The sequence below is a fragment of the Streptomyces sp. NPDC004629 genome, assembly GCF_042873595.1.
Lineage (GTDB): Bacteria > Actinomycetota > Actinomycetes > Streptomycetales > Streptomycetaceae > Streptomyces.
This window is the reverse complement of record NZ_JBIALO010000013.1, coordinates 114,411-229,753: the sequence shown is the minus strand read 5'-3', so window position 1 is coordinate 229,753 and position 115,343 is coordinate 114,411. Positions and strand designations below refer to the sequence as shown.

Sequence of the window (115,343 nt, the reverse complement as noted above, 5' to 3'; positions counted from 1 at the left end):
GGTCACCACCGTCGTACGGCCGGTGCGCGCGGCCCGCAGCCGGCGGGCCACCGTGGCCTCCGTGTGCGCGTCCAGCGCCGACGTCGGCTCGACCGCGAGCAGCACCTCCGGGTCCGCCAGCAACGCCCGGACCAGCCGCACCCGTTGCCGCTGGCCGCCCGACAGGCTACGGCCCTGCGCCGACACGGCCGAGTCGAGCCCGTCCGGCAGTCCCTGCACGATGTCGTCGGCGGCGGCCGCGTGCACCGCCCGCCCCAGCGCGGTGTCGTCGCACTCCCGGCGCCCGGCCACCACCTCCCGCAGCGTCCCCGCGAACAGGTCGGCCTCGTTGTCGCAGACCAGGATCCGGGACCGCACCTCGGCCAGCGGGATCGCGTCGAGCCGCACCCCGCCCCAGGTGGCGGCGGACGGCACGAAGTGGCCGAGGCGGTCGACCACGGCCGCGGCGTCCGCTGGCCGGGCGGCGACCAGCGCGGTCAGCCGCCCCGGCGGCACCCGCACCCCCGACTCGGGATCGACCAGCGCGGCCGGCTCCGCCGGGGCGGGCCGGGTCCCCTCGTCCGGCTCCGGTTCGAGCCGCAGCAGCGCCACCACCCGGCGCGCGGCCACCACGCCCCGGCTGAGCTGGTAGCCCATCTCCAGGAAGAAGGCCACCGGCCCCACCAGCACCGCGACATAGCCGTACACCGCCACCAACTCGCCGATGGTCAGCTCGCCCGCCGCGGCCATCCGGGCCGCGAGCCAGGTCACCACCGCCAGGAACAGGGTCGGCAGGCCCACCCCGAGCGCCTGCACCCAACTGGCCACCGCGCCCACCCGGTAGCCCTGCGCCCGCAGCCGCCCCGAGTCACCCCGGAACGCGTCCGCGAACAGACCCTTGCCGCCGAGTCCGTTGAGGACCCGCAGCCCGCCCGCCAGATCGCCGATGCGCGCGGTCAGCACGCCCTGCCGCTCCCGGTACTCGGTCTCCGCCGCCTGCAACCGCACCGTCAGCGGACCCGCGACCAGCGCGATCACCGGCATCCCGAGCAGCACCACCGCGGCCGGCAGCGGTGAGATCGACAGCAGCACCCCGGCCACCACCACATAGACCACCACCGAACCGACCCCGGGTCCGACGACGGTCAGTGACTGCGCGATCGTCTGCACGTCGCCGACGCCGACCGTGACGATCTCCCCGGCCCCGGCCCGCCGCGGCAGCGCGGCCCCCAGCCGCACCGCGTGCCCGACGACCACCTTGACCGTGCGGAAGTTGGCGTCCATCCGCACCCGCGTCATCGTCCGGTGGCGCATGATGCTCAGCCACGAGTTGACCGCCCCGACCAGGAACAGCACCACGGTCCACGCGGCCAGCGCGCCCATATCACCCGCCACCAGGCCGTCGTCGACCGCGCGGGCCATCAGATACGGGGCCGCCGCCATCAGCACCAGCCAGACGCTGCCCAGCAGCGCCCCGGCCAGCGACCGGCCCGGCTGGCACCGCACCAGCCACCACAGGAACCGCCAGCCGCCGCGCGTGTCGGGTGTCCCGGGATCCTCGTACGCGTCGATCATCCATCTCCCCGTCCCGTTCCGGTGTGCCGAGTGCTCCGCTGGTTGTGCCGCTCTGTGCCGTCAGTTGTCTGCGGCGACGTCGTGGCTTGGCGCGCCGTTCCCCGCGCCCCTTTGGGGCGGTGTCCAACCGGCGGTCGCTGTCAGGCCAGGCTGTCCCGCCAGGCCCGGTGCAGGTCCGCGAACCGGCCCGTCCCGGCGATCAGCTCGGCGGGTTCGCCGTCCTCGACGATCCGGCCGTGCTCCATGACCAGCACCCGGTCGGCGATCTCCACGGTCGACAGCCGGTGCGCGATCACCACGGCCGTACGGCCCCGCAGCACCGTCGACATGGCCCGCTGCACCGCCCGCTCCCCGGGTACGTCCAGCGAACTGGTCGCCTCGTCGAGGATCAGCACCGCCGGATCGGCGAGCAACGCCCGTGCGAAGCCGACCAGTTGACGCTGGCCGGCCGAGATGCGGCCGCCCCGCTTGCGCACGTCCGTGTCATAACCGTCCGGCAGTCCGTCGATGAACTCGTGCGCCCCGATCGCCTTCGCCGCCCGCTCGATGTCCTCGCGGGTGGCGTCCGGGCGGCCGATGGCGATGTTCTCGGCCACCGTGCCCGAGAACAGGAACGACTCCTGCGTCACCATCACCACGCCGCGGCGCAGTTCGGGCGAGGACAGCTCCCGCAGGTCCACCCCGTCGAGCAGGACCCGGCCGTCGGAGGGGTCGTAGAACCGGGCGAGCAGCTTGGCCAGCGTCGACTTGCCCGCGCCCGTCGAACCGACCACGGCGACCGTCTGACCGGCCGGGATCGTGAGGTCGAAGCGGGGCAGCACCTCCCCGCCGGTGCGGTAGGCGAACCGGACGCCGGCGAAGACGACCTCACGCCCTGGGCGGCCCTTCCTCGCCTGCGTCGGCAGCCCTCGGGGCGCGGTCGGCTCCGGCACCGACGGGGTCTGCGCCAGCAGGCCCGCGATCTTCTCCAGCGAGGCGGCGGCCGACTGGTAGGAGTTGAGGAACATGCCCAGCCGGTCGATGGGGTCGTACAGGCGGCGCAGATACAGCACCGCCGCCGCGAGCACGCCCAGCGCCAGCGAGCCGGACGCCACCCGGGAGGCGCCCCACAGCACGATCACCGCGACCGCCGTGTTGGCGACGAGGCGGGAACCCACGACATAACGGGCCATCTCCAGCAGGGCGTCGCCGTTCGTCCGTTCGTGGCGCCGGTTGAGGACGTCGAACTCGGCGTCGTTCGCGGTCTCCCGGCGGAAGGCGCGCACCGGCCGGATGCCGTTCATCGTCTCGACGAACTTCACGATGACCGCCGCGATGGCCGTGGAACGGAGCCGGAACACCTGTCCCGCGCGCCGCTGGTAGAGCCGTACCAGCAGATACAGGGGCACGAAGGACGCCACCGCGACCGCGCCCAGGCCCAGGTCGAGCCAGAGCAGCATCGCGGAGATGTACACGAAGGACAGGATCACCGTGACGAGTTCCTGAAGCCCCTCGCTGAGCAGTTCGCGCAGCGACTCCACGTCCGCGGTGGAGCGCGAGATGAGCCGGCCCGAGGTGTACCGCTCGTGGAAGTCGACGCTCAGCGCCTGCGCGTGCCGGAAGATACGGCCGCGCAGGTCGAGCAGCACGTCCTGGTTGACGCGCGCGGACGCCTCGATGAACGCGAACTGGAGGCCCCCGGAGAGCAGCGCGCACAGCAGATAGCCGACGGCGACCGCGATCAGCGGGCCGTGCTCGCCCCGCCCGAGGGCCGGTACGGCGCTGTCGATGGCGTAGGCCACCAGCAGCGGACCGGCCTGCACGGCGGCCTGCTGGAACAGCAGCAGCAGCGTGGTGACGGCGACGCGGGCCTTCATCGGGGCGAGCAGCGAGCGCAGCAGGGCGGCCGTGGCACCCGGCGGCGTGGGCAGCACGTCCCGGTCGAAGGGGTCCTGGGAGTCCTGCGGCCGGGCCGGAGCGTCCTCCGGGTCCGGCGGGGACAGGGACCCGGAGGCGGCGGGCGGCGGAGCCGAGGAGGCGGGAGCGGTCATCGAGCGTCCTCCACTTCTGCGCCCGGCACACCGGCGTCCCACAACGCACCACCGCGCCCGTCCCCGCCCCGTCCGCCACCCACGCCGGCTCCGGGTTGTTCGCCGGACATCAGGTGCGCGTACTCCGGGTGGGTGCGGAGCAGTTCGTGGTGGGTGCCGACCGCGGCGATACGGCCCTGGGAGAGCAGGGCGACGCGGTCGGCGAGCAGCACCGTCGAGGGGCGGTGGGCGACGATCAGCGCGGTGGTGTCCGTGAGGACCCGGCGCAGCGCGGCCTCCACGGCGGCCTCGGTGTGCACGTCGAGCGCGGACAGCGGGTCGTCCAGCACGAGGAAGCGCGGGCGGCCCACCACCGCACGGGCGAGCGCGAGCCGCTGCCGCTGCCCGCCGGACAGACTCAGCCCCTGCTCGCCCACCTGGGTGTCCGTGCCCTGCGGCAGCGCGTGCGCGAACTCGGCCTGCGCGACGGACAGCGCCCGCTCCAGGTCCGCCCGGCCTGCGCTCCCGTCGCCGCCCATGAGCACGTTCTGCCCGACGGACGCGGAGAACAGCGTCGGTTCCTCGAACGCGACGGCCACCTTCGCGCGTAGCTCCTCGCGGGACATGGCGGTGATGTCCCACCCGTCCAGCGTGATCCGCCCGGAGGTGACCTCGTGCAGCCGGGGGATGAGCGCCGTCAGGGTGGTCTTCCCGCTGCCGGTCGCCCCGACCAGGGCCATGGATTCGCCGGGGCGGATGTGCAGGTCGATGCCGTCGAGGGTGGGTGGGGAGCCGGGCGGGGCGTCGGGATAGCGGAACCGGACGCCGTGGAACCGGAGTCCGCCGTCCGCCGGCCCCGGCTTCCGGTCCGGGCCGCCGGTTCCCCCCGGCTCCTCCACCCGGGCGTCCCGCGCCTCGAAGTACCGTTCCGTCGCCGTCGCCGCCTCCTGTGTCATCGCCAGCAGGAACCCGATCGAGTCCACCGGCCAGCGCAGCGCGAGCGCCGTGCTCAAGAAGGCGACCAGTGTCCCCGCGGACAGCTGCCCGTCCGCCACCCGCACGGTTCCCAGCACCAGCGCCGCGCCGATCGCGACCTCCGGCAGCGTCACGATGACGGCCCAGATCGCCGCCAGCAGCCGCGCCTTGCGCAGCTCCGTGCCGCGCAGCGTCCCCGACAGCTCGCTGAACGCCCGTGCCTGGCTGCGGTGCCGGCCGAACCCCTTGATGATGCGGATGCCGAGCACGCTCTCCTCGACGACCGTCGTCAGGTCGCCGACCTGGTCCTGGGCGAGCCGTGCCACAAGGGCGTACCGCCGCTCGAAGATCACACAGGTCCACATCAGGGGCACCGCGGGCCCGAGGACGACCAGCCCCAGCAGCCAGTCCTGGGACATCATGATCGCCACGCCGACCAAGATGGTCACGCCGTTGACCAGCAGGAACGTCAACGGGAAGGCGAGGAACATACGCAGCAGCATCAGATCGGTGGTGCCCCGGGAGAGCAACTGGCCCGACGCCCAGCGGTCGTGGAAGGCCACCGGCAGCCGTTGCAGATGCCCGTACAGCTCGGCCCGCATCTCCGCCTCGACGTGCGACAGCGGCCGGGCCACCAGCCACCGCCGCAGCCCGAACAGCACCGCCTCCGCGATCCCGAGCAGCAGCAGGTACAGCGCGCCCAGCCACACGCCCGCCGGATCCCGGTCGGCGACCGGCCCGTCCACCATCCACTTCAGGACCAGCGGGATCACCAGCCCCACACAGGAGGCGACCACCGCGACGAACGCGGCGGTGCACAGCCGTGCCCGCACCGGGCGAACATAGGGCCACAGCCGCAGCAGGGTGCGTACGGTGGAACGGTCAGGACGGTCCTTGGTGGTTGCACGTGTGGAGGGCATCACACGGAGCCTACGGACCGGCACCGACAACGCCCACCGAGTTTCAGCCGGGCACCCGGTCGCACAGATGCGCGCACGGGTCGCACGGCCGCGCCCCATAGGGGCGCGGGGAACTGCGCGACAAGCCACGACGGCGCGGCAGCCAAAGAACCACGCAGCCGAACCACGGCGCAGCAGGAACCACGGCGCAGCCGAACCACGGCGCAGCCGAAGCGCGCGACGCCACCCCACGGCCCATCCAGCCGATGTCACAGAACCCGCAGCAGCAGCACCGCCCGCTCCGGCACAATGATCGCCGCACCGGCCCCGTGCACCACGCCCGGTGCCGTCGCCTGGTCCTCCCGGGACGTGTCGACGACGACCTCGTAGCGGTCCGCCCACGGCGGGCCCGGCAGGACGAAGGGCGCCGGGCGGTCCCCCGCGTGCAGTACGGCGAGGAAGCTGTCGTCGAGGATCGGCGCGCCCTGCTCGTCGCGGCCCGGTATGTCCCGCCCCGAGAGGTACATGCCGAGCGAGGCGGCGGGGGCGTACCAGTCGTCCTCCGTCATCTCCTCGCCCCGCGCGGTGAACCAGGCCAGATCACGCAGGCCGTCCGCCGAGTGGGCGCGCCCGGAGAAGAACGCGCGCCGGCGCAGCACCGGGTGCCGGTGGCGCAGGGCGATGAGACGGCACGTCAGGTCGAACAGCGCCCGCCAGCCGGGCTCCGCCGGCAGCGACCAGTCCAGCCAGCTGATGGCGTTGTCCTGGCAGTAGGCGTTGTTGTTGCCGTGCTGGGTGCGGCCCAGTTCGTCGCCGGCCACCAGCATCGGTACGCCCGTGGACAGCAGCAGCGTGCTGATCAGGTTGCGCATCTGCCGGCGCCGCAGCGCCCGGATCTGCTCCTCGTCCGTCTCGCCCTCGGCCCCGCAGTTCCACGAGCGGTTGTCGGCGGAGCCGTCCCGGTTGTCCTCGACGTTCGCCTCGTTGTGCTTGCGTTCGTAGGACACCAGGTCACGGAGGGTGAAACCGTCGTGCGCGGTGACGAAGTTGACCGAGGCGTAGGGGCGGCGGCCGCCCCAGGCGTACAGGTCGCTGGAGCCGGACAGGCGATAGCCGAGGTCGCGCACGTCCGGCAGCGCGCCGCGCCAGAAGTCGCGGACGGCGCCACGGAAGCGGTCGTTCCACTCGGTCCACAGCGGCGGGAAGGCACCGACCTGGTAGCCGCCCGAACCGATGTCCCAGGGCTCGGCGATGAGCTTGACCCGGCGCAGCACCGGGTCCTGGGCGATCACCGCGAGGAACGGGGAGAGCATGTCGACGTCGTGCATCGAACGGGCCAGCGCCGCCGCCAGGTCGAACCGGAAGCCGTCCACGCCCATCTCCGTCACCCAGTAGCGCAGCGAGTCGGTGATCAGGCGCAGCACCTGCGGCCGCACGACGTGCAGGGTGTTGCCGCAGCCGGTGTAGTCGGCGTACCGGCGGGCGTCGTCCTGGAGGCGGTAGTAGCCGCGGTTGTCGATGCCCTTGAGGGAGAGCGTCGGGCCCAGCTCGCCCGCCTCCGCGGTGTGGTTGTAGACCACGTCGAGGATGACCTCGATGCCGGCCGCGTGCAGGGCGCGGACCATGCGTTTGAACTCGCCGACCTGCTCGCCGGTCGTCCCGGAGGCGGCGTAGGCCGCGTGCGGGGCGAAGTAGCCGATCGAGTTGTAGCCCCAGTAGTTCCGCAGGCCGCGGCGCAGCAGGTGGTCCTCGTGCGCGAACTGGTGCACGGGCAGCAGTTCCACGGCGGTCACGCCCAGCGTCACCAGGTGCTCGATCGCCGCCGGATGGGCCAGCCCGGCGTAGGTGCCGCGCAGTTCCTCGGGGACGCCCGGGTGCAGTCGGGTGAATCCCCGTACGTGCAGCTCGTAGATGACCGAGTCCGCCCACGGCGTCTTGGGCCGGCGGTCGTCGGCCCAGTCGTCGTCATCGTGGACGACGACGCCCTTGGGGACGAACGGCGCCGAGTCCCGCTCGTCGCGCACGGTGTCGGCGACGTGCTGCTCCGGCCAGTCCCGCACATGCCCGTACAGCTCCGGTGCCAGCCCGAAGGAGGCGTACTCGCCGTCCACCGCGCGCGCGTACGGGTCGAGCAGCAGCTTGGCCGGGTTCCACCGGGCGCCGGTCCACGGGTCCCAGCGGCCGTGCACCCGGTAGCCGTAGCGCTGGCCGGGCCGCACGCCCGGCAGGAAGCCGTGCCATATCTCGTGCGTCAGCTCGGTCAGCGGCACCCGTGTCTCCCGGCCGGTGTCGTCGAAAAGACACAGCTGGACCGCCTCCGCCCCGCCCGCCCAGAGCGCGAAGTTGGTGCCGGCGCTCCCCTCGGGGCCGGGCCGGAAGCGGGCCCCGAGGGGCGTGGGGGCGCCCGGCCGGACGGCCGGTGCGGGCGGCGTCGGACGCCGGGTGGCGCTCGTCGCGGCGGCCCGGCGGCCGTCCTGCCCGGCCCGCTCCTGAGCCGTTGCCCGCTGCTCGGCTGCGCTCGTCACCCTGTCGGCCCTTCTGCGTCGGCTCGTCCGCCCACGGGGCGCAGCCGGCCCGTGCCATGCGGCCGGGCGCGCCGGACCCCTCGGTCCACGGCGCGCCCGGCCGCATGACATGGCGCGCCCGCAGCGGCTCGCGCGGGCGCGGCGGCTCCCCATCTCGTCGTCCTCCCCCTGTTCTGCCCACAGCGTGCGTCGCACTCACGTTTCCCCAGGGCCGGGCCGTCGTTGAGTCACGCGTGAGGCATGTACAAGGGCGCGCACGGCGCGCGACGGCCGCACTGGCCGCGGTGTTGACATGGGCAGGGCTGCTGGCGGGCGCCGCCGGCTGTTCTTCGGGCGGCGCGGACGACTTCGGCATCGGCCGGTTGTTCGGCAAGCCGCCCACCCCCAAGGAAGCCATCAGCGTCTCCCCGGACGACGGCGGCAAGAACGTGCGCCCCGGCGAACGGCTACGGGTACGGGTGGCGAGCGGACGCCTGGAGTCGGTGCGGGTGGTCAAGCACCAGGACGCCCAGGAGACCCGGATCGCCGGGCACATCACCGGCGACGGCATGCTCTGGGAGCCCGACGAACGGGCGCTGGCGCTCGCCGCCAAGTACACGGTGGACGTGGTGGCCCTGGACGGGCACGGGCGCCGCTCGGCCCGGCACACCGAGTTCACCACTCAGGTGCCGGCGGAGCGTTTCATCGCGTACATCACCCCGGAGAACCGCTCCACCGTGGGCACCGGGATGATCGTCTCGCTGAGTTTCAACCGGGACATCGCCGACCGTGCCGCCGTCGAACGCGCCGTCCGCGTCACGGCGCGGCCCGCCGTCGAGATCCGCCCGCACTGGTTCGGCAAGAACCGTCTCGACTTCCGTCCCGAGCGGTACTGGAAGCCCGGCACCAAGGTCACCGTCGATGTGGCGCTGCGCGACGTCGAGGGAGCCCGCGGCGTGTACGGACTCCAGCACAAGACGGTCGAGTTCACCGTCGGCCGTAGCCAGGTCTCGCTGGTCGACGCGGCGGAGCACACCATGGAGGTGCGGCGCGACGGTCAGTTGCTGTCCACCGTGCCGATCACCGCCGGGGCCCCGGAGACCACCACGTACAACGGGAAGATGGTGGTCATGGAGATGTACGAGGTCACCCGGATGAACGGCCAGACGGTCGGCTTCGGCGGCGAGTACGACATCCCCGACGTCCCGCACGCCATGAAGCTCACCGACACCGGCACCTATCTGCACGGCAACTACTGGGCTCAGGACGCCCCCGGGGTGGCCAACGTCAGCCACGGCTGCGTGGGCCTCAGGGATATCCAGGGCGGCAGTTCGAGCACGCCCGCGGGCTGGTTCTTCGACCGCAGCCTCATCGGTGACGTCGTCGAGGTCGTCAACAGCGATGACGAGACCGTCGATCCCGGCAACGGCCTGAGCGGCTGGAACATGGGCTGGAAGGAGTGGAAGGCGGGCGGCGCGGTCAAATAACCGAAGGGGGAGAGCGGTTGGGCCGGCCGGCGGGCGGGCCGCGACCGGCGGAAGTTGCGACGGAACGGTGACCATTGCCTGACCCGAAGCTCAAAACCCTGCGGTTAATATGCGCCAGAGTGCGCACGGGACGCACCGGGGCGGGGGCCTGACCGGGCCCGTCGGAGGGGAGAAGAGTTGAACGTGCGGCCGATATCGGGGGCGTCGGTTGACGCGCGGCGGCGGACGGGCAAGGGGGGTGGCGGGCGGACGCGGAAGGGACTGCCGGTGCTCATAGCCGGCGTCCTGCTCATGGCCGTCACCGCGTGCGGCGGTTCGGGGTCGGACTCCGGGTCCGGCTCCCAGGACGGCAAGGGCAAGGACGCCTCGACGCAGCAGAGCACGCAGTCGCAGGCCGTCGTCACCATCGCCCCCGGGGACGGCGCCCGGTCGGTCGGCACCAGCGGGGCCCTGAAGGTCTCCGCGGCCAAGGGCAAGCTGACCGAGGTCGTCGTCAAGGACGCCAAGGGCAGGACGGTCGACGGCACGATCACCGGCGGGGGCTCCCGTTGGACGCCCTCCCGCCATCTGGCCGCCGCCACCGCGTACACGGTGCACGCGGTCGCCGAGGACTCCGCGGGCCGCGAGGCCGCCGAGGACTCCAGGTTCACCACACTGACGCCGCAGCACACCTTCACCGGCAACTTCACCCCCGAGGACGGGTCCACGGTCGGCGTCGGAATGCCGTTCTCGCTGCGCTTCACCCGGGGCATCACGCATCCCGAGGACATCGAGAAGGCCATCAGGATCACCACCGAGCCGGCCGTCGACGTCGAGGGCCACTGGTTCGGCAACGACCGCCTGGACTTCCGCCCCGAGAAGTACTGGAAGGCGGGCACGAAGGTCACCGTCCGGCTCGACCTGGACGGGGTCGAGGGCCGGCCGGGCGTCTACGGCGAGCAGGCCAAGACCGTGAAGTTCACCATCGGCCGCAACCAGGTCTCCGTCGTGGACGCCGAGAAGCACACGATGAAGGTCACCCAGGACGGCAAGGTCATCAAGACCATCCCGGTCACCACCGGCAAGCCCGGCTACGACACCTGGAACGGCCAGATGGTCATGAGCGAGAAGCTCACGGTGACCCGGATGAACGGCGAGACCGTCGGCTACGGCGGCGAGTACGACATCAAGGACGTGCCGCACGCCATCCGCCTGACCACCTCGGGCACCTTCATCCACGGCAACTACTGGGGCGGCGGCGCCTTCGGCAACTACAACGCCAGCCACGGCTGTGTGGGGCTGCGCGATGTGCGCGGCGGCTGGGACAAGGGCGTACCGGCGGCCTGGTTCTTCAACCACTCGATGATCGGCGACGTGGTGGTCGTCAAGAACTCCGACGACCGCACCGTGGCCCCGGACAACGGCCTCAACGGCTGGAACATGCCGTGGAAGGAGTGGACGGCGTAACGGAAGGCGCGGCGCCGCGTCCCGCGTCGATGCCCGCCTGCGCCACGGGCCCACCACCCCCGACACCAGCCGCCTCACGGCGGCGGACCGGGTGGCCCTGGTGGAGGAGGGTCGGCTCACCGAACTGGGCACGCAGGACGAACTGGTGAAGGCCGGCGGCGCGTACGCGGCCCTGTGGCGAACCTGGCACACGGACGGCACACCATGACCGCCGTCCCGGCTGGTGATCGTGGGGCCGGGCACGCCCTTGGTACGGCGGGCTTACGCGGGCCCGAGCGGGCCGAGGCGGGAAGAAGGTCGCGGGTCGGGAAAACGCCGCAGGTCAGAGGCGGCGCCTCCACTGGGCCACGTCCGGTTCCGGGCACATCCCGCACGACCCTGTCCGACCAGGCGAACACCTGTCAGGTCAGGGTGGCCGGCGATGCCGTGCCGCCGCCACGGCTTGCGTACCGCGAGTTCGATGACGGCGATCGTGCGTCGGCCGTCCTCGCGCGTGAAGTCGTCCGGGAGGGCCACGTCCTGGAGGTTCTTCCACCAGCGGGTGTCCGGGGCGAGGTGGTAGCCGTAGGTGAAGCCGACGACGTCCGTGCCGTCACGGGCCAAGATCAGACGCATGCCGGGGCGCCGGGTGTCTACCTGGTAGTGCTCGATGAACTCGGCGATGTCGCTGGGGCCCTCACAGTACGGCGGTTCCGCGTACACCTCTTCGTACGCGGGGAGGAACGCGTCCAGTTGTCGGGCGGCGGCGTCCGCCTCGTGGCATTGGTAGGTCACCGTGCTCATCAGGCGGCACCAGGTCGGCGTATTCGGCCAGGCGGTCAGCGGCGTCCCGGGCGCCGACGGCGTCGATCAGGGCGTTTGCGTGCGGGTGACCCACTCGTCCGCGAGCATGGCGTGTACGACGGAGTCGCGCCACTGTCCTGCTTTGAGGATGTGACCGCGGATGGTGCCCTCCTCGACCATGCCCGCGGCCGCCATCGTCTTCGCTGAGGCTTCGTTGAGCGGGGAACGGGCGCCCCAGATGCGGTGCAGTTCGAGTGTTTCGAACCCGAGACCGAGGAGGAGGCGAACGGTTTCGAGACCGTGGCCGACGCCCCAGGCGTCGGGGCGCAGCGCGAAGCCGAAGGTGGCTGCGCGCTGCTGGTGGGGGTCCATGGCGATCCGGCCGAACCCGATCACGTCGTCTGTGTCCCGCTTGACGACGGCGAGCGCGTACTCGCTGCGCGGGTCCGCCGTCGCGGCGGCGATGGACCGGGTCACGATCTGGGCGACCTGGTCGCGGGTGCGCGGCTCGAACGACAGGTGCTCCGTTGCCTCAGGGCTGCCGTAGACGGCGAGCACCATGTCCACGTCCTCGATGGTGAGTTCGCGGAGGGCGAGGCGAGTGCTGGAACGAGCGACCGGGTGCATGGCGCGGACTCTACCGCCGGGGCAGCGCGGGCCGGCTCGCCGGGAAGGACTCGATCTCCGCGCGGAGATCTCGGGCGACGACCGCCGTCCGCGCGGGACCGGCCATCAGCGCCCGCCGGACCCGCAACGCGGAGACGACGATCCCGTTGTTGCGGTGCGAGGGCGGCAGGTTCAGCACCGGACGGATCGCGTCCGCGGTCCCCTCGATGTCGCCGCTGAAGAGACGGATCAGGGCGAGGTCGCACTGTGAGCCCGCGAGGTCGCCGAAGGCCCAGTTAGGGGAGTTGGGGTCGCTGAAGCCCAGTACGGCCTGTTCCGCCTGCGCCGCGAGCTGCGCGTCACCGTGGCCAAGGAGCGCTTCCGACTCGACCGCGTAGTAGAGCTGCTTCTCAGGCGCGTACGTGAACAGTCCGCCGAGCTGGTCGAGATCGTCGTGGACGACACCCTCGCGCCGATCCGCGGCGGCCTGATTCACGGTGCGCACGGTCTCTTCGTCGCCGAGGACCGCGGCGGCGCGGGCCTGAAGGCCGAGCAGCCACAGGCCGACGGTGCCGCGGAGGTTCGCCGCGGTCTCGGCTCCCTGGCTCGCGTAGTGGAATGCGTCCTCGGGTTTGTCCGCCCAGTACGCGATCAGCGACTTGAGTCCGTCGGTGAGGGCGACGAGCCCGGCGTGTTCCGCGTCCCTGGCACACGAGGCGGCGACCCGCGCCATGGTCATGGCTTGATGCGGCACCTCCATGTCGTTGAAGCCCTTGGCGACGAGGAACGACAGCACGGCGCCCTTGACATACAGGTCGCGCAGTTGGGAGGGGCGCACCCGGCCTCCTTCGAGGAGGCGGAACACCTGCTCCTGGGTCTCAAGAAGGTCGGGCCAGATCATTGACAGGGGTTCGCGGGGGTACGCGGTGACCAAGCGCGTCAGTTCGTCATCGAGCAGGCCGAGCGTGTCTTCGCCCACCGTCTCGCGGTCTTTCCCAAGGAGGAAATCCTTCGCGCGCTGCACAGCCATCGCGCCCGTCCTTTTCATCTCGGTCAGGTCCACGCCAGCCTCGGCATGGTGTGGTGTCGGTGACGCGCCGATGAGCGGAACGAAGTTCGGGGTGCTTCCCTCGGCCACCTCGGTCCACAGGTCGTCGATGCTGTACCCCAGCATTTCGATGATGACCGGGCGGAAAGCCCGCTGTGGCTTCCTGCCTTCGTAGAACCATCCCTCCACCGTCTTGGACGCCGGGTCAGCGTTCTCCAGGCCGAGCCTTGCGGCGGCTTGTCTGTAGAGCGGAAGGACGTCCTCGGGCGTTCGTATGCCGCGCGCCTCAAGGATGTGCCGGAAGAACAACAAGGCCCCTGCCTCCCATCCCATTTCGCCTAGCACGTCACTGCCACGACGGTAGAACGCTGTCCCCCTCAAGCTGCCCCATGGAGACGGCACTTACTGATTCCGAGGGAGGTCCGGGGAAGTTTCGAGGAACGCGGTCAACTTCGTGCCAGAGCCCGGGGGCGGTCTGGGGGTAGAGCCGTCTGCGCGAGATTGCAACGCTCGTAGCAGCCCTCGCTGAGAGTGCATGACCGAGCACAATCGTGGACCAGGGAGCCCCCCATGCCCCCCAGAGTTGCCGGATCAATCAGTCTGCTAGAGGCAAGCCCACCCGAAAAGGCGGTAGGCGTTGTTCTGCCGGCCTTCGGCATAGCAATCCGCTCCGAGCCATCGAGTGTGCAAGCCGTCCGGCGCGTGACGCGGGCATGGGTCCGCTCCCAGTGCCAGGTGCCCGACGACGACGTCGATGCCGTCCTGATGGTGGTCTCAGAGCTGTGTGCCAACGCGGTACAGCACGGACGATGCCCGTCGATCGACGTGCTGGGCTGGATGTCGGCCCCGGACGAGGTCCGCTTCGAGGTGTACGACTGGTCGCCCGCCCCCGTCCCTCAGCCGCACCATGTCGACCACGAGGCGGAAAGCGGTCGCGGCTTGCTCCTCGTGGACCTGCTGATCACGGAGCTTGGAGGTTCATGGGGTTTCAGCGACGACGGCACCTGTGCCTGGTGTCACCTCAGCCTTCTCAGGGAGGGCAGGTGACCGCCTCGGTCCGGCGCTGGACTCGCTCTGTGACGCCATGGACCTCGCCGCTGGACAGCGCAACCCTCACGAGGGTGCTGGACCGGTTCCGTACGTGGCAGACGTACGGCGGCGGCAGCGTCTGCGTGCTCGTCTGATGCGCATGCAGCCGGACAGTCCGTGGGGTCAGTTCTTCTACGCCCTGGTTCTGGCCGTTCTCATGGGCGCGCTCGTGGCCGGTGTTGGCCGCTGACCCGATGACCGGCTCCGGTCGCTCGCGCCCCAGGGGGCGACCGGAGCCCCCAGGCGCCCGCCGGCTTCCCGTACCCGACACTCCCCCGCGGGGGCCGACGGCCCCGGTCCGGCACACCCGACCCCGTGATGCCCTGCGGGGTGCCGGGCCGTCACTCTCGTTTCGACATAGGAAGGTTTCTGGATCGTGTTGCCTCCGGCACCGCCAGGTGTTGTCCCCTACATCGCCGGATGGAGCGAGGAACGGCTCCTGAAGTGTCCGATCACCCGCCGCCGCGTGGCCCCGGGGATCGGGTACGTGGATGAGACGCCGTACGACCGCGACAGCTTTGGCGTGCTCTGGGCCCGCTACGCCCTGCGGCCGAAGCAGCGCCGGGGCAGCCCGCAACTGCGCAACGTCCACCCCTACCGGCAGCGCCGCGCGATGCTGAACATGATGTGCCAGGTCTGCTCCCGCACGCCGCCGGATCCGCACGACCCGCACCTGTTTCTCCTGCGGGACTCCTGCGGTGCGGTCCGGGAAGGGGAGCGGACGACAAGTCCGCCGGTGTGCGTACCGTGCGCAGGGATCTCCATCCAGCTCTGCCATGCCCTGCGCGGTGGGCGGTTCGTGGCGGCGTGGGCGAGACACGTACCCGCGTGGGGAGTCGTCGGTCCCCTCCATCACCCCGTGACACTTCAGCCCATCCCGGGGGGTCACATGGAGCAGGTGAAGTACGGCTCGCAGTGGGCACCGTGGGTCCGGGCCGCCCGCACCATGGTGGAACTCCGCGGAGTGACACCGGCGGACCTCGACCGCGAGTTCGCAGCCCTCGGCCGCGACCGCCTGGAGGAGGAGTTCGCCCGGGTTGCGGAGCTGACGGCGGTCACCTGCACCTGAGGCACCCGCCTCGGGCCGGTCGCGGCGCCGTGACCGACTCCCTGTGCTGCAAGGACCCGCACCCCTCCCGCGTGGTCCCCGGCCCGAGGTGTGGGCCCGTCAGTTGGCGCTTGGTGGTGTATCGGCGGCCCGTCGGGTGTGAACGGCCGCTAACCTGCGGAGCATGACCGTACATCTCGAAGTCGCCGAAGGCGTCGGCACGCTGCGGCTCGACCGCCCGCCGATGAACGCGCTGAACGTCGCCGTACAGGACCGGATCAGGGAGCTTGCCGAGGAGGTCACGCGCCGCGACGACGTGCGCGCCGTGGTGCTCTACGGCGGCGAGAAGGTGTTCGCGGCGGGCGCGGACATCAAGGAGATGCGCGCCATGGACCACGCCGCGATGGTCCTGCGCGCCCGTGGCCTGCAGGACTCCTTCACCGCCGTGGCCCGCATCCCCAAACCGGTGGTCGCCGCAGTCACCGGCTACGCGCTCGGTGGCGGCTGCGAACTCGCGCTGTGCGCGGACTACCGCATCGCCGCCGACAACGCCAGGTTGGGCCAGCCGGAGATCCTGCTCGGCCTGATCCCGGGCGCCGGCGGCACCCAGCGGCTGCCGCGGCTGATCGGCCCCGCCAAGGCCAAGGACCTCATCTTCACGGGCCGCCAGGTCAAGGCGGACGAGGCGCTGGCCATCGGCCTGGTGGACCGAGTGGTTCCGGCCGCCGACGTGTACACCGAGGCGCACGCCTGGGCCGCGAAGCTGGCGCAGGGGCCGGCGATCGCGCTGCGCGCGGCGAAGGAGTCGATCGACACCGGCCTTGAGGCGGACCTCGACACCGGGCTCGCCGTCGAACGGACCTGGTTCGCGGGGCTGTTCGCGACCGAGGACCGCGAGCGGGGCATGCGCAGCTTCGTGGAGGAGGGCCCGGGCAAGGCCGAGTTCATCTGAAGAACTCCCGCGAAAACGCTTGCAATTGACGCGATGTCTCACCCGGGGTCCCTCGACGGGGCGGACTGTGACAGCCTTGGGGCAGTCTTGAGCCTGCCTTGTCGAGGAGGCCCGTCCTTTGCCGGGGAATGAACCGTCTGTGCAGGTCAACCGGGCTGCCATCAGCTCTGAAATGTCCTGGGCATATGCCGAACGGATGTCGCATACGGGAAGCTCGTCAGAGGCGTATTCCTCCGGAACGGCCACGGACGGCGCCCGGGGCGGCCATGATGGGGGCATGGCGGGGCTGGAGGGCATCGAACAGCCGCGGGGACGCGCCCGTGCGACCACGGCGCGCTGGTCGCCTGCGGTCGAGGACGAGCAGGCGCTCAAGGTACTCGACCTGTTCGGCAACCCCGCCGAGGCCGAGGTCCCGCTGCCGTCCCGCCCCGAGTCCGCGGCCACCGCGCGCCGACTGGCCCAGGTCGTGGTCCTGCGTCAGTGGGGGCTCACCCCGAAGCTGACCGAGGACGCCGTCCTGCTCGTCTCCGAACTCGTCGGCAACGCCGTGCGCCACACCGGCGCCCGTGTCTTCGGGCTGCGGATGCGTCGTCGTCGTGGCTGGATGCGGGTGGAGATTCGTGACCCCTCGCGTGGGCTGCCGTGTCTGATGCCGGTCCAGGAACTGGACATCAGCGGCCGGGGGCTGTTCCTCGTGGACAGGCTGTCCGACCGGTGGGGTGTGGACCTGCTGCCGCGGGGCAAGACGACGTGGTTCGAGATGAGAGTGACCGAGCGCTGACATCGCGCGGAGCGCCGCGTGACGCGACCCGGGAACTGTCCCTCGATGGGCGCAATCAGCGTTTTTTCGTATCTCATGCCTTTTAAATGGTGTGCGTGACCACGACCGACCGCCGCGGGGCGCTGCGCGCGGGCGCCGGGCTCGTCACCGGTGGCGTCCTCGCCGCCGGGTGCGGGTCCGCAGCGGGCTCCGGGCAGCCCGCCCCCACGCGGCCCACCGCCACCCTTTCGCCCGCCCCCGCGAAGGCCACGCCCCGCGCCGCCCCCGCACCCCGGGCCTTCCCCGGGCAGCCCGCCCAGATCAGCCACGGCCCGCGCGACCGGCCCCGGGTCGCCCTCACCTTCCACGGCCAGGGCGACCCCGCCCTCGCCCGCGCCCTGCTCACCGAGGCCGAACGGCGCGGCGCCCGCGTCACCGTGCTCGCCGTCGGCAGCTGGCTGGACGAGCATCCGCAGCTGGCCCGCCGCATCCTCGACGGCGGCCACGACCTCGGCAACCACACCCAGCGGCACCTCTCGGTCAACACCCTGTCCGAGGCCGACGCCCGCGCCGAGATCACCGGCTGCGCGGACCGGCTGAAACGGCTCACCGGCTCGATCGGCAGCTGGTTCCGCCCGTCCCGGGCCGTGACCGCCTCTCCGCTGGTCGAGCGGCTGGCCCGCGCCGCGGGTTACCCGCATGTGCTGTCGTACGACATCGACTCGCTCGACCACACCCGGCCGGGCGCAGCCGCCGTCACCCGTACGGTCCTCACCGAGGTCACCGCCGGATCGGTGGTCAGCCTGCACCTCGGCTACCCGGACACGGTGGCCGCCCTCCCCGACGTACTGCAAGAACTCGACCGCCGCCAACTGCACGCGGTCACCACCACGGAGCTGCTGAGCTGATGCGACCCACCCTCGCCGCCCGCGTCCTGGCCGCCGGTGCCGCCCTGTCCGCCCTGACCCTGCTGTCCGCCTGCGGCGGCGACACCGGGCACCGCTCGGACACGGCGATCGCCAGCAGGGCGCCCGTCCCGGGCCGGTCGATGCAGCACCAGGGCGGCGGACTGCCCGGCATGCCGCCCGTGCTCGACCCGAAGGACGTCTACGCCGCCGACCGCCCCGGCCTGCTCTCCCCGGTGGTCGACGACTTCCCGTCGCGGGTCTACGTCCCCAACACCAACTCCAACACCGTCAGCGTCATCGACCCGACGACGTACAAGGTCATCGGGACGATCCCGGTCGGCGTCCAGCCCCAGCACGTCGTACCCTCCTGGGACTTGAAGACGCTGTGGGTCAACAACGACCGGGGCAACTCCCTCACGCCCATCGACCCGAGGACCGGGACGGCGGGCAAGCCGGTCCCCGTGCACGACCCGTACAACCTCTACTTCACGCCCGACGGCAAGTACGCCATCGTCATGGCCTCCCTCGACCGCCGGCTGGTCTTCCGCGACCCGCACACCATGAAGACCGCCAAGACCGTCCCGGTCAGCTGCTACGGCGTCAACCACGCCGACTTCTCCCTGGACGGCCGCTACTTCATCGTCTCCTGCGAGTTCAGCGGCGAACTGCTGAAGGTCGACACGGCGCGGATGGAGGTCGTCGCGCAGCAGCGGCTGCCGCTCCAGGGCGCGATGCCCCAGGACGTCAAGATGTCGCCCGACGGCAAGCTGTTCTACATCGCCGACATGAAGGCCAACGGGCTGTGGATCCTGAACGGCGACACCTTCGGCAAGCCGCGGTTCCTGGCCACCGGCAAGGGCGCCCACGGCCTCTACGTCAGCCGCGACTCCCGCGTGATGTACGTCTCCAACCGGGGCGAGGGCACCATCTCCCTGTTCGACTTCGGCCGGAACAAGCTCACCGGGAAATGGCGCCTGCCCGGCGGCGCCAGCCCCGACATGGGCGGTGTCTCCGCGGACGGCAAGGTGCTGTGGCTGTCCGGCCGCTACCACTCCGAGGTGTACGCGATCGACACCCGCACCGGTGCCCAGCTGGCCCGCATCAAGGTCGGCAGCGGCCCGCACGGACTCGCCGTCTATCCGCAGCCGGGCCGCTACTCGCTCGGGCACACCGGCATCTTCCGCTGAGACACGGCCAGTTGGACACGCCCCCGATGGGGTGACGGTCCCGCCTCCACGACCCGGGAACCGGGATCGTCACCCCCATGACCAGTACTCGCCCGCGGCGCCGCGCCGCTGCCGCCGCCCTCTGTCTCGCGGCCGTCCTCGCCACGACGGCCGCGGCCCCGGCCGCCTCGGCCCCCGTGCGGGCACCCGCCGAGGCCGCCCCGGTCTGCCCCCGGTTCGAGGACCGGATCGAGGCGGCAGCCGACCGCCGCGTCGACGTCGGCCGGATCACCCCGACGCCGGCGTGGCGCACCACGTGCGGCACCCTGTACCGCAGCGACAGCCGCGCCCCGTCCGTCGTCTTCGAGGAGGGCTTTCGGCCCAAGGACGTGGTGAACGGGCAGTACGACATCGAGAAGTACGTCCTCGTCAACCAGCCCTCACCGTACGTCTCCACCACCTACGACCACGACCTGTACAAGACCTGGTACAAGTCCGGCTACAACTACTACGTCGACGCCCCCGGCGGCATCGACGTCAACAAGACCATCGGCGACACCCACCGCTGGGCCGACCAGGTGGAGGTCGCCTTCCCCGGCGGCATCCAGCGGAAGTACGTCATCGGCGTCTGCCCGGTCGACAAGACCACCAAGACCGAGATCATGAGCGAGTGCCGGAGCAACCCGCACTACAAGCCGTGGCACTGAGCAGCGCCTCCGCCGCCACCGGGCGGTAGCCGGCCGCCAGGAACGCCCGCAGACTACGGGCGTTCCCCGGCGACACCTGTGCCCACACCGGCTCGTCGGCGAGCCGCAGCGCCGCCGCCACGAGGTCCCGTCCCAGCCCGCGGTGGCGCGCCCCCTCGTCCACCTCCACCGACACCTCCAGCCGCCCGGCCACCCCGCGGCCCAGCGCCACCACCCCGCCGTCCGCCGCCCAGGCCCGTACCCCGTCGCGGCGCGCGCGTGCATAGCCGACCCGGGGATGACCCACGTCCGTGACCTCCCGGAGCGCGAGCGGCGGCCCGCCCGGCAGCGGAGTGCCGACCAGCAGCGCGTCGACCGTGTCGTGGGCGCTGCCCGTGCGCGCCATGAAGTCCGCCAGGAAGCGCGGATGCACGGCGGCGGCCAGCGGATCGCAGTCGACCGCGTCGAGCGCCCCGCGTACCCACCCCTCGTCCTCGTCCGTGAACACCACCGTGCGCGCGGTGAAGGCGATCACACCCGCGTGGTGGTGCGCGTGCTGCGGCACCACGGTCGTGCCGCCGTCGTCCGGCGGGAACACTCCCCGGGCCGCCGCGTCGAGAATGTCCCGCAGGGTCTGCGTCACGCCCGCACTCCCGGTTCTCCTTGAGTCTCCACCCACTGGAAGGCCCAGACTCGCAGACATGCAGCACCCTCCGCGGGGCCACCCCCCAGACCCTCCGTACGACGGCAGCGGCCTGTTCACCATCGGCGAGCTGGCCAGGGCCACCGGACTGACCGTGCGCACCATCCGCTACTGGTCCGACGAGGGCGTCCTCGACCCGGTGGCCCGCTCGGCCGGCGGCTACCGGCTCTACGACGCCGCGTCCGCGGCCCGCCTGGAGCTGATCCGCACCCTGCGCGAACTGGGCCTCGGCCTGGCGCAGGTGCGGGACGTGCTCTCCGGCGAGCGGACGGTGGCGGAGGTCGCCGCCGCGCATGTGGCGGCCCTCGACGCCCAGATCCGGTCGCTGAAGGCGACCCGCGCGGTGCTGTCGACCGTGGCCCGACGCGGCTCGACCGCAGAGGAGATGACACTCATGAACAAGCTGGCGCGGCTGTCGGCCGCCGAACGGCAGCGGATCGTGGACGAGTTCGTGGAAGAGACCTTCCGCGGGCTCGACACCGCCGACCCCGCGATCCGGGAGCGGATGCGGCACACCGGGGTGAACCTGCCCGACGACCCGACCCCGGCCCAGGTCGACGCCTGGGTGGAGCTGGCCGAACTGCTCCAGGACCCCGGCTTCCGGGCCGCGATGCGCCGGAACATCGAGATCAACGCGGCCGACCGCGGCCCGGACACCCCGGCCGGCGCGTCCCTGTGGTTCTTCCGGCGACTGGTCGACCTGGTCGGCGCCGCCCGGGCGCGCGGCGTTGCGCCCGAGGGCCCGGCGGCCGACGCCGTACTGACCGAACTGCTCGGCGAGGGCGCCGACCACGCGGCGGTGCTGCGCCGCATCGACCTCGGCGCCCAGGTCGCCCGCTACCGCGAACTGGCCGCCGCCGTCGCCGGACACCAGGAGCCCCCGCGACACCAGGAGGAGTTCGCCTGGGTGGTCACCGCGCTACGGGCGCGGGCGGGCGGTTAATCTGACCCGCGGCACTACGCCGACACGGCACGAGAAACACGAACAAAAAGGGGCGGATCGGTGGCGGACATCGACGAGGCACGCAAGCACTTCGAGCGGATCGACGCGGACGGCGACGGGTTCATCACCGCCGCCGAGTTCAAGACCGCCCTGGCCCAGGGGGGCGACTGGAACGTCACCGAGGCGGTGGCCGAGGCCGTCATCAAGACCCGCGACCTCAACGGCGACAAGGTGCTGTCGTTCGACGAGTTCTGGGCCTACCTGGGCAAGTGACATGAACGGAGCGGGGGGCGCCCGGCCGGGCGCCCCCCGCTGTCATGCCGGGCGCTCGACGCGCACGTTCCAGCGGCCGCCGTGGCGTTCCAGGACCAGCGGCAGGTCGAAGCACTTGCCGAGCCGGTCGCCGGTGAGCACGTCCTCGGCCGGGCCCTGGGCCAGACTGCGCCCGTCGCGCAGCAGCAGGGCGTGCGTGGTCCCGGCCGGCAGCTCCTCCAGATGGTGGGTGACCAGCACCGTCGCCAGCCGCGGATGCTCCCGGCGCAGCGCGTCCAGCGCGCCGAGCAGCTGTTCCCGGCCCGGCAGGTCGAGGCCGGTGGCCGGCTCGTCCAGGAGCAGCAGCCGCGGCTCGGGCATCAGCGCCCGCGCGATCAGGGTCCGGCCGCGCTGCCCCTGGGAGAGCGTGGGCCAGCGGGCCTCGCGGCGCTCGGCCAGCCCCAGCGTCTCGATGAGCCGGTCCGCCCTCGCCTCCTGCTGCGGCGTCGGCCGCCACCGGGGCAGCGGGGCGACCGAGTTGGTGAGCCCGGTCAGCACCACACCGCGCACGGTCAGCGGCTCGGTGAGCGGATGGCGGGGATCGACGTGTCCCACGTACGACCGCAGCTCCCGCACGTCGACCCGGCCGAGGCGCCGGCCGAGCACCTCCACCGTGCCGCGCGTCGGGTGGGTGAGGGCGCCGAGCAGGCCGAGCAGGGTGGACTTGCCGGCACCGTTGGCGCCGAGCAGCGCCCAGTGCTCGCCCGCCCGCACGGTCAGCGAGACCTCCTGGAGGATCGGCCGGCCGTCGCGCACGACCTGCACGTCCTCCGCACGCAGGACGATCACCGGCACACCGCCCGGTTCACCGCGGACAGCACCGCGAGCACGGCGGCGGCCGGCGCCGAGTCGGCCTGTCCCGCGCCCCATACCGTCCGGCCGGCCACCCGGCACTCCGCGAAGGCGAACGGCCCGCTCGCGGTGGTCTCCAGGATCTCGACGGGGTATCCGGCGCCCGCCAGCGCGTCGGCGAACGCGGCCAGCGGGCCGGCGCCGGTGCCGGTGTGCTCGGCGGTGCCGTCCTCGCCGGTGCGCAGGGCGCAGACGAACCGGTCGCTGCCCGGCGCCTCCTGGTGGCTCGACCAGGAGTCCAGCCGCAGCGGGCCGTCGTCCAGGTAGGCGGTGCGGAAGAGGTCGTACAACTCCTTCGGTGTGACCTCCCGCCCGTCGGCGTCCGCCACCTCCTGGACGAGGCCCGCGAACTCGGGCCGCATCCGCTCCGGCAGGTCGACGCCGTGCTGCGTGCGCAACAGGTAGGCCGAACCGCCCTTCCCGGACTGCGAGTTGACGCGGATCACCGCCTCGTAGGAGCGGCCCAGGTCGGCCGGGTCCACCGGCAGATACGGCACCGACCAGGGCGCCTGCCGCTCCGGTACCCCCGACTCGGCCGCCCGGCGGGCGTGCCGGGCCAGGCCCTTGCTGATCGCGTCCTGATGGGTGCCGGAGAAGGCGGTGTGCACCAGCTCGCCCGCGTACGGGTGGCGGGGGTGCACGGGCAGCCGGTTGCAGTGCTCGACCGTCTCCCGTACCGCGTCGATGTCGCCGAAGTCGACCATCGGGTCGACGCCTTGGGCGTAGAGGTTCAGCGCGAGGGTCACCAGGTCGACGTTACCGGTGCGTTCGCCGTTGCCGAACAGACAGCCCTCCACGCGCTGGGCGCCCGCCAGCATGGCCAGTTCGGCGCAGGCGACACCGGTGCCGCGGTCGTTGTGCGGGTGCACGGAGAGGATCACCGAGTCCCGGCGGGACAACTGGCGGTGGACGTACTCGATCTGGTCGGCGTAGACGTTCGGGGTGGCGATCTCCACCGTGGCGGGCAGGTTGTGGGTGACCGGGCGGTCGGGGCTCGCGTCCCACAACTCGGTCAGTGCGTCGCACAGTTCGAGGACGAAGTCGGGCTCGGTGAGGTTGAAGGTCTCCGGGGAGAACTGGAAGCGGACGCCGGCCCTGTCCGCGGCCCGGCGCGCCATGTGCCCGGCCGCCTCCCGCACGGTCCGCCGCACCCCGGCCCGGTCCCGGCGCAGCACCACCTCGCGCCACACCGGCGACGTCGCGATGTACAGGTGGACCACGGCCCTCGGCATCCCCTCGATCGCCTCGAAGGTGCGGTCGATCAGGTCCGCTCTGGCCGGGGTGAAGACGACCGGGGTGACGTCGTCGGGGACCGCCCCGGAGGTCACCAGGTGCCGTACGAAGTCGAAGTCGGTGCGGCTCGCCGACGGGTAGCCGACCTCGATCTCCTTGAAGCCGAGCCGGACCAGCAGGTCGAAGAAGCGGCGCTTGCGGGGCGTGTCCATCGGCTCGGCCAGCGCCTGATTGCCGTCGCGCAGGTCGACGGGAACCCACAGCGGCGCCTCGGTCAGGCGCGCGGAGGGCCAGGACCGGTCGCCGGCCGGGACGTGCACGCGCCGGTCGTAGGGCCGATAGCGGTGGTACGGCATGGGGCTGGGGCGCTGGGGATTCCAGCCGGGAGTCAGGACGGTGGTCATCGTCGGGTGGTGCCCTTCGGCTCGGTCGCACGGTGACCGGCGGCACGGCGGCCCCGCGGCGGGGTGCCGGTCGCGTCAGGCCCCGCCGCGGCAGCCGAGGAGAAGCAGACCGCGAAGCGTCATGCGGGATACGCTAGCCACTCCTCAGGTCCTCAGACAAGTGAGAATCTTCAGTGCGCCCCGACGCCCCACGGCTGCGGGCTCCCTGCCCCCGACGAGTTGGTGACACTCCATGGCCCTAGGTCCCGTCCGCCCGAGCCCGCTGGTCGAACAGGCCGCCGCCCGCCTGCGTGAGCAGATCGCCGCCGGTCACTGGCCCGTCGGCACCCGGCTGCCCGGTGAGACCACCCTCGCCAGGGAACTCGGCGTGGGCCGCTCCACCGTCCGTGAGGCGCTGCGCGCGCTCACCGGGGCCGGGCTGGTGCGGCCCCGGCAGGGCGCGGGCGTGTTCGTCGTCGCGACGCGGCCCGTCGAGGACTGGCCGACGCGGCTGCGCCGGGCCGCGGTGACCGACGTCTACGAGGTCCGGATGGCCGTCGAGGTGCACGCGGCCCGGCTGGCCGCCACCCGGCGCACCCCCGAGGACGTCGCGGCGATCGGGGCCGCGCTCGACGGCCGCCGGGCCGCCGCCACGGCGGACGACCGGGCGTTCGTCGACGCCGACATCGCCTTCCACACGGCCGTGGTCGACGCCGCGCACAACCCCGTGCTCGCCGATCTGTTCGCCGAGTTCACCCCCGTGCTGCGGGAGGGCCTGGTCGACCTGCTGGCGCTGACCGGTCAGCGCATGCAGGACCCGAACACCGCCGACGACGCCCACGCGGCCCTGGCCCGCGCGATCGCCGACGGGGATGCCGAGACCGCGGCGAACGTCCTGCGAGCGGACCTGGAGGACCCGTTCGGCGGGCCCTGAGCGCATCGATCACGAGCACTGCCGACCGGGTTCGTCCGGTTGCCGCGCGGTCCGGAATAGTCCGCGGAGCACCCGGGTTGATGCACGACAACGCATGCGCATGCATCGATCCTGGAGGGTCTGTCATGAAGATCGGCATCATCGGCGCGGGCAACATCGGCGGCAACCTCACCCGACGGCTCACCGCCCTCGGCCACGACGTGTCCGTCGCCAACTCCCGCGGCCCGCACACCCTCACCGAGCTGGCCCGGGAGACGGGCGCGACGCCCGTCGCGGCCGCGGAGGCGGCCCGCGGTGCGCAGGTCGTCGTGGTCACCGTCCCGGTGCGGGCGGTCCCGGACCTGCCGTCCGGACTGCTCGACGGGGCGGCCGAGGGCGTCGCCGTGATCGACACGGGCAACTACTATCCGCAGCGGGACGGCCGGATCGCGGGCATCGAGGACGACGGGATCACCGAGAGCCGCTGGACCGAGCGGCAGATCGGCCACCCGGTGATCAAGGCATTCAACGGCACCTACGCCCAGGACATCCTGGACCGCCACCACCCGGCCGGCGACCCCGGCCGCATGGCGCTCCCGGTGGCCGGCGACGACGAGGCCGCCAAGCGGGCCGTGCGCGACCTGATCGACGAACTCGGCTTCGACACGGTGGACGCGGGCGGCATCGACGAGTCCTGGCGGCAGCAGCCGGGCACCCCGGTGTTCGGGCTGCGGGCGGGCGCCGAGGCGGTACGCAAGGCCCTCGCCGAGGCGTCACCGCAGCGGCCCTCGGACTTCCGCGCCTAGGCGCACCGAGCACGAGCGCTTCCCGACGTGGCGGACCTTCGCCGGTCAGCCGTTCCCGGCCCAGGCCCGCAGGGCGGCCTTGTCCGCGAAGTCCGCCACGTTCTTGTCGAGCGGTTCGCTGGTGTACTGGTGGAAGCGCCACTTCGCCTTGATGCGGGGCTCACCCGCGCTCACATAGTCGGCGATCCACAGACCGTCGCCCGCGTACGAGGTGGTGTCGATGTTCAGCCAGAAGTGACGGTTGGCGTACAGCACGACCTGGTGGCTCGGCCGCAGGTCCTTCACCTTCCGGATGAACAGGTCCTTCTCGGCGTTGCTCGCGTGCGTCCCCTCGCTCGTCGACTCCCAGTCGACGGCGAGGATGTCGCCCGCCATCTCCGGGGCGTGCCGGACGAAGTACTCGGCCTGGGCGCCGATGTTGCCGGGCCACAGGAAGTGATAGAAGCCGACGACGAGCCCCGCGTCACGGGCCCGCCCGGTCTGGGCACTGAGTTTCGGGTTGACGTACGAACGCCCCTCCGTCGCCTTGATGAAGACGAAGGAGACGCCGTCCGTGTCATAGGACGAGGACTGATACGCACTCACATCGATGCCGTGCAGCATGCGGGGACTCCCTCAGACGTCAGTGGGGTGACAGGAGTTGACTCCTGTATGCCCCCTGCCTGACCTCGCCACCCCCGCGCACAAAGGACTGATGACGCAGCACCCCGCAACGCCCGTCCCCGAAACCGCCGGTGGTACAACGAACCGACACCCCGGTGTGTCCGGCGGGCGCACGGCCTCAGGATCGGGCTGACCGGAAGTCTCTGCCGGTCAGCCCGGGGCGGTCAGCGTCCTGTTGTCACGCGGAACGTACTGAGCACTGCCTTATGGTCGGTCGGCCAGGTCCAGGTCGGCTTCCAGAACCGGTCGTTGCCTGACTCTTCGACCCGCTCGTTGCGCACGATCGTGGTCGACGGGCCGACGATCACGCTGTCGAGAAGCCTGAGGCGCTGGTCGGGGTGGTAGAAGACAAAGTCGATGCGGTCGCGTTCATCCGCCTTCGGGGCCCAGGTCAGCGACTCCGTCTTGGCCCCGGGGTTGTCGCTGGGCCAGGTGAAGCCGGGGGTGCGGACCGGGTCGGGGTGGGCGACGCGGTAGCTGTCGCGGAACCCGGCGTCCTCGATCGCCTTGGTGGTCGACCACTCGACCACGGTGCCGTTGTGGTCGAACAGGTTCCGTGTCCGACGGGTCCAGTCGCGGTGCGAGGGTTCGTTGAGGTCGCCGGCCACGAAGACGAGCCGGCCCTTGGCGCGCTCCCGCGCCGCATCCGCGAGCATGGTCCTGGTCACCTGCGTACGGCCGGACGCCTCGTTGAGTCGCATGATCAGGTCGACGTCGGTGATCGGCCCGCCGGGGATCTCGCCCCAGCCGTACTCAGAGGTCTCCAGCGGCGCCGGGGTGCCGCCGCCGTACCCGCGCGGCAGGTAGTTGACGTAGTAGCGGTACTCCAAGTGCCCGGAGTACGCTGCCACTTCGGTCCCGTCGACCGAGATGACCGCCTTGGACCAGTAGGGGAAGGATGCCTGATCGATGATCGGGTAGCGGGAGATCACGCCCGGGTCGGACGGGTTCTTGTTGTCGTGGTAGGTCAGACCGCGCTCGGCGAGATCGGACAGAAGGTTGGCGACGCGCTTCGGATCCGATTCGCTGAGCATCACCACATCGGGCCGGGTCGCGGCGATGGTGTCCGCGATCCCCGCACGGCCGCCGGGGACCTGGCTGCCGCCCATCCAGATGTTGAACTGCAGCACCTTCAGGGTGCGGTGCCGTCGATGCCTTCGCTCTGCGGCCTGCGCGGAACCAGCACCCGCCGATCCTGCCGCCGCGGCCGCCCCGACTATCCCGATCAGAGCACGACGCCTGTCCATCCAAGACCTCCACTTGGCTGTGGTACCTAAACGGCACGGGCACGTTCGCCTCGGCCGATGGCAGTGTCGACGGGGCTCACGTCCCGCGAGTGAACGCGGGTAGAACTCCCGTGTGTCTTGTGGCCCGCCCCTGAGCGCCCCCTCAGCGGACCAGGTAAGTGCCCTGTGCCCCTAGCACTCGATGATGTTCACCGCGAGACCGCCCCGCGCGGTCTCCTTGTACTTGACCGACATGTCCGCGCCCGTGTCCTTCATGGTCTTGATGACCTTGTCGAGGGAGACGTGGTGGCGGCCGTCGCCGCGCATCGACATGCGGGCGGCGGTGACGGCCTTGACGGCGGCCATGCCGTTGCGCTCGATGCAGGGGATCTGGACCAGACCGCCGACCGGGTCGCAGGTGAGGCCGAGATTGTGCTCCATGCCGATCTCCGCGGCGTTCTCGACCTGTTCGGGGCTGCCGCCCAGCACCTCCGCGAGGGCGCCCGCCGCCATGGAGCAGGCGGAGCCGACCTCGCCCTGGCAGCCGACCTCGGCGCCGGAGATGGACGCGTTCTCCTTGAACAGCATGCCGATCGCGCCGGCCGCGAGCAGGAAACGGACCACGCCGTCCTCGTCGGCGCCGGGCACGAAGTCGAGGTAGTAGTGCAGGACCGCCGGGATGATGCCGGCCGCGCCGTTCGTCGGGGCGGTCACCACCCGCCCGCCGGCCGCGTTCTCCTCGTTCACCGCCATCGCGTACAGCGTGATCCACTCCATCGCGTGCGCCAGCGGATCGCCCTCGGCGCGCAGCTGGCGGGCCGACACGGCGGCCCTGCGCCGCACCTTCAGGCCGCCCGGCAGGATGCCCTCCCGGGACAGGCCACGGGCCACGCACTCCCGCATCACCCGCCAGATCTCCAGCAGGCCCGCGCGGATCTCCTCCTCGGTGCGCCAGGCGCGCTCGTTCTCCAGCATCAGCGAGGAGATCGACAGGCCGGTCTCACGGGTCAGGCGCAGCAGCTCGTCGCCCGTGCGGAAGGGGTACTTGAGCACCGTGTCGTCCAGCTTGATCCGGTCCGCGCCGACCGCGTCCTCGTCGACGACGAAGCCGCCGCCGACCGAGTAGTACGTCTTGCTCAGCACGGCGGCGCCCTCGGCGTCGTACGCCCACAGGGTCATGCCGTTGGCGTGGTACGGCAGCGCCTTGCGGCGGTGCAGCACCAGGTCCGCGTCGGCGTCGAACGCGATCTCGTGTTCGCCGAGCAGCCGCAGCCGGCCCGACTCCCGGATGCCCGCCACCCGCTGGTCGGCGCCCTCCACGTCCACCGTCCGGGGCGAGGCGCCCTCCAGGCCGAGCAGCACGGCCTTCGGCGTGCCGTGGCCGTGTCCCGTCGCGCCGAGCGAGCCGTACAGCTCGGCACGGACCGACGCCACGGAGCCGAGCAGGCCCTCGTTGCGCAGCCGGCCGGCGAACATGCGTGCCGCGCGCATCGGGCCGACCGTATGGGAGCTGGACGGGCCGATGCCGATCGAGAACAGGTCGAACACCGAGATGGCCACGGTGACTCCTCCATGCGGGTGGTGCGGGACGGGGTGCCGCGCTCAGGGACGCGCGTGCGCGGCACCCCGTACGGCGGGTGCTACTTGCCCAGGCCGGGGTAGAGCGGGTGCTCGGCGGCCAGCGTCCGCACCCGTGCCGCCAGGGCGGACGCGTCGTACGACGGCTTCAGCGCCTCGGCGATGACGTCCGCGACCTCGGCGAAGTCCTCGGCCGAGAAGCCGCGGGTGGCGAGCGCGGGCGTGCCGATGCGCAGACCCGATGTGACCATCGGCGGGCGCGGGTCGTCCGGGACGGCGTTGCGGTTGACGGTGATGCCGACCTCGTGCAGCCGGTCCTCGGCCTGCTGCCCGTCCAGCTCGGAGGCGCGCAGGTCCACCAGGACCAGATGCACGTCGGTACCGCCGGACAGCACGCGCACACCGGCCTCGCGGACGTCCGGCGCGGTCAGCCGCTCGGCGAGGATCCGGGCGCCCTCGACCGTACGGCGCTGGCGCTCCGCGAACTCCGCAGAGGCCGCGACCTTGAACGAGACCGCCTTGGCGGCGATCACATGCTCAAGGGGGCCGCCCTGGAAGCCGGGGAACACGGACGAGTTCAGCTTCTTCGCGAAGTCCTTCTTCGCGAGGATGATGCCGCCGCGCGGGCCGCCCAGCGTCTTGTGGGTGGTGGAGGTGACGACGTCGGCGTACTCCACCGGGTTCGGGTGCAGACCGGCGGCGACCAGACCCGCGAAGTGGGCCATGTCGACCCACAGATACGCCTCCACCTCGTCGGCGATCCGGCGGAACTCCGCGAAGTCCAGCTGCCGCGGGTAGGCCGACCAGCCCGCGATGATCACCTTCGGGCGGTGCTCCTTGGCCAGCCGCTCGACCTCGGCCATGTCGACAAGACCGGTCTCGTCGACGTGGTAGGCGACCACGTCGAACTGCTTGCCGGAGAAGTTCAGCCGCATGCCGTGGGTCAGGTGGCCGCCGTGCGCCAGGTCAAGACCGAGGATGGTGTCGCCGGGCTGGGCCAGCGCGAACAGCGCGGCCTGGTTGGCGGAGGCGCCCGAGTGGGGCTGCACATTGGCGTACTCGGCGCCGAACAGCTCCTTGACCCGGTCGATGGCGATCTGCTCGGTCACGTCGACGTGCTCGCAGCCGCCGTAGTAGCGGCGGCCCGGGTAGCCCTCGGCGTACTTGTTGGTGAGGACCGAGCCCTGCGCCTCCATGACCGCGATGGGCGCGAAGTTCTCGGAGGCGATCATCTCCAGGGTGGACTGCTGGCGGTGCAGTTCGGCGTCGACCGCGGCGGCCACGTCCGGGTCCAGCTCGTGCAGCGGGGTGTTCATCAGCGACATATGGTCCTCGACTCCTCAGCCGGCGGTGAAGGCGACGTACTCGTCGGCCGAGAGCAGATCGGCCGGCTCCTCGGCGACGCGCACCTTGAACAGCCAGCCGCCCTCGAAGGGGGCCGAGTTGACCAGTGAGGGGTCGTCCACGACGTCCTCGTTGACGGCGGTGACCTCACCGGTCACGGGGGAGTACAGGTCGGACACCGACTTGGTCGACTCCAGCTCACCGCAGGACTCGCCCGCGGTCACGGTGGAGCCGACCTCCGGGAGCTGGGCGTAGACGACATCGCCGAGCGCGTTGGCCGCGAACTCCGTGATGCCGACCGTCGAGACGCCGTCCTCGGCGGCCGACAGCCACTCGTGTTCCTTGCTGTAGCGCAGCTGCTGGGGGTTGCTCATGACCTGAATTCTCCTGTACGCGAGGGAGTGCTGATGACGGGGGAGGGCGGAAGGCGCAGGTGAGCGGGGTGGTGTGCCCGGCATCACAGCGGGGCGGGGGCCGCGGCCCGCCCTGTGGGTTCAGTCTCTACTTCTGCCGCCGGTAGAAGGGCAGCGCCACGACCTCGTACGGCTCGTGGGTGCCCCGGATGTCCACGCCGACGCCCGCCGTGCCGGGCGCCGCGTGCGCCGCGTCGACGTACGCCATCGCGATGGGCCGGCCCAGCGTGGGCGAGGGGGCGCCGGAGGTCACCTCGCCGATCACCTCGCCGCCCGCGACGACCGGGTACCCGGCGCGCGGCACCCGGCGGCCCTCGGCGACCAGGCCGACCAGCACGCGCGGCGGATTCTGCGCAGCGCGGGCGGACGCCGCCAGCAGCGCCTCGCGCCCGACGAAGTCGCCCTCCTTCTCGAACTTCACCACCCGGCCGAGCCCGGCGTCGAAGGGGGTGAGCGAGGTCGACAGCTCATGCCCGTACAGCGGCATGCCCGCCTCCAGGCGCAGCGTGTCCCGGCAGGACAGGCCGCACGGGACCAGGCCGGCGCCCTCGCCGGCCTTGGTCAGCGCCTGCCACAGCTCCACGGCGTGCTCCGGCTTCACGAACAACTCGAAGCCGTCCTCGCCGGTGTAGCCGGTACGGGCGATCAGCGCGGGCACGCCGGCGACGGTGCCGGGCAGGCCCGCGTAGTACTTCAGGCCCGGCAGATCGGCGTCCGTGAGGGAGGCCAGGATGCCGGGGGACTCGGGGCCCTGGACGGCGATCAGCGCGTAGGCGTCGCGGTCGTCGCGGACCTCCGCGTCGAAGCCGGCGCCGCGCTCCACCAGCGCGTCGAGCACCACCTGTGCGTTGGCGGCGTTCGCGACGACCAGGAACTCGTGCTCGGCGAGCCGGTAGACGATCAGGTCGTCCAGGATGCCGCCGTCGGCCCGGCAGATCATGGTGTAGCGGGCGCGGCCGACTCCGACCGAGGCGATGTTCCCGACCAGGGCGAAGTTCAGCAGGGCGGCGGCCTCGGGCCCGGCCACCGCGATCTCCCCCATGTGGGAGAGGTCGAAGAGGCCGGCCCTCGTGCGTACGGCCGTGTGCTCGTCGCGCTCGGAGCCGTAGCGCAGGGGCATGTCCCAGCCGGCGAAGTCGGTCATCGTCGCACCGAGCGAACGGTGCAGCGCGTCCAGCGCGGTATGCCGCGGTGTCGAGTGTTCGGTACTGCTCATCGGCGGATGTCTCCCAGGGCGTGGGGAAGGCGAGGTGGATCCTCCCCATCTGTCATCGGAACCTGAGAGGTTCGCCCTGACCACCTGCGTGGTCACGGCTTGCACCTTGGGTGGAGCCACTGGACAGCGGCCCGCTTTTCAGATGTGCCTCGCCCGCGCGGTAACGGGGGCCTGAGAGATTCAAGGGAGGGACTTGCTCCTTCGGCGTCCCAGCGGAGCTGCTGGGAACTCTCCCGCGCGGATTCAAGCGGCCGGTATGCAGTTGGCGGGCTCATCATTGCACGCATCGCCGCCGCACGGCAGGCCGGATCCGTAACCGTGCTGTGGCAGAACGCGCACGACACCGTGAGACTCCACGCATTACCTTCTCTTTACACTCGACGGGGATGGGATGTCCGGACCCAAGGGGAGGACGATCACGGTGAACAGGACCACGGCGTACGCCACGACCACGGGCCTTGCACTACCCGGGCAGCCGGGTGCCCCCGCCGCCGAGCACTGCGCGGACCGCCCGGCCCCGGTGGTCCGCGACCTGCGCGAGCGGGCCGGCCGCAGCCCGCACGCGCTCGTCTTCGGCCGCCACGACCTGGCCGTGGTCACCGGCCTGCCCGGCAGCGGCAAGTCGACCCTGATGGACCGCGCGGTCGACGGCATCCGCATCGACTCCCAGGACACCCGGGACCGCTGGGACGCCCGCGTCCCGCGCCTGCTGCCCTACGCGCTGTACCGCCCGCTGGTACGCCTCGCCCACTACGCCGCGCTGCGCCGCGCCCTGCGCACCGGCGAGGGCGTCGTGGTGCACGACTGCGGCACCCAGTCCTGGGTGCGCGGCTGGCTGGCCCGCGAGGCCCGCCGCCGCGGCGGCACCCTGCACCTGATCCTGCTCGATGTGCCGCCCACGACGGCGCTCGACGGGCAGCGCGAGCGCGGCCGGGGCGTCTCCCGCCACGCCTTCCTGCGTCACCGCAGGTCGGCGGCCCGGCTGCTGCGCGCCGTGGAGCGGGGAGAACTGCCCGAGGGCTGCGGCTCCGCGGTGCTCCTCGACCGGGACGCGGCGGACCTGCTGCACCGGATCGGCTTCGCACGGTGAAGGTCGTCGCCGCCACCCGTTAGCCTTTTCAGCCACAGCAGCGGTTCCCAGCAGGCGGTAGACAGATGGACTTCCCGGCACAGGCGCACCCCCACCCGCACGGCGGATGGCCCGGCAACGAGCTGGAGGAGGTGCTCTCGGCCTCGCTCGGCGTCCCGTCGGCCGGCGGCCGGATCATCGAGGTCCTCGGCCGCAGCTTCCTGTGGATCCCGCTGCCGAGCGGCGGCGGCCCGCACAGCGGCCCCCTGGACCTGCCCACCGTGGACATCGACGGGCAGGTCCATGTGCCGGTCTTCACCTCCGAGGAGCAGTTCCGCCAGGTCGTCGGCTCCCACATGTCGTACACCATCGCCCCCGCCGTGGAGTTCGCCCGCGGTCTGCCCCCGCAGGTCGGCATCGCGGTCAACCCGGGCGGCGTGGTCGGTGCCCCGCTCCCGCCGGACGCGGTGGCCGAACTGTGCCGGGCCGGCCGCACCGAGCTGGACGGCCCGGCGGGCGGCGGCCGGGTCCGGCTGTTCGAGCCCGACTGGCAGGACGACCCGGTCGACTTCCTGTCCGCCGCCTCCGCCGAGTTCACCGCGATCGGCGTCATCCGCACGGCCCGCCGGTGCCTCGCGGCCATCGAGACGGCGGAGCCGGTGCTGTTCGTGGGGGTCGAACTCACCCAGTGGGAAGGCGATCTGCGCGCGCTGCCGCTGGAGGCACTGGGCCGGGCCCTCGCGAAGGCCCCGGTGCGGTGGCCGGTCAACCTGGTCCTGCTGGACGTCGCCGAGGACCCGGTGGGGGAGTGGCTTCGGACGAATGTACGGCCGTTCTACGAACGGTAGCGCTCCGCTGGGTGGGCCGTTTCGACGCGGTCGTTTCGTCTGCGGCGCCGTTGGTGGCTGGGCGCGGGACGTTGCCGGGCGTCGTCGTTCGGCTGCGGCGCCGTTGTGGCTGGTCGCGCCGTTCCCCGCGCCCCTTTGGGGCGCCGGCCTGATGGGCGGGGTGGGGTGGGGGGTGGGGCGCTTAAGCTGTGGGGGAATTCGGGGTACTCGAAGAAGAGGCGGTAAGTCAGGTGAGCGCGAGCCTCAGCGGCAGCGTCGAGCACACGCTGCGCCAGGTCACGCCCGGGCGCTACGACGCCTATGAGGCGCTGCTGCGCGCGCTCGCGACCCCCGGCTCCGGCCAGGTCTGGATGCTGCTGTGGCACGGTCAGTCCGGCTCGCCCGACGCCCAGTACGGGACCATGGAGATCGACGGTCACGGCTACGTCCCCTGCGTCACCTCCGCCCAGGAACTCTCCGCGAGTGGCTGGAACCGCTCGTACGAGGTGGTCGACGGGGTCGACGTCGCCCGCACCCTCTACCCCGACCACTACGGGCTCTGGCTCAACCCGCACGCGCCGGGCGGCGGCGTCGGCGTCCCCTGGCTCGATCTGCGGCGCATCGCCACGGGCCTGGACCGTCAGCCGGCCGGCCCGCTCAGACTGTCGGAACCCGGCATCGAGATCCCGCAGTTCTACGCCCTGCTCGCGCAGAACGCCCACCGCACTGCGGCCGTCCGCTCGCTGCGCCGGGCCTGGGTACAACCCGCCCTCGGGGCGCCGTACCTCGCCATCGGCCTTGATGTGTACGACACTTCGCCGCCCGCGGTGGACTCGGTGCGCGCGATGATGCAGCAGTCGATGGGCGCCGTCCCGGACGGGCTGCCGGTCGCGACCGTCGCGATGACCGACGAGTACGACCCGGTCGTCATGTGGATGCGGGCCGGCACCCGCCCCTTCTACGACCGTGACGCGCACGCCGCCCAACCGCCCGCCCCGGCCGCCGGGTACGGCTATCCCCCGGTTCAGGGCAGGTACTGACGCGATGCCGTCGCGGGCGGATGGTGAGCCGGGTGACGGAGTGACAGCGATGGGTCTTCGCGTGTAGAGCGGGCTGGAAAGTCCGACTCCGTCCCGTTGGTCCAACTCCTCCGCGTCCGAACCCCGTTACCCACTGTCCGGATAACGGAACCCTCCAGACAGCATCACGTTTGCGCATCCATTCGCCGCCAAGTCTGGCAGCAGATCGCCCAAGCGTTGAAGACTCCCGCAGCAGGGGCCTGTCGCCCCTTTGTACGACGGACTGATCATGCCGCCACAGCGGCAAGTGCGGGCCGGCTACCGCCGGTTGAGAGGGGTCCCTGCCAGATGACGGCACCATTGCACGAGCCGACCGCGGAAGCGGCCCCGAGCCCGGCCGAGGAAGCGGCGGTTGTCAGCGCCGGCGCCAAGGCCGTCCAGGGACGCTCTTTGGGGCGGATCGCCTGGGAACGCCTCAAGCGGGACAGGCTCGCCCTCACGGGCGGCATCGTGGTCCTGGCGCTCATCGTGATCGCCCTGCTGGCGCCGGTGATCACGAGCCTCGTCGGGCAGGACCCCGACGTCTACCACGAGGATCTGATCGACCCGCTGTTCGGCACTCCCACCGGCTCGCTGGGCGGCATCAGCGCGGACCACCTGCTGGGCGTCGAGCCGGTCAACGGCCGCGACATCTTCGCGCGCATCCTCTACGGCGCCCGTATCTCGCTGCTGGTCGGCTTCCTGTCCGCGGTCGTGGCCGTGATCCTGGGCACCGTCCTGGGGATCCTCGCGGGCTTCTTCGGCGGCTGGGTCGACTCCGTCATCAGCCGGGTCATGGACGGCCTGCTGGCCTTCCCGCAGCTGCTCTTCATCATCGCCCTCGTCTCCGTCATGCCGAGCGACATGCTGGGGCTGACCGGTACGAGCGTGCGCGTGTTCGTGATGATCCTGGTCATCGGCTTCTTCGGCTGGCCCTACATCGGACGCGTGGTGCGCGGCCAGACGCTGTCCCTGCGTGAGCGGGAGTACGTCGAGGCCGCCCGATCGCTGGGCGCCGGGCGGCTGTACATCCTCTTCAAGGAACTGCTGCCCAACCTCGTCGCGCCGGTCATCGTCTACACGACGATGATGATCCCCACCAACATCCTCACCGAGGCGGCACTCAGCTTCCTGGGCGTGGGCGTCAAGCCGCCCACGGCCTCCTGGGGGCAGATGCTTTCGAGCGCGATCGACTACTACGACTCGGATCCCATGTACATGGTGGTCCCGGGCGTGGCGATCTTCATCACCGTTCTTGCCTTCAACCTCTTCGGCGACGGCGTGCGCGACGCGCTGGACCCGAAGGGCTCCCGCTGAACTGCCGTACCCCAAGCGACCCGTGGCTCATACACGGGATCTCTCATCAAATCCATCCGGAGGATCCGAGATCGTGACTACCCAACGCACCTCAGGGCGGCGCAAGCAGGCCATGGCCGCTGCCGCCGTGGTCGCCGCGCTGCTGACCACGGCAGCGTGCGGCGGCGGCGACGACAGTGGCGACAAGGGCTCGAAGAACGGCGCCGCGGGCTTCGACGCCGCGAACAACAAGGTCGCCCAGGCCTCGCTGGCCAAGAAGGGTGGCACGCTGAGGTTCGGCGGTGCCCAGGACGCCGACTCGTGGGACACCACCCGCGGTTACTACGGCTTCATGTGGGACTTCTCGCGCTACTACAGCCGTCAGCTCGTCACCAACAAGCCGGCCCCGGGCAAGGAAGGCGCCGCTGTGGTGCCGGACCTCGCGACGAGTGTGGCCAAGGTCAGCGACGACGGCAAGACCTACACGTACACCCTGCGCGACGGCATCACGTGGGAAGACGGCAAGCCGATCACCTCGAAGGACGTCAAGTACGGCATCGAGCGGGTGTGGGCACAGGACGTGCTCTCCGGCGGTCCGACGTACCTGAAGGAGGTGCTCGACCCCAAGGGTGAGTACCAGGGTCCGTACAAGGACAAGTCCGCGGACAAGCTCGGCCTGAAGGCGATCGAGACGCCGGACGACAAGACCATCGTCTTCCACCTGCCGAAGGCCAACTCGGACTTCGAGGAAATGCTGGCCCTGACCTCCGGCTCCCCGGTCCGTCAGGACAAGGACACCAAGTCCAAGTACCAGCTACGCCCGTTCTCCTCGGGCCCGTACAAGTTCGAGTCCTACAACCCGGGCAAGGACCTCACCCTGGTCCGCAACACCGAGTGGAAGCAGGCCTCGGACCCGGTCCGCAAGGCGTACCCGGACAAGATCACGGTCAAGTTCTTCACCAACGCCAACGACCTCGACCAGCGCCTGATCAACGGTGACCTGGACCTGGACCTCAACCAGACCGGCATGTCCCCGCAGGGCCGCACCATCGCCCTGAAGCAGCACAAGGCCAACCTGGACAACCCGGTCACCGGCTACATCCGTTACGCGGTCTTCCCGCAGAGCGTGAAGCCGTTCGACAACATCCACTGCCGCAAGGCCGTCATCTACGGCGCCGACCACGTGTCGCTGCAGACCGCCCGGGGCGGCCCGCTCGCCGGTGGTGACATCGGCACCAACATGCTGCCTCCGGCGGTGCCCGGCTCCGAGGGCCAGAGCTACGACCCGTACGAGCTGGCCGGCGCCGACAAGAACGGCAACGCCACCAAGGCCAAGGAAGAGCTGAAGGCCTGCGGCAAGCCGAACGGCTTCAAGACCACCATCGCCGTCCGCAACAACAAGCCGGTCGAGGTGGCCACCGCCCAGTCGCTCCAGGCGTCGCTGAAGAAGATCGGCATCGACGTCGAGATCGACCAGTACGACGGTTCGCAGACCACCGGCATCATCGGCAGCCCTTCGAACGTGAAGAAGAAGGGCTACGGCATCATCATCATGGGCTGGGGCCCGGACTTCCCGTCCGTCCAGGGCTACGGTCTGCCGCTGTGGGACAGCAAGTACATCCTGGAGAGCGGTAACAACAACTACGCTCTGATCAAGGACAAGGCGATCGACGGCCTGTTCGACGACTACGTCAACACGCTGGACGACGCGGGCAAGGCCAAGATCGCCACGGAGATCAACCACAAGGTCATGGAGGGCGGCTACTACCTGCCCTTCGTGTTCGAGAAGTTCATCAACTGGCGCTCCAGCAACCTGGCGAACGTCTACACGTCCGACGGCTACAGCGGCTTCTACGACTTCGTCAACATCGGCCTGAAGAACCCGAAGTAACCCGGCACACCCGCCGTACGGCACGAAAGGCAGGTGAAGGCCGGCGACGCGTGATCGCGGGCCACCGGAGGTCCCCCACCGCCCACAAGGCGTGGGAGGCACCCCTACCGGTGGCCCGCGGCCCGCGGCGGGCCGAGAGCTGTGCTCGCTTACCTCATCAGGCGGTTGTTCGCCGCCGCAGTGATGCTCGTGGTCATCATCATGGTGGTCTTCGGCATCTTCTTCCTCGTCCCCAAGTGGGCGGGCGTCGACATCGCCACGAGCTTCGTGGGCAAGCAGGCCGATCCCGCGGCCGTCGAGGCCGTACGGGTGAAGCTGGGCCTGAACGACCCGATCTACGCCCAGGTCTGGGAGTTCTTCAAGGGCATCTTCGCGGGCCGCACCTACGCGGCCGGCGGTGACGTCACCCACTGCGCCGCGCCGTGCTTCGGCTACTCCTTCCGCAGCGAGCAGGCCATCTGGCCGGTGCTCACCGACCGCTTCCCGGTGACCCTGGGTCTCGCGCTCGGCGCTGCCGTCCTGTGGCTGATCTTCGGCGTCGCGGCCGGTGTCCTCTCCGCGCTCAAGCGGGGCAGCATCTGGGACCGCGGCGCGATGGTCGTCGCGCTGGCGGGTGTCTCGCTCCCCATCTACTTCACCGGTCTGCTCGCCCTGGCGATCTTCTCCTATGGACTCGGCTGGATCGACGCGCAGTACGTCCCGCTCGCGGACAGCTTCACCGGCTGGCTCGGCGGCATGATCCTGCCCTGGGTCAGTCTCGCGTTCCTCTACGCGGCGATGTACGCCCGGATCACCCGGGCCACCATGCTGGAGATCCTCGGCGAGGACTACATCCGCACCGCCCGTGCCAAGGGGCTGCGGGAGCAGACCGTCATCGGCAAGCACGCCATGCGCTCCACGATGACGCCGATCCTGACCATGCTCGGCATGGACCTCGGGGCCCTGATCGGCGGCGCGGTCCTCACCGAGACCACGTTCAACCTGCCCGGTCTCGGCCAGGCCGTGCTGAACGCGATCAAGACCCAGGACCTGCCCATCATCCTGGGCGTGGTCCTGATCACCTCGCTCGCCGTGCTCATCGCCAACCTGGTCGTGGACATCCTCTACGCCGTGATCGACCCCCGAGTGAGGCTCGCATGACCGAACTCAGCAAGAGCGGAGCGGCCGTGGGCGAGCCCACCGCCGCCTCGCCCAGCACCGCCTTCCTCGAAGTGCGCGACCTGAAGGTGCACTTCCCGACCGACGACGGCCTGGTCAAGTCCGTCGACGGACTCAGCTTCAAGCTGGAGAAGGGCAAGACCCTCGGGATCGTGGGCGAGTCGGGCTCCGGCAAGTCGGTGACCTCGCTCGGCATCATGGGCCTGCACACGGCCGGCCAGTACGGCAAGCGCAAGGCGCAGATCTCCGGCGAGATCTGGCTGGACGGCACCGAACTGCTGTCCGCGGACCCCGACCACGTCCGCAAGCTGCGCGGCCGGCAGATGGCGATGATCTTCCAGGACCCGCTGTCCGCGCTGCATCCGTACTACACGATCGGCCAGCAGATCGTGGAGGCGTACCGGATCCACCACGACGTCGACAAGAAGACCGCCAAGCGGCGTGCGGTCGAGATGCTCGACCGGGTGGGCATCCCGCAGCCCGACAAGCGGGTCGACAGCTACCCGCACGAGTTCTCCGGCGGTATGCGCCAGCGCGCGATGATCGCGATGTCGCTGGTCAACAACCCCGAGCTGCTGATCGCGGACGAGCCGACCACCGCCCTGGACGTGACGGTCCAGGCGCAGATCCTGGACCTGATCCGGGACCTGCAGAAGGAGTTCGGCTCCGCGGTCGTCATCATCACCCACGACCTGGGCGTCGTCGCCGAACTGGCCGACGACATCCTGGTGATGTACGGCGGCCGATGCGTCGAGCGTGGCCCGGCCGAGAAGGTCTTCTACGAGCCCCGCCACCCCTACACCTGGGGCCTGCTGGGTTCGATGCCGCGCCTCGACCGCGAGCAGCAGGAGCGGCTGATCCCGGTCAAGGGCTCCCCGCCCTCCCTGATCAACGTCCCGTCCGGCTGCGCCTTCAACCCGCGCTGCCCGTACGCCGACGTACCGAAGGACAACGTCACCCGCACGGTCCGCCCCGAGCTGACCGAGGTCGGCAGTCGGCACTGGGCCGCCTGCCATATGTCGCAGGAGCAGCGGGAGCGTATCTGGACCGAAGAGATTGCGCCGAAGCTGTGAGTGAGAACGCAGAGGACAACGCAGTGAGCATCCCTGCACAGAGCGACGACGCCGACGACGCCAGGGCGCAGACCGCGGGGACGGCCACCCTGGACAAGGACGCCGCACCCGGCGAGGTCCTGCTGAAGGTGACCGGGCTGCAGAAGTACTTCCCGATCAGGAAGGGCCTGCTGCAGCGGCAGGCCGGTTCGGTGCGGGCGGTCGACGGCCTCGACTTCGAGGTGCGCTCCGGCGAAACCCTCGGCGTGGTGGGCGAGTCGGGCTGCGGCAAGTCCACGATGGGCCGGCTGATCACCCGGCTGCTCGAACCGACCGCCGGGAAGGTCGAGTTCGAGGGGAAGGACATCACGCACCTCGGCGTCGGCGGCATGCGTCCGCTGCGCCGCGATGTGCAGATGATCTTCCAGGACCCGTACTCGTCGCTGAACCCGCGGCACACCATCGGCACCATCATCGGCGCTCCCTTCAAGCTCCAGGGGGTGATGCCCGAGGGCGGCATCAAGAAGGAAGTGCAGCGGCTGCTGTCGGTCGTGGGCCTCAACCCCGAGCACTACAACCGCTATCCGCACGAGTTCTCCGGCGGTCAGCGCCAGCGCATCGGCATCGCCCGCGCGCTCGCGCTCAACCCGAAACTGGTCGTGGCGGACGAGCCGGTGTCGGCCCTCGACGTGTCGATCCAGGCACAGGTCGTGAACCTCCTCGACGACCTCCAGCAGGAGCTGGGCCTGACCTATGTGATCATCGCGCACGACCTCTCGGTCGTCCGGCATGTCTCGGACCGGATCGCGGTGATGTACCTCGGCAAGATCGTGGAGCTGGCCGACCGCGAATCGTTGTACAAGGCGCCGATGCACCCGTACACCAAGGCGCTGATGTCGGCCGTGCCGATCCCGGACCCGAGGCGGAAGAACGCCAAGAGCGAGCGCATCCTGCTCAAGGGCGACGTGCCCTCGCCGATCGCCCCGCCGAGCGGCTGCCGCTTCCACACCCGCTGCTGGAAGGCCACGGAGATCTGCCGCACGACCGAGCCGCAGCTCCTGGAGCTCCAGCCCGGTCAGCGCGTCGCCTGCCATCACCCGGAGAACTTCGCCGACCAGGCGCCGCAGGACACCGTCCTGCTGTCCGCGGCGAAGGAGGCCGGGGAACTCGTCCCGGACGCGATCCTGGAGGAGTCGGCGGAGACGTCGGCCGCGGTCGCGGCGGCGGTCTCGGAGCAGGACGCGGACGCGCCCGCCGAGGAGACCGCGAAAGCACCTGCCGGTGAGCCCGCGGCGAAGACCACCGAGAAGACCACCGAGAAGACCGCTGAGGAGCCCGCTGAGGCGAGTGCCGAGAAGGGTGCCGCGGTGACCGCTGAGAAGACCGCGGCACGGCCCGCCGAGGCGAGCGCGGAGGCGTCCGCGTCCAACGCGTCGACCGCGGCGGAGTCCACGGCGGACGCTCCCGCGGGCGAGTCCCGGGAGACCTCTGACGACGAGCCCGAGGAGGCCGCTCGTGACGCCGCCGGTGAGGCGGCGACGGACGAGACGCCGCGGTCGAAGGACGCATAGGGACACCGGGCGAGGCGGCCCGCTGAGGCCGCCGAAGGACCGGACGGGAGGGTGTGCGGGGCGCGCCCTCCCGTCCGGCATGTGCGGCGACCGTCCCGCGCCCGGCCGTGCCGGACCCGCGTTCCACCGCGGGTGAGAATGTCCGGGTGTCCCAGCAACTCTTCGGCCCGTCCGTCCAGCACACCCTCGACCTCGTCGGCATCTTCGTCTTCGCGATCTCCGGTGCGCTGCTGGCCGTGCGCAAGAACTTCGACGTCTTCGGCATCGCCGTGCTCGCCGAGGTCACCGCGCTCGGCGGCGGGCTGTTCCGCGACCTGGTCATCGGCGCCGTCCCGCCGGCCGCGTTCACGGACCTGGGGTACTTCAGCACGCCGCTGCTCGCCGCCCTGCTGGTCATCTTCCTGCACCCCCAGGTGGAGCGCATCCAGGTCGCGGTCAACGTCTTCGACGCGGCGGGCCTCGGGCTGTTCTGCGTGGCGGGGACGACGAAGGCGTACGCCTACGGGCTCGGCCTGACCGCGTCGGCGGCGCTGGGCCTGGCCACCGCGGTCGGCGGCGGCGTCCTGCGCGACGTGCTCGCCAACGAGGTGCCCTCCCTGCTGCGCTGGGACCGCGATCTGTACGCGGTCCCGGCGATCGTCGGCGCCGCCTTGGTGGCGCTGTGCCTGCGCTACGGCGCGCTGAACCCGTTCACCAGTGGGCTCGCGGCGCTCACCGCCTTCGTCCTGCGGCTGCTGGCGATGCGTTTCCACTGGCGAGCGCCGCGCGCGTGGAACCGGCGGTCGACGGTGACGGAGGAGTAGCGCCGACGATCCGGCCCCGGCCCATCTGCACGGTCAGCCAGCGGAACACAGCCGGCACCTGGGGCCGCCACAGCGCCAGGGTGTGCCCGCCCGCGCTGCGCGGCAGGAACACCACATGCACCGCCGTCGGCGCCCTGGCCACCGACTCCAGGGCCACGCCGGCCTGGTAGCCGTCGCCGGACTCGCCGGAGACGTAGAGCGCGATCCTGGGCGGTACGGGGGCCTTCTTCAGCAGCAGATAGGGGTTGTTGCGGGCGCGCACGGCCGGGTCCTGCGCCGTCAGCGAGTTCCGCTCGCCGATGGGGTCGTTGTAGCCGGACAGGCTCACCGCGGCGCGGTAGCGGTCGGGGTGGGCCACGGCCAGCTTGACCGCGCAGTGCGCGCCCGCCGAGTACCCGGCGACCGCCCAGCCGGCCGGCCCGGTCTCCGCGCGGAAGTTGTCCGTGACCATCTTGGGCACGTCGATGCTCAGCCAGCTGTCGGCGTTCACCGTGCCGGGGATGTTCGCGCATCCCGTGTCCACCCCGGCCAGCAGGTTGGTGCGGGGCGCCACCAGGATGAACGGCGCGACCCGGCCGCTCTCCATCAGCGGCAGCACCTGCTCGTGCGCCTTCAGCGAGCCGAACCACGCCTTCGCCGAGCCGGGGTAGCCGGGCAGCAGTTCCACCACGGGGAACTTCCGGTGCCGGTAGGCGGGTTGGCCGTACTGCGGCGGGAGCCAGACGTAGACCTCCGCGTTCACCCCGGACACCCGGCCCCGTAGCTGGGTCACGCGGACCCCGCCGGCCGCGCGCATGCCGGGGCCGTCGGCCGCCTGGAACGCCTGCTTCACCTTGGGCAGCCGCTGGAGCGCGAGCCCGCCGGTGCCGTCCCGGCCCAGGTTCGCGGCCTGCTGGACATGGTTGCCGGTGCCGAGCAGGTCGGACCAGTTGTCGTACAGGTTGTTGGAGTTGTTGACCAGGACGAAGACCAGGGTCACGGCGGTGCCCTGGGCGAACAGCAGCATCAGCGTCCGGGCGACGCCGCGCAGGGCCCTCGGCCCCCGTATCCGCGACCACAGGACGAGCGGCAGGACGAGGGCGACGACGCACAGCACGAAGGTCGTGTAGAGGAACGCGGTCCCGGTGAGGCTCATGCCCCCATAGAGGGGAAAGACCGGCGCGGGGTTACGGACGTGTCCGGACACTTACCGAGAAATTGCCGGAACCTCACCCGGCGGACGAATCGTCATGTGATCAGACCAGCGCGCCCGAAGCTACCGCTTAGTAGTTATCCGTTGTACGGTTCACGCATGCCAGAACAAGCCACCGCAGCGGACCGGCGGGCCGTGCCCGGCGACAGCGAGTTCGACCGCGACACCGCCGTCACCCGGCGCGCGCCCGGCGTCTACGACATTGACCTGCACGCCGGCTGGACGATCGCCAACGCGGTCAACGGCGGCTATCTGCTGGCCGTTCTCGGCCGGGCCCTCGCGGACACCCTTCCGCATCCCGACCCGTTCACGGTCTCCGCACACTACCTGACCGTCTCCCGGCCCGGCCCGGCCGTCGTCCGCACCGAGACCGTGCGCACCGGCCGCACCCTCTCCACCGGCCAGGCCTCCCTCTACCAGCGCGACGAACACGGCGACGAGGTCGAGCGCATCCGCGTCCTCGCCTCCTACGGCGACCTCGACGCGCTCCCGGACGACGTCCGTACGACCGCGACGCCGCCCGCGCTCCCGCCCATGGACCGGTGCTTCGGCCCCCAGGACGGCCCGAACCCGGTGGACGTCGGCTCGGCCCTCGCCGACCGGCTGACGCTGAAGCTCGACCCCGCCACCCTCGGCTGGGCGCTCGGCACACCCTCCGGCAAGGGAGAGATGCGCTCCTGGTTCGGCCTCGCGGACGGCCGGGACGCCGACCCCCTCGCGCTGCTGCTCGCGGTCGACTCCCTGCCGCCCACCGCCTTCGAACTGGGCCTGTCCGGCTGGGTCCCCACGGTCGAGCTGACCGTGCATGTGCGGCACCGTCCGGCGCCCGGCCCGCTGCGGGTGTCGATCACCACCCGCAATCTGGCCGGCGGCTTCCTGGAGGAGGACGCCGAGGTCTGGGACGGCGCGGACCGGCTGGTCGCCCAGTCCCGGCAACTGGCCCGGGTCAGGCTCGGCTGAGCGGCCTGCGCCCCGGCCAGGCCGCCAACCGGCCGTAGGCATCGGCCCCTTCGGGCGCCGCGACGGCGGCGTCGAAGGGGGTCTCGGCGCCCCGCGGCCGGGACTCCGGCAGCACCCGCCGGGCGTTCGCCAGCGCGAACTAGGCAAGATCCGGGGCGAGTTCAGGCGGATACCCAAGGGCCTCGGAGAGATCCCGGGTGTGCGTCACGATCTCCCTCATATAGCCGGCGAGCGCGGCCCGACCCGGAACCTCGCCCCACGGCACCCGCACCGGTGCCGCCATCCGCTCGTCGCTCTCCTGTGTCTTCACCGTGTTGTGCCGGGCGCCGCCGACGATATGGCTCAGCAGCGTGCGCACGTCGAATTCGGCGCACGGCGTCGGACCGGCCGGCTGCTCCGGGCCTGGGGGAGCGGCGCGACGAGCGGCTGACTTCGGGGGCCGGGGCCTTGGGGGCGTGGAGCGCGGCCGGCTTCGACGCCGGGGGCCCGGTGGGCCGGTGGCCGGGGTGCCCTGTGGTGGGGGACCGGTGCGAGGAGCGGTCCGTCTCGGTCGTCGGGTCCGGAGGGCCGGCGCGGGGTGCGGTCAGGGCAGCCAGTGCCGGCGGCCGATGCCGATCAGCCGGAGCCGGCTGGTCGCGACCCGGGTGACGTGTTCGCGCTCCGCCTCCGACGCGTCCGGCGCCTCCATGGCCTCCAGGAACAGTGAGGCCGTGCTGATCATCTGGTCGACGTAGAGGTGGGCCAGCATCAGCAGGTCGTCGTCGTCCCAGCCCGCGGCCTCCGGATCCTTGGCCAGCTCCGCCTTCACCTCCTGCGCGAACCGCGCCAACTGCTCCCGGATGGCCTCGCGCACCGGCTGCACCCCGCCGTGCCGCTCCCGGGCGAGGAAGCGGATGTGAGCGGGGTGTGTCCGCACATGACCGGAGATCAACTCGACGGCGCGGGCGATGCGTTCGTCGCCGTCGGCCGTGGCGACCGTCATGCGCACCATCGGGTGCAGACTCCCCAGCGCCTCGTCGACGAGGGCCACGCCGAGGTCCGCGATGGAGCGGAAGTGCCGGTAGAAGGCGGTCGGCGCGATCCCGACGGCGCGGGTGACCTCGCGCAGGCCCAGGCTGCTCAGGCTCTGCTCCTCCAGCAGCCCCAACGCCGCGTCCAGGAGCGCCTGCCGGGTCTTCTGCTTCTGGGCCTGCCGGATTCCGAGGGTGTGACTCATGTCATCCAGTTAACAACTGTTCTCCAGGATTGGGAAGGTGTCCGGCGCGCTAGGGTGGGTAGTCAGTGAACAGTTGTAGCCACAACCGTTCACCGAGACCTCACGAGAGCATCTCGGAAGGGGATCACATCCCATGCTGTTCATCGTCGCCGCGCTCCTGCTGCTGGGCGTCCTGATGGGCACCGTCGCCCATGCGCCGCTGCCCCTCACCGCCGTCGCCGGCGCCGCCATCGCCGTCTGGCTCGGTGTCTTCGCCCTCCGCGAGCGCCACGCCCGCCGTCGCGGCCGGTCGGCCGACTGACCCCGACGCACCGCACCCCCACAGTCCACGCCCACAGTCCACCCCCACCGTCTCCGAACCAGCCGACCGTCGGGAGCTGACCACCATGCACCTCACCGCACCGGCCACCCGCCGTCCCGCCACCCGGGACGCCGACGGCATGGCCGTCGCGTCCTTCATCCTGGGCCTGCTCGGCCTCCTCGTCCTCAACCTCGTCCTCGGCCCCATCGCCGTCGCGCTGGCCGGCGTCGCCCTGTGGCGCGGCACCACCCGCCCCGGCCGCGCCGTCCTCGGCCTCACCCTGGGCATCGCCGACCTGCTGGTCCTGGTGGCCTTCATGGAGGCCGACCGCACGGTTTCCTGGAGCTTCTGAGCCGGGCGACCGCCGCCGCGCGCGGGCACGGCCCCGGCTTCACGGGGCGAGCGGCCAGGGACGGGCCGCACCCCGCCGCCCCGACTGGCCGAGATGCAGCCCCACACCCCCCTAGGCTGCCGGAGCAGGCGCCGTAGAATCGGCCTCACCATGGCTTACCTCGACCACGCCGCGACCACTCCGATGCTCCCGCAGGCGGCGGAGACACTGACCGCCCACCTGAGCGTCACCGGCAACGCGTCCTCGCTGCACGCCTCCGGCCGGCAGGCCCGCCGTACGGTCGAGGAGTCCCGGGAAACCCTCGCGGAGGCGCTGGGCGCCCGCCCCAGCGAGGTCGTCTTCACCTCCGGGGGCACCGAGGCCGACAACCTCGCCGTCAAGGGCCTGTACTGGGCCCGCCGTGCCGCCGACCCGGCCCGCACCCGCGTCCTGTCCAGCCCCGTCGAGCACCACGCGGTCCTCGACGCCGTCCACTGGCTCGGCGAACACGAGGGCGCCACCGTCGAATACCTGCCCGTCGACCGGTACGGCCGCGTCCACCCGGACGCCCTGCGCGAGGCCATCGCCCGCAACCCCGACGACGTCGCCCTGGCCACGGTCATGTGGGCCAACAACGAGATCGGCACCGTCCTGCCGGTCCATGAACTGGCGGAGGCGGCGGGCGAGTTCGGCATCCCGCTGCACGCCGACGCGGTGCAGGCGTTCGGTCAGGTTCCGGTCGACTTCGCCGCGTCCGGGCTTGCCGCGCTGACCGTCTCCGGTCACAAGATCGGCGGCCCGTACGGCATCGGGGCCCTGCTCCTAGGCCGTGAGTACACCCCCGTACCCGTCCTGCACGGCGGCGGCCAGGAGCGGCATGTCCGCTCCGGCACCCTCGACGTCCCCGCCGTCGCCTCCTTCGCCGTCGCCGGCCGGGTGGCGGCCGCCCAGCGCGCCTCGTTCGCCCGCGAGATCGGCGCCCTGCGCGACGAACTCGTCGCCGCCGTGCGGTCGGCGGTGCCGGACGCGATCCTCGGCGGCGACCCCGTGGACCGTCTCCCGGCCAACGCCCACTTCACGTTCCCCGGCTGCGAGGGCGATTCCCTGCTGCTCCTGCTGGACGCCCAGGGCATCGAGTGCTCCACCGGCTCCGCCTGCACCGCGGGCGTCGCCCAGCCCAGCCATGTCCTGCTGGCCACGGGCACCGACCCGGACCTGGCCCGCGGCACGCTCCGCTTCTCCCTGGGCCACACCTCGACCCAGGCCGACGTGGAGGCCGTCGCCAAGGCCATCGGTCCCGCGGTCGAACGAGCCCGAGCAGCCGGCCTCACCTGACACCCCCGGCCCCAACGGGGCGTCCCCCAACCGCCGCCCGGCCCCGTCCGCTTCAGACGACCGATCGCGCCGGCACCGTCACCACCAGAACACCGCGGCATTCCACCCTCGCCGTGGTCGTGGTTTCGACGGGCTGGTATGCGTCGTCGCCGTGGTCGTGGTCTCGACGGGTTCGTATGCGTCCTCGCCGTGGTCGCGGTTTTGACGGGCCCGGATGCGTCCTCGCCGTGCTCCTGGTTCTCGACCGATCCGAATACATCCTCGCTCGGTCCTCCTGTCGACCGGCCCAAACCCGCCCGCGCCGTCGCCCTCGGTTCGACCCGCCCGAATACCCCCGCCGTCCCCTTCACGCGGCCTGCCCCCGCGCCGTGTGCCTCATGCGACTGCGCATACGCGCCCCGCGGGCCTCCCTTGCTTCAACGCGCCTTGCTCCTTGTCCTCATTGATGTTTCCCCGGGCCGAACCCGCCTCTGCCGTCGGCCCGCCGAGTCCTCACGCCCCGCCCCGTCGGCGCCCTCGTCGTCGAACGTTCCGCGCCGTCGCCGCTCTCGACCTGCCGGACCGGCCTGCCCCGCCGTCTCCCGCTCTGCCGTCGTTCTGGCCTCCAGCGGGGCCGCGTGTGCCGGCAGGCGTCATGTCGCCGACGTGGTGGACTGCGCGCGGTCGGTCGATGCCTCGCGCACCAGCCGCAGGTACCGGTCCCAGTCCCAGTGCCGCCCCGGGTCCGTGTGGTCCGTGCCGGGTACCTCCACATGCCCGATGATGTGCCCGCGGTCCACGGGTATGCCGTAGCGGGCGCATATCGCGGCCGTGAGCCGCGCGGAGGCCGCGTACATCTCGGCCATGAAGGACGAGGCGTGCTCCACGAACCCTTCGTGCTCGATGCCGACGCTGCGCTCGTTGTACTCCCGGTTCCCCGCGTGGAACGCCACGTCCAGCTCGCGCACCAACTGCGTGACCCGGCCGTCCTTGCGGACGATGTAGTGCGAGGCCGCCCCGTGCCCCGGATCCTGGAAGACCCGCACCGCGCTGCGGTAACCACCCTGCGTCACATGGACCACCACCCGATCGATCCGGTAGTCGGCCGGCCGGTCCGCCCGCCGGTAGTTCGCCGTGGACGCGGCCACCCAGCGCGCGCCCCGGAAGTCCACCGCGCCCGCCACCCGCGGCTTGTCCACCCCCGGAAGGCGCCACCACAGGTGGGACAGCTCCTCACGGGCCAGCACGGCCGTGCCCACCGCCGCCACGGCGCCGCCGACCAGCAGCGCACGCCTGCCCAACTGCCGGTCCCCGTCCCGCTTCGTCTCCCCCATGTGATCGTCAACGGATACTCGCGCGCCCCGGTTCCCGCGTCCCCGTACCCTGGAGGGGCTATGACTGACACCCCGCAGCGCACCCGTCCCCTCCGTGTCCTCGCCGCCATGTCGGGCGGCGTCGACTCCGCCGTGGCCGCCGCCCGCGCGGCCGAGGCGGGCCACGACGTGACCGGCGTCCACCTCGCGCTCTCCGCGAACCCGCAGTCGTTCCGCACCGGCGCCCGGGGCTGCTGCACCATCGAGGACTCACGCGACGCCCGCCGCGCCGCCGACGTCATCGGCATCCCGTTCTACGTCTGGGATCTCGCCGACCGCTTCCGGGAGGACGTGGTCGAGGACTTCGTCGCCGAGTACGAGGCCGGCCGCACCCCCAACCCGTGCCTGCGCTGCAACGAGAAGATCAAGTTCGCCGCGCTCCTGGACAAGGCGCTGGCGCTGGGCTTCGACGCGGTCTGCACCGGCCACTACGCGAAGGTGGTGACGCTCCCCGACGGCACCCGGGAACTGCACCGCGCCTCGGACCTGGCCAAGGACCAGTCGTACGTGCTCGGCGTGCTGGACGACCGGCAGCTGGCCCACGCGATGTTCCCGCTGGGCGACACGGTGACCACGAAGGACGAGATCCGCGCCGAGGCCGAGCGCCGCGGGCTCGCCGTCGCCAGGAAGCCCGACTCGCACGACATCTGCTTCATCGCCGACGGCGACACCCAGGGCTTCCTCGCCCGGCGGCTCGGCCGGGCCGAGGGCGACATCATCGACGAGGCCGGCACCAAGGTGGGCACCCACGACGGCGCGTACGGCTTCACCATCGGCCAGCGCAAGGGGCTGCGCATCGGCACCCCGGCCCCCGACGGCAAGCCCCGCTACGTCCTCGACATCTCCCCGGTGGCCAACACCGTGACCGTCGGCCCGGCCGCCGCCCTGGACGTCACCGCGCTGACCGCGATCAAGCCCCGCTGGTGCGGCGCCGCCCCCGAAGGCCCCGGCGGCTACTCCGCGCAACTGCGCGCGCACGGCGACGAGACCGAGGTGACCGCCGAACTGGTGGACGGCGCCCTGGAGGTGTCGTTCGCGGCACCGGTCCGCGGCGTCGCCCCGGGCCAGGCGATCGTCCTGTACGACGGCACGCGCGTGGTGGGCTCGGCGACCATCGCCTCGACCACGCGCGCGACGGCCGCAGCGATCTGAGCAGGCGCCCCGAAGGGGCGCGGGGAACTGGGCGACCAGCCACGACGGCGCCGCAGCCGAGGACGGCGGTCCGGCGGTTGTGCCAAGGGCACCGGGGCCAGCGCCCCGAAGGGGCGCGGGGCTCTATCGATATGCGGCTCCGCCGCGCGGGCGCGACCAGCCACGATCGGCGCCGCAGCCGACTGACGGCACAGCGCGGCACAGACCGGCGCCGTCGGCCCGCGCGGAGCGCCCCGCTCAGGCGGCGAAGAACCCGGCCAGGACCGGGGCGAGGACGTCCGGGTCGACCATGTGGGTCTGGTCCGCCAGGGTGCGGAACGCGCCCAGGGGAGCCGCCTCCGCGACCTCAGCCGCCGACGTCCGCAGCCACTCGGGGCTCGCCCCGCCCGCCACGGCCAGCACCGGCACGGCGATCGACGCGATCCGCTCCCGCGGCAGCACACCGCCGCTCAGCACGGCGTCGTCATAGGCCAGGGTCGGCGCGATCGCCTCCATGTCGGCCCACATCGGGGACTGCCGGGCACCCTGGATCATCTGCTCGGCCAGCCCGGTGAGCCGCAGGAACAACTCGACCGCGTCCTCGCGCCGCCCTCGGGCCAGCGCCTCGGTGAGCCGCTCGGTGTACTCGGCGCGCTCCTTCTCACCGCCGGGCTGCGCGAACGGCGGCTCGTACACGGCGACCCGAGGAACCGGCAGGCCGCTCGCCGCCGCCTCCAGCGCCAGCGCACCGCCCGACGAGACGCCGTACAGCGCCGCCCGGCCGCCCACCGCGTCGATCAGCGCCGCCAGGTCCTCGACCTCACGGGCGACGGCGTACGGCGCCGTGTCACCGCTCGCGCCGCGGCCCCGGCGGTCGTACACGACGACGGTGAACCGGTCCGCGAGCCGCTTGGCCAGCGGGGCCAGCGTGCCGCCCGTCGACATCGCGCCGCTCACCAGGACGACGGCAGGGCCCGCTCCCGAGCGTCCGTACGCGATGGGCGTGCCGTCAGGCGAAATGATCTGCTTGTCCATGCCTGTGCAGACTGCCATCCGGCACGCGCGTCATCGGTCCGACACTTCGGTCACGCCACTTCAGCGGGCGACACTTCCACTTCGTAGAAGCACAGGTGGTCCTTGATCCGGGCCACGTCGTCCTTGGGCTGCGGATAGCCCCAGACGAGGTCCGGCGCGTCCGGCAGCGACCAGTAGGACGCCGTGCCCTTGAAGGGGCAGTAGGTGTGGGTGTCGGAGGGGGTGAGGAGGTCGAGGCGCACGTCCTCGGCCGGGATGTAGTACCGCACCGGGCAACCGGTCTCGCGCAGCAGCAGGGGGCGGTCGGTCTCGGCGAGCACCTGGTCCCCGTGCACCACGCGCACGTGCTGCCCGCCCTGTTCGATGGTGATGGTGTGTCCTTCGGCCATATCCGAACAGCACCCGTCGGCCCCGACTTCTTCCCGCGTACGGTGGGGCCCATGAACATCTGCGTCTTCCTGTCCGCCGCCGACCTCGACGACCGCTACACGCGCCCCGCGCGCGACTTCGCGACCCTGATTGGGAAGGGCGGCCACACGCTGGTGTGGGGCGGCTCCGACGTCGGTCTGATGAAGGTCGTCGCGGACGGCGTGCAGGAGGCGGGCGGCAGGCTGCTCGGCGTCTCCGTGGAGTTCCTTTCGGCGAAGGCGCGGCGCGACACGGACCACATGGTGATCGCCAAGGACCTCGCCGAGCGCAAGCGGCTGCTGCTGGAGAAGGCCGACGCCGTGGTGATCATGGTGGGCGGCACCGGGACGCTCGACGAGGCCACCGAGATCCTGGAGCTGAAGAAACACGGGCACACCGACAAGCCGGTCGTGCTGCTCAACACCGCGGGCTTCTACGACGGCCTCAAGGAGCAGTTCCGCCGCATGGAGACCGAGGGTTTCCTGCCCCGCCCGCTGAGCGACCTGGTGTTCTTCGCCCAGGAGCCGGTCGGGGCGATGGCATACCTGGAGGAGAGCCGCGGCATCGAGTGACACCTCGCTGATGCGACCATGGCCCGCATGGCTACTCATGTGATCACCGGGACGGGCTCCGGCATCGGCGCGGCCGTGGCGCGCCGCCTCCAGGCGCGCGGGGACGAACTCGTCCTGCACGCGCGTGACGCGGGCCGCGCGAAGGACCTCGCCGCGGAGTTCCCCGGGGCGCGCACGCTCGTGGGTGACCTCGCGGACCCGGACCGGCTGTCCTGGGCCTTCTCGCACCAGACGCTCCCGGACCGGGTGGACTCGCTGCTGCACATCGCGGGCGTGGTCGACCTCGGCGCGGTGGACGAGCTGACCCCCAAGTCCTGGCGGCACCAGCTCGACGTCAACCTGATCGCCCCCGCGGAGCTGACCCGTCACTTCCTGCCCCAGCTGCGGGTCGCCCGCGGGCATGTGGTCTTCGTGAACTCGGGGGCGGGCCTGAGCGCCCACGCCGGCTGGTCCGCGTACGCCGCCTCCAAGCACGGCCTGAAGGCGCTCGCCGACTCCCTGCGCGAGGAGGAGCACGGCAACGGGGTCCGGGTCACCTCCGTCTACCCCGGGCGCACCGCCAGCCCCATGCAGGCCAAGGTCCACCAGCAGGAGGGCAAGGAGTACGACCCGGCCCGCTGGATCGACCCCGAGTCCGTCGCGACGACGATCCTGGCGTCCCTGGACCTACCACGCGACGCGGAAATCAACGACGTGACAATCCGCCCGGGCCGCTGAGCGCTCCACTGGATGCGCCGAGCCGTGCGACGCGGACCGTGCCGGATCACTCCCGCCCCGGAAACTGAAAGGGGGTGGCCGTAGCCGAGGTGCGCTGCTTCGGGGGCCGGTGGGGCCTTCCCGTGGGGGTGCTTCTCGGTGGGGCGAGTCGGGGGATGGGTGGGCGAGGAAGGGCGGCCCGAAGCGGAGCGCTTACGCTTCCGGGGTGAGTGAGAACGAGTTCAGGTTCCCGGGAGCCACCGGTGTCGGGTCCATGCCCGGCGAGGACGCACGGGAGGCGGCCAAGACCGTCACAGGCAGCTTCGAGGACTTCCCGCATCTGCCCGAGCTGCCCGCCCGCGGACCCGGCGCCGACATGATCGGGCGGACCGCGGGGATGCTCGTCGAGCTGTACGCGCGCGTGGAGCCCAGCGGCTGGCGCCTCGCCGACCGTCCGGGCCGGGACACCAGGCGGGCGCGGTCCTGGCTGGGGGAGGACCTCGACGCGCTGGAGGAGTTCACCCAGGGCCACGAGGGCGACCTCAAGGTGCAGGTGGTCGGCCCGTGGACACTGGCCGCCGCCCTGGAGCTGAGGAACGGCGAGTCCGCCCTCTCCGACCCCGGCGCCTGCCGTGACCTCGCCGCCTCGCTCGCCGAGGGCCTGCGCCTGCACCTCGCCGAGGTACGGCGCCGCGTCCCCGGCGCCCGGCTCGTGCTCCAGCTCGACGAGCCCTCCCTCACCGCCGTACTGCGCGGACAGGTCCGCACCGCCAGCGGCTACCGCACCCACAGGGCCGTGGACCGGCAGATCGTGGAGGCCACCCTGCGGGACGTCGTCGCTACGCACAGCGGCGACCCCGTCGTCGTCCACTCCTGCGCACCCGACGTCCCGTTCGCACTGCTGCGCCGCGCCGGTGCCGCCGCCGTCTCGTTCGACTTCGCACTCCTCACCGAGCGTGACGACGAGGCGATCGGGGAAGCCGTGGAGGGCGGCACGCGGCTGTTCGCCGGTGTCGTGCCGTCCACGGACGGCCCATTGTCAGACCCTGCCGGTAGCGTCGTGGGTGTCAGGACGCTGTGGCGCAGGCTGGGGCTGCACCCGGGGCTTCTCGCGGACGCGGTCACCCTCACCCCGTCGTGCGGTCTCGCGGGCGCTTCCCCCGCGTACGCCCGCGCGGCGCTCGCCCACTGCGTCCGGGCGGCGAGATCCCTCGCGGACAACCCAGAGTAACGGGAGGACGATACGGTGGCCGGCGACAAGCAAGCGGAGACGACGGTGCCCGCCGAGGCACGCGACAAGCACGCGCGGCTCGCTGAGCAGATCGAGGAGCACCGCTTCCGGTACTACGTGAAGGACGCTCCCGTCATCAGCGACGCGGAGTTCGACAAGCTCCTGCGCTCCCTGGAGGCGTTGGAGGAGGAGTATCCGGAGTTGCGCACGCCCGACTCGCCGACCCAGAAGGTCGCCGGGGCGTACGCGACGGAGTTCACCGCGGTCGAGCACCGCGAGCGCATGCTCTCCCTCGACAACACCTTCAACGACGAGGAACTCGCCGCCTGGGCCGACCGTATCCACCGCGAACTCGGCGACCAGGAGTACCACTTCCTGTGCGAACTGAAGGTCGACGGCCTCGCGGTGAACCTCACCTACGAGCGCGGCCGGCTCACCCGCGCGGCGACCCGCGGCGACGGCCGCACCGGCGAGGACATCACGCCCAACGTCCGTACGATCGCCGAGATCCCCGACCGGCTGCACGGCGAGCGCGTCCCCGACGTGGTGGAGATCCGCGGCGAGGTCTACTTCCCGATGGAGAAGTTCCTGGAGCTGAACGAACGACTGGTCGCGGCCGGTGACAAGCCGTTCGCCAACCCGCGCAACGCGGCCGCCGGTTCACTGCGGCAGAAGGACCCGCGCGTCACCGCCACCCGGCCCCTGCACATGGTCGTCCACGGCATCGGCGCCCTGGAGGGCTACTCGGGCTTCACCCGCCTCTCCCAGGCCTACGATCTGCTCAAGGGCTGGGGCCTGCCCACCTCCCCGCACAACCGGGTGGTGGACGGCCTCGACGGCGTGCGGGAGTTCATCGCCCACTACGGCGAGCACCGCCACTCCGTGGAGCACGAGATCGACGGCGTGGTCGTCAAGCTGGACGAGATCCGCCTCCAGGGCCGCCTCGGCTCCACCGCCCGCGCCCCGCGCTGGGCGATCGCGTACAAGTACGCGCCGGAGGAGGTCAACACCAAGCTCATCGACATCAAGGTGGGCGTCGGCCGCACCGGCCGGGTCACGCCGTACGCCCAGGTCGAACCGGTCACGGTCGCCGGCTCCGAGGTCGAGTTCGCCACCCTGCACAACCAGGACGTGGTCAAGGCCAAGGGCGTCCTCATCGGTGACACCGTGGTGATCCGCAAGGCCGGTGACGTCATCCCGGAGATCCTCGGCCCGGTCGTCGACCTGCGCGACGGCACCGAGCGGGAGTTCGTGATGCCCGCCGAGTGCCCGGAATGCGGGACGCCGCTGCGGGCCATGAAGGAGGGCGACATCGACCTGCGCTGCCCCAACGCGCGCGCGTGCCCTGCCCAGTTGCGGGAGCGCGTCTCCTATCTCGCCGGCCGGGAGTGTCTGGACATCGAGCACTTCGGCGAGGTGGCCGCGGCGGCGCTGACCCGGCCGCTGGAGCCGGCCGAACCGCCGCTGAGCGACGAGGGCGACCTGTTCGACCTCACGGTGGACAAGCTGCTGCCCATCAAGGCGTACGTCCTCGACCCGGACAGCGGACTGCCCAAGCGGGACCCCAAGACGGGCCAGGAGAAGGTCGTCACGGTCTTCGCGAACCAGAAGGGCGAACCGAAGAAGAACACCCTCGCGCTGCTGGAGAACATCGAGGCGGCCAAGCAGCGTCCGCTCGCCCGCTTCCTGAACGGGCTCTCCATCCGCCACGTGGGACCGGTCGCCGCCCAGGCGCTCGCCCGCGAGTTCCGTTCCGTCGACCGCATCGAGCAGGCCACCGAGGAGGAACTGGCGGGCATCGACGGCGTCGGCCCGATCATCGCCGCCGCGCTCAAGGAGTGGTTCGCCGAGGACTGGCACCGCGAGATCGTCCGCAAGTGGAAGGCGGCCGGAGTCCCCCTGGAGGACGAGTCGTCGGGCGAGGAGGAGGGCCCGCGCCCGCTGGAAGGGCTCACCGTCGTCGTGACCGGCACCCTGGAGAACTTCACCCGCGACGGCGCCAAGGACGCGTTGCAGAGCCGCGGCGCGAAGGTGACCGGATCGGTGTCGAAGAAGACCTCGTTCGTCGTCGCGGGTGACAACCCGGGATCGAAGTACGACAAGGCCATGCAACTCAAGGTGCCGGTGCTGAACGAGGACGGCTTCGGTGTCCTGCTGGCCCAGGGGCCCGAGGCGGCGGCCGAAGTCGCCCTTCCGACCGGCGAGTAGCGGTTGAAGACCACCCGATCGGCGCATACCAGATGCATACGGGAGGCCGGGGCGCATTCGGGCAACCGTCGACGACCGCTGCCCGTGAAAGCCTTCCGCGGCCTACTGTTGGGATGTGCGCCTGCCGTGCCCAGCTGCGGTCGGGGCATCCCCGTGTGCCCGAAGAGCACGGGGAAGGAATGTTCCAACGCGGAGCCGTCGACGGACGTCGGGCGTCGGGCCGCGTGGCGTGGGCACCGCCGGCTGTGAGAGGGACGGGAATGGAACCGACCGAGAGCGCCGCCCCGGACGCGTGGCTGCGCCTGCGCCGCAGAGCGGTCGCATGGCGGGAGAGCCGGTGGCCGGGCCGGACCGCGCAGCGCGCGGGCGCCGACGGACGCGCCGCCGCCGCGCGCTCGGCGTCCCGGACACGCCCCGTTCCCCTGGTCGTCCAGGGCGCCCCGGTGCCGGCCGGCACCGACCACGCCCAGCCGGCCTGGCCCGCGCTGCCCGCCGCCGTCGTCGCGGCGGCCGGGTTCGCGCTGGGCGCCGGGTTCTACCGGGCGTTCACCGACAACCACGCCCTCTTCCCGTCCGGCACCGTCGGCTGGTCGCTCGCGATGCTCACCGGCATCATCGTCGGCCACCTCGTCATGCTCGGCCGGGCCCGCTGGTGGGGCGGCACCGGCTCCGGCGCCGCGCTCACCCTCGCCGTCCTGCTGCTCTACGGCTGGGTGCCCGCCGGCATGGTCAGCCTCACCGTCGTCGTCCTGGTCGGCATCGCCCGCAGGCACCGCTGGCGGCAGGGCGTGCTGCACGGCGCGGTGGACATCCTCGGCATCGGCGCCGCCGCCCTGCTACTTGGCTCCTTCGGCCGCGTACCGACCGTCGAGGACCCCTGGAACCCCGAGCACTGGAACGTCACCACCGTCCCCGAGGTCGTGCTGGTCGCCGCGGCCTACCTCGCCGTCACCCGCATCCTGCTGTGGTACCTGAGCGCGCCCCGCGGCGGCGGCCTGCCCACCGTCGCCCGCACCGCCCTGGTCAGACAGGGCCTCGTCGCGGTCGCGCTGCTCGGCATCGCCCCGCTGATCTGCGTCGTGGCGGTCGCCCATCCGGTGCTGCTCCCGCTGTTCGCCATCCCGCTGGTCGCCCTCGACTCCACCCTGTGGATCGCCCGGGCCCGGGCCGAGGAACAACTGCGCGACCCGCTGACCGGACTGCCCAACCGGCAGTGGCTGCTGGAACGTATCTGGACGGCCCTCGACGACGCCGAACGCATCGGCGCCCGGTCCGCGCTCATGCTGATCGACCTCGACCGGTTCCGCTCCGTGAACGACACCCTCGGGCATCTCGCCGGGGACCGGCTGCTGCTCCAGATCGCCGACCGGCTGCGCCTCGCGCTGCCGCGCGGCGCGGAGGCCGCGCGCCTCGGCGGCGACGAGTTCGCCGTGTTACTGCCGGTCGCCGACTCCACGACGTCCGCCACCCGGGTCGCCCGCAATCTGGTCACCGTGCTCAGCTCGCCGCTCGACCTCGACGGGCTCACCCTCGTCCTGGAGGCCAGCGCGGGCGTCGCCGTCTTCCCGGACCACGCGCTCGACGCCGAGGGCATGCTGCGCCGCGCGGACGTGGCGATGTACCAGGCGAAGCGGGACCGCACGGGCGTCGAGGCGTACGAGTCGAAGCGGGACTCCAACACCCCGGACCGGCTCGGACTGCTGGGCGATCTGCGCCGGGCGCTGGAGGCGCACGAGGTGCAACTGCACTACCAGCCCAAGGTCCGCTTCGACGGGCAGGTCGCCGGCCTGGAGGCGCTGGTGCGCTGGGTGCACCCCGAGCGCGGGAAGGTGCCACCGGACGAGTTCATCGCGATCGCCGAGTCCTCGGGGCTGATGCCCCATCTGACCGAGTACGTGCTGGAGACCGCGCTCGGGCAGGTCGCCAAGTGGCGGGCCCAGGGGCTGCGGGTGCCGGTGGCCGTGAACGTCTCCCCGCGCGATGTCCACACGCCCGGCTTCGCGGGTTCCGTCGCCGCCCGACTGGCCCGGCACGGAGTACCCGCGGGAGCGCTCCAGCTGGAGATAACCGAGCATGTGCTGCTGGAGGACCCGCAGCGGGCCGCCGACACCCTCGCCGGGCTCACCGGGCACGGCGTGAAGATGTCCCTGGACGACTTCGGAACCGGCTACTCCTCGCTGGTGCACCTGCGCCGGCTGCCGGTGAGCGAGCTGAAGATCGACCGGTCCTTCGTGGCCCGGCTGGCGGTGGACAACGAGGACGCCGAGATCGTGCGCTGCACCGTCGACCTGGCGCATTCGCTGGGGCTTCTGGTCGTCGCCGAGGGCGTGGAGGACGACGAGACCTGGGAGCGGCTGCGGGACCTCGGCTGCGACGCCGTACAGGGGTGGCTGGTGGCCGCGGCGATGCCGCCCGAGGAGACGACGGCATGGCTGCTGGCGCGGGGTTCCCGTGGCTGGCAACGGCCGCGTGCCGCGTTGCCCGCCGCCGAATGACCCCGCCCGCCGGGCTTCGTACCGCCTCCCGGGCGCTGTCGGCGACGCCCGGCGGCCGCGCGCGCCGGGGTGATCCGCAGCCGGGCTGCTGCCCATACGGCTCCGGCTGCTGCGGCGCCGCGCCGTTCTTCGTCGGCCGGTCGTGGTACCACCGTCACCAAGGGGTTCTGGGATGTCGCTGTTCGTTCCGAGGTTCGAGGAGTCCGTGATCGTCCGGGAGGCCGAGGCGGAGGTCGTCGGCCGTGCGCCCACCACCGTGCGCCTGCTGGCCGACAGCAGCCGGACCGGCGGCGCCCTGTCCACCCAGCGGGTCACCCTCACGGCGGGCGCCGACGGCGCCAAACCGCACTGGCACGACAACTCCGCCGAGCTGTTCTTCCTGCTCGACGGCGCCGCCGACATCCTCTCCGGCGAGGACGTCGTCACCGCCGGCCGCGGTGACCTCGTCGTCGTACCGCCCGGCAAGCCACACGCCTTCGCCGCCGTACCCGGCGCCGACGCCGACCTGCTGATCGTCATCACCCCTGGCGTGGAGCGCTTCGAGTACTTCCGCCACCTGCGGCGCATCGCCGTCGGCGAGGCCACCCCGGAGAGCCTGCTGGAGGTCCAGGAGCTGTACGACAACCACTTCCTCACCAGCGAGGTCTGGGAGGCGAGGCGGCGCTGACGGCCGCCCACGGCAAACCGTTTCACGGGTACCGGGGCCCGCCCCATAGGATTGGCCCCAAACCACACACACTCACCCCAGAGGATCGCTGCATGCCTGGCATCACGCGCGAGGAGGTCGCCCACCTCGCCCGGCTGGCGCGTCTGGAGCTGAAGCCCGAAGAACTCGACCACTTCGCGGGCCAGCTCGACGACATCATCGGCGCGGTCGCCCGCGTCAGCGAGGTCGCCGACCAAGACGTACCGCCGACCTCGCACCCGCTCCCGCTGACCAACGTCATGCGCGCGGACGAGGTCCGTCCCTCGCTCACCCCCGCGCAGGCGCTCTCCAGCGCCCCCGCCCAGGAGCAGCAGCGTTTCAAGGTGCCGCAGATCCTGGGGGAGGACTGACCATGACGGACATCATCAAGCTCACGGCCGCCGAGACCGCCGCGAAGATCGCCTCCGGCGAGCTGACGGCCGTCGAGGTCACCGAGGCCCATCTCGCCCGCATCGAAGCCGTCGACGAGAAGGTGCACGCCTTCCTGCACGTCGACCGCGAGGGCGCGCTCGCCCAGGCCCGCGCCGTCGACGACAAGCGCGAGCGCGGCGAGGAACTGGGCCCGCTGGCCGGTGTCCCCCTCGCCCTCAAGGACATCTTCACCACCGAGGGCGTCCCCACGACCGTCGGCTCGAAGATCCTCGAAGGCTGGATCCCGCCGTACGACGCGACGCTCACCCGGCGGCTGAAGGCCGCCGACGTCGTGATCCTCGGCAAGACCAACATGGACGAGTTCGCCATGGGGTCCTCGACGGAGAACAGCGCCTACGGGCCCACCGGCAACCCTTGGGACCTCACCAGGATCCCCGGCGGCTCCGGCGGCGGCTCCAGTGCCGCGCTGGCCTCCTTCCAGGCGCCGCTCGCCATCGGCACCGACACCGGCGGCTCCATCCGCCAGCCGGCCGCCGTCACCGGCACCGTCGGCGTGAAGCCGACGTACGGCGCCGTCTCCCGCTACGGCATGGTGGCCTTCTCGTCGTCCCTGGACCAGGGCGGCCCCTGCGCCCGCACGGTCCTGGACGCGGCCCTGCTGCACGAGGTCATCGCCGGACACGACCCGATGGACTCCACCTCCGTCGACGCCCCCGTCCCGCCGGTCGTCGAGGCCGCCCGCAACGGCTCGGTGCGGGGCATGCGCATCGGTGTGGTCAAGCAGTTCCGCGGCGAGGGCTATCAGGCCGGTGTCATCCAGCGCTTCGACGAGGCCGTGGAGCTGCTGAAGGAGTTGGGCGCCGAGATCGTCGAACTGGACTGCCCGTCCTTCGACCTCGCCCTGTCGGCGTACTACCTGATCGCGCCGTCCGAGTGCTCCTCCAACCTGGCGCGCTTCGACGGGCTGCGCTACGGCCTCAGGGTCGGCGACGACGGCGGCCACTCCGCCGAAGAGGTCACCTCCCTCACCCGGGAGGCGGGTTTCGGCCCCGAGGTCAAGCGCCGCATCATGCTCGGCACATACGCCCTGTCGAGCGGCTACTACGACGCGTACTACGGCTCCGCGCAGAAGGTCCGCACCCTGATCACGCGCGACTTCGAGAGGGCCTTCGCGCAGGTGGAGGCGATCGTCTCGCCGACCACCCCGACCACGGCCTTCGAGATCGGCGAGCGCGCCGACGACCCGATGGCCATGTACCTCGCCGACCTGTGCACCATTCCGACCAACCTGGCGGGCAACGCGGCCATGTCGCTGCCCTGCGGTCTCGCCCCGGAGGACAACCTCCCCGTGGGCCTGCAGATCATCGCCCCGGCGATGAAGGACGACCGGCTGTACAAGGTCGGCGCCGCCGTCGAGGCCGCCTTCGTGGAAAAGTGGGGGCATCCGCTGCTGGAGGAGGCTCCGTCGCTGTGAGCAAGGCACTGTCCAAGGCCAAGGGCTTCAAGAAGTCGAAGTCCGGTACGTACCTGTCCATGGCCACCACCGCGTTCGGCGCGGTCGGCGTCGCCAAGCAGATCAAGAAGGCCCGCGCCGAACACGACACGCTGCGCATGATCGACGCCACCGTGTCCGCCGTCGCCATCGTCACCGGCCTCGCCCTGCTCTACCGCGAGCTGAAGCGGCTGGGCGACGACGACGTCCTCCTGGGCTGAGAGGGAAGTTTCACCGTGACCACCACGACCGACCTGGTGTCGTACGAGGACGCGCTGGCGTCGTACGACCCCGTCATGGGCCTTGAGGTCCATGTCGAACTCGGCACCAAGACCAAGATGTTCTGCGGGTGCTCCACCGAACTGGGCGCCGAGCCCAACTCGCAGACCTGCCCGACCTGCCTCGGCCTGCCCGGCGCGCTCCCGGTCGTCAACGCGACCGGCGTCGAATCCGCGATCAAGATCGGTCTCGCGCTGAACTGCTCGATCGCCGAATGGTGCCGCTTCGCCCGGAAGAACTACTTCTATCCGGACATGCCGAAGAACTTCCAGACCTCCCAGTACGACGAGCCGATCGCCTTCGGCGGCTACCTCGACGTACAGCTGGAGGACGGCGCGACCTTCCGCGTGGAGATCGAGCGCGCCCACATGGAGGAGGACACCGGCAAGTCCACCCACGTGGGCGGCGCGACCGGCCGCATCCACGGCGCGTCCCACTCCCTGCTCGACTACAACCGCGCGGGCATCCCGCTCATCGAGATCGTCACCAAGCCGATCGTCGGGGCCGGCGAGCGCGCCCCCGAGGTCGCCCGGGCGTACGTCCGTGAGCTGCGCGAGGTCATCAGGGCGCTCGGCGTGTCCGAGGCCCGCATGGAGATGGGCCAGATGCGCTGCGACGTCAACCTGTCGCTGATGCCCAAGGGCGCCGATAAGTTCGGCACCCGCTCCGAGACGAAGAACGTCAACTCGCTGCGGTCCGTGGAGCGTGCCGCCCGCTTCGAGATCCAGCGGCACGCGGCGGTGCTGTCGTCCGGCGGCACCATCGTGCAGGAGACCCGGCACTTCCACGAGGACACCGGGTCGACCACCTCGGGCCGGGTGAAGGAGGAGGCCGAGGACTACCGGTACTTCCCGGAGCCCGACCTCGTCCCGGTGGCCCCCGCGCGCACGTGGGTCGAGGAGATCCGGGCCGCGCTGCCCGAACTGCCGCTGGCCCGCCGCACCCGCCTCCTCGCGGAGTGGGGCATCTCGGTCACCGACATGCAGGCGATCCTCAACGCCGGTGCGCTGGACCCGATCGTCGCCACCATCGGCGCCGGTGCCGACGCCGCCTCCGCCCGCAAGTGGTGGATGGGCGAACTGGCGCGCAGCGCCAACGAGTCGGGCGTCGCCCTGGACGAGTTGGCCATCACGCCCGAGCAGGTCGCCCGCGTCACCCTGCTGGTGGCCGCAGGCGACCTGAACGACAAGCTGGCCCGCCAGGTCATCGAGGGCGTCCTCGCGGGCGAAGGCACCCCGGACGAGGTCGTCGACAAGCGCGGTCTGAAGGTCGTATCGGACGACTCGGCGCTCGGCACGGCCGTCGACGAGGCCATCGCCGGCAACCCGGGCATCGCGGACAAGATCCGCGGCGGCAAGGTGGCCGCGGCCGGCGCCCTGGTCGGCGCGGTGATGAAGGCCACCCGCGGCCAGGCCGACGCGGCCCGCGTCAAGGAGCTGATCCTGGAGAAGCTGGGCGTCGGCGAGGGCTAGGCCACCGCGTGCACCGACCGCCCCTGGGGGGACGCATCGCCACGATGCGTCCCCCCAGGGCGTTTTCGTCACCGGCGAGGCCCCGCGACGCACCCGAGATGCCCCGCGGGCGCACTCGCGTGGCGCCCGCGACGCAGCCGTCCTGGCGCGACCGCATCCGGACGACCTGCGGAAGTTCCCGGTTTCCGGCTCTTGTGAAGAAGCCCACGAACCCGGCAAACGATCTCTTTCAGCTGCAACAGTGGTCAACGATTGCTCATGTGTTCTTTGCGGGCTGTTTCGTTCATCGACGTTCGTTCCCAGGCAAAGATCCGCACATCGTCCCTGGGAGCAGGTCGTGGCAGCCCTTGCACGCTGGTGTGTCCGGCACCGTCTGGTCGCCGTCCTGCTCTGGCTGCTCGCCTTCGGCGGCGTCACCGCTGCCGCCGCCGTCACCGGCTCCGCGTACTCCGAGAGCTACGAGGTCCCCGGCACCGAAGCGGGCCGGGCGGGGGAACTGTTGGGCGCGGGCTTCCCCGGTATGGGCGGTGACAGCGACACCGTCGTCTGGCACACCGGATCCGGCGGTGTCCGCGCCGCCGACGTCGAGCAGACCATGAGCCACACCCTGGACGACATCGCGGACCTGCCCGGGGTGTCCTCGGTGACCAGCCCCTACGACGGCCAGGGCACCGGGCAGATCAGCCGCGACGGCCGTACCGCGTACGCCGTCGTCACCTTCGACCAGCCGATCGAGCACATCGACAGGTCCGAGGCCGAGGCCGTTGTCCACACCGCGAAGGCGGCCGAGACGGACGGGCTGCGCATCGAGTTGGGCGGCAGCGCCATCGGGCTCACCGCCTCGTCGGGCGGGCACGTCGCCGAGGCGGTCGGCGTGGTCGTCGCCGCCGTGGTGCTCTTCCTCGCCTTCGGCTCGCTCGCCGCCTCCCTGCTGCCCATCGCCACCGCCCTGGTCGGCGTGGGCACCGCGTACGCCGGCATCGCGCTGCTCGGCCACGCCATGACCGTCGCCGCGTTCGCGCCGATGCTCGGCCTGCTCATCGGGCTCGGCGTCGGCATCGACTACGCGCTGTTCATCGTCACCCGGCACCGTCGCGGACTGAAACGCGGACTGACCGTCACCGAGGCCGTCACCGAGTCCGTCGCCACCACCGGACGCGCCGTCGTTTTCGCGGGCGCCACCGTGTGCATCGCCCTGCTGGGCATGCTGATCCTGCGGCTGAGCTTCCTCAACGGGGTCGCCGTCGCCGCCGCGCTGACCGTCGTCCTGACCGTCGCCGCCTCCGTGACCCTGCTGCCCGCCCTGCTCTCCCTCATCGGCGAGCGCGCGCTGAGCCGGCGCGAGCGGCAGCGGCTGGCCGAGCACGGTCCGCAACCGGAGTTGCCCACCGGTCTCGCCGCCCGCTGGTCCGCGTTCGTCGAGCGCCACCCGAAGCTGCTCGGCTCGGTCGCCCTCGCCGTCGTCGCCCTGCTCGCACTGCCCACCCTCACCCTTCGCCTCGGCACCTCCGACCAGGGCAACGACCCCAGGGACTCGACCACACGGCAGGCGTACGACCTCATCGCCGACGGCTTCGGTCCCGGCGTCAACGGACCGCTGACACTCGTGTCCCGCGTCGACGGGGCCGACGCCCGGCTCGCCCTCGACAACCTCGACGCCACTCTGCGCACCACCCCGGGCGTCGCGTCCGTGACACCGGCGCGGTTCAACACCGGGGGCGACACCGCCTACCTCACCGTCGTGCCCGACTCGGCGCCGCAGTCGCGGCAGACCAGCGACCTCGTCGACCGGCTGCGCCACGAGGTGCTGCCGCGCGCGGAGCAGGGCACCTCGCTCGATGTGCACGTCGGCGGCGTGACCGCGAGCTACGACGACTTCGCCGCCGTGATCGTCGGCAAGGTGCCGCTGTTCGTCGGCGTGGTCATCGGGTTCGGCTGTGTGCTGCTCCTGCTCGCCTTCCGGTCGATCGGCATCCCCGTGAAGGCCGCCGCGATGAACCTCGCCGCCGTCGCGGGCGCCTTCGGCATCGTCGTCGCGATCTTCCAGTGGGGCTGGGCCAGCGAACCGCTGGGGCTCGGCCGGGCCGGACCGATCGAGCCCTTCCTGCCCGTGATCATGGTGTCGGTGCTCTTCGGGCTCTCCATGGACTACCAGGTCTTCCTGGTCAGCCGGATGTACGAGGAGTGGCTGGAGACGGGCGACAACCGGCGCGCCGTCCGGGTCGGCCTCGCCGAGACCAGCCGGGTGATCAACTCCGCGGCCGTCATCATGATCTCCGTGTTCCTCGCCTTCGTGCTCGGCGGCGACCGCGTGATCGCCATGTTCGGGATCGCGCTGGCAGCCGCCGTCGCCCTGGATGCCTTCGTGCTGCGCACCCTGCTGGTTCCCGCCCTGATGCACCTCCTCGGCGGCGCCAACTGGTGGCTGCCGGGCTGGCTCGACCGGCGCCTGCCCAGGATCAGCATCGAACCGCCCGAATGCCGCGCCGCCCATGAAAGGCTCGACGCCGTCGTGGCGGAACTGGAGAAGGAACAACAGCAGGATGTAGCCGACGGCCCTGGGTGACGACGGCGCCGAACCGCGGCCCCTGTGCTGTTGCGCACGTCCGACGCCGAGCAGGGCAGCTGCGAGACCGGCTGCCGGATCCACCGAGCGGGCGCGCCGCACACGCACGCGGCTCACAACGATCATTAAGGGACCTCTCAGACAGCGTCCGTACGGTGCGGGGCATGGGAACGAAGACAGTTGACGAAGCCGGCAACGACACCGGCACCGAGAGCAAGCAGGCGGCGGACACCGGCAGGGCCGACGACACCGCGGACACCGTGACCGAGACGGCCGCCCGGACCGACGAGGCGGCGGAGTCCGGGGCCGCCGGCCAGGCTGACGACCGGGCCGGCGACCGGGCCGGCGAGGCCGTCGGGGAGGCGGCCGAGCAGGCGGCCGAGGCGGAGGTCGAGGAAGCAACGGCGGACGGCCCGTCCGGAGTCGGCCAGGGCGCCGGGGCCGTCGTCTCCGCCGTGCTGGGCCTCGTCTCGCTGACCGGCGGCTGGATCGGCACCGTGGCCGGCGCGCGGCAGACCCTGATCGGCCAGCTGAAGACCTCCTCGAACGCGAGCGTCGCCACCCAGGTGCAGGCGGTCTACGGCGACGCCTGGCAGACCACCGCGCTGTGGGCCGGGGCGTTCGCGCTGGCGGCGCTGATCACCGGCGTCGTCGTGCTGGCCCGGCCCGCGTTCGGCTCCCCCGGCACACCGCAGGCCGCCTGGATCAAGTCGGTCGCCTGGGCCGGTGTCTCGCTCGGCGTCCTCGGCCTGCTGCTGGCCGTCCTCAAGTACTCCGACGCGCTCCTCGGACTGCCCTCGACCAGCTGAACCAGCCGTCCCACCAGGGGCCTTGGGCCCCCGTAAGCACCTTACGGGGCGCCTAAGGCCCCTTACGCGCCCCGGGAGCCCGCCGCCCGCCGGAAGATGCGGAACCCTCCCGATGTGCCGCGCCCCCCTGGCCGACGAAGGTGGTGGGCTCGCGGGGAGCGCGGCCCCCACCCCCCACCCCCCGGGCCCCCCCCCGCTCCAGGACGAACACCACCCCAAACGCCCCCCCCCACAGCGGCCCCCCGCCGCGCGTGAGGCTCGCCCCCCCCCGGGGGGGCGCCCCCCCCCCCGGGCGTTGTGTGTTCGGGCGTCTGGCGCCCCCCCCCCCCCCCACCCGACTCTCCGAGGGCCCCGCCATGATCGAGTACGAACTCCACCAGATCCGCGCCACCGAACTGCGCCGCCGGGCCGCGTACGAGCGCCTGGTCCGCGAGGTGCTGCGCGGACGCCGCGCGGCCCGCCGTGCGACGGCGGCCCGCCGCCGCGCCGACCGCGAGTCCCCATCCGATACCGGGAGTCCGGGCCGTCATCGGCATCCCCGCACCGCGTGAGCGCCTCGGCGGGCGCGGGCCTCCACGCGGGGGACGGTCGCCCGCACCCCGTGCACGGGCGCCCGCGCCCCCGCCCGGTCCGCGGTACGCCCCGGCCGCCCGCACCCGGTCCGGGTACCGACCCGCCTTCCCTGTGGACAACGGATGCCGCGCCGTCGGACCTCCGTGCGATGCTCAAACCCGTGGAGACCAGGTCCGTCAGTCCCGTGTTCGTCGGCCGCACCGACGAACTGCGCACGTTGAACGACGCGCTCGCCCGTGCCGGCGCCGGCGAGCCCCAGGCGCTGCTGCTCGGCGGCGAAGCAGGCGTCGGCAAGACCCGGCTGGTCGAGGAGTTCGCCACCGCCGCCGGCCGTCAGGGCGCCGTCGTCGCCCTCGGCGGCTGCGTCGAGATCGGCGCCGACGGACTGCCGTTCGCCCCCTTCTCCACCGCCCTGCGCGCCCTGCGCGGCGCCCTGCCCGACGAACTCGCCACGGCCGCCGCGGGCCAGGAGGACGACCTGGCCCGGCTCCTGCCCGAACTGGGCGAGGCCACCCCCGCCCGCGCCCCGGGGCGGCACGACGAGGAGGGCACGGCCCGCCTCTTCGAACTCACCGCCCGCCTGCTGGAACGCGTCGCCGCCGACCGCACGGTCGTCCTCGCCCTGGAGGACCTGCACTGGGCCGACGCCTCCACCCGCCACCTGCTCTCCTACCTCCTGCGCACCCTGCGGGCCGGCCGTGTCGTCGTCCTCGCCACCTACCGCTCCGACGACATCCACCGCCGCCACCCGCTGCGCCCCCTGCTCGCCGAACTCGACCGGCTGCGCACCGTCCGCCGCGTCGAACTCGCCCGCTTCAACCGCGAGGAGGTCGGCCGGCAGATCGCCGGCATCCTCGCCGCGGAACCGGACCCCGCCCAGGTCGACGAGATCTTCGCACGCTCCGACGGCAACGCCTTCTTCGTCGAGGAACTGGCCGTCGCGGCCTGCGAGGGCTGCTGCACCGGACTCACCGACTCGCTGCGCGACCTGCTCCTGGTCCGGGTGGAGGCGCTGCCGGAGACCGCCCAGCGGATCACCCGGATCGTCGCCGAGGGCGGCGCCACCGTCGAGTACCCGCTCCTCGACGCCGTCGCCGGGCTCGCCGAGGACGACCTCATCGAGGCGCTGCGCGCCGCCGTGAACGCCAACATCCTTCTCACCACCCCCGGCGGCGACGGCTTCCGCTTCCGCCACTCCCTGGTCCGCGAGGCCGTCGCCGACGATCTGCTGCCCGGCGAACGCCCCCGCCTCAACCGCCGCTACGCACAGGCCATGGAGAGCGACCCGGCGCTCGTCCCCGCCGACCAACGCGTCATGCGACTGGCCAGCCACTGGTACCACGCCCACGACCCCGCCAAGGCCCTGCCCGCCGTCCTGGACGCCTCCGTCGTCGCCCGCCGCCGCTACGCCTACAGTGAGCAACTGCGGCTCCTGGAGCGGGCGATGGAACTGTGGGACACCGCCCCGGACCCGGTACGGGCGGCGCTGCGACCCGTCGACTGCGCCGAGGTGTATCCGCCCTGCGACGCCGCCACCCCGCTGCGCTATCTCGACCTGATGGCGGAGGCCGCCGTCGCCGGACGGAGGTGCGGTGAACGCGAACGCGCCCTGAAGATCACCAAGCGGGCGCTGCAACTCCTGGAGGACGAGGACGATCCGCTGCGCGCCGCCTGGTTCTGGACCCAGCGCTCCGGCCTCGTCCAGGCGCTGGGACGCGGCGACGGACGGCATGAACTGGCCACCGCCGAGCAACTCGTCCGCGGACTGCCCCCCTCCGAGGTGCACGCCGACGTGCTCGCCGGCGTCGCCAACTGGTCGATGCTGCACGAGCCGGGCCCCGACGCCCTGGCCGCCGCCGAACGGGCCGTCGAGTACGCCCGCATGGTCGACGCCCGCGAGATCGAACTGGACGCGCGCATCACCCTCGGCACCCTCAGGGTCGACGCGGGCGACGTCGAGGCCGGACTCGCCGAACTGCGCCGGGTCAAGGACCGGTCCGTGCAGGAGCGCTACACCCATGTCGCGGGCCGTGCCTATGTGAATCTGCCCGCCGAACTCGACGCGGTCGGCCGCTCCCGGGAGGCCGTCCCCATCCTGGACGAAGGGATCGACTACACCCGGAAGTTCGGCCTGCTCGGCTCCGAGGCCCTGCTGTGGGCCAACCTCGCCGAATCCCAGTACGCCCTCGGCAACTGGAACCGGGCCGCGTCCGCCGCCGCGAACGCGACCCGCCGCGGCCCCAGCACCAAGCCCCTGGGCTCCGCCGCGCTGTCCCTGGCGCGCCTCGCCCTGGGCCGCGGCGACCTGGCCGAGGCCGCCCGCCAACTCACGGCCGCCCGCGGCTACTTCGGCACCCGGGACGTCATGCCCCAGCAGTGGCTGCCGCTGGCCCGCGTCGCGGTCGGCCTCGCCGCCGCGGAGGGCCGCGTGCTCGACGTCCGCGCCGAACTGCACCGTGCCCTGGACGCCGGCGTCCCGCCCGGCAGCCACCGCTACGCCTGGCCGCTGGTCCGGGCCGCCGCCACCGCGGAGGCCGACGCCCGCGCCCTGCCCACGGCGGAACCCGGCCGGGCGGAAGCCCTCGACCGCATCGCCGCCGCGGCCAAGAAGCTCACCACCGGCGCGCCCGTATGGCTCGCCCACGACGCCTGGGTCCGCGCCGAACTCCGGCGCGCCGCGGGCGAGGACACCCCCGGCATCTGGTCCGAGACGGTCACCGCCTTCGAGTCCCTGGACCGCCCCTACGACCTCGCTCGTGTCCGCCACCGGCTCGCGGCGGCCCTGCTGCCCCCGGGCGGCAGACGCCCGGGAGGCACGCCCCCCGGCGGGGACGACGAGCGGGACCGCGCCACAGAGCTGCTTCGGCTGGCCGGAGCCGTCGCCGATCACCTGGGTGCCCGCCCGCTCGCCGACTCCGTGGCGCTCCTCGCCCAGCGGGCCCGCCTCGTCCTGACCTGTGCCCCGCGGCGGACGCCCGCCCCGGGCGACCCGGTCGAGGCGCTGGGCCTGACCAGCCGGGAGCGCGATGTGCTCCGCCTGGTCACCGCCGGCCGCACCAACCGTCAGATCGCCGAGGAACTGTTCATCTCCCCGAAGACCGCGAGCGTCCACGTCTCCAACATCCTGGGCAAGCTCGGAGTCTCGGGACGGGGCGAGGCGGCGGCCGTGGCCCATCGGCTGGACCTGTTCCCGCTGCCGCCCGGGGCGGACGACCGGCTCACCGCACGGCCACGGCCGTAGCCGACGGCAGCCGGCAGGGAGCGGGCGGGACGGGGCGTCCGGCCGTCGTCGCGCTACGTCACCCGGAGTTCCAGGATCCGGTCGTCTCCCTTCTTCGGCTTGCCCCGGCCGTCCGTATTGCTCGTGACCAGCCACAGCGTGTCGCCGTCCGCCGCGACGACGGTACGGAGCCGGCCGTAGGTGCCCTTCAGGAACGCCTGGGGTGCCGCCGCGGCCTCCGTGCCCTTCAGCGGGATGCGCCACAGCCGCTGGCCTCTGAGCCCGGCCATCCAGACGGACCCGTTCACATAGGCGATGCCGCTGGGCGAGGCGACGTCCGTGTGCCACTGGGCCAGCGGGTTGTGGAACCGGGAGCCCGACGACTTGCCCTCGGCGTCCGGCCAGCCGTAGTTGTCGCCCGGCTTGATCGCGTTCAGCTCGTCCCAGGTGTCCTGGCCGAACTCCGAGGCGAACAGGCGCTGTTTGTCGTCCCACGCGAGGCCCTGCACATTGCGGTGGCCGTAGCTGTACACGACGGAGCCCTTGAACGGGTTGCCGGGGGCGGGCTCGCCCTCCGGGGTCATCCGCAGGATCTTGCCGCCGAGGGACTTCACGTCCTGGGACAGACCGCGCTCGCCGCTCTCGCCCGTGCCCGCGTACAGCATGCCGTCCGGGCCGAAGGCGATGCGGCCGCCGTTGTGGATGTAGCCCTTGGGGATGCCCCGGAAGACCGTGTCGGGCGCGCCGAGCTGTTCGCCGGGCGGCTTCCGCTCGTCGTACAGCATGCGGACGATCCGGTTGTCGGAGGCCGAGGTGAAGTACGCGTAGACCATGTGGTCCGAGGCGTAGCCGGGGGAGAGGGCGAGGCCCAGGAGACCGCCCTCGCCGGCCGGGGACACCCCGGAGACCTTGCCCAGCTCGGTCTGCTTGCCCGTCTTCTCGTCGACCCGGGTGATCGTCCCGTCGTCCCGGGAGGAGACGAGCAGGCCGCCGCCGGGCAGGGGAGCCAGGCCCCACGGCGACTTCAGATTCTCCGTGACCGTCCGCACCACCTTCACCGAGCCCTTGGCGGGCGGAGCCGGTGCGCTCGACGCCGCGGACGGGGCGGCGCCGGATGTCGTCCCCCGCGCGGTCTCAGTCCCGTCCCCGCCCGGTGGGCCGCCTCCGTCGGAGGAGCAGCCGGCCGTCAGCAGGAGCGCGGTTGCGGCCAGCACGGCCGACACAGCTCGACGTTGCACGATCATGGTCCCTTCGACGCGGTGGTTCCGGCGGCGGCTTCTCTATCTCTTACACCGCTCGCCCCGCCCGGGTTCCCATGCGGCCGCAGATCCGCGGTGTCAGTCCCAGGAGCCCTGGGCCGGCGGCAGCCGGGTCAGTTCCGTCAGGTCGTCCGGGGACAGCCGGACGGACGGGGCGCTCGCGTTCTCCGTCACCCAGCGCTCCCGCTTGGTCCCCGGCACCGTGACCACGTGCCGGCCCTGCGCCAGGGTCCAGGCCAGCGCCACCTGCGCCGGTGTGACGTGTTCGCCGTGCCGCCGGGCCACCCGGCGCAGCCCGGCGACGACGGGCTGGTTGGCGGCCATCATCTCGGCAGTGAAACGCGGATGGTGGGCCCGCACGTCGTCCGGTTCGAAGCCCTCGCCCGGGGTCAGCGTGCCGGTCAGGAAGCCGTTGCCGAGCGGCATCGCGGCGAGGAAGCCGACGCCGCGCGCCGCGCACCACGGCAGCAGCGCGTCCAGTGCCTCCGGCGACCACACCGACAGCTCCGCCTGCACCGCGCTCACCGGAAAGACCTGCTGGACGCGCCGGAGCTGGCGCAGCGTCGCGTCGTGCAGCCCGGTTCCCGCGCGGCGCCCGCCGCGCGCGCCCACCGCGCACAGGCCCAGCGCTCTGACCTTCCCGGCCCGGACCAGGTCCGCCATCGCGCCCCACGTCTCCTCGACGGGGACCTCGGGATCGGCGCGATGCAGCTGGTACAGGTCGATCACGTCGGTCTGCAGCCGGCGCAGCGACGCGTCGCACGCCCGCCGCACGTACCCGGGGCGGCCGTTGGCCACGATGTGCTGTTCGCCCACCAGCAGCCCGACCTTGGTCGACACGAAGGCCTCCGCGCGCCGCTCCTTGAGGACCCGGCCGATCAGCAGTTCGTTGGTGAACGGGCCGTACATGTCGGCCGTGTCCAGGAGCGTGCAGCCGAGGTCCAGGGCCCGGTGCAGGGCCCTGACCGACTCGTCCCCCCGCTGCCGCGACCCGCTGTACGCCCAGCTCATCGGCATGCAGCCGAGTCCGACGGCCCCCACCGCGAGCGCCCCCGCGCCGATCGTCCTGCGCTCCACCTGGTCGTGAACCTCCCTCTTCGGCCCCCAACCTAACCTCTGCCTGTTCACGAGCCTGACATAGCCTCCTGACCATGACTGCTGACGTGTGGCTGCCCATCCCGCCGGAGGAGATCGAGGGGCTTCCCGACGGGCCCGACTACCTGTTCTGGAACGGGGAAGAGGAGTTCCCCGCGGATCCGGCCGACTGCGCCTTCTACGTCGTCCCCTACATGAAGCCCAGCGAGGTCTGCGTCCGGCCGCTGCCGCGGATGAGCGGAGTGCGGGTCGTACAGACGTTGTCCGCGGGCATCGACAACGTGCAGCCGGGCCTCGGCCGGCTGCACCCGGGCGTCCGGTTGTGCAATGCGCGCGGGGTGCACGAGGCGAGCACGGGCGAGCTGACGCTGGCCCTGATCCTCGCCTCGCTGCGCGGCATCCCGGACTTCGTGCGCGCCCAGGACAGAGGGGAGTGGCGCGGCGGGTTCCACCCGGCCCTCGCCGACAAGAACGCCCTCATCGTCGGGTACGGCTCCATCGGCGCGGCCATCGAAGACCGGCTCGCGCCATTTGAACTCGCGCGGGTGGCGCGCGTCGCGCGCTCCGGGCGCACCTCGGCGCGCGGTCCGGTGCATCCGCTCACCGAACTGCCCGCCCTGCTACCGGAAGCGGACGTCGTGATCCTGTCCATGCCGCTGACCGAGACCACGCGGGGCCTGGTCAACGCCGACTTCCTCGCGCGGATGAAGGACGGAGCGCTGCTGGTCAACGTCGCGCGCGGACCCGTCGTCGACACCAAGGCGCTGCTCGCGGAGCTGGAGAGCGGCCGCATCACCGCGGCCCTGGACGTGACGGACCCGGAGCCGCTGCCGCCGGGCCATCCCCTGTGGCAGGCGCCCGGTGTGCTGATCAGCCCGCACGTGGGCGGGCCCACGTCGGCCTTCCTGCCGCGCGCGAAGCGGCTGCTGACGGACCAGTTGAGCCGTTTCGTGAACCGGGAGCCGCTGCGAAACGTGATCCTTACGACGGGCTCCACCCGCGCGTGACGGTAGACATGGCAGGCGTGTAATCCGTTTCGGGCACCCTCCGCATCCTTACGGACGCGGGGGGTACCTGTATCTCCGCGATCGTCACGGAGCGTAGAGAAGCTATGTCCCTGAGTGACGAGACTGGTGTATCGTCCCGACAGGGGCTGCGCCGCGCACCGTTCGGCGCCAGGGATGGACATTTCAGAGATGTGAGGGGGGCGACGGGCGATGCACGGCCTATGGACGAACGATCCGACGCGGCGGGGCCGCCGACGGCGGCCCTGGCGCACGGCGGCGCACAGACGCGGCCATCACACCAACCACCACTGCAGGCACAGCGGGCGCAGAAGGCATGCGCACCGGGACCCCCGGGGCCCGGGAGCGGCACGGACCGGGAGGGACCGGTGAGTTCGCCGCCCACGGTGACGACCACCCCGCGCGGGGCGCTGCGCACGCAGCACCCGGCAGGGCCGCCGCTGACCCGTCCGCCGGCCGTCGGCGGCGGGTCCAGCATGGTCCATCAGCTCGTTCTGGCCCTGGTGTGCGCGGGATACGCCGTCGGTTCCGCGCTCGACTGGGGTTCCAGTGAAATCGCGCTGATCATGGGTGACTTCGGGCTGGCCGCGGCGGCGGGCTGCGCCGCGGTCTCGTGTCTCCTCTACGCCCACAGGCGCAAGGTCCGCTTTCGACCCGCCTGGCTGCTGTTCGCCCTCTCCTCGGCGATGGTGGCCCTGGGCAACACGATCTGGGGGTGGTACGAGGTCGTGCTGCGGCGTCCCATGCCCAGCCCCAGCTGCGCCGACCTGTTCTTCCTGTGCTTCGCGCCACCCGCCATCGTGGGCCTGCTGGTCCTCGCCAAGCGGCCGGTGTCGAAGGCCGGCTGGATGTGCCTCGCGCTGGACGCCTGGCTGATCGGCGGCTCGCTGCTCACCCTGTCCTGGAGTCTCGCGCTCGCGCAGGCCGCCAAGTTCGACGGGCCGAGCGTCGCGCACACCGCGCTGTCACTCGCGTACCCGCTGCTCGACATCGCCCTGGTCAGCATGGTGCTCGCGCTGCACTTCCGACGCGCCCCGGGCAACCGCACGGCGGTCAACATGGCGATCGGGGCGCTCGCCCTGACCGTGATGTGCGACGCGCTGTTCACCTCGCCCCTGCTGCACAGCAGTTACCGCTCCGGGCAGCTGCTCGACGCGGGCTGGTTCGCGGGCTCGCTGCTGCTCGCCTACGCGCCCTGGGCGGCACCCCCGCGCCAGGGACAGCACGAGCGCGACCGGTCCGGCGGCGGGCACGCACGCGCGGCCCGCCGGCGTCCGTCCGAGCCGCGGGCCGGCGAGCCCGGGCAGCCGCCGCCGCCCGGCCAGGTGTCGCTGCCCGGCCAGGGGGTCGAGCACAGCCGGTATCCGGCCGGCCGGCCGATCACCGGCTCGCTGGCCGCGCTCACCCCGTATCTGGCCGCCGCGGTGTGCACCCTGGGCATCCTGTACAACGTGCTCAACGGGCGCAGCCCCGACCACGTCGTGCTCGTCACCGCCGGCTGCGTGGTGCTCGCGCTCGTCGTGCGCCAGGGCATCATGCTGCTCGACAACATCACCCTCACCCAGGAACTGGCGCAGAAGGAGAACCACTTCCGCTCCCTGGTGCAGGGATCGAGCGATGTCATCATGATCGCCGCGCCCAACGGCACCCTCCGGTACGTCTCCCCGGCCGCCGCCGGGGTCTACGGGCGGCCCGCGGAGGAACTGGTGGGCAGCGAACTGGCCGTGCTCATCCACCCGGAGGACCTGGGCTGCGTGGTGCACGAGGTGCGCCGCTTCCTCACCGCCAGCCCCCTCGAAGAACCCACCACCCGCATCGAGTGCCGCTTCCGGTCCGGCGACGGCGGCTGGCTCAACGTCGAGTCGACCGTCAACCGTCACCACGGCGGCCTCATCTTCAACAGCCGGGACGTGACCGAAAGAGTGCGCCTGCAGGCACAACTGCAGCACAGCGCGGAACACGACCCGCTCACCGACCTGCCCAACCGCGCCCTGTTCACCCGGCGCGTACAGCAGGCCCTGTCCGGCCGCCGTGCCTCCGATCGCGCCGCCGCCCTGCACGGCACGGCCGTCCTCTTCATCGACCTGGACGGCTTCAAGGCCGTCAACGACACGATCGGACACCAGGCCGGGGACGAACTGCTCGTCCAGGCCGCCCGCAGACTCCAGGACGCGGTCCGGCAGGGGGACACCGCGGCCCGGCTGGGCGGCGACGAGTTCGCGGCCCTGATCATCGGGGACGGCGTCCGGGACCGCGGTGCCCGGGAGCGGAACATCCTGGAACTGGCCGACCGCCTCAGGACCACCCTCTCCCAGCCCTACCTCATCGACGGCAATGATGTCCGGGTCAACGCCTCCATCGGGGTCGCCTTCGCCGAACCGGGCCTCGGCGCGGGCGAGTTGCTGCGCAACGCCGACCTGGCGATGTACCGGGCGAAGTCGGCGGGCAAGGGCCGCGTCGAGCTGTACCGGCCGCAGATGCAGCAGGACGTCGTGCGGAAGGCGGAGCTGGCCACCCGGCTGCGCGCCGCACTGCGCGACGGCGAGTTCACGCTGTTGCACCAGCCGGTGGTGTGCCTCGGCAGCGGCCGCGTCATGTCGGCCTCCGCACAGGCGCGCTGGCGCTCCTCCCAGGGGGTGCTGTTCACACCGGCCGAGTTCCTGCGGGTGGCCGAGGACAGCGACCGGACCTCGGAGCTGGACCGCTGGATCCTGGAGGAGGCGGTGGCCCAGGCCGCCGAGCGGGCCGCGACCGGACTCGCCGTACCCGTGGCCGTGCGGATGCCCGCGCGGCGGCTGCTGGACCGGTCGATGCCGCTCGGCTCGGTGGAGGCCCTGCTGACCCGGCACGGGCTGCCGTCGGGATCGCTGCTGATCGAGCTGGCGGACACCGACCCCCGGGTCTCCCTGGACGAGCTGGAGCGCCGGCTCGGCGCGCTCAGGCGGCTGGGCGTCCGGATCGCGCTGGACGGCTTCGGCAGCGGCCACGCGGCGATCACGGCCCTGCGCAGACTCCCCGTCGACGTACTGAAACTCGACCGCAGTCTGGTCGAAGGCGTCGTCGAGTCCGCGCGGCTGCACAAGATCACCAGTGGGCTGCTGCGGATCGCCGCCGACCTCGGGCTGCAGTCCGTGGCCGACGGCGTGGATCTTCCGGAGCAGGTCGTGGCGTTGCGCGCGATGGGCTGCACCCATGGGCAGGGCATGGCGTTCGCCGGGCCGCTGGACGAGTACCGGCTGCGCCGGGCGCTCGGATCCGGCCATTATCCGGTGCCGCACGGACCGGCCGAACCGGCGTTCGCGGGCGGCGCGAGGGAGCCGAACGGGCGCGTCGGGGCCGAGGGCGCCTGGGCGTCCACTCGCCCGGCCGAGGCCGAGGGCGGGGCAGCGCGGATGCCCGAAGGGCTGAGCACGGTCGTGGCCTCGCCCCCGACTGCGGCGCCCCGGAGGTGAACGAGCCAGGAAAGGGCGCGCGCGGGGTGTCCGCAGATGGTGTGTCCGCCGTGTCCGGAGACGGACGTGGCCTAGGCTCACATAATGAGACTCCCGTCCCACCCACTTGACACGTGGTGCGTGCCGGGGGGAGGGTCGGTGCCATGCGCACCCGAATTCTCGTACTTGGACAGCGCGTCGGCTGAGCTGGGACCCACCGGAGGACGATCCGGAAACCCCAGCGACCTCACCGGCGCGCTCCCCTCGCTTGCCCTACGGCACGAGGGGTTTTTTGTTGCACGGGCACCTGCCGTACAGCAGATCTACACCGCACAAACCTCGCAAAAACCCTCAGCATCGAGAAGAGAATGCCGATGACCGAGCAGGCCACCGGGGCCCATCATCCGCAGCCGCGGCCCCGTTCCGGAGGACAGCAGTCCGCGCCCGTCGAGCACGTCACGGGTGCGCAGTCCCTCATCCGCTCGCTTGAGGAGGTCGGCGCCGACACCGTATTCGGCATTCCCGGCGGTGCGATCCTGCCCGCGTACGACCCGCTGATGGACTCCACCCGGGTCCGCCATGTGCTGGTCCGCCACGAGCAGGGAGCCGGGCACGCGGCCACGGGGTACGCGCAGGCGACCGGCAAGGTCGGCGTGTGCATGGCCACCTCGGGTCCCGGTGCCACCAACCTGGTCACGCCGATCGCCGACGCGCACATGGACTCCGTCCCGCTGGTCGCGATCACCGGCCAGGTCGCCTCCAAGGCGATCGGCACGGACGCCTTCCAGGAGGCCGACATCGTCGGCATCACCATGCCGATCACCAAGCACAACTGGCTGGTCACCAACGCGGACGACATCCCGCGGGTCATCGCGCAGGCCTTTCACGTCGCCTCCACCGGCCGCCCGGGCCCGGTCCTGGTCGACATCGCCAAGGACGCCCTCCAGGCGAAGACCACGTTCTCCTGGCCGCCCGTCATGGACCTGCCCGGCTACCGCCCGGTGACCAAGCCGCACGCCAAGCAGATCCGCGAGGCGGCCAAGCTGATCTCCGCCGCCCGGCGCCCCGTCCTGTACGTCGGCGGCGGCGTCATCAAGGCGCAGGCCACGGCCGAACTGAAGGTCCTCGCGGAACTCACCGGCGCTCCCGTCACCACCACCCTGATGGCGCTCGGCGCGTTCCCCGACGGCCACCGGCAGCACCTGGGCATGCCGGGCATGCATGGAGCGGTGGCCGCCGTCACGGCTCTGCAGAAGGCCGACCTGATCGTCGCCCTCGGAGCCCGCTTCGACGACCGCGTCACCGGCAAGCTGGACAGCTTCGCCCCGCACGCCAAGATCGTCCACGCCGACATCGACCCCGCGGAGATCGGCAAGAACCGCGCCGCCGACGTGCCGATCGTCGGTGACGCCCGCGAGGTCGTCGCCGACCTGATCCAGGCCGTGCAGAAGGAGCACAGCGAGGGCCACTCGGGCGACTACACCGCCTGGTGGAACGACCTCAACCGCTGGCGCGAGACCTACCCGCTGGGCTACGACCAGCCCGCCGACGGCTCGCTCTCCCCGCAGCAGGTCATCGAGCGGATCGGCCGGCTGGCGCCGGAGGGAACGATCTTCGCGGCGGGCGTCGGCCAGCACCAGATGTGGGCCGCGCACTTCATCGAGTACGACAAGCCCGCCACCTGGCTGAACTCCGGCGGCGCCGGAACCATGGGCTACGCGGTCCCGGCCGCGATGGGTGCCAAGGCCGGCCGGCCCGACCGCACGGTCTGGGCGATCGACGGCGACGGCTGCTTCCAGATGACCAATCAGGAGCTGACCACCTGCGCCCTGAACAACATCCCGATCAAGGTCGCCATCATCAACAACGGCGCCCTCGGCATGGTCCGCCAGTGGCAGACGCTGTTCTACAACCAGCGCTACTCCAACACCGTCCTGCATTCCGGCCCCAACGGAGAGAACGGCGGGACCGCCTCGCAGCCGAGCGCCGGCACCCGCGTCCCCGACTTCGTGAAGCTGTCGGAGGCGATGGGCTGCTACGCGATCCGCTGCGAGTCCCCGGAGGACCTGGACAAGGCCATCGAGGAGGCGAACGCGGTCAACGACCGCCCGGTCGTCGTCGACTTCATCGTCCACGAGGACGCGATGGTCTGGCCGATGGTCGCCGCCGGCACCTCCAACGACGAGATCATGGCCGCCCGGGACGTCCGCCCCGACTTCGGCGACAACGAAGACGACTGAGCGAGGAAGAGCAAAAACACATGTCCAAGCACACGCTCTCCGTCCTGGTGGAGAACACGCCGGGCATCCTCGCCCGGATCGCCGCGCTGTTCTCCCGCCGCGGCTTCAACATCGACTCGCTCGCGGTCGGCGTCACCGAACACCCCGACATCTCCCGCATCACCATCGTGGTGGGCGTCGAGGAACTGCCGCTGGAGCAGGTGACCAAGCAGCTCAACAAGCTCGTCAACGTCCTGAAGATCGTCGAGCTGGAGCACTCGCAGGCGGTGCAGCGCGAACTCGTCCTGGTGAAAGTGCGCGCCGACAACGAGACGCGCTCCCAGATCGTCGAGATCGTCCAGCTGTTCCGCGCGAAGACGGTCGACGTCTCCCCGGAGGCCGTGACCGTCGAGGCCACCGGGTCCAGCGAGAAACTGTCCGCCATGCTCAAGATGCTGGAGCCGTTCGGCATCAAGGAGCTGGTCCAGTCCGGCACCATCGCGATCGGGCGCGGCGCCCGCTCGATCACGGACCGGTCGCTGCGCGCACTCGACCGGTCGGCCTGACGCGGCATTGGGGCGGTCGGGGGAACCCGGCCGCCCGTATGCCGAGACCCCGAATCGTCCTTCCCCCTCACCGTCATACGGTGGAAGCAACACCTGCACACAAGGAGAGAACCCAAAGTGGCCGAGCTGTTCTACGACGCTGACGCCGACCTGTCCATCATCCAGGGCCGCAAGGTCGCGGTCATCGGCTACGGCAGCCAGGGCCACGCGCACGCCCTGTCGCTGCGCGACTCCGGTGTCGACGTCCGGGTCGGTCTGCACGAGGGCTCCACGTCCAGGGCGAAGGCCGAGGAGCAGGGGCTGCGCGTGGTGACGCCCGCGGAGGCCGCCGCCGAGGCCGACGTCATCATGATCCTGGTGCCGGACCCGATCCAGGGCCAGGTCTACGAGGAGTCCATCGCCCCCAACCTGAAGGACGGCGACGCGCTGTTCTTCGGCCATGGCTTCAACATCCGCTTCGGTTTCATCAAGCCCCCGGCCGGTGTGGACGTGTGCATGGTCGCCCCGAAGGGCCCGGGCCACCTGGTGCGCCGCCAGTACGAGGAGGGCCGCGGCGTTCCCTGCATCGTCGCCGTGGAGCAGGACGCCTCCGGCGGTGCCTTCGCGCTGGCCCTGTCCTACGCCAAGGGCATCGGCGGCACCCGCGCGGGCGTCATCAAGACGACCTTCACCGAGGAGACCGAGACCGACCTGTTCGGTGAGCAGGCCGTGCTGTGCGGTGGCACCGCGGCGCTGGTCAAGGCGGGCTTCGAGACGCTGACCGAGGCCGGTTACCAGCCGGAGATCGCCTACTTCGAGTGCCTGCACGAGCTGAAGCTGATCGTGGACCTCATGTACGAGGGCGGCCTGGAGAAGATGCGCTGGTCGATCTCGGAGACCGCCGAGTGGGGCGACTACATCAGCGGTCCGCGGATCATCACCGACGCCACCAAGGCCGAGATGAAGAAGATCCTCTCCGAGATCCAGGACGGCTCCTTCGCCACGAACTGGATGGAGGAGTACCACGGTGGTCTGAAGAAGTACAACGAGTACAAGAAGCAGGACTCCGAGCACCTCCTGGAGACCACCGGCAAGCAGCTGCGCAAGCTGATGAGCTGGGTGAACGAGGAGGCGTAAGCCTCATGAAACGGGGCCGGGGCGGATCGCTCCGGCCCCTTTGTCCATCCCGTCCCAGCCCGGACGGGTGATCCTTCCGCAGAGGCGCAGAACGGCCTTCGCCACGCCACTAGACTGCTGCACAACAACGCGTCAGGCCCACAGCGTCGTGCGTCTTCCGCGGCTAGCCCCCTCTCCTCCGCCTGCGGCCGTCGGGACGGCCGTCCGCACGCTTTGGACTTGTGAGGACTCACGTGAGCTCGAAACCTGTCGTACTCATCGCCGAAGAGCTGTCGCCCGCGACCGTGGACGCGCTCGGCCCCGACTTCGAGATCCGTCACTGCAACGGCGCGGACCGAGCCGAACTGCTCCCCGCCCTCGCCGACGTGGACGCGATCCTGATCCGCTCCGCCACCAAGGTCGACGCCGAGGCCATCGCCGCCGCACACCAGCTGAAGGTCGTCGCACGAGCCGGCGTCGGCCTGGACAACGTCGACGTCTCCGCCGCCACCAAGGCCGGCGTGATGGTCGTCAACGCCCCCACCTCCAACATCGTCACCGCGGCCGAGCTGGCCTGCGGTCTGATCCTCTCCACCGCCCGCAACATCCCGCAGGCCAACGCCGCGCTGAAGATCGGCGAGTGGAAGCGCAGCAAGTACACGGGCGTCGAGCTGGCCGAGAAGACCCTCGGCGTCGTGGGCCTCGGCCGTATCGGCGCGCTCGTCGCGCAGCGCATGTCCGCCTTCGGCATGAAGGTCGTCGCGTACGACCCCTACGTCCAGCCGGCCCGGGCCGCCCAGATGGGCGTCAAGGTGCTGTCCCTGGACGAGCTGCTTGAGGTGTCCGACTTCATCACCGTGCACCTGCCGAAGACCCCCGAGACCCTCGGGCTGATCGGCGAGGAGGCGCTGCACAAGGTCAAGCCGAATGTGCGCATCGTCAACGCGGCGCGCGGCGGGATCGTCGACGAGGAGGCGCTGTACGCGGCGCTGAAGGAGGGCCGGGTCGCCGGCGCCGGCCTCGACGTGTACGCCAAGGAGCCGTGCACGGACTCCCCGCTGTTCCAGTTCGACCAGGTCGTGTGCACGCCGCACCTCGGCGCCTCCACCGACGAGGCCCAGGAGAAGGCGGGCATCGCGGTCGCCAAGTCGGTGCGGCTTGCCCTCGCCGGCGAGCTGGTCCCGGACGCGGTGAACGTGCAGGGCGGTGTCATCGCCGAGGACGTCAAGCCGGGCCTGCCGCTCGCCGAGCGCCTCGGCCGGATCTTCACCGCCCTGGCCGGCGAGGTCGCCGTCCGGCTCGACGTCGAGGTGTACGGCGAGATCACCCAGCACGATGTGAAGGTGCTGGAGCTGAGCGCGCTCAAGGGTGTCTTCGAGGACGTCGTCGCCGAGACGGTGTCGTATGTGAACGCGCCGCTGTTCGCCCAGGAGCGGGGCGTCGAGGTGCGCCTGACCACCAGCTCCGAGTCGGCGGACCACCGCAACGTGGTCACCGTGCGCGGCACGCTCGCGGGCGGCGAGGAGGTGTCGGTCTCCGGCACGCTGGCCGGCCCGAAGAACGTGCAGAAGATCGTCGCCGTCGGTGAGTACGACGTCGACCTCGCGCTCGCCGACCACATGCTGGTGCTGCGGTACGAGGACCGTCCGGGTGTCGTCGGCACCGTCGGCCGCATCCTCGGCGAGGCGGGCATCAACATCGCCGGCATGCAGGTGGCTCGCGCCACGGTGGGCGGCGAGGCCCTGGCCGTGCTGACCGTGGACGACACGGTGGGCGCGGGCGTTCTGGCGGAGGTCGCGGCGGAGATCGGCGCGACGTCCGCCCGCTCGGTGAACCTGGTCTGAGCCCGCCCCACACCCCGAACCGCCGGCCGGGCCGCCCCCCTCGCCCGGCCCGGCGGCCACGGTCCGGCGTCCGCCGTGGTGGCCGCTGCCGGGTGGCGGCCACCTACCGCCCGCTGCCACCGCCCGCTCCCGTCGTCCAACGGCCGCGGTCCGGCGTCCGCCGTGGTGTGGCCGTTGCTCGGTGACGCCGTCTGCCCGCCCGCTGCCGTCGCCCGCCCGGTCCGCCGTTCGGCGACCGCCGCGGCCGTCACCCGCCCTCCTCGCCCGCTCGTCCGCCGCCCGCTGCTCGGTGACGCCGCCCGCTCCCGTCGTCCAACGGCCGCGGTCCGGCGTCCGCCGTCCCGTGGTCGCCACTCGGTGGCGTCCGCCCACCCGACCGCCGCCCGCGGCCCTAGCCCTCCCGGCAGTCGTATGTGACCGTCGCTCGGCTGACGCCGTCCGGTGGCCGTTGCCGCCGTCTGTCGTCGTACGCCCGCCGGACCGTCGTCCAACGGCCGCGGTCCGGCGATCGCTGCCCTGTGGACGCTGCTCGGTCGGTGGTGGGGGGCTAGAGGTGTGCTGCCTTCAGGGTCATGTGGAGGAGGAGGCGGTGTTCGCCGTTGGCCAGGTCCAGGCCGGTCAGGTGCTCGACCCGGGACAGGCGGTAGTAGAGGGTCTGGCGGTGGATGCCCAGTGCCGCCGCCGTGCGGCCGGCCTGGCCCGCGCAGTCGAGGAACACCTCCGCGGTGCGGGCCAGCTCGTGATGGACGGGGGCGAGCAGCGGGGCGACCGCCGGATCGTGCGCCGCCTCGTGCGGTAGGGAGGTCAGCAGCCGGTACGGTCCGATGTGCGCCCATTCGGCCACCGGCCCGAGCCCCGGCTCGGCCAGCGCCGCGCGGGCCGCCCCGACCGCCTCCCGCCAGGCGGCCCCCAGGTCGGCGAGCCCGGTGCGGGCGGCCGCGATCCCGGCCGCCCGCCTCCCGTTCGCGCCGCCCCGGCCGCGCCGCCTGCCGCCCGCCCGCTCCAGCAGCCGCCCCGCCGCCGACACCGCGGGCCCCACCGTGTCCGTCGACCGCAGCCGCACCAGCAGCGCAAGCGACTGTCCGGCGGTGCCCCAGGGCACCGTGCACAACGCGGTCGCGCCCGGCAGCGTACGGACCGAGGGGGCGTCGTCCGGGTCGGCCGACGGCCAGGGGGCCACGCACACCACCGTGTGCGGGCCGTCCGACCGGGCGCCCAGGGCGGTGCGCAGCTCCGCCACCGCCATGTCCGCCTGCCACCCGCGCTCCGCGGTCAGTACCGCCCGCAGCTCCCGGGTCAGGTCGGCCCCGGCCTGCGCCTCGTCCGCGAGCAGCGCGCCGATCCGCGTGGTGACCGCCATCGCCGCGGCCAGCTGCCGCTGGCTCGGGCCCGGATCGTCGTCCAGGAGCCAGACGTAGCCGAGGACGACACCTCGATGGCGTACCGGCAGGCAGATGCGGCCCCGGTACACCCCGGCCTCCGGGGTGCGCGGGATGCGTACCGGTCCGGTCGCCCGGGTGATGCCGAAGCCCTCGAACCAGGCGCGGACCGCCGCCGTCGAGCGCCGGGTCAGGATCGACCGGGCGCGGACCGGGTCGAGGGCCGACGCGTCCAGCTCGCCCTCGCTGTCGTACGCGCCGAAGGCGATCAGCTCGAAGTCACGGTTCTCCAGGGTCGCCGGCGCGCCCAGCAACTCCGAGATCTCGTCCACCAGCTCCTGGTAGTCACCCTTGTAATCCGCCGCCACCCAGGCATTCTCCCGCATTTCCCGGCCGCCTTCATACATCTGTCTGAGAACCGGTGACCGGATGCGTGACAGCTGTCGATGGCCGACGATCGGAGGGATCCTTAGGTTTCACGGTGGTTCTCCGTGCCGTATCCGAATCGTCGGCTGACGGCCCTTTGGTGCTTTGTTGTGGAGGTGCCCCGTGCTGGGTCCCGTCATTCTCGCCGCGTCGCGCAGCGACCGGATGCGCCGCCTGATCTCGGCGGCCCCGGTGACCAAGCAGGTCGTAGACCGCTTCATCCCCGGCGAGAGCGTGGACGACATCGTGCCCGTCATCGTGGACCTGACCGCCAAGGGCCTCGAACTGACCATGGACGTCGTCGGCGAGGACATCACCACCCCCGAGCAGGCCACCGCGGCCCGGGACGCCTATCTGGAACTGACCGGCCGGCTGGCGGAGCTGGAGCTGGGCCGGAAGGCCGAGATGTCCGTCAAGCTCTCCATGTTCGGTCAGTCCCTCGACGGCGGCCACGAACTGGCCCTGGAGAACGTGCGGGCCGTCGTCGAGGCCGCCGCCGCCATCGGCACCACCGTCACGCTCGACGCCGAGGACCACACCACCCTCGACTCGATGTTCGCGATCCACGAGGAACTGCGGAAGGACTTCCCGCAGACCGGCTGCGTCATCCAGGCCTACCTCTTCCGTACCGAGGCCGACGCCCGCCGGCTCGCCGCGAGCGGCAGCCGGGTACGGCTCGTGAAGGGCGCCTACAAGGAGCCCGCCGAGGTCGCCTACCAGCAGAAGCACGAGATCGACAAGGCGTACGTGCGGATTCTGCGGACACTGATGGACGGCACGGGGTACCCGATGATCGGGTCCCACGACCCGCGGCTGATCTCCATCGCCCAGGAACTCGCGCGCAAGGCCGGCCGCAAGCTGGACGAGTACGAGTTCCAGATGCTCTACGGCATCCGCAGCGAGGAGCATCTGCGGCTCGCCGCCGAGGGCCACCGCATGCGCGTCTACACCGCCTACGGCACCGACTGGTACGGCTACTTCATGCGGCGCCTCGCCGAGAAGCCGGCCAACCTGCGTTTCTTCGCCCGCTCGATGGTCAGCAAGGGCTGAGCCCGCACCCCCCGCTCGATACACCGCTCACGTCAAGGAGTAACGGATCTCATGGACGCTGTGACCCAGGTCCCCACCCCCGTCAACGAGCCGGTGCACGGCTACGCCCCCGGCTCGCCCGAGCGCGCCCGTCTGGAGGCCAAGCTCAAGGAGCTGGCCGAGAACCCGATCGACCTGCCGATGACCATCGGCGGTGAGCAGCGGATGGGCGGCGGCGAGGCCTTCCAGGTCGTCCAGCCGCACCACCACAAGGCGGTCATCGGCACGCTCCGCAACGCCACCCGGCAGGACGCCCAGGACGCCATCGACGCCGCCCTGGCCGCCGCGCCCGCCTGGCGCGCCATGTCCTTCGACGACCGCGCCGCGATCATCCTGCGCGCCGCCGAGCTGCTGGCCGGCCCGTGGCGCGAGACGATCGCCGCCTCCACCATGCTCGGCCAGTCGAAGACCGTCCAGCAGGCGGAGATCGACACCCCGTGCGAGCTGGTCGACTTCTGGCGGTTCAACGTCCACTACGCCCGCCAGATCCTGGCCGAGCAGCCCCCGGCCAACTCCCCGGGCGTGTGGAATCGCCTCGACCACCGCCCGCTGGAGGGCTTCGTCTACGCGATCACCCCGTTCAACTTCTCGGCGATCGCGGGCAACCTGCCCACCGCGCCGGCGCTGATGGGCAACGTCGTCGTGTGGAAGCCGTCCCCGACCCAGACCCACGCCGCCGTGCTGCTGATGCGGCTGCTGGAGGAGGCCGGCCTGCCCAAGGGCGTCATCAACCTCGTCACCGGCGACGGCATCGAGGTCTCCGAGGTCGCCCTCGTCCACCGTGACCTGGCCGGCATCCACTTCACCGGCTCCACCAGGACCTTCCAGTACCTGTGGAAGACGGTCGGCGAGAACATCGAGAAGTACCGCTCCTACCCGCGGCTGGTCGGCGAGACCGGCGGCAAGGACTTCCTGGTCGCCCACCCGAGCGCCGACCGCGCGGTGCTGAAGACCGCCCTGACCCGGGGTGCCTTCGAGTACCAGGGCCAGAAGTGCTCGGCCACCTCCCGCGCCTACATCCCGGCGTCCCTGTGGAACTCCGGTTTCAAGGAGGAGTTCGCGGCCGAGGTCGATTACCTCACCATGGGTGACGTCACCGACCTGGCGAACTTCATCGGCGCCGTGATCGACGAGCGTGCCTTCGCCAAGAACAAGGCCGCGATCGACCGCGCCGAGCAGGACCCGGCCTGCACGATCGTCGCGGGCGGCTCCTACGACGACTCGGTCGGCTACTTCGTCCGTCCCACCGTCATCGAGTGCACCGATCCCGAGAACGAGGTCTTCCGCACCGAGTACTTCGGCCCGGTCCTCGCCGTCCACGTCTACGACGACAGCTCCCCCGAGAAGTACGACGAGATACTGACCCAGATGGAGTCGGTCTCCGACTACGCCCTCACGGGCTCGGTCATCGCCAACGACCGTGCGGCGGCGGCGTACACGATGGACAAGCTCCGCTACGCCGCGGGCAACTTCTACATCAACGACAAGTCGACCGGGGCCGTGGTCGGCCAGCAGCCCTTCGGCGGCGGCCGGGCCTCCGGCACCAACGACAAGGCCGGCGCCCCGCAGAACCTGCTGCGCTGGACCTCGACCCGCGCCATCAAGGAGACGCTGGTCGCGCCCACCGACTACGCGTATCCGCACATGGGCTGACCAGCCCCCCGAACGCGGGCCGGGAAGCCTGACCCCCCGAAGCAGGCTTCCCGGCCCGTTTCCATGTCCGAGCCCGTTTCCAGGTCCGGCCGGGGCACACTGCCGTCATGGCCCGGACGGACAGCGCGACGGTGGAGACCGACGACGGGGTGCGCCTGTGGGCGGCCCGCACGGGGCCCGGCGCACCGCTCGTGCTGTGCCACGGCGGGCCGGGCCTGTGGGACATGTTCGGCGACCTCGCCGCGCTCCTGGCGGACATGACCCCGGTGATCCGCTGGGACCAGCGCGGCTGCGGACGCTCCGAGCGATGCGCGGGACCGTGGACGATCGCGCGGTTCGTCGCCGACCTGGACGCCGTACGGCATCACTTCGCGCTGGACCGCACGGCGCTGCTCGGCCACTCCTTCGGCGCGCATCTCGCGCTGGCCTACGCGCTGGCCCACCCGGAGCGGGTGAGCACACTGGTGTACGTGGCCGGCACGGGCATCGGCCCGGACGCCGACTGGTGCCCCGCCCATCTGGCGAACTTCCGTGCCCGGCTCGCCGACCACCCCGAACGCCTGGCCCGGTGGCGGGAACTGACGGCGCGTCCGCGCCGCACCGAGGGCGAGGAGCGGGAGCGGGCGGTGCTCCACTGGTCGGTCGACTTCGAGGACCGCGAGGGGGCGCTGGAGCGCGCCCGGAGCATGGCCGACCCGTGGTTCGGGATCAACCAGGCGTGCCGCCGGGGCCTCGACGAGCAGCGCGCGCGGATCTGCGGCACCCCCGGGCCGGCCGCGGCCTGCGCCGCCCTCGACGTTCCGGTCGTGATCGTCGACGGCGCCCGGGACATCCGTCCGCGCACCGCCGTGGACTCGCTGGAGCGGGCCCTGCCCCGGGTCCGCCGGGTGGTCCTGCCGGACGCCGGGCACCTGCCGTGGGTCGAGGACCCCGACGGTTTCCGGACGGCGGTCGCCGACGCGCTGACCGTGCCCGGCCGGAGCACGGATGATTGACGCATGACCTTCACCCTGCGTACCGCCCATACCGCCGAGCTGGCTCCCGCCGAGCTGCGGGCCGTCCGCTCTCTCCTGCACGACGGCTTCGCGGGCGAGTTCGAGGACGCGGACTTCGAGCATGCGCTGGGCGGCATGCACGCCCTGGTGGATGGCGAGGACGGCATCGTCGCGCACGGCTCGGTCGTCATGCGCCGGGCACGGCACCGCGGGCGATGGCTGCGCGTCGGGTACGTGGAGGCCGTCGTGGTACGGCCCGCCGTGCGCCGCCGGGGCCTGGGCGGGCAGGTGATGGGCGCCCTGGAGCGGGTGGTCGACCGGGCGTACGACCTCGGCGCGCTGTCGGCGAGCGAGGACGGCGCCCTGCTCTACGGGCCCCGCGGCTGGCGGCCCTGGACGGGCCGGATCCACGCCCTCTCGCCGGACGGGATCGTGCGGCTCGCGGACGAGGAGGGCGGCCTCCTGGTGCGTCCCGCACTGGCCGCGCCGCCCGACCCCGATCACGAACTGGTCTTCGACTGGCGCGACGGGGATGTGCTCTGACTCCCGGACGGCGAACCCGCAGGTCACGGCGTGGTACCCGATCTGCCGTCTCAGATAGTAGGAAGTCCGACTAATTGTAGAGACAGAAGCGCGCTCCTCCCTTAGTTTTGTAGGAGCCGAACGTCTCGCTCGATCCAGCGAATGGCGGTCGTGAGCCGGGCCCGAGCAGGCAATCCCTGCGGCACCGCTCTCCGCCCCTCCGGCGTCTCGTAACCCCCTTTTCCCGTACTCCAGGTGTATCTCGAAGGAGTCGATCCTCATGGCCGAGACGACCGTCCGCCGCCGAGTCCGCCACGTGTCCCGCATGAGCGAGTCCGACCGCAAGAACGCCGCCGCCGCCCTCCAGCGCGCCCTCGACCGCCGCGACAACGGCGGCCAGACCGGCCACTGAACCGGGCCCGCGCGGCGCGCGTGCCACCCCGGAAGCCGGGAGCCGCACCCGCACGGGGTGGGGGGGGGGCCGCCCCCCCCCCCCCCCCCCCCCCACAGCCCCGGCCCCCCCCCCCCGGGCGCCCCCCCCCCCCCCCCCCCCCCCCCGGCCCGCCCCCCCCCCCCCCGCCGCCGCCCCCCCCCCGCGCGCCCGCGCCCGCCGCCACACCGGCGGCCCCACCGGCCACTGAACGGGGCCCGCGGGGGGGGGGGGCCCCCCCGGGGGGGGGGCCCCCCCCCCGCCGGGGGGGCGCCGCGGCCCTACCGGCCGCGCCGCACCTCGAAGTGGTCGATCCGGTCGCCGCTGGGCGCCAGCGCGGACACCGTCAGCCGTGCGGCCGTGCCCGCCTCGGCCGCCACCTCCAGCACGGAGAAGCCGGTGTAGCGCACCCGGGACCACTCCACCGTCTCCGCCTCGGTGTCCCGGGACTTCGTCCAGTGGAAGCTCCGCACCGCGTCGTGCCGGGTGACATGCCCCTCATGACTGTCCCCGACCCCGGACGGGAACGAGTAGAGGTTCCGGCCGCCGCCGCCCGCGGTGACGTACACGATCCCGTCCCGGGTCGGATCCGTGGACCCGCCGATCGGCACCGCCCGGCCGACCGCGCCGTCGCGCACCGCGTCGGTCCGCTCGTACACATGGTTGTGCCCGTTGATCACCAGGTCCACCTGATGCCGCGTGAACAGCGGCAGCCACGCGTCCCGCACGCCCCCGTCGGAGGCGTGCGTGGAGGTGGAGTAGGCGCAGTGGTGGAAGAAGACGACCACGAAGTCGACGTCCCGCGCCGAGCGCAGCTCGCCGAGGGTACGGTCCAGCCACTTCGTCTGCCGGCCGTCCGTGTGACCGAGGTTGGCCGGGATCTCGTACGACACGTCGTTCGCGTCCAGCGCCACAAAGCCGACGTTGCCGTAGACGAAGGCGTACGCGCCGGGTGTTCCGTGCGGATCGAAGCCGCTGTCCGGCAGGGAGAAGCGGGCGAGCTGGCCGCCGTAGCCGTCCGGGGAGTACCAGGCCTCCATGTCGTGGTTGCCGGTCGTCACCATCCAGGGGACGGACCGGGCGACCGGCTCGGTCTGCTTCAGGAACAGGTCCCAGTACCGCGGGTCGTAGCCGTCCGACATGCTGCCGGTGCCGTTGGCGTCCGCGTAGCAGATGTCGCCCGCGTGCAGATGGAAGGCCGGCCGCCGGCGCAGCAGGACGTCGTCGTTGGCGCTCGCGCTCCTGCTCACGCCCTGGTCGCCGAAGGCCGTGAAGACGAAGCGCTCCGGGGTGGCGGGTGCGGTGCGGAAGGAGGCGATCGTCGAGCGGTGCGCGGGGGAGGCGGGGTCCCAGCCTTCGTGGCCGACGCCGTAGTAGTACGTCGTGCCGGGACGCAGACCGTCCAGGGCCGCGTGCACGTAGTACTGCTCCACCGCCGGACGCACCCCGTCCAGGCCCGGCGTGTGCAGGTCGCGCAGCTCCGCGTCGATCCGGCGGCTCAGCTCGTCGGGGCGCGACCCGACCCGCACGAACGGCCGGCGGACGGCGAACGGCACCTGCCAGGAGATCCGCATCCGGGTCTTCGGGTCGGCGCCGAACGCGAGATGACGGCCGAACGGGGCGATCGCGGCGCCTGCGACCCGCGAGGTCGCCGCGGCGGGACCGGAGGCCGGCGCGGACGCCGGTCCGGACGGCCCCGAGCAGCCGGTCAGCAGCCCGCCGGCCACCGCGCCCGCCGTCACCAGGGTGCGGCGCCGGGACAGCCGGGACCGCAGATACTCGTGCTGCTCGGCCATGCTCATCCGGCTCGCCAGCCGCCGCGGGATGCCGAAGTCGGGGGTCTCCATGACGATGAACTTCCCACCGGCCGCCGACAACTGCCCCACATCCGGGTGAACGTCCGCCCAAGCACCCAACCGGTCACCCGTCCGAGCGGCCCCCGTGTTGTCCGTATGGCGGACGGTCGGTGTCATCCCATGGGACGAGGAGTAGGGTGCCGACATGTCTCGCAGCCTCAATCTCGCAGTGATCCCCGGCGACGGTATCGGCCAGGAGGTCGTGGCCGAGGGCCTCAAGGTCCTCTCCGCCGTCCTTCCGCAGGATGTGAAGCTGGAGACCAAGGAGTACGACTTCGGAGCCCAGCGCTACCACGCCACCGGTGAGACCCTCACCGACGCCGACCTCGACGCGCTGAAGCAGCACGACGCCATCCTGCTCGGTGCGATCGGCGACCCGTCGGTCCCCTCCGGCGTCCTGGAGCGCGGCTTCCTGCTCAAGCTCCGTTTCGCCTTCGACCACCACGTCAACCTGCGTCCGTCGAAGCTGCTCCCCGGTGTCGCCACCCCGCTCGCCGGTCAGCCGGAGATCGACTTCATCGTCGTCCGCGAGGGTACCGAAGGCCCCTACACGGGCAACGGCGGCACCATCCGCACGGGCACCCCGCACGAGGTGGCCACCGAGGTCTCCGTCAACACCGCCTTCGGTGTGGAGCGCGTGGTCCGCGACGCCTTCGCCCGTGCCCAGGCCCGCCCGCGCAAGAAGCTCACGCTGGTCCACAAGAACAACGTGCTGACCTTCGCCGGGCACCTGTGGACGAACATCTTCAACAAGGTGGCCGCGGAGTACCCCGAGGTCGCCACCGAGTACATCCACGTCGACGCCGCCACCATCTACCTGGTCACCCAGCCCGAGCGGTTCGACGTCATCGTCACCGACAACCTCTTCGGCGACATCATCACCGACCTCGCCGCGGCCGTCTCCGGCGGTATCGGCGTGGCCGCCTCCGGCAACATCAACCCGAGCGGCGCGTTCCCGTCCATGTTCGAGCCGGTCCACGGCTCGGCCCCGGACATCGCGGGCCTGGGCAAGGCGGACCCCACCGCCACCGTCCTGTCCGTCGCGCTGCTGCTGCGCCACCTCGGCTACGACACCGAGGCGGACCGCATCGAGGACGCCGTCTCCGCCGACCTCGCGGAGCGCGCCGCGGGACCCGCCCGCAGCACCTCGGACATCGGCGACGCGCTCCGCGTACGCGTAGCCGGCTGAGCCCCGCCGCGCTGCATCAAGCCGTCGGGTGGCTCAGGCGCCCGGCGGCTTTCCCATGTCCCCGCCGGGTGCCACCATCGACCCCTGGGCCGCATTCACCCTGATTCCTTCCGCCTGTGCCCCCGCGCGATAATCGGACGCGGAGCCGCGGCATGAGGGAATGCTCGGACGTCCTAGCACCGGCCGCCGGCCGGGCGGGCGTGAGCGCGGCCCGTCACTACAACCGGTGAAGGACTACCACTCATGACGACGCCCACGATCGAGCTCAAGCCCTCCGCCCACCCGTTGCCCGCAGCGGAGCGGGAGGCGATCCTCGCCAACCCCGGATTCGGCCGCCACTTCACCGACCACATGGTGACGATCAAGTGGACCGAGGGCCGGGGCTGGCACGACGGCCAGCTCGTTCCGTACGCGCCGATCCCCCTCGACCCGGCCACCAACGTCCTGCACTACGCGCAGGAGATCTTCGAGGGTCTCAAGGCCTACCGCCGCCCCGACGGCTCCGTGGCGACCTTCCGCCCGGACCAGAACGCCAAGCGTTTCCAGCGCTCCGCCCGCCGGCTGGCCATGCCCCAACTGCCGGTCGAGACCTTCATCGAGGCCTGTGACGCCCTGGTCCGGCAGGACAAGGACTGGGTGCCCGCACACGGCGGCGAGGAGTCCCTCTACCTGCGGCCCTTCATGATCGCGACCGAGGTCGGGCTGGGCGTGAAGCCGGCCAGCGAGTATCTGTTCCTCGTCATCGCCTCCCCGGCCGGCGCCTACTTCCCCGGGGGCGTCGAGCCGGTCTCCATCTGGGTCTCCGAGAACCGGGTCCGCGCCGTTCCGGGCGGCATGGGCGACGCCAAGACGGGCGGCAACTACGCCGCCTCCCTGCTCGCCCAGGCGGAGGCGGCGGCCGAGGGCTGCGACCAGGTCTGCTACCTCGACGCGGTCGAGCACCGGTGGATCGAGGAACTCGGCGGCATGAACCTGTACTTCGTGTACGGCAACAAGATCGTGACGCCGACCCTCAGCGGCTCGATCCTGGAGGGCGTCACCCGCGACAGCCTCCTGACCGTGGCCCGCGACCTCGGTTACGAGTCGGAGGAGGCCCGCGTCTCCATCGAGCAGTGGCAGCGGGACTCGGAGGACGGCACCCTCACCGAGGTGTTCGCCTGCGGCACCGCCGCCGTCATCACCCCGGTCGGCACGGTCAAGCGCGCGGGCGCCGAGTGGAAGCAGTCGGACGGCGAGCCCGGCAAGGTCACCCTCGAACTCCGCCAGGCCCTCCTCGACATCCAGCGCGGCGTCACCGAGGACAGCCACGCCTGGATGCACCCCCTCGCCTGATCCCCACACCAACACCCCGGCTCCGCCCCGGGCCCCGAGTCCCGGGGTCCGGCGCGAAGCCGGTCGGCGGGGACACCACCCGGCGGCCCCGGCCGGGACGACGGCGCCGACGCCCCCGAAGGGGCGCAGGGAACGGCGCGAGCAACCAGCGGTACGGGCCCGCCTCGACGCCTACGTCGACCTGTACGTTCCCGACGGCCACCGCGATCCGCACTGGACGCTCTGGCTGGAGGTCCCGGACGCCTGACGGCGTCGGCGGCCGGGGCCCCGCACGCCCCGTGAACGCAATGAACACAATGCGGTTCGCTCTTGTCGCACCTGCGAACCCCCGGCACGTTACGTCCATGGGACGAGAGCATTGGAAGAGGATCTGGATCGGCTCGGCGGGCAACATGGTCGAGTGGTTCGACTGGTTCGTGTACGCGAGCTTCGCCACCTACTTCGCCGGGGCGTTCTTCCCGAGCGGCAACCCCACCGCCCAGCTGATGAACACCGCGGGCATCTTCGCCGTCGGCTTCTTCATGCGCCCGGTCGGCGGCTGGCTGCTGGGCCGGGTGGGCGACCGCAGGGGACGCAAGGCCGCGCTGACCCTGACCGTCACGCTGATGTCCGCGTCCGCGGTGCTCATCGCCGTCGCGCCGACCTACGCGGTGGCCGGCTACGGCGGTGCGCTCGTCCTGCTCGTCGCCCGTCTGCTGCAAGGGCTGTCGGTGGGCGGCGAGTACGCGGCCAGCGCCACCTACCTCACCGAGGCGACGGACCCGCGCAGGCGCGGCTTCGCCTCCAGCTTCCAGTACGTGTCCATGACCGCGGGCCAGATCGTCGGCCTCGGCCTGCTGATCGTCCTGCAGCGCACCATGTCCGACGACGCGCTGCACAGTTACGGCTGGCGCATCCCGTTCGTGGTGGGCGCGCTCGGCGCCGCCGTCGTCTTCTACCTGCGCCGCACCATGCTGGAGACCGAGGTGTACGCGCAGGACACCTCGGGCGGCGAGGAGCGCGGCACCCTGCGCGCCCTGTGGCGGCACCGGCGGGAGGCGTTCCTGGTCATCGCGCTGACCATGGGCGGCACGGTCGCCTACTACACGTACACCACCTACCTCACCAAGTACCTGTCGAACTCGGCGGGTCTGTCCAAGGAGACCGCCACCCTCGTCTCCTTCACCGCGCTGATCGTCTTCGCCTGTCTGCAACCCCTCGCCGGCCGGCTCTCCGACCGGATCGGCCGCCGGCCGCTGCTGATCACCTTCGCGGTCGGCTCCACCGTGCTCACCGTGCCGATCATGACCCTGCTGAAGCACGCGGACGGCTACTGGCCCGCCCTCGGCCTCGCCCTGCTCGCGCTCGTCGTGGTCACCGGCTACACCTCGATCAACGCGTGCGTGAAGGCGGAGCTGTTCCCGACCGGGGTGCGCGCGCTCGGCGTGGCGCTGCCCTACGCGATCGCCAACGCCCTGTTCGGCGGCACGGCGGAATACGTCGCGCTGTGGTTCAAGGACGCGGGCGCGGAGTCCGGCTTCTCCTGGTACGTGGCCGGCTGCGCCGCGGTGTCCCTCGTGGTGTACATCACCATGCGGGAGACGAAGGACCTGGATCTGACCCGGGTGCCGTCTCGCGAGGCGTCTCGTGCGACGACCGCATCCTGAGACGGGCGGTGAGCCGGGGGCGGACTGTGCCACACTGCCCCCGTGCTCTCGTTCGCCATGATTATTGGCAGCAGGCGCGCCGGTCCGCAGTGACCACCACGTACGACCAGGTACGGGTGGCCACCGTCGTCCTCGACCCGCGCGCAGACCTCTCGCACCCGCGAGGGGTTTTTTCGTTTCCTGGCCCATCTTCAGCCGGGAACGGAGCGCGAGGGAGTATTGGGGGGACGGTGGAGCCGGTCATTCCGGTACGACCGAGATCCCAAACAGGAGCCTTGAGACCATGACCGAGACGGAAACCAGCGAGCTCGACGACTCGTTCCACGTCTTCGACACCACGCTGCGCGACGGCGCGCAGCGCGAGGGCATCAACCTCACCGTCGCGGACAAGCTCGCCATCGCCCGGCACCTGGACGACTTCGGAGTGGGCTTCATCGAGGGCGGGTGGCCCGGCGCGAACCCGCGGGACACCGAGTTCTTCGCCCGCGCCCGGCAGGAGATCGACTTCCGGCACGCCCAGCTCGTCGCGTTCGGCTCGACCCGTCGCGCCGGCGCCAAGGCCGCGGACGACCCGCAGGTCAGGGCGCTCCTGGAGTCCGGCGCCCCGGTCATCACCCTGGTCGCCAAGTCGCACGACCGGCACGTGGAGCTGGCGCTGCGCACCACGCTCGACGAGAACCTGGAGATGGTCCGCGACACCGTGTCCCACCTGCGCGCGCAGGGCCGCCGGGTGTTCGTCGACTGCGAGCACTTCTTCGACGGCTACCGGGCCAACCCCGAGTACGCGAAGGCGGTCGTCCGGGCCGCCGCGGAGGCCGGCGCGGACGTGGTGGTGCTGTGCGACACCAACGGCGGCATGCTGCCCGCCCAGATCCAGGCCGTGGTCGCCACGGTCCTCGCGGACACCGGCGCCCGGCTCGGCATCCACGCCCAGGACGACACGGGCTGCGCGGTGGCCAACACCCTCGCGGCCGTGGACGCCGGCGCCACGCATGTGCAGTGCACCGCGAACGGCTACGGCGAGCGGGTCGGCAACGCCAACCTCTTCCCGGTGGTCGCGGCCCTGGAACTGAAGTACGGCAAGAAGGTCCTCCCGGAGGGCCGGCTGCGTGAGATGACGCGCATCTCGCACGCGATCGCCGAGGTCGTGAACCTCACCCCGTCCACCCACCAGCCGTACGTCGGCGTCTCCGCCTTCGCCCACAAGGCCGGCCTGCACGCCTCCGCCATCAAGGTCGACCCGGACCTGTACCAGCACATCGACCCCGAACGGGTCGGCAACACCATGCGCATGCTGGTCTCCGACATGGCGGGCCGGGCCTCCATCGAGCTGAAGGGCAGGGAACTCGGCATCGACCTCGGCGGCGACCGCGAACTGGTCGGCCGGGTCGTCGAGCGGGTCAAGGAACGCGAGCTGAAGGGCTACACCTACGAGGCGGCGGACGCCTCGTTCGAGCTGCTGCTGCGTGCGGAGGCCGAGGGCAGGCCCCTGACCTACTTCCGGGTCGAGTCCTGGCGGGCCATCGTCGAGGACCGCCCCGACGGCACCCACGCCAACGAGGCCACGGTCAAGCTCTGGGCCAAGGGTGAGCGCATCGTCGCCACGGCGGAGGGCAACGGCCCGGTCAACGCCCTCGACCGGGCCCTGCGGGTGGCGCTGGAGAAGATCTACCCGCAGCTCGCCAAGCTCGACCTCGTCGACTACAAGGTGCGCATCCTGGAAGGCAAGCACGGCACCCAGTCCACGACCCGGGTCCTGATCGCCACCTCCGACGGCAGCGGCGAGTGGTCCACGGTGGGCGTCGCCGAGAACGTCATCGCAGCCTCCTGGCAGGCCCTGGAGGACGCCTACACCTACGGCCTACTCCGAGCAGCAGTAGAACCAGCAAAGTAACCCCCGGGGCCCCCACCCCCCAAGTGCCCCGCGCCCCCAAGGGGCGCGGGGCTGTATCAATGTGCGGCTCCGCCGCGCGGGCGCGCCCAGCCACGACGCCGCCGCAGCCGCCCGACGACGTGTCCCGCCCTACCCGCGGAGCGCTCGGCGCCGGCGCCTCATCGGCAACCCGAACGGGCACGCCCCGAAAGGGGCGCGGGGCTGTATCAATGTGCGGCTCCGCCGCGCGGGCGCGCCCAGCCACGACGCCGCCGCAGCCGCCCGACGACATGTCCCGCCCCTACCCGCGGAGCGAGCCGCGGAGCGTTTCGGGTTTGCTGTGCAGGACCGCGCGGGCCTGCTCGGCGGCGCGCGTGATGCTTTCGCTGATGAAGTCGAGGAAGCGGGCGATGTTCTCCAGCCGGGCGGCGGCCGGCGCCCTCTGAAGGAGCGGAAGGCGGCCGTGGCCGATGCCATGAGGACAACAACCGCTTTTGGCAGGCTTCGGGTAGCTTCGAAGGATGAAGGCCGTACCGAGGGCCGCACCCGCGGCCGTACGACGGGCCCGAAGCCTCCCGGCACTGCTGCTGGCCGCCTTGGCGCTGGTCGCCATGACCGTGTTCGCGCCCGGCGCTACGGCGGCGACCCACGTATCGTCCGTCGCGGACGCCCTCCGCAAGGGCCCCGTGTACGTCGACCCGGCGGCCACCGGACAGCTGTCGACGGCGCAGGCGCGGGCCCTGACCGATCGGATCGAGGCGGCCGGCAAACCCGTCTTCATCGCCGTCCTGCCGGCCGGCTACCCCACCCGGAACCTGTTCACCGACCTGCGCACCGCCACCGGCCTCACCGGCCTGTACGCCGTCCGCCTCGGCGACCGCTTCGACGCCCGCGCCGATTCCTCGGTCCTGTCCCGCACGGCCGTGCGCAACCTGGTCACCAGCGTCCAGGGCGAGAGTGCCGGCACCCAGTTGACCGACTTCACCGACCGCGCCCTCGCCCACATGGGCGGGCGGGCCCCGGCGTCCTGGGGCTCGTCGGGCGGCGCCGGCGGCGCGTCCGGTACGGCGCTGATCATCACGGCCGCCGTGCTGGTCGCGGGCGGGCTCGGCGCCTACACCCTGGTGCGGCGCGGCCGGCGGCACCAGGAGCAGGAACAGCGGGCCGCCCTGGACCGGCTGCGGGTGGTCGTGGACGAGGACATCACGGCCTTCGGCGAGGAACTGGACCGGCTGGACTTCCACCCGGCCGAGGCCGGCGCCGACGACGCGATGCGCGCGGACTACGAGCGGGCGCTGGACGCCTACGAGCAGGCGAAGCAGTACATGGCGGCGGCCCGTGGACCCGAGGACGTACGCGCCGTCACCCGGACCCTGGAGGACGGCCGCTTCTCGCTGGCGCAGCTGGCCGCACGCCGCGAGGGCCGCCCGCTGCCGGCCCGCCGCCCGCCCTGCTTCTTCGACCCCCGCCACGGCCCCTCGGTCGCCGACGCCACCTGGACCCCGCCCGGCGGCACCGCGCGCGAGGTCCCGGTCTGCGCGGCCGACGCCACCCGTCTGGCCGACGGCCGGGACCCGGCGGTCCGCGAGGTCGACACCGAGCACGGCCGCCGCCCCTACTGGGACGCGGGCCCGGTCTACGGCCCCTGGGCAGGCGGCTACTTCGGCGGCGGCATCCTGCCCGGCCTCCTCGTCGGCACGCTGCTCGGCAGCGCGCTCACCGCCCCGGCGTACGCGGCCGACTACGGCACCGGCTCCGGGGACTTCGGCGCGGGCGGCTACCAGGGCGGTGATGTGTCGGGCGCCGACTTCGACCCCGACGACTTCGGGGGCGGGTTCGGCGACGGCGGCGGCTTCGACGGGGGAGGGGACGTCGGCGGGGGCGGCGACTTCGGCGGCGGCTTCTGAGACCGGCCCTGACGGGGGACCGGCGGCTCAGGCGTTCTTGATCGCCGAGATGTCGAAGTTCAGCTTGATCTTGTCGGAGACCAGGACACCGCCCGTCTCCAGGGCCGCGTTCCAGGTCAGACCCCACTCGGAGCGCAGGATCTCCGCCTTGCCCTCGAACCCGACGCGCTCGTTGCCGAAGGGGTCCTTGGCGGAGCCGTTGAACTCAAGGTCGATGGAGAGCGGCTTGGTGACGCCGAGGATGGACAGATCACCGGTGATGCGGTAGTCGTCCCCGCCCAGGGACTCCGCCTTGGTGGAGCGGAAGGTCATCGTCGGGAACTCGTCGGTCTTGAAGAAGTCGGCCGACTTCAGGTGGCCGTCGCGGTCGGCGTTGCCGGTCTCGATGCTGTCCATCGTGACGTCCAGCGAGGCGGTCGACTTGGCGGGGTCGGTGCCGTCGAGGTGCAGCGTGCCGGACAGTTCCGTAAAGCTGCCCTTGACGTTGGTGACCATGGCGTGGCGGGCGACGAAGCCGATCGTGGTGTGGGCCGGGTCGATCGTGTAGTCGCCGGTGACCGAGGCCAGGTCGGGGCTCACCGTCGCTGCGGCGGCGTCGGTCGTCTGGTCGGCGTGCTTGTTGCCGAAGATGCCCATCTCGTGCTCCTTGGGGACGAAGAGATCATTGATGTTGAATGTTCAATGAGCTGTCGGTGAAGACCGTAGACCCATCCGGTTCAATATTCAACATCATCCGCCGGTGTGTCGCCTCTCGCACGGTGCGTCACGCGGTTCCCCGGCGGGACGACCGTAGCGCTAGGCTCTGCGCGGACCGCCGTCCGAGGGTCCCTGTCACTCCGGGGATGGCATGTGCCGTGCGCGAATGTGAGGTGGCTCTCCGGTGACGACTTTGTGGCATCTCCACAAGCGCGACACCCTCTGAGCAGTCGGAACGGCTGCATGGCGGTGAGGTTCTGTTCAGGGGTACCAGGAAAACGGGCCGGAGACTGTACGGAGTCGACGGCTCGCTTTTCTTGATGTCCTTCGTAAGGTCGCTACATGACCGTTTTGGAAGAGACGACGGGTGAGCCGACCGGCGAACCGGCGGACGCGCGCGGGCGGGTCGCCGAGTTGCACGCCATCCGCGCGCGGGCGCTGGCGGGCCCCAGCGAGAAGGCGACCGAGGCGCAGCACGCCAAGGGCAAGCTGACGGCGCGGGAGCGGATCGAGCTGCTCCTGGACGCGGGGTCCTTCCAGGAGGTCGAGCAGCTGCGGCGGCACCGGGCGACCGGGTTCGGCCTGGAGGCCAAGAAGCCGCACACGGACGGTGTGATCACCGGCTGGGGTGCGGTGGAGGGCCGTACGGTCTTCGTCTACGCCCATGACTTCCGGATCTTCGGCGGTGCGCTGGGCGAGGCGCACGCCACGAAGATCCACAAGATCATGGACATGGCCATCGCGGCCGGCGCCCCGCTGGTGTCCCTGAACGACGGCGCGGGCGCCCGGATCCAGGAGGGCGTCTCTGCGCTGGCCGGCTACGGCGGCATCTTCCAGCGCAACACCAAGGCGTCGGGTGTCATCCCGCAGATCAGCGTGATGCTCGGGCCGTGCGCGGGCGGCGCCGCCTACAGCCCGGCGCTCACCGACTTCGTGTTCATGGTCCGTGAGACCTCGCAGATGTTCATCACCGGGCCCGACGTGGTCAAGGCGGTCACCGGCGAGGAGATCACCCAGAACGGCCTGGGCGGGGCCGACGTGCACGCCGAGACCTCCGGCGTGTGCCACTTCGCCTACGACGACGAGGAGACCTGCATCGCGGAGGTGCGCTACCTCCTGTCGCTGCTGCCGCAGAACAACCGCGAGAACCCGCCGCGCGTGGAGTCGGCCGACCCGGTGGACCGGCGCGGCGAGGCCCTGCTCGACCTGGTCCCGGCGGACGGCAACCGCCCCTACGACATGGTCAAGGTCATCGAGGAGATCGTCGACGACGGCGAGTACCTGGAGGTCCACGAGCGCTGGGCCCGCAACATCATCTGCGCACTGGCCCGCATCGACGGACAGGTCGTCGGCATCGTCGCCAACCAGCCGCAGGTGCTCGCGGGTGTGCTGGACATCGAGGCGAGTGAAAAAGCTGCGCGCTTTGTCCAGATGTGTGACGCTTTTAACGTCCCGATCGTCACCTTCCTGGATGTCCCTGGGTTCCTCCCCGGTGTCGACCAGGAGCACGGCGGGATCATCCGGCACGGCGCGAAGCTGCTGTACGCCTACTGCAACGCGACCGTGCCGAGGATCTCGCTCATCCTCCGCAAGGCGTACGGGGGCGCGTACATCGTCATGGACAGCCAGTCCATCGGCGCCGACCTCACGTACGCCTGGCCCACCAACGAGATCGCGGTGATGGGTGCGGACGGCGCGGCCAACGTCATCTTCCGCCGGCAGATCGCCGAGGCCGAGGACCCCGAGGCCATGCGGCAGAAGATGGTCAAGGAGTACAAGGCCGAGCTGATGCACCCGTACTACGCGGCGGAGCGCGGCCTGGTGGACGACGTCATCGACCCGGCCGAGACCCGCGAGGTGCTGGCCAAGTCCCTTGCGATGCTGCACACCAAGCACGCCGACCTGCCCTCGCGCAAGCACGGCAACCCCCCGCAGTGACCCCGGCGGACCCGCGGTAACCCACTGGTTCCCGCGCGGAAACCTCTCTCACGGAGACTGACAGCCATGAACACTCCCGACATCCGCGTCGAGAAGGGCCACGCCGAGCCCGAGGAGGTCGCCGCCATAACGGCGATCCTGCTGGCCCGTGCCGCCGCCCGCAGCTTTGAGGCTGCCCCCGCGCACCGGGGCCGCGCCAAGGCGGGCTGGCGCCGCCTGGACCGCGAACCAGGCTTCCGAGCCCCCCACAGCTGGCACGGCTAGCCCACCCCCCACAACACACACCAAGAAGGGCCCCTCACAAGAGGGGCCCTTCGCCATACGCCCCGAAGGGGGCGCGAGGAACGGCGCGACCGGCCACGAACCACCCGCAGCCGGCGCACAACCGCCCGCGGCACCCCGGTGGCCGAACCACCGAAGCCGCGCACTTCGAATGAAGGGTGACGCGCCCCGAAGGGGGCGCGGGGAACGGCGCGACCAGCCACGAACCACCCGCAGCCGGCGCACAACCGCCCGCGGCACCCCGGTGGCCGAACGCCGCCGAAAACAACTCAGCGCAGCCGAGCCATCAACGCATGCTCCACGAGAGTGATCAGCGCACTCTTCGCATCCGCCCGATGCCGCGCGTCCGTCGTGATGATCGGCGTGTCCGGCCCGATCTGCAGCGCCTCACGCACCTCGTCGGGGGAGTACGGCTGGTTGCCGTCGAAGCCGTTCAGGGCGATGACGAAGGGGAGACCCGAGTTCTCGAAGTAGTCGACCGCGGGGAAGCAGTCGGCCAGCCGACGGGTGTCGACCAGCACGATCGCGCCGATGGCACCGCGCACCAGGTCGTCCCACATGAACCAGAACCGGTCCTGGCCGGGGGTGCCGAACAGATACAGGATCAGATCCTGGTCCAGGGTGATGCGGCCGAAGTCCATGGCGACCGTCGTGGTCGTCTTGTCCCCGGTGTGGGTGAGATCGTCGATGCCTGCCGAAGCGGACGTCATGACGGCCTCTGTGCGCAGCGGGTTGATCTCCGAGACAGCGCCGACGAACGTGGTCTTACCCACGCCGAAGCCGCCCGCCACCACAATCTTCGCGGAGGTGGTGGAGCGGGAAGGACCGCCGCTAGAGCTTGCGAAGTCCACTGAGCACCCTTTCGAGCAGTGTCACGTCTGGCTGGCCACCGGCGTTCTCGTCGCCGCCGGGCTGATGGATGGCGACCAGGCCCGCCTCCGCCAAGTCGGCGACGAGGATCCTGGCCACGCCGAGGGGGATGGTCAGCAACGCCGAGATCTCGGCGACCGACTTGATCTCTCGGCACAGGTGGCAGATCCGCTGATGCTCGGGCAACTGGCCCTGCATCTGGTGCGGCTGCGCGGTGGTGTGCACCAGCGCCTCGATGGCGAGCTGGTACCGCGGGCGGGTCCGGCCGCCGGTCATGGCGTACGGACGCACCAAGGGGTTGTTCGCCGCCGTGGCGGGCGCCGGCTCGGGACGGCGCTGCGGCTGCACCGGCTGGATGCGCGGCGCCGGCGGCTGGTCGTACGGCGAAGGGCCGGGGCCCTGCGGTGCGTACGGCTGCCGGTGGCTCGGGGTGGAGGGGAAGTTGTACCGGTTCGCCGAACCGTCGCCCTGGCCCTGGGCGGGGCCGTACGACCAGTTACCCGCTGACGAACCGCTTGGGGGTGTTACCACTCTTCTCCTCCTCCGACCGTGCCGGGCACCCGTCCCTGGGAAGCCGCGTCCCGAAACCTTACGGCCCCGGGACCCGAAAACGCACCGTCTGTCTGTTAGTTGAGAAGGCTTCCCTGGAGCTCCGCGCGGAGATCCGGGGTGAGAACCGTGCCCGCGCGGTCCACCAAAAGCGCCATCTCGTACCCGATGAGGCCGATGTCCGCCTCCGGGTGTGCCAGGACTGCGAGGGACGAGCCGTCGGAGATGGACATGATGAAGAGGAATCCCCGCTCCATCTCCACAACCGTCTGATTCACGCTGCCCCCCTCGAAGATCCGGGAGGCGCCTGCCGTCAGAGACGTCAGACCGGAGGCGACGGCCGCGAGCTGGTCGGCGCGGTCGCGGGGAAAGCCTTCGGACATCGCCAGAAGGAGTCCGTCGGCGGAGACCACCACCGTGTGGGACACCCCCGGGGTGTTGTCCACGAAGTTGGTGATCAACCAGTTCAGGTTCTGTGCCGCCTGGCTCATCGGGCTCACACTAACGCTCCTGGTCGTAGGTGCTGTCAGGACCGAGGCCCTGGCCGTTCGTTTCACTGCCTGCGCCGGCGCTGCGTCCGCGCTGGACGCCCCGACGCAGGTTGCTCAGCCGGCCCCGGACGTCTTCCGGGGCACGGGAGACCTGTGGGCCTCCCTGCGGAGTGGCTTCCGCGGCGCCCTCGACCAGGTTGGCCTTGGGCACCCGCCGAGGCAGGCCGGAGGCGGTGACCCCGCCTGCCTTGGGCTTGCGCAGCTGCGAGGCCTGCTGCCAGCGCTCGTCGTTGGCCGAACGCCAGACGCCGTCGCCGTTGCTCCCCTGCGCGGGAGCGGACGGCTCCTGGCGCGCGCCCGCCGCGCCGCCCGTGCCGTTGCCGTTCGGATCGCTCGCGTTGGATCCGCGGCGGGGCAGCCCGGCGTCGGTCAGCTCGTGGACGGCGGAGGAAGCCGGTCCCGGACGGTCGAAGCCTACGCGGTCCCGCTCCGTCACGTCACCGGCCTGCGCAGATTCCGCTTCGGCAGCGTACTGGGCCGGATAGCCGTTGTGGTAAACGTCCTGCTGCGGCCGGCCTCCCTGCTGGGGCTGCTCCTCGAAGGGGCGGAAGGAGTCGGCCGCGGCGGCGTGCGCGCCGGCCTGCCGCTCCTGGACGGGCTCCGCATAAGAAGGCTCCGGGTAGCCGCCGCCCGTCGGGAAGGGGTCGCCCTGCGGGAGGCCGCCGCCCGTCGGGTAGGGGGCGCCCTGCGGGAGGCCGCCGCCCGCTGAGAAGTACTGCTCGTCGTACGCCGCACGGCCCGGCTCCTCGTAGGCCGGCTGCCGGTCGTAGGCCGCGTGCTGCTCCGGGTAGCCGCTCCCCTCGGCGTCGTAGGCCGGCGCGCCGAACTCCTCGGCGTAGGGGGGCGCCTCGGGGGTCTCCGGCCGTGCCTGGGCGGACTGGGCCGGGTCCTGCGACTGGGCCTCAAGGGCCGCGCGGCGCTCCTCGCGCATCAGCGAGCGGCCCACCGGGTCCAGTTCGCGGATGTCGTCGGGGACGTCGGTGTAGCGGCTGTCGTCGAAGCCGAGTTCGGCGGCGGTGCGCATCGGCGGCTGGTTGAAGTTCTCACCCTGGAACTGCTGCTCCGGGATGATCTGCGAGACCGTGAACTCCTCGCGGTCCAGCGGCTGTTCACCGCCACCGCCGTGGGTGATGGCGTCGGGGAGCATGACCAGGGAGGTGGTGCCCGCCTGCTCTCCGGAGGGCCGCAGCTGGACGCGGATGCCGTGCCGGTCGGACAGCCGGCCGACCACGAACAGGCCCATGCGCTGGGAGATCGCCGCGTCCACGGTCGGCGGGTTGGCGAGCTTGTGGTTGATGTCCGCGAAGTCCTCGGCGGTCAGGCCGATGCCCTTGTCGTGGATCTCGATCATGATCCGACCGTCCGGCAGCCGGGTGGCGGTGACGCGCACCTTGGTCTGCGGGGAGGAGAACGTCGTGGCGTTCTCCAGCAGCTCGGCCAGCAGATGCACGAGGTCGGTGACCGCACGGCCGTGGATCTCGGCCTCCGGTACGCCAGACAGTTCGATGCGCTCGTACTGCTCCACCTCGGAGGCGGCGGCGCGCAGCACGTCGACGAGTGGGACGGGCTGGTCCCAGCGGCGGCCGGGTTCCTCGCCGGCGAGGACGAGCAGGTTCTCGCCGTTGCGGCGCATACGGGTCGCCAGATGGTCCAGCCGGAACAGGTTCTCCAGCTGGTCCGGTTCGGCCTCGTTGTTCTCCAGGTCGGTGATCAGGGTCAGCTGGCCCTCGATCAGCGACTGGTTGCGGCGCGAGAGGTTGGTGAAGATCGCGTTGATGTTGCCCCGCAGCATGGCCTGCTCGGCGGCGAGCCGGACGGCCTCCCGGTGGACCTGGTCGAAGGCCCGGGCCACCTCGCCGATCTCGTCGGTCGAGGCGATCGGGATCGGTGCGACCCGGGTGTCGACGCGGCCGGGGTCGGTGCGCGAGAGCTGGTCGACCAGCATCGGCAGGCGCTGCTCGGCGATGCCGAAGGCGGCGTTGCGCAGCTGCCGCATCGAGCGGCTCATCTGCCGGGCGACGGCACCGGCCAGGATGAAGGCGACGAGCAGCGCGACCACGACCGCGGCACCCGTGATGATGGCGGCGGTCCGGGCGTCGGCGGCGATGCCGGAGGCCTCGCTCACCGCCTTGTCGGCCAGGTCCGCCTCGATCTGGCGGTACGCGGTGAACTTCAGGGTGTTGACCGCCCACCAGTTCTGCGCGGTGATGCCCTTCTGGGCGAGCTGGTCACGGGCGAGCGCGCTGGTGTCCGGCAGCGTGGCCACGGCGGAGACCATCGTGGTCGGGTTGGACGGCGGGGCCACGTACTTCGGGTCCTTGGCCTTGGCCTCCTGGACCAGTGCGGCGCCGTCGGCCTTGATCTTCTTCTCGGCGTCGACGAGCTTCTGCGCGTCCGCCTCGGTGCCACCGGCGCGGTACTCCTCGACGGCGACCCGCTCCAGGTAGGCGTACGAGGAGAGGGCGACCCGCTGGGTGGCCAGGTTCGGCGCGTCCGGGCCGGGCTTGACCAGCAGGTGCATGCCGATGGAACGCTCCAGCGACAGCGCGGCCTTGGTCAGCGAGATGGCGTAGACGGTACGGCCGTAGGAGGTGATGTTGCCGGTGCCAAGACCGAGTTCGTTGGCGAACTCCATCAGGGGGTGGGCGATGCCGACGTAGCCCTCTTCGGTGTTCACGCCGGTGAGCTTGGTGGTGTAGGCGCTCCCGCGCAGGCCCTGGAGCTTCGGTTCTTCCTGCCGGAACAGCTTCAGACGGCGCTCCAGGCCGGCCTTGTGCGGCATGCCCTGGGCGGCCTCGTCGAAGGCGGCGGCGGCCTGGTCGGTCTTCTTGCGGGCCTCGGTGACGGTGTCCTTGTCGGTGTTCAGCAGCAGTGGCGCCGCGGAGACGTCACGCTCGATGTAGAGGGCGTCGGCATAGGTGAGGGCGGCGCGGACCAGGCGGGCGGTGCTCTCCGCGTCCCGGGCCTGCTGCCAGGTGTCGATCGAACTCTTCACCTGGAAGCCGCCCATGACGAGACCGACCACCACGGGTATCAGCAGGATCGCGTTCAGCCGGGTGGGCACCCGCCAGTTGCGCGGAGAGAGGCGGCCGCCGCGCGGGGCGGGGGCCGCCGACCGCTCCGGGCCGGGCACAGGGGTGGGCGCCGCAGCGCGCGGCGGCGGGGTGAAGTTTCCCCGGGCCGACGGCTCGGGACCGCTCTTGCTTCGCCTCACTCGACCAACAACCTCTCGGCGGCGGGCACCTACGTCGTGCCGCAGTCTCTCAGAGCCCCGTAGGTCAGGGACCACTCAGCCCCACTCAGCTACTGAGTACGTCTTTGACTAATGGGCAGTTCAGGCATTCCAGCACGACGACCAGCGCACTTCCAAACAGTGGAAACCATGGATTCCGAGTGATCCGAACCGCAGATAAAACGGTCATAAAGAGCGAGCCCCGTCAAAAGACGGGGCCTTTGTGAGCGCAGCGGCACCGGTCGACCGCGACGCGTGGCCGTACCACCCGATTCCTCTGCCGAAACGTTATGAACAGCGGAGCCGACCGTGTCAAAAGCCACAGCCGACTCCGCTGTCCGTACGACAACTGCCGTATGTCATTGCCTACTTGAGTGCTACCTCAGCCGTGCCATCAGGGCGTGCTCGACCAGCGTGATCAGTGCACTCTTGGCGTCGGCCCGGTGCCGGGCGTCCGTCGTGATGATCGGCGTGTCCGGCCCGATCTGCAGTGCCTCACGGACCTCGTCGGGGGTGTACGGCTGGTGGCCGTCAAAACCGTTGAGCGTGATGACGAACGGCAGACCGCTGTTCTCGAAGTAGTCGACCGCGGGGAAGCAGTCGGCCAGCCGGCGGGTGTCCACCAGGACCACGGCGCCGATGGCGCCGCGCACCAGGTCGTCCCACATGAACCAGAACCGGTCCTGGCCGGGGGTGCCGAACAGGTACAGGATCAGATCCTGGTCGAGCGTGATGCGGCCGAAGTCCATGGCCACCGTGGTGGTGGTCTTGTCCCCGGTGTGGGTGAGGTCGTCGATGCCCGCGCTGGCGGACGTCATCACGGCCTCCGTGCGCAGCGGGTTGATCTCGGAGACGGCACCGACGAAGGTCGTCTTGCCGACGCCGAAGCCACCCGCCACCACGATCTTCGCGGAGGTGGTGGCCCGGCCCCCGTCAGAGCTTGCGAAGTCCACTGAGCACCCTTTCGAGCAGTGTCACGTCCGGTGCACCGCCGTTGTTCTCGTCGCCACCCGGCTGGTGGATGGCGACCAGGCCGGCCTCGGCGAGGTCGGCGACCAGGATCCGGGCCACGCCCAGCGGCATGGTGAGGAGCGCGGACACCTCGGCCACGGACTTCACCTCGCGGCACAGGTGGCAGATGCGCTGGTGCTCCGGGAGCAGCCCCATGAGCGCTGCCGGGTCGGCCGTGGTGCTGATCAGTGCCTCGATGGCGAGCTGGTAGCGCGGCCGGGTCCGGCCGCCGGTCATCGCGTAGGGACGTACCAGCGGCTGGTCGCCCTCGTCCCCGTACGGCTCCGCGTACGGATCATGAGAGGCGGTGGGCGGGGTCATGAATCCTCCGGGCGGGACAGCAGGTCGGTCAGTCGTGCCGTCTGACGGGGCCGGTGGGGGGTTTGTGGCGGCCGGACGGTGATTTGGTGAGCTGGGTGGATCCGGGGCCGGTCAGTGGAGCAGACTGCCCTGTAGTTCGGCGCGCAGGTCGGGTGTGAGGACGGCGCCCGCGCGGTCGACGAGGAGCGCCATCTCGTAGCCGACGAGGCCGATGTCGCACTCGGGGTGGGCCAGGACGGCGAGGGACGAGCCGTCGGAGATGGACATGAGGAAGAGGAAACCGCGTTCCATCTCGACGACCGTCTGCGCCACATCGCCCCCCTCGAAGATCCGGGAGGCCCCGGCCGTCAGCGAGGTGAGCCCGGAGGCGACGGCCGCGAGCTGGTCGGCGCGGTCCCGGGGAAAGCCTTCCGACATCGCCAGAAGGAGTCCGTCGGCGGACACGACGACGGTGTGGGACACCCCTGGGGTGTTGTCCACGAAGTTGGTGATCAACCAGTTGAGATTCTGTGCCGCCTGGCTCATCTGGCTCAACTAACGCTCCTGCTGGTGAGTGGGGCTCGGGAAGCTGCCGGTCTGGCCGTTGTTGACCTGACGACCCTGCGCGATACCCCGACGGAGATTGGTCAGCCGGCCGCGCACGTCATCGGGCGCGCGCGAGACCTGCGGACCGCTTTGGTGCTGTTGCTGCTGAGCCGTGCCCGGGACGAGGTTCGCCCGGGGTACCCGGCGCGGCAGGCCGGAGGTGGTGACCCCGCCCGCCGCCGGTTGGCGCACCCGCTCGGCCTGCCGGACGAGTTCGTCGTTCGGCGAGCTGCGCCAGGAACTGGTGACGGGACGCTGCGGGCCCGTCGAAGGAGCCGGCCCGCCCTGTGGCTGCTGCCCGGCCGGAGCCGAGCCGTTGCCCTGCTGGCCGCCGCGGAACCAGTTGGTCTCCAGGGTGTCGTACAGCGGAGTACGGCCGTCACCGGGACCGCTCGCCGGGGGCAGCGCCTCCGGCTCCTGACGGGGCGCGCGCCGCGGCGGCACCGACGGGCGCTGTCCGGAGAGGTCGGTGCCCCGGCCGTTGCTCTGCGGCCGTTCGAACTGGCCCGTGTGCTGCTGGTTCGGCCGGCCGGGCAGCGCGTGCTGGCCGGTGGAGCCGTTGTCGTAGCCCTGTGCCGGGAACTGGCCGGTGGAGCCGTTGTCGTAGCCCTGTGCCGGGAACTGGCCGGTGGAGCCGTCGTCGTAACCCTGCGCCGGGAACTGCCCCGTGGAGCCGTTGTCGTAGTCCGGCGTGGCGAAGGAGCCGGTGGAACCGTCGTCGTACGCCTGCTGGGCGGCGAACCGGTCCGGGGCGGGGGCGTCCGGCCGGCCGCTCGGCGTGCCGAAGACGTCGGAGCGCACGAACTGGCCCGAGCCCTGCTGGCCGGGCCTGCCCGGGCGGCCGAACGAGCCGCCGCCCTGCGGGTCGTCGAAGGCGGAGCGGGCGAACTGGCCGGTGTTCTGGGTGCCGTTCGCACCGGTGAAGTCCGGCCGGGGGAACTCGCCCGTGGCGGCCGGACCCTGGGCGGCGTCGGCCGCCGGGATCGCCGGCATCTCCGTCGTCGAACCGGGGCCCTGGCGGTCGTCGAACCGCGGCATGCGCGAGGTCTGCGCCGGATCCTGCTCGTCATGGCCGCGCGGGGTGTCGAGCGAGGCCCGGGACAGCGGCGGCTGCGCGTTCTCGTCGCCCCAGCTGGGCGTGCGCTGCTGCGGGTTGCCGCCCGGCAACTCGGCCCGCGGCCCGCCGCGCGGCGGCAGCTGCGGCGGCCGGCCCTGGTCGGCGCCGCCGCCGCGCCGCGGGGGCATGCCGCCGAAGACGTCCTGCTCAGGTCCGCCTGTACCGGCCGCCTGAAGGCCCTGCGGAGCGCCCGGTGCCTGACCGCCGAAGGGTCCGGCGCCCGCTCCGGCCGGGGTGGGCGGGCCCTGCTGCGGCCCGCGTGCGCCGGCGGGCGCACCCGGCCGGCCGCCCTGGCCCGTGCCGGGCAGCGCGGCCCGCGGACCCTGGCCGGCGCCGACCTGGCCGCGCGCACCGGATCCGGCACCGAGCCGGCCACCGCCGCCGGGCGCACCGGCGCCGAGGGGACCCGGTCCGCCCTGGCCGGCTCCCCGCCGGGCCGCGGCCGCGCCCGCGGCGGCCTGCGCGGCGGCCGGGCCGCCCGTGGCGGGCACACCCGGCTTGCCCGGAGCGGGCTTCTTGCCGCCCTGGGCGACATCGACGGGCAGCATGACCAGCGCCGTCGTGCCACCCGAGTCGGACGGACGCAGCTGGATGCGGATGCCGTGCCGCTGTGACAGCCGGCCGACCACGAACAGGCCCATGCGGCGGGAGACGGAGACGTCCACGGTGGGCGGCGAGGCGAGCCGCTCGTTGATCGCCGCGAGGTCTTCGGGGGAGAGGCCGATGCCGGTGTCGTGGATCTCGATCAGCACCCGGCCGTCGGGCAGCGCATGACCGGTGACCTTGACCTTCGTCTGCGGCGAGGAGAACGAGGTCGCGTTCTCCAGCAGCTCGGCCAGCAGGTGCACGAGGTCGTTGACGACGCGTCCGGCGACCTCGGTGGTCGGCACCGAGGCCAGCTCGATCCGCTCGTACTGCTCCACCTCGGAGGCGGCGGCGCGCAGCACGTCGACCAGCGGGACCGGGCGGGTCCAGCGGCGGCCGGGCTCCTCGCCGGCGAGGACGAGAAGGTTCTCGCCGTTGCGGCGCATACGCGTGGCGAGGTGGTCCAGCTTGAACAGCGAGGACAGCTGGTCCGGGTCGGCCTCGCGGGACTCCAGTTCGGAGATGAGCGACAGCTGGCGCTGGATGAGGCCCTGGGAGCGGCGCGAGAGGTTGGTGAACATCGCGTTGACGTTGCCCCGCAGCAGGGCCTGCTCGGCGGCGAGGCGGACCGCCTCGCGGTGCACGTCGTCGAAGGCCGCGGCCACCTGGCCGATCTCGTCCCGGGAGTGCACACCGACCGACTCCACGGACGTGTCGACGTCCTGCGGGTCGGCCTCGGACAGCTGCTTGACCAGCTCGGGCAGCCGGTCCTGGGCGACCTTGGTCGCGGTGTCCTGGAGCCGGCGCAGCGAGCGGATCATGGACCGGGCGACGACGAACGCGCCGACCAGGGAGACCCCGAGGACGATCAGGATCAGCGCACCGGAGATGATCGCGTCGCGCTCGGTGGCGCTGCGCAGCTCGCGGGCCTTCTGCTCCATCTCTTCGAGCAGCGTGTGCTCGATCTTCTTCATCTGCTCGATCTTGGTCGAGCTGTCGTCGACCCAGTCGCGGTAGGAGCGCTTCGGGAGCCCGCTGATGCCCTCTTCGCCGCCGAGCGCGCGCTTGGCGTACGTGTCCGCGGACTCGATGGTCGGGTTGCCCTCGTCGATGGGCTTGAGGAGTTCCTCGGCGCCCTGCGCGGAGTAGAGCTTGCGGAAGATGTTCAGCTCGGAGGACTCGCTCTGCAGCGCCGAATCGCCGTAGAGGCGGTCGTTGTCGGAGAGGTTGCCGACCGTCTTGTTGGTGTCGGGCAGGGCCGCGGCGATGACGGCGCGCTGCACGGACGCGTACTCCTTGGCGGTGGAGAAGGCCGCCAGGGCGCGGGTGCGCTGGATCATCTCCGGGTTGCTGGACGCCTGCGCCATGTCCGAGGAGAGGCCGATCAGCTGGGTGATCAGCCGGTGGTACGCCTCGACCGTCTGGGTCGAGTTGTCCTTGGACTGGTACGCGGAGCGGCGGACCTTGGCCAGGCCGTCCAGCTGGCCGGCCAGGCCGACGAGGCTGTCGCGGACGCCCTGGAGGTTGCCGTCCTTGCTCGCGGCATCGATGTCTTCGGAGGCGTTGAGGAAGTTGGTCAGGGCCCGGTCGGTGCGGTCCTGGTAGCCCTTGACGGTGAAGTTGTCCGCCTTCAGGCCGTGCGCCAGCGGCCCGGCCGACTGGTCGCGCTCCTCCTGGAGCGCCGCGGCGAGTTCGGTCGCCTGCTTCGTCATGGCCGTCAGCAGCTTCATGTTGTCGAGCTGCTGGATGTCTTCCATGGACTGGTTGATGCGCAGCGCACCCAGCGAGGTGGCCGCGACCACGGGAAGCGTGAGCAGCGACACCAGACGCGTGGAGATACGCCAGTTGCGCAGGGCTATTCGCGATCCGGGGCCGGTCGGGCCCTTGGCGGACCTGACCGGCGGCGCGGGGCTCGGCGGCGTGGACGGGGCAGCGGGGCGCCCGGGGCGCTCTCCGCCGTCGCCGGACGGGGCCGGGCCCGGGTTCTGGGCGTGCTGGGGCGAGGCGCCGCGGCCGGTCCCGCCGTGCGCCTCCGGCTCCGCCGGAGCGCTGCCATCCCTCTTGAAACGTCCCTGCACTAGCGTCGCAACCTCTGGACCAGGCGCCCCTCCGCGTGAGCGGACGGGCGGTGTCGGCGTTGTCGGGGAGCGCCCTGAATACGCCCCCCGGGTGGTCGTGAGTGACCGGCGCTGGCTCCCCCTGTCTCGCCGCCACTCGGCGCTGCTTCGCGCCCCCTGAAGCGCCGGCTCGATCCCGCGGCGGTCCGTGGAATTCCAGCACAGTGCCGGATCTCCAACAAGGCCCGTGGGTCAGCCCGTGACCTCTGTGACAGCGTGTGAGTACGGCGTCACGAGACGTGGAAAAAGATCTCGCACATAACGGACTTACTCCAGCGAGTCGGCGACCGTCGGACCGTGTCCCAGTCGCGATGATCAGGAGCGGAATGCCAGGTTCAGGACCGCAATGTCCGTTTCGCTGAGGGCAGTTGACGGTCAGGATTGACCGGTTTGTGCCTGGATTCGTGAGCAAACTCACACGCTCATCACGCGCACTTCACGACGGCGCCGGGGAATCGGATGTTTAGCCTGACGCTTTACAAGAGGGAAGTATCTGCCAACCCACACAGGACAGGGTTCCTACCGCCGTGAAGACCACGCTGATGTTCCGCACCATAGCCAACCCGCGTCGCACCACTCTCGCCCACCTCGACGACGCCGACGGGCTGCGGGCACCGGAGCAGCCGGAGCACTCCCTCGACCTGCCCGCCCAGACCGCCAACCCGCGGCGCACGGTCCTCATGGAGATCCCGGCCGCGGCCACCCCCGCGGAGTAGTACGCGCAGGGGCCGCGCACCGCGCGGCACGGCCCGCCGGACGGCACGGGCGCCACTTTCCGAAGTGGCGCCCTTCGTCGTGCCCGGTAATCCGCGAGGTTGCGGCCCCCCTGCCGCGTTAGCCTGGAGCGTCAGACTCCAGCCGACATCCAGCCGGTCGCAAGCCGACGCGGGTCTTCCGAGTTAAGGGGCGCAAGCATCCCGTGCGCATCGCCAGGTTCTCCATCGACGGGAACGTCGCCTTCGGCGCGGTCGAGGGCGACAAGCAGGACGAACTCGTCCTCGACATCATCAAGGGCATCCCGTTCGCGGACCACGAGCTGTCCGGGACCAAGGTCCCGCTGAGCAAGGTCCGGCTGCTCCCGCCGGTGCTCCCCAACAAGGTCGTGGCCTTCGGCCGCAACTACGCGGAGCACGCGAAGGAACTGGGCAACGCGGTGCCCGACGCCCCGTTCGCCTTCTTCAAGCCGTCCACCTCGGTGATCGGCTCCGGCGACGAGATCCAGTACCCGTCGTTCTCCACGGAAGTGCACCACGAGGCCGAGCTGGCGGTGGTCATCGGCCGGATGTGCCGCGAGGTCCCGCGCGACCGCGTCAAGGACGTGATCTTCGGTTACACCTGCGCCAACGACATCACCGCCCGTGACGTCCAGCGGCGCGAGAAGCAGTGGGCCAGGGCCAAGGGCTTCGACACCTCCTGCCCGCTCGGCCCCTGGGTGGAGACCGATCTGGACCTGGAGCGCGCGAACGACCTCACCCT

Annotated in this window: 96 protein-coding genes, 3 pseudogenes and 1 riboswitch (2 of these 100 cut by a window edge); of the genes and pseudogenes, 63 read left to right on the top strand and 36 right to left on the bottom strand. The window is 71.7% G+C overall.

Annotated elements, in window-relative coordinates:
• From ACFYTE_RS21930 to glgX, 4 genes are all read right to left on the bottom strand, one after another.
• Positions 1–1,554, bottom strand: the 5' portion of a protein-coding gene (locus tag ACFYTE_RS21930) for an ABC transporter transmembrane domain-containing protein (protein WP_388712798.1). Its footprint begins 159 nt before the window's first position; 1,554 of the gene's 1,713 nt are visible here — the first part of the coding sequence; its start codon is at positions 1,552–1,554; the stop codon falls past the left edge of the window.
• Positions 1,555–1,694: 140 nt separating this feature from the next.
• Positions 1,695–3,584: an ABC transporter ATP-binding protein gene (locus tag ACFYTE_RS21925; protein WP_388712796.1), complete on the bottom strand. Its 1,890-nt coding sequence runs from the start codon at positions 3,582–3,584 to the stop codon at positions 1,695–1,697.
• Entirely contained in the window at positions 3,581–5,458 is a 1,878-nt protein-coding gene (locus ACFYTE_RS21920) for an ABC transporter ATP-binding protein (RefSeq protein ID WP_388712792.1), read from the bottom strand. Before ACFYTE_RS21920 ends, ACFYTE_RS21925 begins: the two co-directional genes overlap by 4 nt.
• Before the next feature lie 248 nt (positions 5,459–5,706).
• On the bottom strand, positions 5,707–7,962 hold the full coding sequence (gene glgX / locus ACFYTE_RS21915) for a glycogen debranching protein GlgX (protein WP_388712789.1): 2,256 nt from the start codon (positions 7,960–7,962) through the stop codon (positions 5,707–5,709).
• A 233-nt stretch (positions 7,963–8,195) separates the two neighbouring features.
• Here glgX and ACFYTE_RS21910 point away from each other — a divergent pair, with 233 nt between their 5' ends.
• Entirely contained in the window at positions 8,196–9,428 is a 1,233-nt protein-coding gene (locus ACFYTE_RS21910) for an Ig-like domain-containing protein (RefSeq protein ID WP_388712786.1), read from the top strand.
• Positions 9,429–9,605: 177 nt separating this feature from the next.
• The gene (locus ACFYTE_RS21905) at positions 9,606–10,874 is read left to right on the top strand and encodes an Ig-like domain-containing protein (RefSeq protein ID WP_388712783.1); all 1,269 of its coding nucleotides are present in this window, start codon (positions 9,606–9,608) and stop codon (positions 10,872–10,874) included.
• Positions 10,875–11,135: 261 nt separating this feature from the next.
• Here the strand turns inward: ACFYTE_RS21905 and ACFYTE_RS21900 are convergent, their stop codons facing one another.
• From ACFYTE_RS21900 to ACFYTE_RS21890, 3 genes are all read right to left on the bottom strand, one after another.
• Positions 11,136–11,657: a hypothetical protein gene (locus tag ACFYTE_RS21900; RefSeq protein ID WP_388712781.1), complete on the bottom strand. Its 522-nt coding sequence runs from the start codon at positions 11,655–11,657 to the stop codon at positions 11,136–11,138.
• Positions 11,658–11,723: 66 nt separating this feature from the next.
• Positions 11,724–12,284: a GNAT family N-acetyltransferase gene (locus ACFYTE_RS21895; protein WP_388712778.1), complete on the bottom strand. Its 561-nt coding sequence runs from the start codon at positions 12,282–12,284 to the stop codon at positions 11,724–11,726.
• 10 nt (positions 12,285–12,294) lie between these two features.
• Positions 12,295–13,644 (bottom strand): hypothetical protein, encoded by a 1,350-nt coding sequence (locus ACFYTE_RS21890; protein ID WP_388712775.1) that lies wholly within the window; start codon positions 13,642–13,644, stop codon positions 12,295–12,297.
• Positions 13,645–13,881: 237 nt separating this feature from the next.
• Here ACFYTE_RS21890 and ACFYTE_RS21885 point away from each other — a divergent pair, with 237 nt between their 5' ends.
• The 8 genes from ACFYTE_RS21885 to ACFYTE_RS21850 all read left to right on the top strand — a co-directional run bounded on the left by ACFYTE_RS21885 (position 13,882) and on the right by ACFYTE_RS21850 (position 19,941).
• Positions 13,882–14,358, top strand: a complete 477-nt coding sequence (locus tag ACFYTE_RS21885; protein ID WP_388712773.1) for an ATP-binding protein — start codon at positions 13,882–13,884, stop codon at positions 14,356–14,358.
• Positions 14,355–14,495, top strand: coding sequence for a hypothetical protein (locus ACFYTE_RS21880; RefSeq protein WP_388712770.1), 141 nt, complete (start codon positions 14,355–14,357; stop codon positions 14,493–14,495). Before ACFYTE_RS21885 ends, ACFYTE_RS21880 begins: the two co-directional genes overlap by 4 nt.
• A gap of 392 nt (positions 14,496–14,887) precedes the next feature.
• The gene (locus ACFYTE_RS21875) at positions 14,888–15,469 is read left to right on the top strand and encodes a hypothetical protein (protein WP_388712767.1); all 582 of its coding nucleotides are present in this window, start codon (positions 14,888–14,890) and stop codon (positions 15,467–15,469) included.
• Positions 15,470–15,632: 163 nt separating this feature from the next.
• Entirely contained in the window at positions 15,633–16,400 is a 768-nt protein-coding gene (locus ACFYTE_RS21870; RefSeq protein ID WP_388712764.1) for an enoyl-CoA hydratase/isomerase family protein, read from the top strand.
• 277 nt (positions 16,401–16,677) lie between these two features.
• Positions 16,678–17,181: an ATP-binding protein gene (locus ACFYTE_RS21865; protein ID WP_388712761.1), complete on the top strand. Its 504-nt coding sequence runs from the start codon at positions 16,678–16,680 to the stop codon at positions 17,179–17,181.
• Between the two features lie 86 nt (positions 17,182–17,267).
• Positions 17,268–18,068 carry a polysaccharide deacetylase family protein gene (locus ACFYTE_RS21860; protein ID WP_388712758.1) on the top strand — a complete coding sequence of 267 codons (801 nt, stop codon included), beginning with the start codon at positions 17,268–17,270 and terminating at the stop codon, positions 18,066–18,068.
• Complete coding sequence (locus tag ACFYTE_RS21855; protein WP_388712756.1) at positions 18,068–19,255, top strand: YncE family protein; 1,188 nt, start codon at positions 18,068–18,070, stop codon at positions 19,253–19,255. The genes ACFYTE_RS21860 and ACFYTE_RS21855 overlap by 1 nt, the downstream gene beginning before the upstream one ends.
• 77 nt (positions 19,256–19,332) lie before the next feature.
• Positions 19,333–19,941 carry an ADP-ribosyltransferase gene (locus ACFYTE_RS21850; RefSeq protein ID WP_388712753.1) on the top strand — a complete coding sequence of 203 codons (609 nt, stop codon included), beginning with the start codon at positions 19,333–19,335 and terminating at the stop codon, positions 19,939–19,941.
• On the opposite strand, the gene ACFYTE_RS21845 is transcribed toward ACFYTE_RS21850, so the two are convergent.
• Complete coding sequence (locus ACFYTE_RS21845; RefSeq protein ID WP_388712750.1) at positions 19,895–20,563, bottom strand: GNAT family N-acetyltransferase; 669 nt, start codon at positions 20,561–20,563, stop codon at positions 19,895–19,897. The two genes, ACFYTE_RS21850 and ACFYTE_RS21845, sit on opposite strands and share 47 nt — an antisense overlap.
• Before the next feature lie 58 nt (positions 20,564–20,621).
• Between ACFYTE_RS21845 and ACFYTE_RS21840 the strand changes: the two genes are divergently transcribed.
• Positions 20,622–21,566 carry a MerR family transcriptional regulator gene (locus ACFYTE_RS21840; RefSeq protein ID WP_388712747.1) on the top strand — a complete coding sequence of 315 codons (945 nt, stop codon included), beginning with the start codon at positions 20,622–20,624 and terminating at the stop codon, positions 21,564–21,566.
• A 60-nt stretch (positions 21,567–21,626) separates the two neighbouring features.
• The gene (locus ACFYTE_RS21835) at positions 21,627–21,839 is read left to right on the top strand and encodes an EF-hand domain-containing protein (RefSeq protein ID WP_388712745.1); all 213 of its coding nucleotides are present in this window, start codon (positions 21,627–21,629) and stop codon (positions 21,837–21,839) included.
• 42 nt (positions 21,840–21,881) lie between these two features.
• On the opposite strand, the gene ACFYTE_RS21830 is transcribed toward ACFYTE_RS21835, so the two are convergent.
• The gene (locus tag ACFYTE_RS21830) at positions 21,882–22,673 is read right to left on the bottom strand and encodes an ABC transporter ATP-binding protein (protein WP_388712742.1); all 792 of its coding nucleotides are present in this window, start codon (positions 22,671–22,673) and stop codon (positions 21,882–21,884) included.
• The gene (locus ACFYTE_RS21825) at positions 22,664–24,367 is read right to left on the bottom strand and encodes a 2-isopropylmalate synthase (protein WP_388712739.1); all 1,704 of its coding nucleotides are present in this window, start codon (positions 24,365–24,367) and stop codon (positions 22,664–22,666) included. The genes ACFYTE_RS21830 and ACFYTE_RS21825 overlap by 10 nt, the downstream gene beginning before the upstream one ends.
• A gap of 232 nt (positions 24,368–24,599) precedes the next feature.
• On the opposite strand from ACFYTE_RS21825, the gene ACFYTE_RS21820 reads away from it, so the two are divergent.
• Positions 24,600–25,280 (top strand): FadR/GntR family transcriptional regulator, encoded by a 681-nt coding sequence (locus ACFYTE_RS21820; protein ID WP_388712736.1) that lies wholly within the window; start codon positions 24,600–24,602, stop codon positions 25,278–25,280.
• Positions 25,281–25,405: 125 nt separating this feature from the next.
• Positions 25,406–26,065 (top strand): NADPH-dependent F420 reductase, encoded by a 660-nt coding sequence (locus tag ACFYTE_RS21815; protein WP_388712733.1) that lies wholly within the window; start codon positions 25,406–25,408, stop codon positions 26,063–26,065.
• Positions 26,066–26,110: 45 nt separating this feature from the next.
• Here ACFYTE_RS21815 and ACFYTE_RS21810 read toward each other — a convergent pair whose 3' ends face one another.
• The 6 genes from ACFYTE_RS21810 to gcvT all read right to left on the bottom strand — a co-directional run bounded on the left by ACFYTE_RS21810 (position 26,111) and on the right by gcvT (position 32,505).
• Positions 26,111–26,668, bottom strand: coding sequence for a glycoside hydrolase family 25 protein (locus tag ACFYTE_RS21810; protein WP_388712730.1), 558 nt, complete (start codon positions 26,666–26,668; stop codon positions 26,111–26,113).
• Between the two features lie 224 nt (positions 26,669–26,892).
• Positions 26,893–27,975: an endonuclease/exonuclease/phosphatase family protein gene (locus ACFYTE_RS21805; RefSeq protein WP_388712727.1), complete on the bottom strand. Its 1,083-nt coding sequence runs from the start codon at positions 27,973–27,975 to the stop codon at positions 26,893–26,895.
• Positions 27,976–28,146: 171 nt separating this feature from the next.
• Positions 28,147–29,514 carry an L-serine ammonia-lyase gene (locus tag ACFYTE_RS21800; RefSeq protein ID WP_388712724.1) on the bottom strand — a complete coding sequence of 456 codons (1,368 nt, stop codon included), beginning with the start codon at positions 29,512–29,514 and terminating at the stop codon, positions 28,147–28,149.
• Between the two features lie 80 nt (positions 29,515–29,594).
• Positions 29,595–30,857, bottom strand: coding sequence for a serine hydroxymethyltransferase (gene glyA / locus ACFYTE_RS21795; RefSeq protein WP_388712721.1), 1,263 nt, complete (start codon positions 30,855–30,857; stop codon positions 29,595–29,597).
• Positions 30,858–30,872: 15 nt separating this feature from the next.
• Complete coding sequence (gene gcvH, locus ACFYTE_RS21790; RefSeq protein ID WP_388712718.1) at positions 30,873–31,250, bottom strand: glycine cleavage system protein GcvH; 378 nt, start codon at positions 31,248–31,250, stop codon at positions 30,873–30,875.
• A 127-nt stretch (positions 31,251–31,377) separates the two neighbouring features.
• Positions 31,378–32,505, bottom strand: coding sequence for a glycine cleavage system aminomethyltransferase GcvT (gene gcvT, locus ACFYTE_RS21785; RefSeq protein ID WP_388712716.1), 1,128 nt, complete (start codon positions 32,503–32,505; stop codon positions 31,378–31,380).
• 148 nt (positions 32,506–32,653) lie between these two features.
• Positions 32,654–32,751: riboswitch (glycine riboswitch) on the bottom strand.
• A 175-nt stretch (positions 32,752–32,926) separates the two neighbouring features.
• Between gcvT and ACFYTE_RS21780 the strand changes: the two genes are divergently transcribed.
• The 9 genes from ACFYTE_RS21780 to ACFYTE_RS21740 all read left to right on the top strand — a co-directional run bounded on the left by ACFYTE_RS21780 (position 32,927) and on the right by ACFYTE_RS21740 (position 43,230).
• A complete protein-coding gene (locus tag ACFYTE_RS21780) occupies positions 32,927–33,595 on the top strand; it encodes an AAA family ATPase (RefSeq protein ID WP_388712713.1) in 669 nt (222 codons plus the stop codon).
• A gap of 65 nt (positions 33,596–33,660) precedes the next feature.
• On the top strand, positions 33,661–34,422 hold the full coding sequence (locus tag ACFYTE_RS21775; protein WP_388712710.1) for an enhanced serine sensitivity protein SseB: 762 nt from the start codon (positions 33,661–33,663) through the stop codon (positions 34,420–34,422).
• Positions 34,423–34,652: 230 nt separating this feature from the next.
• The gene (locus tag ACFYTE_RS21770) at positions 34,653–35,441 is read left to right on the top strand and encodes an enhanced serine sensitivity protein SseB C-terminal domain-containing protein (protein ID WP_388712707.1); all 789 of its coding nucleotides are present in this window, start codon (positions 34,653–34,655) and stop codon (positions 35,439–35,441) included.
• 327 nt (positions 35,442–35,768) lie between these two features.
• Complete coding sequence (locus tag ACFYTE_RS21765) at positions 35,769–36,776, top strand: ABC transporter permease (protein WP_388712704.1); 1,008 nt, start codon at positions 35,769–35,771, stop codon at positions 36,774–36,776.
• Positions 36,777–36,849: 73 nt separating this feature from the next.
• On the top strand, positions 36,850–38,646 hold the full coding sequence (locus ACFYTE_RS21760) for an ABC transporter substrate-binding protein (protein ID WP_388712701.1): 1,797 nt from the start codon (positions 36,850–36,852) through the stop codon (positions 38,644–38,646).
• A gap of 141 nt (positions 38,647–38,787) precedes the next feature.
• The gene (locus ACFYTE_RS21755) at positions 38,788–39,786 is read left to right on the top strand and encodes an ABC transporter permease (protein WP_388712698.1); all 999 of its coding nucleotides are present in this window, start codon (positions 38,788–38,790) and stop codon (positions 39,784–39,786) included.
• The gene (locus tag ACFYTE_RS21750; protein ID WP_388712695.1) at positions 39,783–40,877 is read left to right on the top strand and encodes an ABC transporter ATP-binding protein; all 1,095 of its coding nucleotides are present in this window, start codon (positions 39,783–39,785) and stop codon (positions 40,875–40,877) included. Before ACFYTE_RS21755 ends, ACFYTE_RS21750 begins: the two co-directional genes overlap by 4 nt.
• A 23-nt stretch (positions 40,878–40,900) precedes the next feature.
• A complete protein-coding gene (locus ACFYTE_RS21745; protein ID WP_388712692.1) occupies positions 40,901–42,427 on the top strand; it encodes an ABC transporter ATP-binding protein in 1,527 nt (508 codons plus the stop codon).
• A gap of 146 nt (positions 42,428–42,573) precedes the next feature.
• A complete protein-coding gene (locus ACFYTE_RS21740; protein ID WP_388712689.1) occupies positions 42,574–43,230 on the top strand; it encodes a trimeric intracellular cation channel family protein in 657 nt (218 codons plus the stop codon).
• Here ACFYTE_RS21740 and ACFYTE_RS21735 read toward each other — a convergent pair.
• Positions 43,139–44,365 carry an alpha/beta hydrolase gene (locus ACFYTE_RS21735; protein ID WP_388712686.1) on the bottom strand — a complete coding sequence of 409 codons (1,227 nt, stop codon included), beginning with the start codon at positions 44,363–44,365 and terminating at the stop codon, positions 43,139–43,141. The two genes, ACFYTE_RS21740 and ACFYTE_RS21735, sit on opposite strands and share 92 nt — an antisense overlap.
• 156 nt (positions 44,366–44,521) lie before the next feature.
• Here ACFYTE_RS21735 and ACFYTE_RS21730 point away from each other — a divergent pair, with 156 nt between their 5' ends.
• Complete coding sequence (locus tag ACFYTE_RS21730; protein ID WP_388712683.1) at positions 44,522–45,382, top strand: thioesterase family protein; 861 nt, start codon at positions 44,522–44,524, stop codon at positions 45,380–45,382.
• Here ACFYTE_RS21730 and ACFYTE_RS21725 read toward each other — a convergent pair.
• Positions 45,369–45,833 (bottom strand): annotated as a pseudogene (locus ACFYTE_RS21725) (TIGR03086 family protein); the annotation flags it as partial. The gene ACFYTE_RS21730 and the pseudogene ACFYTE_RS21725 overlap by 14 nt on opposite strands.
• A 132-nt stretch (positions 45,834–45,965) precedes the next feature.
• Positions 45,966–46,598, bottom strand: a complete 633-nt coding sequence (locus ACFYTE_RS21720; RefSeq protein WP_388712680.1) for a TetR family transcriptional regulator — start codon at positions 46,596–46,598, stop codon at positions 45,966–45,968.
• A 133-nt stretch (positions 46,599–46,731) separates the two neighbouring features.
• Between ACFYTE_RS21720 and ACFYTE_RS21715 the strand changes: the two genes are divergently transcribed.
• From ACFYTE_RS21715 to ACFYTE_RS21705, 3 genes are all read left to right on the top strand, one after another.
• The gene (locus ACFYTE_RS21715) at positions 46,732–46,899 is read left to right on the top strand and encodes a hypothetical protein (protein WP_388712677.1); all 168 of its coding nucleotides are present in this window, start codon (positions 46,732–46,734) and stop codon (positions 46,897–46,899) included.
• Between the two features lie 85 nt (positions 46,900–46,984).
• Positions 46,985–47,251 (top strand): DUF4190 domain-containing protein, encoded by a 267-nt coding sequence (locus tag ACFYTE_RS21710; RefSeq protein ID WP_388712674.1) that lies wholly within the window; start codon positions 46,985–46,987, stop codon positions 47,249–47,251.
• Between the two features lie 150 nt (positions 47,252–47,401).
• Positions 47,402–48,565, top strand: coding sequence for a cysteine desulfurase family protein (locus ACFYTE_RS21705; RefSeq protein ID WP_388712671.1), 1,164 nt, complete (start codon positions 47,402–47,404; stop codon positions 48,563–48,565).
• A 632-nt stretch (positions 48,566–49,197) separates the two neighbouring features.
• On the opposite strand, the gene ACFYTE_RS21700 is transcribed toward ACFYTE_RS21705, so the two are convergent.
• Complete coding sequence (locus tag ACFYTE_RS21700) at positions 49,198–49,878, bottom strand: N-acetylmuramoyl-L-alanine amidase (RefSeq protein WP_388712668.1); 681 nt, start codon at positions 49,876–49,878, stop codon at positions 49,198–49,200.
• A 60-nt stretch (positions 49,879–49,938) separates the two neighbouring features.
• Here ACFYTE_RS21700 and mnmA point away from each other — a divergent pair, with 60 nt between their 5' ends.
• The gene (mnmA, locus tag ACFYTE_RS21695; RefSeq protein WP_388712665.1) at positions 49,939–51,069 is read left to right on the top strand and encodes a tRNA 2-thiouridine(34) synthase MnmA; all 1,131 of its coding nucleotides are present in this window, start codon (positions 49,939–49,941) and stop codon (positions 51,067–51,069) included.
• A gap of 237 nt (positions 51,070–51,306) precedes the next feature.
• Here the strand turns inward: mnmA and ACFYTE_RS21690 are convergent, their stop codons facing one another.
• Together ACFYTE_RS21690 and ACFYTE_RS21685 are read right to left on the bottom strand one after the other, a co-directional pair.
• Positions 51,307–52,083, bottom strand: a complete 777-nt coding sequence (locus ACFYTE_RS21690) for an alpha/beta fold hydrolase (RefSeq protein WP_388712661.1) — start codon at positions 52,081–52,083, stop codon at positions 51,307–51,309.
• A gap of 50 nt (positions 52,084–52,133) precedes the next feature.
• On the bottom strand, positions 52,134–52,472 hold the full coding sequence (locus ACFYTE_RS21685; protein ID WP_388712658.1) for a DUF427 domain-containing protein: 339 nt from the start codon (positions 52,470–52,472) through the stop codon (positions 52,134–52,136).
• Between the two features lie 51 nt (positions 52,473–52,523).
• On the opposite strand from ACFYTE_RS21685, the gene ACFYTE_RS21680 reads away from it, so the two are divergent.
• From ACFYTE_RS21680 to ACFYTE_RS21615, 14 genes are all read left to right on the top strand, one after another.
• A complete protein-coding gene (locus tag ACFYTE_RS21680; RefSeq protein ID WP_388712655.1) occupies positions 52,524–53,063 on the top strand; it encodes a TIGR00730 family Rossman fold protein in 540 nt (179 codons plus the stop codon).
• Between the two features lie 18 nt (positions 53,064–53,081).
• Positions 53,082–53,780 (top strand): SDR family oxidoreductase, encoded by a 699-nt coding sequence (locus tag ACFYTE_RS21675; RefSeq protein ID WP_388712652.1) that lies wholly within the window; start codon positions 53,082–53,084, stop codon positions 53,778–53,780.
• A gap of 205 nt (positions 53,781–53,985) precedes the next feature.
• A complete protein-coding gene (locus tag ACFYTE_RS21670; protein ID WP_388712649.1) occupies positions 53,986–54,990 on the top strand; it encodes a methionine synthase in 1,005 nt (334 codons plus the stop codon).
• Between the two features lie 15 nt (positions 54,991–55,005).
• Complete coding sequence (gene ligA / locus ACFYTE_RS21665; RefSeq protein ID WP_388712646.1) at positions 55,006–57,198, top strand: NAD-dependent DNA ligase LigA; 2,193 nt, start codon at positions 55,006–55,008, stop codon at positions 57,196–57,198.
• Positions 57,199–57,458: 260 nt separating this feature from the next.
• On the top strand, positions 57,459–59,693 hold the full coding sequence (locus tag ACFYTE_RS21660) for a putative bifunctional diguanylate cyclase/phosphodiesterase (protein WP_388712643.1): 2,235 nt from the start codon (positions 57,459–57,461) through the stop codon (positions 59,691–59,693).
• A gap of 172 nt (positions 59,694–59,865) precedes the next feature.
• Complete coding sequence (locus tag ACFYTE_RS21655; RefSeq protein WP_388712640.1) at positions 59,866–60,360, top strand: cupin domain-containing protein; 495 nt, start codon at positions 59,866–59,868, stop codon at positions 60,358–60,360.
• 92 nt (positions 60,361–60,452) lie between these two features.
• Positions 60,453–60,749 (top strand): Asp-tRNA(Asn)/Glu-tRNA(Gln) amidotransferase subunit GatC, encoded by a 297-nt coding sequence (gene gatC / locus ACFYTE_RS21650; RefSeq protein WP_351738126.1) that lies wholly within the window; start codon positions 60,453–60,455, stop codon positions 60,747–60,749.
• A gap of 2 nt (positions 60,750–60,751) precedes the next feature.
• A complete protein-coding gene (gene gatA / locus ACFYTE_RS21645; RefSeq protein ID WP_388712637.1) occupies positions 60,752–62,245 on the top strand; it encodes an Asp-tRNA(Asn)/Glu-tRNA(Gln) amidotransferase subunit GatA in 1,494 nt (497 codons plus the stop codon).
• Positions 62,242–62,484, top strand: a complete 243-nt coding sequence (locus tag ACFYTE_RS21640; RefSeq protein WP_388712634.1) for a hypothetical protein — start codon at positions 62,242–62,244, stop codon at positions 62,482–62,484. Before gatA ends, ACFYTE_RS21640 begins: the two co-directional genes overlap by 4 nt.
• 15 nt (positions 62,485–62,499) lie before the next feature.
• Complete coding sequence (gene gatB / locus ACFYTE_RS21635) at positions 62,500–64,014, top strand: Asp-tRNA(Asn)/Glu-tRNA(Gln) amidotransferase subunit GatB (RefSeq protein WP_388712631.1); 1,515 nt, start codon at positions 62,500–62,502, stop codon at positions 64,012–64,014.
• Between the two features lie 337 nt (positions 64,015–64,351).
• Complete coding sequence (locus ACFYTE_RS21630; protein WP_388712628.1) at positions 64,352–66,580, top strand: MMPL family transporter; 2,229 nt, start codon at positions 64,352–64,354, stop codon at positions 66,578–66,580.
• A 164-nt stretch (positions 66,581–66,744) separates the two neighbouring features.
• Entirely contained in the window at positions 66,745–67,389 is a 645-nt protein-coding gene (locus ACFYTE_RS21625) for a hypothetical protein (protein ID WP_388712625.1), read from the top strand.
• 356 nt (positions 67,390–67,745) lie between these two features.
• A complete protein-coding gene (locus ACFYTE_RS21620) occupies positions 67,746–67,940 on the top strand; it encodes a hypothetical protein (protein ID WP_388712623.1) in 195 nt (64 codons plus the stop codon).
• A gap of 170 nt (positions 67,941–68,110) precedes the next feature.
• Complete coding sequence (locus ACFYTE_RS21615) at positions 68,111–71,203, top strand: AAA family ATPase (RefSeq protein ID WP_388712620.1); 3,093 nt, start codon at positions 68,111–68,113, stop codon at positions 71,201–71,203.
• A 53-nt stretch (positions 71,204–71,256) separates the two neighbouring features.
• Here the strand turns inward: ACFYTE_RS21615 and ACFYTE_RS21610 are convergent, their stop codons facing one another.
• Both ACFYTE_RS21610 and ACFYTE_RS21605 read right to left on the bottom strand, forming a co-directional pair.
• On the bottom strand, positions 71,257–72,426 hold the full coding sequence (locus tag ACFYTE_RS21610) for a PQQ-dependent sugar dehydrogenase (RefSeq protein WP_388712617.1): 1,170 nt from the start codon (positions 72,424–72,426) through the stop codon (positions 71,257–71,259).
• Between the two features lie 93 nt (positions 72,427–72,519).
• A complete protein-coding gene (locus tag ACFYTE_RS21605) occupies positions 72,520–73,518 on the bottom strand; it encodes an aldo/keto reductase (RefSeq protein ID WP_388712614.1) in 999 nt (332 codons plus the stop codon).
• 74 nt (positions 73,519–73,592) lie between these two features.
• Here ACFYTE_RS21605 and ACFYTE_RS21600 point away from each other — a divergent pair, with 74 nt between their 5' ends.
• The 6 genes from ACFYTE_RS21600 to serA all read left to right on the top strand — a co-directional run bounded on the left by ACFYTE_RS21600 (position 73,593) and on the right by serA (position 83,716).
• Positions 73,593–74,543, top strand: coding sequence for a 2-hydroxyacid dehydrogenase (locus ACFYTE_RS21600; RefSeq protein WP_388712611.1), 951 nt, complete (start codon positions 73,593–73,595; stop codon positions 74,541–74,543).
• Between the two features lie 386 nt (positions 74,544–74,929).
• Positions 74,930–78,013, top strand: coding sequence for a putative bifunctional diguanylate cyclase/phosphodiesterase (locus ACFYTE_RS21595; protein WP_388712608.1), 3,084 nt, complete (start codon positions 74,930–74,932; stop codon positions 78,011–78,013).
• Positions 78,014–78,366: 353 nt separating this feature from the next.
• Positions 78,367–80,232, top strand: a complete 1,866-nt coding sequence (locus ACFYTE_RS21590) for an acetolactate synthase large subunit (protein ID WP_388712605.1) — start codon at positions 78,367–78,369, stop codon at positions 80,230–80,232.
• A 20-nt stretch (positions 80,233–80,252) separates the two neighbouring features.
• Positions 80,253–80,777, top strand: a complete 525-nt coding sequence (gene ilvN, locus ACFYTE_RS21585) for an acetolactate synthase small subunit (protein ID WP_388712602.1) — start codon at positions 80,253–80,255, stop codon at positions 80,775–80,777.
• Positions 80,778–80,894: 117 nt separating this feature from the next.
• Entirely contained in the window at positions 80,895–81,893 is a 999-nt protein-coding gene (gene ilvC / locus ACFYTE_RS21580; RefSeq protein ID WP_388712598.1) for a ketol-acid reductoisomerase, read from the top strand.
• Positions 81,894–82,126: 233 nt separating this feature from the next.
• Positions 82,127–83,716: a phosphoglycerate dehydrogenase gene (serA, locus tag ACFYTE_RS21575; protein WP_388712595.1), complete on the top strand. Its 1,590-nt coding sequence runs from the start codon at positions 82,127–82,129 to the stop codon at positions 83,714–83,716.
• Between the two features lie 547 nt (positions 83,717–84,263).
• Here serA and ACFYTE_RS21570 read toward each other — a convergent pair.
• Positions 84,264–85,502, bottom strand: a complete 1,239-nt coding sequence (locus tag ACFYTE_RS21570) for a PucR family transcriptional regulator (protein WP_388712592.1) — start codon at positions 85,500–85,502, stop codon at positions 84,264–84,266.
• Positions 85,503–85,644: 142 nt separating this feature from the next.
• Between ACFYTE_RS21570 and ACFYTE_RS21565 the strand changes: the two genes are divergently transcribed.
• The 5 genes from ACFYTE_RS21565 (at position 85,645) to ACFYTE_RS21545 (ending at position 90,192) form a co-directional block, all read left to right on the top strand.
• The gene (locus ACFYTE_RS21565) at positions 85,645–86,571 is read left to right on the top strand and encodes a proline dehydrogenase family protein (RefSeq protein ID WP_388712589.1); all 927 of its coding nucleotides are present in this window, start codon (positions 85,645–85,647) and stop codon (positions 86,569–86,571) included.
• Positions 86,572–86,622: 51 nt separating this feature from the next.
• Complete coding sequence (gene pruA / locus ACFYTE_RS21560; protein ID WP_388712586.1) at positions 86,623–88,263, top strand: L-glutamate gamma-semialdehyde dehydrogenase; 1,641 nt, start codon at positions 86,623–86,625, stop codon at positions 88,261–88,263.
• 107 nt (positions 88,264–88,370) lie between these two features.
• On the top strand, positions 88,371–89,258 hold the full coding sequence (locus tag ACFYTE_RS21555; RefSeq protein WP_388712583.1) for an alpha/beta fold hydrolase: 888 nt from the start codon (positions 88,371–88,373) through the stop codon (positions 89,256–89,258).
• Between the two features lie 3 nt (positions 89,259–89,261).
• Complete coding sequence (locus ACFYTE_RS21550; protein ID WP_388712580.1) at positions 89,262–89,801, top strand: GNAT family N-acetyltransferase; 540 nt, start codon at positions 89,262–89,264, stop codon at positions 89,799–89,801.
• 259 nt (positions 89,802–90,060) lie between these two features.
• Positions 90,061–90,192 carry a hypothetical protein gene (locus tag ACFYTE_RS21545; protein ID WP_019983049.1) on the top strand — a complete coding sequence of 44 codons (132 nt, stop codon included), beginning with the start codon at positions 90,061–90,063 and terminating at the stop codon, positions 90,190–90,192.
• A gap of 299 nt (positions 90,193–90,491) precedes the next feature.
• Here the strand turns inward: ACFYTE_RS21545 and ACFYTE_RS21540 are convergent, their stop codons facing one another.
• Positions 90,492–92,057, bottom strand: coding sequence for a purple acid phosphatase family protein (locus ACFYTE_RS21540; RefSeq protein WP_388712577.1), 1,566 nt, complete (start codon positions 92,055–92,057; stop codon positions 90,492–90,494).
• 154 nt (positions 92,058–92,211) lie between these two features.
• On the opposite strand from ACFYTE_RS21540, the gene ACFYTE_RS21535 reads away from it, so the two are divergent.
• The 5 genes and pseudogenes from ACFYTE_RS21535 to cimA all read left to right on the top strand — a co-directional run bounded on the left by ACFYTE_RS21535 (position 92,212) and on the right by cimA (position 98,127).
• Positions 92,212–93,255, top strand: a complete 1,044-nt coding sequence (locus ACFYTE_RS21535; RefSeq protein WP_388712574.1) for a 3-isopropylmalate dehydrogenase — start codon at positions 92,212–92,214, stop codon at positions 93,253–93,255.
• Positions 93,256–93,498: 243 nt separating this feature from the next.
• Positions 93,499–94,587 carry a branched-chain amino acid aminotransferase gene (locus tag ACFYTE_RS21530; RefSeq protein WP_388712571.1) on the top strand — a complete coding sequence of 363 codons (1,089 nt, stop codon included), beginning with the start codon at positions 93,499–93,501 and terminating at the stop codon, positions 94,585–94,587.
• 148 nt (positions 94,588–94,735) lie between these two features.
• A pseudogene (locus tag ACFYTE_RS21525) lies at positions 94,736–94,822 on the top strand (transcriptional regulator); the annotation flags it as partial.
• 109 nt (positions 94,823–94,931) lie between these two features.
• Positions 94,932–96,233, top strand: a complete 1,302-nt coding sequence (locus ACFYTE_RS21520; RefSeq protein WP_388712568.1) for an MFS transporter — start codon at positions 94,932–94,934, stop codon at positions 96,231–96,233.
• A gap of 283 nt (positions 96,234–96,516) precedes the next feature.
• A complete protein-coding gene (cimA, locus tag ACFYTE_RS21515) occupies positions 96,517–98,127 on the top strand; it encodes a citramalate synthase (RefSeq protein WP_388712565.1) in 1,611 nt (536 codons plus the stop codon).
• 280 nt (positions 98,128–98,407) lie between these two features.
• Here the strand turns inward: cimA and ACFYTE_RS21510 are convergent.
• A pseudogene (locus ACFYTE_RS21510) lies at positions 98,408–98,542 on the bottom strand (MarR family transcriptional regulator); the annotation flags it as partial.
• Between the two features lie 85 nt (positions 98,543–98,627).
• Between ACFYTE_RS21510 and ACFYTE_RS21505 the strand changes: the two are divergent.
• Positions 98,628–100,013: a hypothetical protein gene (locus ACFYTE_RS21505; RefSeq protein ID WP_388712562.1), complete on the top strand. Its 1,386-nt coding sequence runs from the start codon at positions 98,628–98,630 to the stop codon at positions 100,011–100,013.
• A gap of 27 nt (positions 100,014–100,040) precedes the next feature.
• Here ACFYTE_RS21505 and ACFYTE_RS21500 read toward each other — a convergent pair whose 3' ends face one another.
• Entirely contained in the window at positions 100,041–100,649 is a 609-nt protein-coding gene (locus tag ACFYTE_RS21500; protein WP_388712559.1) for a YceI family protein, read from the bottom strand.
• Between the two features lie 402 nt (positions 100,650–101,051).
• On the opposite strand from ACFYTE_RS21500, the gene ACFYTE_RS21495 reads away from it, so the two are divergent.
• Both ACFYTE_RS21495 and ACFYTE_RS21490 read left to right on the top strand, forming a co-directional pair.
• Positions 101,052–102,647, top strand: coding sequence for an acyl-CoA carboxylase subunit beta (locus ACFYTE_RS21495; RefSeq protein WP_388712556.1), 1,596 nt, complete (start codon positions 101,052–101,054; stop codon positions 102,645–102,647).
• Positions 102,648–102,713: 66 nt separating this feature from the next.
• Positions 102,714–102,911: an acyl-CoA carboxylase subunit epsilon gene (locus tag ACFYTE_RS21490; protein ID WP_388712554.1), complete on the top strand. Its 198-nt coding sequence runs from the start codon at positions 102,714–102,716 to the stop codon at positions 102,909–102,911.
• Between the two features lie 287 nt (positions 102,912–103,198).
• On the opposite strand, the gene ACFYTE_RS21485 is transcribed toward ACFYTE_RS21490, so the two are convergent.
• The 8 genes from ACFYTE_RS21485 to ACFYTE_RS21450 all read right to left on the bottom strand — a co-directional run bounded on the left by ACFYTE_RS21485 (position 103,199) and on the right by ACFYTE_RS21450 (position 113,828).
• A complete protein-coding gene (locus ACFYTE_RS21485; RefSeq protein WP_029183992.1) occupies positions 103,199–103,780 on the bottom strand; it encodes an ATP/GTP-binding protein in 582 nt (193 codons plus the stop codon).
• Positions 103,761–104,330 carry a DUF742 domain-containing protein gene (locus tag ACFYTE_RS21480; protein ID WP_388712550.1) on the bottom strand — a complete coding sequence of 190 codons (570 nt, stop codon included), beginning with the start codon at positions 104,328–104,330 and terminating at the stop codon, positions 103,761–103,763. The genes ACFYTE_RS21485 and ACFYTE_RS21480 overlap by 20 nt, the downstream gene beginning before the upstream one ends.
• 95 nt (positions 104,331–104,425) lie before the next feature.
• The gene (locus ACFYTE_RS21475; protein WP_004983065.1) at positions 104,426–104,839 is read right to left on the bottom strand and encodes a roadblock/LC7 domain-containing protein; all 414 of its coding nucleotides are present in this window, start codon (positions 104,837–104,839) and stop codon (positions 104,426–104,428) included.
• A gap of 10 nt (positions 104,840–104,849) precedes the next feature.
• Positions 104,850–108,113, bottom strand: a complete 3,264-nt coding sequence (locus tag ACFYTE_RS21470; protein WP_388712546.1) for a nitrate- and nitrite sensing domain-containing protein — start codon at positions 108,111–108,113, stop codon at positions 104,850–104,852.
• A gap of 395 nt (positions 108,114–108,508) precedes the next feature.
• Entirely contained in the window at positions 108,509–109,084 is a 576-nt protein-coding gene (locus ACFYTE_RS21465) for an ATP/GTP-binding protein (RefSeq protein WP_388712543.1), read from the bottom strand.
• On the bottom strand, positions 109,065–109,463 hold the full coding sequence (locus tag ACFYTE_RS21460) for a DUF742 domain-containing protein (RefSeq protein WP_121890765.1): 399 nt from the start codon (positions 109,461–109,463) through the stop codon (positions 109,065–109,067). Before ACFYTE_RS21460 ends, ACFYTE_RS21465 begins: the two co-directional genes overlap by 20 nt.
• Positions 109,464–109,574: 111 nt before the next feature.
• Positions 109,575–109,988, bottom strand: coding sequence for a roadblock/LC7 domain-containing protein (locus ACFYTE_RS21455; protein WP_121890767.1), 414 nt, complete (start codon positions 109,986–109,988; stop codon positions 109,575–109,577).
• A 9-nt stretch (positions 109,989–109,997) separates the two neighbouring features.
• A complete protein-coding gene (locus ACFYTE_RS21450) occupies positions 109,998–113,828 on the bottom strand; it encodes a nitrate- and nitrite sensing domain-containing protein (protein ID WP_388712540.1) in 3,831 nt (1,276 codons plus the stop codon).
• A gap of 566 nt (positions 113,829–114,394) precedes the next feature.
• On the opposite strand from ACFYTE_RS21450, the gene ACFYTE_RS21445 reads away from it, so the two are divergent.
• Both ACFYTE_RS21445 and ACFYTE_RS21440 read left to right on the top strand, forming a co-directional pair.
• Entirely contained in the window at positions 114,395–114,583 is a 189-nt protein-coding gene (locus tag ACFYTE_RS21445) for a hypothetical protein (protein ID WP_388712537.1), read from the top strand.
• A gap of 203 nt (positions 114,584–114,786) precedes the next feature.
• Positions 114,787–115,343: the 5' portion of a fumarylacetoacetate hydrolase family protein gene (locus ACFYTE_RS21440; protein WP_388712534.1), read on the top strand. 229 nt of this gene lie beyond the right edge of the window; only the first 557 of its 786 coding nucleotides appear in the window; it begins with the start codon at positions 114,787–114,789; the stop codon falls past the right edge of the window.

Excerpts from the sequence above, each read along its gene's own strand:
- ACFYTE_RS21555 (WP_388712583.1), top strand. The coding sequence starts at position 88,371 with ATGGCCCGGACGGACAGCGCGACGGTGGAGACCGACGACGGGGTGCGC.
- ACFYTE_RS21820 (WP_388712736.1), top strand. The coding sequence starts at position 24,600 with ATGGCCCTAGGTCCCGTCCGCCCGAGCCCGCTGGTCGAACAGGCCGCC.
- ACFYTE_RS21750 (WP_388712695.1), top strand. The coding sequence starts at position 39,783 with ATGACCGAACTCAGCAAGAGCGGAGCGGCCGTGGGCGAGCCCACCGCC.
- ACFYTE_RS21900 (WP_388712781.1), bottom strand. The coding sequence starts at position 11,657 with ATGAGCACGGTGACCTACCAATGCCACGAGGCGGACGCCGCCGCCCGA.
- ACFYTE_RS21620 (WP_388712623.1), top strand. The coding sequence starts at position 67,746 with ATGATCGAGTACGAACTCCACCAGATCCGCGCCACCGAACTGCGCCGC.
- gcvT (WP_388712716.1), bottom strand. The coding sequence starts at position 32,505 with ATGAGCAGTACCGAACACTCGACACCGCGGCATACCGCGCTGGACGCG.
- ACFYTE_RS21500 (WP_388712559.1), bottom strand. The coding sequence starts at position 100,649 with ATGGGCATCTTCGGCAACAAGCACGCCGACCAGACGACCGACGCCGCC.
- ACFYTE_RS21520 (WP_388712568.1), top strand. The coding sequence starts at position 94,932 with ATGGGACGAGAGCATTGGAAGAGGATCTGGATCGGCTCGGCGGGCAAC.
- cimA (WP_388712565.1), top strand. The coding sequence starts at position 96,517 with ATGACCGAGACGGAAACCAGCGAGCTCGACGACTCGTTCCACGTCTTC.
- ACFYTE_RS21865 (WP_388712761.1), top strand. The coding sequence starts at position 16,678 with ATGGCGGGGCTGGAGGGCATCGAACAGCCGCGGGGACGCGCCCGTGCG.
- ACFYTE_RS21735 (WP_388712686.1), bottom strand. The coding sequence starts at position 44,365 with ATGAGCCTCACCGGGACCGCGTTCCTCTACACGACCTTCGTGCTGTGC.
- gatA (WP_388712637.1), top strand. The coding sequence starts at position 60,752 with ATGACGGACATCATCAAGCTCACGGCCGCCGAGACCGCCGCGAAGATC.
- ACFYTE_RS21590 (WP_388712605.1), top strand. The coding sequence starts at position 78,367 with ATGACCGAGCAGGCCACCGGGGCCCATCATCCGCAGCCGCGGCCCCGT.
- ACFYTE_RS21840 (WP_388712747.1), top strand. The coding sequence starts at position 20,622 with ATGCAGCACCCTCCGCGGGGCCACCCCCCAGACCCTCCGTACGACGGC.
- ACFYTE_RS21455 (WP_121890767.1), bottom strand. The coding sequence starts at position 109,988 with ATGAGCCAGGCGGCACAGAATCTCAACTGGTTGATCACCAACTTCGTG.
- ACFYTE_RS21660 (WP_388712643.1), top strand. The coding sequence starts at position 57,459 with ATGGAACCGACCGAGAGCGCCGCCCCGGACGCGTGGCTGCGCCTGCGC.
- ACFYTE_RS21825 (WP_388712739.1), bottom strand. The coding sequence starts at position 24,367 with ATGACCACCGTCCTGACTCCCGGCTGGAATCCCCAGCGCCCCAGCCCC.
- ACFYTE_RS21655 (WP_388712640.1), top strand. The coding sequence starts at position 59,866 with ATGTCGCTGTTCGTTCCGAGGTTCGAGGAGTCCGTGATCGTCCGGGAG.
- ACFYTE_RS21475 (WP_004983065.1), bottom strand. The coding sequence starts at position 104,839 with ATGAGCCAGGCGGCACAGAACCTGAACTGGTTGATCACCAACTTCGTG.
- ACFYTE_RS21625 (WP_388712625.1), top strand. The coding sequence starts at position 66,745 with ATGGGAACGAAGACAGTTGACGAAGCCGGCAACGACACCGGCACCGAG.
- ACFYTE_RS21690 (WP_388712661.1), bottom strand. The coding sequence starts at position 52,083 with ATGGACAAGCAGATCATTTCGCCTGACGGCACGCCCATCGCGTACGGA.
- ACFYTE_RS21895 (WP_388712778.1), bottom strand. The coding sequence starts at position 12,284 with ATGCACCCGGTCGCTCGTTCCAGCACTCGCCTCGCCCTCCGCGAACTC.
- ACFYTE_RS21815 (WP_388712733.1), top strand. The coding sequence starts at position 25,406 with ATGAAGATCGGCATCATCGGCGCGGGCAACATCGGCGGCAACCTCACC.
- ACFYTE_RS21705 (WP_388712671.1), top strand. The coding sequence starts at position 47,402 with ATGGCTTACCTCGACCACGCCGCGACCACTCCGATGCTCCCGCAGGCG.
- ACFYTE_RS21765 (WP_388712704.1), top strand. The coding sequence starts at position 35,769 with ATGACGGCACCATTGCACGAGCCGACCGCGGAAGCGGCCCCGAGCCCG.
- ACFYTE_RS21535 (WP_388712574.1), top strand. The coding sequence starts at position 92,212 with ATGTCTCGCAGCCTCAATCTCGCAGTGATCCCCGGCGACGGTATCGGC.
- ACFYTE_RS21700 (WP_388712668.1), bottom strand. The coding sequence starts at position 49,878 with ATGGGGGAGACGAAGCGGGACGGGGACCGGCAGTTGGGCAGGCGTGCG.
- ACFYTE_RS21505 (WP_388712562.1), top strand. The coding sequence starts at position 98,628 with ATGAAGGCCGTACCGAGGGCCGCACCCGCGGCCGTACGACGGGCCCGA.
- ACFYTE_RS21925 (WP_388712796.1), bottom strand. The coding sequence starts at position 3,584 with ATGACCGCTCCCGCCTCCTCGGCTCCGCCGCCCGCCGCCTCCGGGTCC.
- gcvH (WP_388712718.1), bottom strand. The coding sequence starts at position 31,250 with ATGAGCAACCCCCAGCAGCTGCGCTACAGCAAGGAACACGAGTGGCTG.
- ACFYTE_RS21860 (WP_388712758.1), top strand. The coding sequence starts at position 17,268 with ATGGTGTGCGTGACCACGACCGACCGCCGCGGGGCGCTGCGCGCGGGC.
- ACFYTE_RS21550 (WP_388712580.1), top strand. The coding sequence starts at position 89,262 with ATGACCTTCACCCTGCGTACCGCCCATACCGCCGAGCTGGCTCCCGCC.
- ACFYTE_RS21495 (WP_388712556.1), top strand. The coding sequence starts at position 101,052 with ATGACCGTTTTGGAAGAGACGACGGGTGAGCCGACCGGCGAACCGGCG.
- ACFYTE_RS21715 (WP_388712677.1), top strand. The coding sequence starts at position 46,732 with ATGCTGTTCATCGTCGCCGCGCTCCTGCTGCTGGGCGTCCTGATGGGC.
- ACFYTE_RS21850 (WP_388712753.1), top strand. The coding sequence starts at position 19,333 with ATGACCAGTACTCGCCCGCGGCGCCGCGCCGCTGCCGCCGCCCTCTGT.
- ACFYTE_RS21610 (WP_388712617.1), bottom strand. The coding sequence starts at position 72,426 with ATGATCGTGCAACGTCGAGCTGTGTCGGCCGTGCTGGCCGCAACCGCG.
- ACFYTE_RS21460 (WP_121890765.1), bottom strand. The coding sequence starts at position 109,463 with ATGACCCCGCCCACCGCCTCTCATGATCCGTACGCGGAGCCGTACGGG.
- ACFYTE_RS21540 (WP_388712577.1), bottom strand. The coding sequence starts at position 92,057 with ATGGAGACCCCCGACTTCGGCATCCCGCGGCGGCTGGCGAGCCGGATG.
- ACFYTE_RS21890 (WP_388712775.1), bottom strand. The coding sequence starts at position 13,644 with ATGGGATGGGAGGCAGGGGCCTTGTTGTTCTTCCGGCACATCCTTGAG.
- ACFYTE_RS21870 (WP_388712764.1), top strand. The coding sequence starts at position 15,633 with ATGACCGTACATCTCGAAGTCGCCGAAGGCGTCGGCACGCTGCGGCTC.
- ACFYTE_RS21615 (WP_388712620.1), top strand. The coding sequence starts at position 68,111 with ATGCTCAAACCCGTGGAGACCAGGTCCGTCAGTCCCGTGTTCGTCGGC.
- ACFYTE_RS21810 (WP_388712730.1), bottom strand. The coding sequence starts at position 26,668 with ATGCTGCACGGCATCGATGTGAGTGCGTATCAGTCCTCGTCCTATGAC.
- ACFYTE_RS21885 (WP_388712773.1), top strand. The coding sequence starts at position 13,882 with ATGCCCCCCAGAGTTGCCGGATCAATCAGTCTGCTAGAGGCAAGCCCA.
- mnmA (WP_388712665.1), top strand. The coding sequence starts at position 49,939 with ATGACTGACACCCCGCAGCGCACCCGTCCCCTCCGTGTCCTCGCCGCC.
- ACFYTE_RS21600 (WP_388712611.1), top strand. The coding sequence starts at position 73,593 with ATGACTGCTGACGTGTGGCTGCCCATCCCGCCGGAGGAGATCGAGGGG.
- ACFYTE_RS21680 (WP_388712655.1), top strand. The coding sequence starts at position 52,524 with ATGAACATCTGCGTCTTCCTGTCCGCCGCCGACCTCGACGACCGCTAC.
- ACFYTE_RS21675 (WP_388712652.1), top strand. The coding sequence starts at position 53,082 with ATGGCCCGCATGGCTACTCATGTGATCACCGGGACGGGCTCCGGCATC.
- ACFYTE_RS21855 (WP_388712756.1), top strand. The coding sequence starts at position 18,068 with ATGCGACCCACCCTCGCCGCCCGCGTCCTGGCCGCCGGTGCCGCCCTG.
- ACFYTE_RS21730 (WP_388712683.1), top strand. The coding sequence starts at position 44,522 with ATGCCAGAACAAGCCACCGCAGCGGACCGGCGGGCCGTGCCCGGCGAC.
- ACFYTE_RS21720 (WP_388712680.1), bottom strand. The coding sequence starts at position 46,598 with ATGAGTCACACCCTCGGAATCCGGCAGGCCCAGAAGCAGAAGACCCGG.
- ACFYTE_RS21920 (WP_388712792.1), bottom strand. The coding sequence starts at position 5,458 with ATGCCCTCCACACGTGCAACCACCAAGGACCGTCCTGACCGTTCCACC.
- gatC (WP_351738126.1), top strand. The coding sequence starts at position 60,453 with ATGCCTGGCATCACGCGCGAGGAGGTCGCCCACCTCGCCCGGCTGGCG.
- ACFYTE_RS21685 (WP_388712658.1), bottom strand. The coding sequence starts at position 52,472 with ATGGCCGAAGGACACACCATCACCATCGAACAGGGCGGGCAGCACGTG.
- ACFYTE_RS21490 (WP_388712554.1), top strand. The coding sequence starts at position 102,714 with ATGAACACTCCCGACATCCGCGTCGAGAAGGGCCACGCCGAGCCCGAG.
- ACFYTE_RS21570 (WP_388712592.1), bottom strand. The coding sequence starts at position 85,502 with ATGTATGAAGGCGGCCGGGAAATGCGGGAGAATGCCTGGGTGGCGGCG.
- ACFYTE_RS21710 (WP_388712674.1), top strand. The coding sequence starts at position 46,985 with ATGCACCTCACCGCACCGGCCACCCGCCGTCCCGCCACCCGGGACGCC.
- ilvN (WP_388712602.1), top strand. The coding sequence starts at position 80,253 with ATGTCCAAGCACACGCTCTCCGTCCTGGTGGAGAACACGCCGGGCATC.
- ACFYTE_RS21805 (WP_388712727.1), bottom strand. The coding sequence starts at position 27,975 with ATGGACAGGCGTCGTGCTCTGATCGGGATAGTCGGGGCGGCCGCGGCG.
- ACFYTE_RS21530 (WP_388712571.1), top strand. The coding sequence starts at position 93,499 with ATGACGACGCCCACGATCGAGCTCAAGCCCTCCGCCCACCCGTTGCCC.
- glyA (WP_388712721.1), bottom strand. The coding sequence starts at position 30,857 with ATGTCGCTGATGAACACCCCGCTGCACGAGCTGGACCCGGACGTGGCC.
- pruA (WP_388712586.1), top strand. The coding sequence starts at position 86,623 with ATGGACGCTGTGACCCAGGTCCCCACCCCCGTCAACGAGCCGGTGCAC.
- ACFYTE_RS21545 (WP_019983049.1), top strand. The coding sequence starts at position 90,061 with ATGGCCGAGACGACCGTCCGCCGCCGAGTCCGCCACGTGTCCCGCATG.
- ACFYTE_RS21775 (WP_388712710.1), top strand. The coding sequence starts at position 33,661 with ATGGACTTCCCGGCACAGGCGCACCCCCACCCGCACGGCGGATGGCCC.